The organism is Paracoccus zhouxuedongae, from assembly GCF_041927815.1.
Taxonomy (GTDB): Bacteria; Pseudomonadota; Alphaproteobacteria; order Rhodobacterales; family Rhodobacteraceae; genus Paracoccus.
The window spans coordinates 110593-224760 of record NZ_JBHFHM010000003.1 but is presented as its reverse complement, the minus strand read 5'-3'; the positions used below and the strand labels follow the sequence as shown (position 1 = coordinate 224760).

Sequence of the window (114168 nt, the reverse complement as noted above, 5' to 3'; positions counted from 1 at the left end):
TTCCAGCGGCTGCAACGCCTGCGCGGGCAGCGCGATCGCCACCAGCAGGGCCAGACGCATCACAGCTTGGGCAAGACGGGGCAGGCGCATGGCGATCCTGTCGGGCGGGGTCGGCGCGATATAGGCGCGCGCCGACCCGCAAGGCAAGCCTTAGCCCCGGCCATACCCCCCCGGCGTGGGCGTGATCAGCGTCACCGCCTCACCCGGCTCCAGCACCGTCTGGGCGCAGGCGGCCAGAACCTCAACCCGGCCATCGGCGCGGCGCACCTCGGTTCGTCCGGGCTGGCCGTCGCCGCCACCCCCGATGCCCTGCGGCGCACGATTGCGATGGCTGGACAGGATCGCGCAATCCATCCTTTCCAGAAAGCGGATGGTCCGGATCGTGCCATCGCCCCCGGCAAAGGCCCCGCCCCCGCCGGAACCGGGGCGCAGGGCGAAGTTCTCCAACACGACCGGATAGCGCATCTCCAGGATCTCGGGGTCGGTCAGGCGCGAGTTCGTCATGTGGACCTGCACCCCAGCCGTGCCCGCAAAGCCGCGACCGTCGTTCATCTGGCCCGCCGGGCTGCCCGAACACAGGGTTTCGTAATATTGATAGCGGTCGTTGCCAAAGGTCAGGTTGTTCATCGTGCCCTGCGAATTGGCCATCGCCCCAAGCGCGCCAAAGATCGCGTTGGTCACATGCTGGCTGGTCTCGACATTGCCGGCCACCACGGCGCGCGGGTAACGCGGCGACAGCATCGACCCCGGTGGCACGATGATACGGATCGGGCGCAGGCAGCCGGCATTCATCGGGATCGGCGCCTCAACCATCACGCGGAAGCAGTAAAGGACGGCGGCGCGCGTCACCGGCTCGGGCGCGTTGAAATTGTTGGCCATCGCATCCGAGGTGCCGGTGAAATCGACCGTCGCTTGCCGCGCATCCCGGTCGACGGTGATGCGCACCCGGATCACCTGGCCGGTGTCGGTCGGATAGTCATAGGCGCAGTCCGACAGGCGGCTGATCAGACGACGAACCTCCTCGGCGGCGTTATCCTGGACATGGCCCATATAGGCCTGCACGACAGGCAGGCCGAAGTCGTCGACCATCCGACGCAATTCAGCCATGCCGCGTTCGTTCGCCGCGATCTGGGCGCGCAGGTCGGCCACGTTCTGATCGGGGTTGCGGGCGGGATAGCGATGACCGGTCAGCCGCGCGCGCATCGCGTCCTCGCGGAAGGTGCCGTCGCGCGCCAGCAGCAGGTTGTCGATCAGCACCCCCTCCTCCTCAACCGTGATGGCCAGCGGGGTCATGGATCCCGGCGCGGTGCCGCCCACATCGGCGTGATGCCCGCGCGAGGCAACCCAGAAGATGATCCTATTCCCCTGAAAAACCGGGGAAATCACCGTGATGTCAGGCAGGTGCGTGCCACCGTTATAGGGCGCGTTCAGGGCAAAGACATCGCCGGGGCGGATGTCGCCCGTGTTCTGCCGGATCACGGTTTCGACGCTGCGGTCCATGCTGCCCAGATGCACCGGCACATGCGGTGCATTGGCCACCAACGCGCCATCGGCGTCAAAGACGGCGCAGGAAAAATCCAGCCTTTCCTTTATGTTGACCGACTGCGCGGTATTTTGCAGCGCCAGCCCCATCTGTTCGGCGATATTCATGAACAGGTTGTTGAACACCTCAAGCAGGATCGGATCGGCGGCGGTCCCGGCGGCCTGCTGGCGGGTGATGGGCTGATGGCGCGTCAGCAGGATGTGGTCGGGCTGGCGCAGATGGGCTTGCCAGCCGGGTTCGACGACGATGGTCTGGTTCGGCTCGATCAGCAGCGCGGGGCCGCGGATCACGTCGCCGGGCGACAGCTCATCGCGCCGCCACACCCCGGCGTCATGCCAGCTGCCGCCGGAATACAGCCGCGCGTGGCGGGTGGCGGGCAGAAGGCGATCGGGGGCCTCGGTCGCCGCGCCGGGGGCGGCGTCATCCGCGCGGATCTCGACGCCCTCGACCTCGGCGGCCTCGACGATGATCGCGCGGTCAGGGCTGACAAAGCCGAATTGCGCCCGATGCGCGGCCTCGAAGGCGGCGCGGGCGGCGGCGACGTCGCCCATCCAACGGATGTGCAGCGCGGTGTCGGTGCCGTCATAGCGCAGGTGCAGCCGCTCGCCATGCTCGGCCCCGGTCACGCCTTGCGCCGCCAGATCGGCATCGACCTGATCGCGCAGATCGGCCAGCACCGCCGCCACCGAAGCATCACCCAACGGCACCACCAGCCCGCGCTGACGGCTGACGCGCACCCGCGCCAGGCCAATGCCATAGGCCGACAGCAGGCCCGACAGCGGATGGATCAGCACCGTGGTCATCCCCAGGGCGTCGGCCACCAGACAGGCGTGCTGGCCGCCCGCGCCGCCAAAGCTGTTCAGCAAATAGCGCGTCACATCATGGCCGCGCTGCACGCTGATCTTCTTGACCGCATTGGCCATATTGTCGACGGCGATGCGGATGAAGCCTTCGGCGGCATCCTCGGGGGTCATGCCGGTGTCGGCGGCGATCCGGGCAAAGCGGTCCGCCACGGTGTCGCGGTCCAGCGGTTGATCCTGGCCGGGGCCGAAGATCGCCGGAAAGTATTCGGGGTTCAGCTTGCCCAGCATGACATTGGCATCGGTCACGGTCAGCGGCCCGCCGCGACGATAGCAGGCCGGGCCGGGGTCGGCCCCGGCGCTGTCGGGACCAACGCGGAACCGGCCCTGTTGCGCGTGAAGGATGCTGCCGCCGCCCGCCGCGACGGTGTGGATGCGCATCATCGGGGCGCGGATGCGCACGCCCGCGACCTCGGTGTCAAAGGCGCGTTCGTATTCGCCCGCCGCATGGGCCACATCGGTCGAGGTGCCGCCCATGTCAAAGCCAATGACGTGATCGAACCCGGCCTGCGCGGCGGTCTCGACCATGCCGACCACGCCGCCGGCCGGGCCGGACAGGATCGCATCCTTGCCTTGGAACGCCTCGGCGGCGGTCAGGCCGCCGCTGGACATCATGAATTGCAGCACCGGCCCCGGCTGACCCGGCGGCGTGGCGCCAAGCGCGGCCTGCACCCGCGCGACATAGCGGCGCAGGATCGGCGACAGATAGGCATCGACCACCGTTGTATCGCCGCGCCCGATCAGCTTGACCAAGGGGCTGACCTGATGGCTGGCACTGACCTGCGCAAAGCCCATGTCGCGCGCCAGATCGGCCAAGGCGATCTCATGCACCGGGTTCTGCCAGGCGTGCATCAGCACGATCGCCACCGCCCGATAGCCCTGATCGCGCAGCGCTGCCAGTTGCGGGCGCAGCGCTTGGGCGTCCAGCGCCGTCTCGACACTGCCATCGGCGCGCAGGCGTTCGTCGACCTCGATCACCTGGTCGTAAAGCTGTTCGGGCAGCAGGATTTCCTTGGCGAAAATGTCGGGCCGGGCTTGGCTGGCGATGCGCAGGGCATCGCGAAAACCGCGCGTGATCAGCAGCGCCACCGGCTCGCCCTTGCGTTCCAGCAGCGCGTTGGTGGCGACCGTCGTGCCCATCTTGACCGTGCCGATCCGCGCCGGGTCGATCTGGCCACCCAGCAGGCGGCGGATTCCCTCGATCGCGGCATCGTCATAGACACCGGGATTTTCCGACAATAACTTTCGCGGATGCAGGCTGCCATCGGGGGCGCGGCCGACAATATCGGTAAAGGTGCCGCCGCGGTCGATCCAGAAATCCCACTGCCCCGGTCCGGCGTCGATCAGATCTGATGTTGTCACCATGTTGCCCCCGCTTTACATGTAAATCGTTGACAAAATATCATCATTAGTCAAGAAGGCTGGACCGGAAATGCAAGGACGCGCAACATCATGACCGACGAACAGCAACGCGCGAATGTGGGCCCGGTGGTTCTGGCCGCGCATCTGGCGAAATCATCGCTGCCGGCCCTGTCCGAGGTCGAGTTCGCCCAGACGATGTGCGTGAACGCCTTTACCCGCTGGATGGTCAATTGCGCCGCCGCCGCCGGGATGCCCGGCATGACCCCGCTTGAGGTGCAGGTGCTGCATCTGGTTCAGCACCGCGACCGGCCCAAGACCCAGGCGCAGATTTGCCTGCTGCTGAATATCGAGGACACGCATCTGGTCAGCTATGCCCTGAAAAAGCTGGCCGCGCAGGGGCTGGTGACAGCGGGTCGACGGGGCAAGGAAAAGACCGTGATGACGACGCCCGAGGGTGCGCAGATCTGCACCCGCTATGCCGAGGTGCGCGAGGCGCTGCTGCTAAGCAATGCGCGCGACATCGGCTTTTCGCCGGCCGACCTGTCCGAACTGGCGCGGCTGATGCGTGCGCTGTCGGGCGCCTATGATCAGGCAGCGCGGGCGGCGGCCTCGCTGTAGCGCGGGACCAGCATGGTTGATGGGCGCCAAAGGCCGCGGAGAAGCTCCATGCCGACCTGCCGTGCTCAGCCTAAAGGCTACAGGCGGTAACGCGGGTCGATCCACGCCAAGTCGATCAAACCTGTCGCTGACAAACTCGTAGGGCGCAAAGACGCTGCCCTTGCCTGCGCCTGGCTCCAAGGGCACTCGCAAGACGACGGTATGTGGCAGGCAGTGACGCGCCCCGCGTCGGCATAACGACGTCGGTCGGCGCGTCGACGTTCCGCATCACGTCCTCGACCGGACGGTCGGCAAGGATGAGTGTTTGCCCCGCTATCAGACGGATTCCGCAGCAGCGTGCATCAACGGTGTCAACGACATGGGAAACGCCTGCCCTTGGTGGCGCTGTCGCATGCGTATTTGGGAAAGAAAGAAGGGGTAACGGCGGCTCAGAAGCGGCGGCGCGGTCTGTCGCGGCGCGGTCTGTGGGCTGGTCTGCTGCGGCGCAGACGGCGGGATGGTCGCTGCGGTGCGGATGGCGGCGAACGGTGCTGAATGGCGCGGTCGGAAGCGTTCCGCCAGAGGCGGCAGACCGCGCGGCAATGAGCGGGCGTTGACCGGCAGCGCAGATTCGCGGATGCGGGGGGTTAACCGAATGTGTCGGGCGTCAGGCAGTCGCGGGTGGCCGCTTTTCGGGGGCTCTACAGGTCTGACTACCCGGCCTTTCCCAAGAACGCCGACCTGCCGCCGCAAGCCAGGGAAGAAGCCTGTGAGAGGGGGTGTCATACATGTATTTGGCGAAACGCGGCGCCCGGGGACGGGTAGAGAGGGCAAGGGATAACGCGCGCCCGCAGCCAGCGCCGAAAAGGCCTCCGCAAGCCGCTGGGTCACGCTGCCCCAGCTCGGCAAGCGGGATGATAATTTGGTGGATGGGGCCGGTGCGGCAAGCGGGCTTCAGCCCACGGTTCAGCCTGCCGACCACCTCAGGTCCGGGCACAGGCCGGCAGCTCGATCACGTTTCACGAAAAGCGCGGTTGAAGTAGTCCAGGAAGGGCTTGAGCAGATACACGATGGGCGACCGCTCACCGGTGCGAAGGTAGGCCTCCACCGGCATGCCGGGGATCAGCGCCTGCTGGCCCAGCTTCTGCGCCTCGCCTTCGTTCAGGGTGATTTCGGCACGGTAATAGGTCTGGCCCGTGCGTTCGTCCTGCAGCGAATCCGCCGAGATTTTCGCGACGCTACCCTGCAATTCCGGTGTGGTGCGCGACGGCAAAGAGGGAAAACGCAGGCGCACCGGCTGGCCGGGGCTGACCTCGTCGACGTTCAGGGGCGATACTTGCGCAGCGATCACCAGCGGTCGGTCCTGCGGCACGATGAACAGCGCCGGTTCGGCGGCACGCAGCACGGCGCGCGGGGTTGAGACCTGAAGCGACAGCACGATGCCCGAGGTGGGTGCGCGGATCTCCAGCCGGGCGACCTGTTCGGTCAGCGCGCGGCGGCGTTCGGCAAGCTCCAGCGCGCGATAGCCCAGGTCGCGCAGCTCGGTCTCGGCCTCCTCGCGGCGTTTGGTGACCAGCTTGTCACGTTCGATGCTGATCTCGGTGATGCGACCCTCGGTTTCGGCGCGCGCGGCGATGAGTTCGCCAACACTGCCAGCAAGGCGCGCGGCCTCGCGTTGCAAGGACAGGACGCGCCCTTCCTGGGCAAGGCCCTTGTCGCGCAGCGTCTGCATGTCGGTCAGTTCTTCGTTGATCAGCCGCGCCTGTTCGCGGCTGGCCTCGATCTGGGCGGTGATCCCGGTGATCTGGCTGGCGGCCTGTTCGGCGCGGCGGGCCAGTTGCTCATCCTCGCGCGAGAGGGTTTCGCGGCGCGCGACAAACAACGTTGCCTGACCCTGCATCAGATCGGCCACGGCGGGGTCGGTTTCGGCGCGCGCGATCAGATCGGGCGTGAAGGTGATCTCGGGGCGTTGGTCGCGCTCGGCCTCAAGCCGACCGCGGCGGGCCAGGATCTCGAACAATTGGCCTTCGACGATGGTCAATTCGGATTGCACGGTGCTGCCGTCCAGCACGATCAGCACATCACCCGCCTGCACCCGGTCGCCCTCGCGCACCTTGATAGCCGCGACGACGCCACCATCGGGATGCTGCACGATCTGGCGCTGATCCTCGACCTCAAGCTGGCCCTGGGCGACGACGGCCCCGGCAATCTGGCTGAACGCGGCCCAACCGCCAAAGCCGACCAGCAAGAGCAGAACGGCCACGGCGCCCGTCACGATCGTGCCGCGCATTCCAAAGCCGCTGTCGGCTGGGGGTTTCTGCGAAGCGGTCATGTCAGCCCCCCACCCTGGCCCGTCGGACCCATCGAGCGCACGATGTCGCCCGCATTGCGCACCATCGACCGCAGCACGTCATCGCGCGGGCCATAGGCGCGGGGCTGGCCGTTTTCCAGCACCATCAGCAATTCGCATTCCTGGATCGCCGCCGGACGGTGGGCCATGATCAGCACCGACCGCCCCGCCGCCTTCATGTTGCGGATCGCGGTGTTCAGCGCGACCGAACCGTCATTGTCGAGGTTCGCGTTCGGTTCATCCAGCACCAGGATCACCGGGTCACCATAAAGCGCGCGGGCCAGGCCGATACGCTGGATCTGGCCGCCGGACAGGCGTCCACCCGCCTGGCTGACGGGCGTGTCGTAGCCCAGCGGCAAATCCAGGATCAGCTGATGCGCGGCGGCCTGGCGCGCGGCCTCGACCACTTTGGCAGCATCGGGTTGCAGGTCCATCCGGGCGATGTTTTCGGCAATGGTGCCGTCGAACAGCGTCACCCGCTGCGGCAGAAAGCCGATCAGGCGCCCCAACACATCGGGGTCGTATTGATCCAGCGTCGCACCATCCAGCCGGATCGCGCCTTGCGCCGGACGCCACAGCCCGGTGATCGCCCGCGCCAGCGTGGTCTTGCCCGCGCCCGAGGGGCCGATCACCCCCATCGCCTGCCCAGGTGCCAGCTTGAACGACACCCCGCGCAGCGAGGCCGCGTTCTGGCCGGGCGGCACCACCGCAAGCCCCGTCGCCTCCAGCCGGGCCTGGGGGCGCGGCAGCGGCGTGCGTTCGAGCTGTTGGGGGACCGATCCCAGCAGCAGGATGGTGCGGTGCCACCCCTCTTGCGCGCGCTGGATCACGGACCAGCCGCCAACCAGTTGCTCGACCGGCGACAGCGCCCGGCCCATCAGGATCGACGAGGCCACCATCGCGCCCGCCGTCAGCTCGCCCCGCAGCACGAGCCAGGCGCCAAGCGCCAGCATCGCCGATTGCAGAAACAGCCGGAATGTCTTGGTGGCGATGCTGAACATCCCGTTGGCATCCGCAGCCGCCACCGCCTGCGAGGTTGCCTCATCCCGTGCGGTCTGCCAGCGCGCGAAGCTGGCGCGGCGCATCCCAAGGGCCTGGATCATCTCGGCCTCATTGCGGAGGTTGTCGGACATGCGTTCCGCCTGCACCTGCGCGGCGGTGGCGGCGCTGACCGGGTGGCGGGTGGTGATCTGGTTCAGCACCGTGAAGCCGATCAGCAGCGCCCCGCCCGCAAGCGCCAGCACCCCCAGCCAAGGGTGGAACACGAACACCGCCGCCATGAAGATCGGCACCCAGGGCAGATCGAACACCGCCATGACCGTGCCCGATCCGATGGCGCGCTGCACCGCGTCCAGATCGCGCAGCGACTGGTTCGCGGCGGCATCGCCGGGGATCAGCGCAGCACGCCGCAGGCCCGCGTCGAATACCCGCGCCTGAAGGCTGGCTTGCAGCCGTGCCGCGACCCGCGACATCACCCGCGTTCGCGCCAGATCCAGCACCGCCATCATCAGGAACAGGAAGACGATCAGCCCGAACAGCGCCAGCAGCGTCGCCTCGGACGATGAGGGCAGCACCCGGTCATAGACCTGCAACATGAACAGCGGCCCGGTCAGCATCAGCAGGTTGACGAAAACCGAAAACACCGCCGCCGCGATCAGCGCGCCACGCAGCGCCCGCCGAGCCTTGCGGGTTTCTGCCTGTCCTCGCTGGATGTCGGGGGATGCGCGACTCATGCTGACTGCCTTTCTGACCGCCGGGTATAAGGGCCGTTCCTTGACAGAGCGTAAAGATTTCCGCCAGCTCCATCAATGAATCGAAATCTTTGCTCCGCGATTAGCCGTGGCGGCGCAGATAGACGTAATAGGCCCCCGATCCGCCATGGCGCAGATGTGCGGGGGTGATCTGCAACACCATCGCGCCCAGTGGCGGCTGGCCCAGCCAGACCGGCACCTGATGGCGCAGCACGCCCTGACGCTGCGGGATCGGGCCGTCGTCCGGCCCCGGCTTGCCCTTGCCGGTGATGACCAGAACCAGCCTGCGCCCGCGCGCGTGGCTGGTCATCACAAAGCTGTTCAGCGCACCATGCGCCTGCGCAAGGGTCATGCCATGCAGGTCGATCCGCGCCTCGGGGTCGATCTTGCCGCGCGTCATCTGGCGATGGGTCTTGTGATCCATCCTGATCGGCTGATGCGCCAGACGTTCCGCCAATGATGGCGCAAGGTCGTGGCGAAAGGCAAAGCCCGGCGCTTGTGAGCCGACGCGGAAATCAAGCGGGCCGGGATGCGGGGCGGGATGTGGCGCGGTATGGCCGGACTTGGGGGCCGGCTTTTTCGGCAAGGGGTGCGCGGCGGGATCGGGCAAGGACGCGCGCGCGGGATGAAAGGGCGTCGCGGTGGCGGCGACCCGCGCCCACAGGTCGCGTTCACCCTCGGTCAGTTTGCGGCGGCTCATGGCCTGCTACCCCTGGGGCTCAGCACGACCATCTGGCCGGGGGTGCGGATGCCACCGGCGACGCGCCCCGCCTCATCGCCGCTGCCGATATACAGATCGCCCCGCCCGGCCCCCTTGATCGCCCCGCCGATGTCCTGCGCGATCACCAGACGCGGGGCAAAGCCGGGGGCCTGCACCCAGACCGGGCTGCCCAGTGGCACATGCGCCGGATCGACGGCAATGCTGCGCCACGGCGTCACGCTGCGCCCCATCGCGCCCAGGGGGCCTGCATCGGCCGGAAGGTCCAGCGGGCGGAAAAACACATAGGATGGGTTCACGCCCAGCAACGCCTCGACCCCTTGCGGATGGGCGGCGCACCAATCGCGGATCGCCTGCACGTCGATCGCATCGGCCGCCACCGCACCGCGCGCCACCAGTTCCTTGCCGATAGAGCGATAGGGATGGCCGTTCCGGCCCGCATAGCACAGCCGAAGCAGCCGCCCATCCGGCAACCGAACCCGGACCGAGCCTTGCACCTGCGCCAGAAACGCCTCCAGCGGGTCGGCCAGCCAGCACAGGGCATGGTGATCGAAGATTCCGGTCAGGATGGCGGCGCGGTCGGGGGCTTGCGGTCCGGGCATCAGCCCCGGCGGCAGCGCCAGCAAGGGCACGGGGAAATCGGTGCTGCACCGGTCTGATCCGGGCAGTTCGGGTTCGTAATAGCCGGTGAAGAACGCGGGTTGCGCCGGGCCTGCGACAAAGGCGTGGGCAAACCAATCGCCCCCCGCATCGGCAGGGGGCTGGGGCAGGTCGGTCAGGTCGGCCGTCAGCCGATAGGCAGCCAGCGCCGCCCCGGCATCATCATCGGCCCAGCCGGGCAGATCGGTCAGTTCTGCCACGGCACAGCATCCCCTTAGCCGCCGGTGGCGACCAGTTCCCAGTTCGGATCGGCCGCCGTCATGGTGCGGGCAAAGGTCCAGTTGTCACGCTGCTTGCGCGCCGCCTTGGGGTCACCATCGACGACCTCGCCCTGAGCATTGCGCGTGGCGGTGACCATCTCGGCGGTAAAGCGCACGGTGATCTCGGCCTCGCGGGTCGAGGGATCGAAGCTGGCGCCCGCCAGCGTCATCTCGCGCAGGCCAAGGAAGTCGGTGCTGACGACCAGCCCGCGTTCGGCCCGCTGGGCGATCACCTGATCGAAGGCTTCGGCCACGGGGGCGGCCAGGAAGGGGCGGATTTCCTCGATCTGGCCCTTGTCGAAGCTGGTCAGGATCATCTCATAGGCGCCGCGCGCGCCTTGCAGAAAGTCGGACAGCGAAAAGCCCGGCTCGGCCTGTTTCATCGCGGCGATGGCCTGGCCGATGGGGCTGTCGGGTTCGACATGGTCGGCGATGTCGTGGTCGATCCCGTCATCGTGATCCTCGGGGCGCGGGTCGCGGGTCGGCAGAGCGGTCACGGTCTCGGGCGGCTCGGCCGGGCGCTCGAACCCTTCGCGCGTGCCCAGGATGTTGCGCAGCTTGAGGATCAGAAACACCGCGATCGCGGCAAGAACGAGGATCTGGATCAACGGGTTCGACATCGGCATCCTGACGGCAAAGGTGGCGCCACGGGCTTTCGCTGCGGCTGGTCTGATCCTATGTAGGTGACGGGTGGGGGCAAGTCCAGTTTGGCACCGGAACTTGCAGGCCCGGATCGCGGCAAGACCCCGGCTTGCCCGCACGCAATCGCGCCTGCCGCGCAAGAGGTCGCCCATGTGGCTGTTGATGTTGTTCCTGTTCCTGCCGCTGATCGAAATCGGCCTGTTCATCCAGGTCGGCGGGGCCATCGGGCTGTGGCCGACCATCGGGTTGGTGGTGCTGTCGGCGGTGGCGGGCGCCTGGCTGATGCAAAGCCAGGGGCTGCGCGCCTGGGCCGACATGAATGCCGCGCTGCGCACCAGCGGCGATCCCACGGCTCCGATGGCGCATGGCGCGCTGATCATGATGGCCGGGGTGCTGCTGATGCTGCCGGGGTTCTTTACCGATGCCATCGGCCTGGCGCTGCTGATCCCTCCGGTGCGGTCCTGGGTGCTGTCGCGGATGGCGCGGCGGGTGACGATGATGGGCGGCTTTGGCCCCGGATTTGGCAGCAGGGGAACGGCAGGCGGCCCGCGCCCGGATATGGGGCGCGACCCGTTTCAGGACGCCTGGCAGGCCGATGACCCGCGCTATCGCCATGGCCGCAGCGCCGCCGATGACATCATCGACGCCGATTATCACACCGTGACCCCGCCCTCGGGTCAGGTCGGTGGCCCCCGCCCGCGTTCCGGCTGGACCGATCCCGACGACGACCGCCCGCACCGCGGTTGAGGCCCGCCCTGCGCGGTGCTACACCAGCCCAAAGCCGCAACCCAAAGGGTCTTTACCATGTCCGACGAAACCACCGCCGCCGATCAGGATGGCGCCGCAGCCGCCGCGCCCCAGGTCCGCTTTCAGATCCTGGCGCAGTTCATCCGCGATCTGTCGTTTGAAAACATCGTGGCGCAAAAGGGCCTGCAAGGCGGCGAAGTGACGCCCGAGTTCCAGGTTCAGATCAGCCTGGACGCCCGCAAGCGCGGCACCGACAACCAGTATGAGATCGTCAGCAAATACCGGGTCAGCGGCACCAACACCGCCACCCAGCAGCCGATGTTCCTGGTCGAACTGGATTACGGCGGCATCTTCCACATCGAGGGCATCCCCGAGGACCAGATGCACCCGTTCCTGCTGATCGAATGCCCGCGCATGATGTTCCCCTATGTACGCCGCATCGTGGCCGATGTGACCGCCGATGGCGGCTTTCCGCCCTTCAACATGGAGCCGGTGGACTTCGTGCAGCTGTATCGTCAGCAACTGGCGCGCAATGCCGAACTGGCGGCCGCCGCCAAGCCTGAAGGCCAGCCGCTGTCCTGACCTGCGGGCGGTCGGCATAAACCGGCCATCCGACAGGAAAATCCCACCAGCCGCGCCCCGTCGGGCGCGGCTTTTGCTTTTCTTCCCGGCCCAATGCTGCAACAAACGGGGCATCGGATCAGGCGACGGAACAAAGGGGCGACCATGCAACAGGTCGGGCGGGGTTTTCGCATGAATGGCACGGCTCTGTGGCGCGCGCTTGCCCTGGGAACGGCGCTGACCGCAGCCGGCATCGCCGGTCCGATGGCACTGGCGCAGGACGTGCAGATCCTGCCGACCGGCAATGCCGATCTGGATGAACGGATGGCCAATGCATCCCTCCTGATCGGCGCGGTGCGCGAGGATCGGACCACCGCCCAGGATCTGCTGGCCGCCGCCCAAGCCGATTACGCCCGCCTGCTGGCTGTGCTGTATGAGGCCGGTCACTACGGTCCGGTCATCAACATCCTGGTCGACGGGCGCGAAGCGGCGACGATCCCGCCGCTGGATGCGCCCCGCAGCCTGCGCCAGGTGCAGGTGCGCGTCGATCCCGGCCCGCTGTTTCATTTCTCGCGCGCGCAGGTCGCACCGGTGGCGCCGGGCACCGAATTGCCGGACGGCTTTGCCAGGGGCGAACCCGCCCTGTCGGGGCTGGTGGGCGAGGCCGCGCGCGCCGGCGTGCAGGGCTGGCGCAAGGCCGGCCACGCCAAGGCCGATGTCACCCGCCAGGACATCACCGCCCAGCACCCCACCGCCACCCTGTCGGCGGTGCTGGACGTCGCGCCCGGCCCGGTGGTGCGCTTCGGCAAGCTGATCCTTCGCGGCTATGACCGCATGAACCCGCGCCGCCTGGCCAAGATCGCGGGCCTTCCCGAAGGTGAGGTTTTCACCCCCGAGGCGCTGGAAACCGTGCGCAAGCGCCTGACCCGCACCGGCGTGTTCAGCGGCTTCACCCTGGACGAGGCCGAACGCCTTGGCCCCGGCAACACCATGGATGTCGCGCTGACGGTGATCGAACACAAGCCCCGCCGCCTGGGCTTTGGCGCCGAAATCAGCACGGATGAGGGCGGGATGCTGTCGGCCTATTGGCTGCATCGCAACCTGCTGGGTGGGGCCGAACGGTTCCGCATCGACGCCAAGGTCAGCGGCCTCGGCACGCCCTCGGGGGCGGATTACAAGCTGGACCTGCGCATCGACCGCCCTGCCACGCTGACCGCCGACACCACCGCCTATCTTGAGGCCGGGGTGGCGCGGCTGACCGACCCCGATATCACGACCGACAGCGCCCAGATCGGGCTGGGTTTCAGCCATATCTTCAGCGACACGCTGACCGGCACCGCGGGCTTCAGCCTGCGGCACTGGCGCGGCACCGACCCGGTGGGCAGCTTCAGCTATACCCTTCTGGCGGCGCCGATCACGCTGACCTGGGATCGCCGCGACGACAAGACCAATGCCAAGAAGGGCTTTTATCTGGGTGGCGAGCTGACCCCCTGGTATGGGCTGAAGGACACCGGTTCGGGCGCGCGGCTGCGCATGGATGGCCGCGCCTATCGCAGCTTTGGCAGCGATGACCACGTGACCCTTGCCGGGCGGGTGCAACTGGGCACGATCATCGGCGCGGATGCCGCCGATACGCCCTATGAATATCTGTTCTGGTCGGGCGGTGGCGGTCTGGTGCGCGGTCAGGAATACAAATCGCTGGGCAATACCGCACTGACCGGCAGCAGCTATAACGACGGCACGCTTAGCCTGGCGGCGCTGTCGGCCGAAGTGCGGGTGGATGTGACCGAAAAGATCGGCGCGGTGGCCTTTGTCGATGCCGGCATGGTGACGGCGGACAACCTGTGGCAGGGCGACAATGCCTGGCACGCCGGTGCGGGCCTGGGGGTGCGCTATCGCACGCCGATCGGGCCGATCCGGCTGGATGTCGCGGCGCCGGTCGGGGGCTATGACTCGGGCAAGGGCGTTCAGGCCTATATCGGTATCGGGCAGGCCTTCTGATGATGATCGCGCGCCTGTCCCTGATCGCGATGCTGGCCGTCGCCAGCCTGATCCCCGCCCGCCCCGCCCTGGCGCAAGACGCCACGGACGCCGCCGAACTGTCGCAACAGGTCGATGACGACCGCGGCTTCATCACCCGCTTTCTTGAAAACAACCTGTCATCGGCCGGTCGCGCGGTGCGCATTACCGGGTTTCAGGGCGCGCTGTCATCGCGCGCCACATTCGACGAACTGACCGTCGCCGATGATCAGGGCGTCTGGCTGACCATCCGCGACGGCGCGATCCAGTGGAACCGCTCGGCGCTGCTGCGCCGCCGGATCGAGATCGGCGAAATGACCGCCGGCACCATCCTGATCCCGCGCCGCCCTGTGACCGAAGACACCGACGGCCCCACGCTTGAGGTGGGTGAGTTCCGCCTGCCCGAACTGCCGGTCGCCGTGCAGATCGACCAGATCGCCGCCGAACGGGTCGAGATCGGCGAGGCGGTGTTCGGCGCGGCGGCGGCCGTCGCGCTGAAGGGCACCATGTCGCTGGAAGGCGGCGAGGGGACGGTGGACATTTCCGCCAACCGTCTGGACGCGGCGCGCGGCACCCTGTCGCTGGTGGGCAGCTATGCCAATGCCACGCGCAACCTGAACATCAGCATGTTGCTGGACGAGGCCGCCGATGGCATCGCCGCCGGTCTGCTGGATCTGCCTGGCCGACCCGAGCTGGTGCTGGCGGTGAACGGCACCGGCCCGATCGACGATTTCAACGCCCAGATCCAACTGGCCACCGATGGTCAGGACCGGATGACCGGCACTGTCACCACCGCCCGCGCCACCGGCCCCGCGCCGACCGACACCAGCCCGGGCCGCCGCTTTACCGCGCGTCTGGATGGCGACATCTCGCCCCTTGTGTCGGATGACAGCCGCGCCTTTTTCGGCCAGCAATCGCAACTGATGGCGAATGGCTGGCTGGGCGATGACGGGGCCATCGACGTGCCGGTGCTGATGATCCGCACCGGTCAGGCGAACCTGTCCGGCGCGCTGAACATCCCCGCCAACGGGATGCCGCAAACCATCGCGCTGATGCTGAATGTCGCCCCCGGCGCCCGCCCCGAGGATCGCACCCGCCTGCCCTTTGGCGACATCGAACTGCGGTCGGGACAATTGCAGTTCAGCTATGACCGCGCCGAGGGCGAGGGCTGGGTGCTGGACGGGCGGCTGGCCGATCTGCGCAGCGGCGATGTGTCGATGCGCAGCCTGCGTCTGGCGGGCGACGGCGTGCTGCGGGCGGGCGCGGATGGCGACATGACGGCGCTGGACGGCGTGATCGACTTTGCCGCCGCCGGCATCGCCTCGACCAACGAGGCCCTGGCGCAGGCGGTCGGCGGCTTTCTGGCCGGTCGCACCGGCCTGACCTGGACCGAAGGCGGCGCGCTTAGCCTGTCCGACATCAGCGTGACCGGCGATGGCTATGCCGCCGAGGGCACGATCGACCTGGACAGCCCCGGCGAGGGGGTGATCGCCCGCACCGCGCTGAATGCCCGCTATGACGATTTCGGGCGGCTGTCTGGCCTTGCCGGGCGCAGCCTTGGCGGGCAGGCGGCGGTCAGCGTGAACGGCGCCTATACCGTGCTGACCGGCGCCTTTGACGGCCGCGCCACGGTGACCGGCACCGATGTCACGGTCGATCACGAGCAGCTGGACAAGCTGCTGACCGGGGACTCCTCGATCTCGGTCGATGCGCGGCGCGATGCGGATGGCATCCTTTTGCGCGGGCTGACCATCGACGCCGACCAACTGGTCGCTGATGCCAAGGGCAAGATCGGCAGCGGCACCACCGATCTGACCGCCAATCTGGCGCTGAAAGATCTGGTGCAGCTTGACCCCGACTGGGGCGGCGCCCTGACCGCCGAGGCCAGCCTGACCGAAACGGTCACCTCGGGGCATAACGTCCGGCGGCTGTCGCTGAACGGGGTCAGCGACAATCTGCGCATCGGCATTGCCGAGATCGACAGCGCCCTGCGCGGGACCACCAATCTGGTGCTGCTGGGTCAGGAATCCGGCGGCGTGTTCACCATCGACACCTTCCGCGCCGCCAACCCGCAACTGACCGCCGAGGCCAAGGGCACGGTCGGCGGCGGGGCCTCGGATGCCACCGCCAGCGTGGCGATCCCCGATCTGGCGGCGCTTGGCCGGGGCTGGGGCGGGTCACTGAATGCCGATGCGGCCCTGGTGGAAAAGGATGGCGTGCAGCGGTTGACGGCGACCGGCAGCGGCCAGGATATCCGGCTGGGCCAGCAGGATGTGGACGGCGCGCTGACCGGGCTGACGCGCCTTGATCTGGCCGCCACGCGGCAGGGCGACGCCTATGCCATCGAGCGCTTCGATCTGACCAACGACCAGATGCAGGCCACCGCGCAGGGCACCATCGGCGACGGGCGCACCGATGCGACGGCGCGGCTGAACATCGCCAATCTGGCGGCCTTCGGGCGCGGCTGGCGCGGCGCGGTGCAGGCCGATGCCAGCTTTGCCGATGCCGGCGACGGCGCGCGGCGGCTGTCGCTGACCGGCACGGGCCAGGATCTGTCGCTGGGTCAGGCGAATGTCGATGGCGCGCTGACGGGTCGCACCGATTTCACCGTGCAGGCGGTGGAACGCGACGGGACGTTCACCATCGATCAGGCGCGGATCGACAACCGCAACCTTCAGGCCAGTGCCACCGGCACGGTCGGCGCAGGACAGAACGATCTGGCCGTCACCGCCAATGTTGCCGATCTGTCGGCGCTTGGGCTTGGTGTGCGCGGCGGCGTGCAGGCCAACGGCACGGTGCAGGGCAGCACCAATGCGCTGCGCTTTGCCGCGCAGGGTCAGGCGCGCAATCTGGCCATCGGGCAACCGCAGGCCGACGCGGTGCTGGCCGGGGCCACCAGCTTTGATCTGGCCGGGCGGCGCGACGACGGGTTGCTGCGTCTGGACCGGCTGCGGGTGCAGAACCCGCAACTGACGGTCACCGGCGACGGCATTGTCGACGGCGGCGCGCGCCGCTTCAATCTGGATGCGCGGCTGGCCGATCTGGGCCTTGTCGCCGCCGATTTCCCCGGCCCCGCCACCGTGGCCGGGACCATCGCGGAAAGCGGACGCGGCTATGACCTGAACCTGCGCGCCACCGCGCCGGGCAATACCAGCGCCACGATCACCGGCCCCGTCGCCGCCGATGCCTCGACCGCCGATCTGCGGATCAACGGCAGCACCAATGCCGCGCTGATTTCCAGCATGATGCAGGGCCGCGCGATCGAGGGGCCGGTGGCCTTTGACCTGCGTCTGAACGGGCGGCCCGCGCTGGAAAGCCTGTCGGGACAGGTGCGCGCCGATGCGCTGCGGGTGGCCGACCCGCGGCTTGGCATCTCGCTGCCCAGGGTGTCGGTGACGGCCGATCTGGGCGGCGGTCGGGTGATGGTCGCGGGCAGCGCCGATGTCGGCGCGGGCGGCCAGATCGTCGTTGCCGGTCCGGTCAATCTGACCGGCGATCAGGCCGCCGATCTGACCATCGCGCTGAACGGCGTCGTGCTGCGCGACCCGAACCTGTATCAGACCACCGCCAATGGCCAGTTGCGGCTGACCGGGCCGCTGGCAGGGGGCGCGGCGCTGCGCGGCACCGTCGGGCTGACCGATACCGAGATCCGCATCCCCTCGACCGGCCTTGGCAGTTCGGAACTGCTGGAGGGCGTGCGCCATGTCGGCGACCGCCCGCCGGTGCGCATCACCCGTCAGCGTGCGCTGACCGATGGCGGCACCACAACCGGCGCGGCAGGCCGCGACGGCGCGCCGCCCGCACGGCCGATCACGCTGGATGTGCTGATCGAAGCACCGAACCAGGTGTTCGTGCGCGGCCGGGGGCTTGATGCGGAACTGGGCGGGCAGATCCGCATCGCCGGCACCACCGACCGCATTCAGCCGATGGGCGAGATGAACCTGATCCGGGGGCGGCTGGACATTCTGGGCAAACGCTTTGTGCTGTCCGAGGGCCGCATCAACCTTGAGGGCGGGATGATCCCGACCATCCGCTTTGTCGCCACGACCCAGAACGATTCCGTCACCAGCAACGTCATCATTGATGGCCCCGCAGATCAGCCGCAGATCAGCTTCACCTCGGACCCCGAAATGGCCGAGGAGGAGGTGATCGCCCAACTGCTGTTCAGCCGCAACCTGTCCAACATCTCGGCTTTTCAGGCGGCGCAACTGGCATCCGCCATCGCCACCCTGGCCGGTCGCGGCGGCGAGGGGATCGTGGGCAATCTGCGCAACAGCTTCGGCCTTGATGACCTGGACGTGTCCACCAGCGACAGCGGCGAGGTGACAGTGCGCGCCGGGCGCTATCTGACCGAGAACGTCTATACCGATGTCGAGGTCGACAGCGCCGGTGACACCAAGCTGAACCTGAACCTGGACATCCGCCCCGGCCTGAAGGCGCGCGGGTCGGTGGCCAGCGATGGCGGATCGTCGCTGGGGCTGTTCTACGAACGCGATTACTAAGGCGGGGGGTAGACCGCGCAAGGTCGCGGGCTGCAAGCCCTCCGCCCCGATGGCACCGGCGATGACAGCCGCCGCCGCGCCGCGGTTGGGGCCGCCCTGACCCTAGCGCCGCCCGCGATGGGCCGAGGTCAGCACCGCCGCGCGGTCATCCTCGGGGCGCAGTTCAACCCGGCTGTCGATGTCAAAGCGCAGCACCAGCCGCCAGATGCTGCCGTCCTCGCTGGGGCCGGTCACGGCCTCGCTATCCAGTTGCATGGCGAAAGCCTCGATCAACTGGCTGCCCAAGCCGGTGCTGTCGGGGTCATGCACCCCCTCCACGCCGATCGAGTTTTCCACCACCAGCTCACCCTGCCCCGGTTCGGGTTGCGACAGCCGCACCCGCACAAAGGGCGCCAGGCCGATGCCCGGCGGGGCGGCGTATTTCACGGCATTGGTAAGGGCCTCGGTCGCCAGCAGCGACAGCGGCACCGCCTGATCGGGGATCAGCGGCATCGGCACCAGGTCGGTGCTGATATGCAGCTTCGACCCCGGCGCGACGGTGGCATTGGCCATGCCGTTCAGGATGTCGGCCATCAACTGATCGGCCTGCACGGCCACCAGATGTTCGGCCTGATACAGGTTGCGATAGATCGCGGCCAGGCTTGCCACACGATCCTGGATCGACCGCAGCACCTGCTTGGCGCCCGGATCGTCCAGCAAGCGCCCCTGCATCGAGATGATCGAGGCGATCAGTTGCAGGTTGTTCTTGACCCGGTGGTGGACCTCTTTCAGCAGCACGGTCTTTTCGCCCAGACTGCGTTCCAGTGCCTCCTCGTCGCGGATCAGGATGCGGGCGAGGTTGTGAAAGGTCTGGCTGACGTCCTGGATCTCGGCCGGGGCGGCGGTCAGCACCTCGGGCGGGGCCTCACGGTTGCCCAGGGCAAAGCGGCGCATCTGGCCGCGCAGGGTGCGGATGTGGCGCACGACCAGCCGGAACACCGCGAAATAGGCCACTGTCAGCGATACGATCCACATCACCAGCGGGAACAGAATGGCGCTTGCGGCTGTCAGCCAGCCGCCCGTCGCCGCCGCCGAGGGCGCCCAGGTGCCGATCGTATAGGCCAGATTGGGAATACTGGGCACGATGGTGAATATCCGCGTCTCGCCGTTGCGGGCGGTGGCGCGGATGACCTGGCGTTCCTGGCCCGACAGCGACCATTGCGACAGATCGCGCGGCAACAGTTGCGCGGCCTCGTCACCCGGCAGATCGGCAGCCAGGATCTGCCCGGCCCCGTTGACGGTGATCGCCTGCGCCCCGACCATTTCAGGCCAGTGGGTTTCAGGGCGGAAACTGTCGCGCGCCACCGACAGCGCGACATAGCCCAACAGGGTATCGCCATCGCGCAACGGCCAGGTCAGCGCCACCACCTTGCGGCCGGTGACCGTGCCGCGTTCCAGCGCGACAAAGCGCATCCGGGGGCTTTCGATAAAGCTCTGATAGGCGTCGCTGCCCAGCATCCGGTAATCCGGGACAGGGATCGAGGCGCAGGGAACGCTGCCATCCAACTGCACGAAACCGGCAAAGGTGAACAACGCGTTCGCCTCGATCAAGCTGGCCAGCGTGCTGGAACACTCAGCCATGTCATTGCGGTTTTGCAGCACGATGGCGCCGATGGCGGCCGCCGTGCCGATGCTGCCCTGCATGATCGACCGTTCGGCGGCGGCGACGGTTTCGGTGCGACCCAACAGGGATTGTTCCATCCCGACGGCGGCCTGTCGCGTCAGGTTCAGCGTCTGGACGATCGAGATCAGCCCAAGCGGCAATAGCGCCACCGACAGCAGCGCCACCAGCCGAAAGGCAAGGCCATCCAGAAAGGCCAATCGTCTGCGCAGGGCGGCACCCATCGCCGCCCCCCTAGCCTGCGGCGGCCTGGGTCATGGCCGCCAACGTCGCCTGATCTGTCATGTCGAAATCTTCGCCCTCGGCCAGATGCAGCAGCTCTGCCAGACGGCGCCGCCCGCGATTGGCGCGGCTTTTCACCGTGCCGATAGCAACGCCGGTCATCTCGGCGGCTTCCTCATAGGAGAAGCCCGAGGCCCCGACCAGGATCAGCGCCTCGCGCTGTTCATCGGCCAGTTGCTCGAACGCAGCACGGAAATCGCGCAGCGCCAGACGCCCGTCGTGATCGGGGCGGGTGGCCAGCTTGGCGGCATGGATGCCGTCGCTGTCGGACACCTCACGCCGGGCCTTGCGGCGGCCCGAATAAAAGGTGTTGCGCAGAATGGTGAACAGCCAGGCCCGCAGATTGGTGCCGGCCTCGAACTTGTCGATATTGGACCATGCCTTGACGATCGTATCCTGCACCAGGTCGTCGGCAGAACTGCCCTCGCGCGTCAGCGACAAGGCAAACGCCCGCAACGCGCCAAGATGGTCGACCAGCTCGTCGCGGGGGTCGGTTTGGCGGGGCATCGCCTTACTCCTGGCCAGAGGGCTGTTCGCGCAGCTGTTGCAAAAGCGCCAGGAACTTGTCCGGCACGGCCTGTTCCACGTCCTGTTCATAGACGCGGCGCAGGTTCTCGTCGATCTGGCGGGTCACGGCGGCCCGCTTGCGTTCCTCACGCTTGTTGTTCATGTCTATACGGCCCGATTGGTCTGTCGCCTCGGGAACCAACTGACACCAGCCGCGTTCGGTTCCGCAATCAACGCGATAATTTTCCGGGGACGCCATGTCAAACCTCAATCCTGCCGACCTTGCCGCTGCCATCGGGCGCGAACTGCCGTTCCTGCGCCGTTATGCGCGGGCACTGACCGGCAGCCAGGGCGCAGGCGATAACTATGCCGCCGCCACGCTTGAGGCGATCCTGACCGACCGCAGCGGCTTTACCAGCGAGGCCGAGGTCCGCACCGGCCTGTTCCGCACCTTTCACGCGATCTGGCAAAGCTCGGGAATGCCGGTGGCCGAAGGCGAATCCGACAGTCGCGCTGCCCGCGCCCAAGCCCATCTGCGTAGCCTCACCGCCAACACCCGCGAGGCGCTGCTGCTGAAAACGGTCGAGGGCTTCCGCCCCGACCAGATCGCCACGATCATGGACGTGCCGGTGTCCGAGGTCGACAGCCTGCTGAAGATCGCGGTTGACGAAATGTCGCGCAGCATCAGCGGCAAGGTGATGATCATCGAGGACGAAACCATCATCGCCATGGACCTGAAAGGCATCGTGCAGTCGATGGGCCATCACGTCACCGGCGTCGCGCGCACCCATGGTGCCGCGATCACGCTGGCCGATAAAGAGCGCCCCGACCTGATCTTGGCCGACATCCAGCTGGCCGATGGCAGCTCGGGGATCGAGGCCGTGGCCGAGGTCACCGCCAGCATGGGCGACATCCCGGTGATCTTCATCACCGCCTTCCCCGAACGGCTGCTGACCGGCGAGGGGCAGGAACCCGCTTTCCTGATCTCGAAACCCTATGGCGAGGAACAGGTCCGCTCGGCCGTCAGCCAGGCGATGTTCTTTGCCACGACCGAAGGCATGGTCTCGCAAGGCTAACCCGCCGCGACCATCGCCGCGATCAATGGCCCGGTCCCCAAGGGGGCCGGGTTTCCTTTCATGGATGATGAGGCAAGCGCGGTCTCCGCCACCGCCGCATGATCGGCGGGGTCCAGCCCCTGCGCGCGCAGGCCCGGCAGACCTGCGCCGCGCACCCAATCCGCCAAGGCCTCGAAGGCCTGATCAGGGTGGGCGTCAAAGACCGGGGCGATCAGGCCGCGCAAGTCGACGATGCGCGGATCATCGGGCAGCGCCGAGGCATTCACCTGCAACACCGGTGCCAGCAGCGCGCCGCAGATCGCGCCATGCGCCGCACCCGTCAGCCCGCCAATCACCCCCGCCAGCCCATGCACGGCGCCCAGGCCCGCATTGGCCAAAGCGATGCCGCCGGTCAGGCTGGTCAGCGCCAGATCGTCGCGCAGGCCGGGATGTTCGATCGCCCGCAGCCCGGTCAGCGCCGCCAGCCCGCGCGCGATGGCCGGGCGGCACAAGGCATCCGTCACCGGATTGGCGCGGGCGCTGATGAACGGCTCGATCACCTGCGTGACCGCATCCAGCCCCGAGGTCAGAGTCACCGGCCAGGGGCAACCATCGGTCAGCGCCGAATCGACAATCGCCAGCCGCGCCAACATCCGGTCATCGCGCAGGCTGACCTTGCGGCCATGGTCCGGCACGCCGATCACCGCGTTCTTCGTCGCCTCGGCACCCGTTCCGGCGGTCGTCGGCAGCGCGATGAACGGCAGCGGCGCGGCGGTCAGCGGCAGGCCGCGCCCGACCACCTCAAGGTGGTCCATCGGCACGCCCGGCTGCGGGATCAGCCCGGCCAGGGCCTTGCCCAGATCCAGCGCCGCCCCACCGCCGATGGCCGCGACCCAATCCGGGCGGGCGGCGCGGGCCGTGGCCAAAGCGGCCTCAAGCATCGGCAGGTCGGGTTCGCGCGGGCAGGCAATGGTCAGCGGCTGGCCCAGTGCAGCGATCAGGGCATTGGCGCGCGAAGGGCTGGCGCCATGCACGATGATGCCGCGTGGACCAAAGGCGCGGATCAGATCGGCGGCCTGCGCCGCCTGACCGCGGCCAAACAGGATGCGGGTAGGCAGGGCCAGCGAAAACGGCGTCATGCGGCAGCCATCACCGCCCGCACCGCGCGGTGCCAGGCGGCCAGTCGGCGCTCGCGGGTGGGGGCATCCAGGGCCGGTTCAAAGCGCCGGTCCAGACGCCAGCCCTCGGCAAAGCCCGCCGCATCGGGGTAGATCCCGGCGCGCATCCCGGCCAGCCAGGCCGCGCCCAGGGCCGTCGTCTCGACCCCCACGGGGCGGTCAACCGGCGCACCCAGAATGTCGGACAGGAACTGCATGGCCCAGTCCGACGCGCTCATCCCACCATCGACGCGCAGCACGGTATCGCGCCCGCCCGCCCAGTCATCGCGCATCGCTGCCCACAGATCATGGGTCTGGAAACCCACGCTTTCCAACGCCGCCCGCGCCAGTTCGTCAGGGCCAGAGTTCCGCGTCAGCCCGAACACCGCGCCCCTGCAATCGGGCCGCCAATAGGGCGCACCAAGCCCGGTGAAAGCCGGCACCAGGATCAGTTCCTGCGCAGCATCGGCGGCATCGGCCATGGCCGCCGTCTCGGGCGCGGAACGAATGATCTTCAGGCCGTCGCGCAGCCATTGCACCACCGCCCCGGCAATGAAGATCGAGCCCTCAAGCGCATAGGTCGGCTTGCCATCCAGCTGATAGGCGATGGTCGTCAGCAGCCGATTGCGGCTGGCCACACGCTGATCGCCGGTGTTCAGCAGCGCGAAACAGCCGGTCCCGTAGGTCGCCTTCATCATGCCGGGCGCGAAACAGGCCTGACCGATGGTCGCGGCCTGCTGATCGCCCGCCACGCCCAGGATCGGCACCTCGCGCCCGAACAGATCGGCCCGCGTCATGCCAAAGTCAGCGGCGCAATCGCGCACCTCGGGCAGGATCGTCATCGGCACATCCAGCGCCGAGCACAGGTCGGCATCCCAACAGCCGCGCCCGATGTCATACAGCATCGTGCGCGCCGCATTGGTGGCATCGGTCACATGCGACCGCCCGCCGGTCAGCCGCCAGATCAGGAAACTGTCGACCGTGCCGAAGGCCAGCTTGCCCGCCTTGGCACGGTCGCGCGCGCCCGGCACATGATCCAGCAGCCATTTGATCTTGGTGCCGGAGAAATACGGGTCCAGCAGCAGCCCGGTCTTGGCCGTTACCATCGGCTCAAGCCCCTGATCGCGCAGCGCCGCGCAGATGTCGGCGGTGCGGCGGTCCTGCCAGACAATCGCGCGGTGGATCGGCTGGCCGGTCTCGCGGTCCCAGATCAGCGTGGTTTCGCGCTGATTGGTGATGCCGATGGCGGTGATCGCCGGATTGCCCGCCTTCTCGATCGCCGCCCGCGCGCTGCCCGCTACCGTGGTCCAGATGTCATCGGCGTCATGTTCCACCCAACCCGGCTGCGGATAGTGCTGGGTGAACTCGGATTGCGCCGTGGCGACAGGGGCCATGTCCGGCCCGAACACGATGGCCCGCGAGGAGGTGGTGCCCTGGTCGATGGCAAGAATATGGGTCATGTCACGCCGCCTTGCTGATTTCCTCTTTGCAAAAATACTCACGCGACGGGGCAAGATGGCGACTGCGGATGAGTATTTGGACTAAGGGGAAGGGGGCAGGCGCGCGCCCGCCCCCGACTGTGGTTTACTGCCAGCTTTTCACCAGCTCGTCATAGCTGACGGTCTGGGGCTGTTCCTTTTCGTTCTCGACCGGCAGTTGCGGGGCCAGATTGCCGGCCTTGACCGCCTCGGCGTTCCAATAGGCGAGGTCATGCTCCTCGTTCAGCTTGGGGCCGATGTCGCCCATGATCCCGGCGCGTTCCAGACGTTCCAGCACCTTTTCCTGCTCGGCGCAAAGGCTGTCCATCGCCTCTTGCGCAGTTTTCGCGCCCGACGCGGCATCACCGACCGCCTGCCACCACAGTTGCGCCAGCTTCGGATAGTCCGGCACATTGGTGCCGGTCGGCGTCCACTGCACGCGGGCGGGGCTGCGGTAGAACTCGATCAGGCCGCCCAGCTTGGGCGCGCGGTCGGTGAAGGACTGGTGTTGCAGGCTCGATTCCCGGATGAAGGTCAGGCCGACATGCGATTTCTTCACATCGACCGTCTTTGAGGTCACGAACTGCGCATAAAGCCAGGCGGCCTTGGCGCGATCATCGGGCGTCGATTTCAGCAGCGTCCACGCCCCTGCATCCTGATAGCCCAGCTTCATGCCGTCCTTCCAATAGACGCCATGGGGCGAAGGGGCCATGCGCCATTTCGGCGTGCCATCGTCGTTCATCACCGGCAGGCCCTCTTTCACCATGTCGGCGGTGAAGGCGGTATACCAGAAGATCTGCTGGGCGACCTCGCCTTGGGCGGGCACCGGGCCGGATTCGCCAAAGGTCATGCCTTGCGCTGCGGGCGGGGCATAGGCCTTCAGCCAGTCCAGATATTTCTGGATCGCATAGACCGCCGCCGGGCCGTTGGTATCGCCGCCGCGCGCCACGCAGGAACCCGTGGGCTGCGAGTTCTCATTCACCCGGATGCCCCATTCATCGACCGGCTTGCCGTTCGGAATGCCCTTGTCGCCGTTCCCGGCCATCGACAGCCAGGCATCGGTGAAGCGCCAACCAAGCGAGGGGTCTTTCTTGCCATAATCCATATGGCCATAGACCTTCTTGCCGTCGATCTCGCGGCCGGTGAAGAACTCGGCGATGTCCTCATAGGCGGACCAGTTCACTGGCACGCCCAGATCATAGCCATATTTCGCCTTGAAATCGGCCTTGTTCTTTTCGTCGTTGAACCAGTCATAGCGGAACCAGTAAAGGTTCGCGAATTGCTGATCGGGCAGCTGATACAGGTTGCCGTCCGGCGCCGTGGTGAAGGACTTGCCGATGAAATCGTCGATGTCCAGGTTCGGGTTGGTCACATCCTTGCCCGCGCCCGCCATCCACTCGGTCAGGTTGCGCGCCTGCTGATAGCGCCAGTGGGTGCCGATCAGATCGCTGTCGTTGATATAGGCGTCATAGATGTTCTCGCCCGACTGCATCTGGGTTTGCAGCTTTTCGACGACATCGCCCTCACCGATCAGGTCATGGGTCACCTTGATGCCGGTGATCTTGGTGAAGGCATCGGCCAGCACCTTGGATTCATATTCATGGGTGGTGATCGTTTCCGACACCACCTTGATTTCCATGCCCTTCATCGGCGCGGCGGCGTCGATGAACCATTGCATTTCGGCTTCTTGCCCGGCGCGATCCAGCGACGACAGGTCGCCGATTTCGCTGTCCAGAAAGGCCTTGGCCTCCTCGATCCCGGCGAAGGCCGGGCCGGCCACCATCAGCGCAAGCGCCATGGCCGTGGTCATACGCAGTCTCATGATTTCCTCCCCTGAGTTGCGTTCGTCATTTTCCTGTCAGACCCAGCGGAACACCGCCGCGGCATAGACAAGGCAGGCAACCAGCGCGCCCCACAGCGGTGCGCCGATGATGGCAAGCCAGGCCAGGCAGATGAAGGCCGAGCCAAGAAGCGAGATGAACAGCCGGTCGCCGCGCGTCGTCTCGATCCGCAGGATGCCGATGCGCGGTGTTTCCGGGCGGCGCAGGGCCAGCCACAGGACCAGGATCAGCAGCCCGGCGATGATCGTGTAGAAAAGCGCGGTCGGAAAGGTCCAGGCCATCCAGTGCCCGGGGGCGAGGCCCGCGAACCAGTCGCGCGCGCCGTCCTTGGCGGGCACGCGGGCGACCAGCCAGGCGATGAAGCCCAGCCAGGCCAGGGCGATCAGGCCAAAGGCGATGTTCAGGCGGCGGGTCATCACACCCTCCCCAGGGCGAAGCCCTTGGCGATGTAGTTGCGCACGAACCAGATGACCAATGCACCCGGAATGATGGTCAGCACCCCGGCGGCGGCCAGTACGCCCCAATCCATGCCGGATGCGCTGACCGTGCGGGTCATCGTGGCGGCGATCGGCTTGGCGTTGACCGATGTCAGGGTGCGCGACAGCAGCAGTTCGACCCACGAGAACATGAAGCAGAAAAACGCCGCGACCCCGATGCCCGATGCGATCAGCGGCATGAAGATCTTGATGAAGAAGCGCGGAAAGGAATAGCCGTCGATATAGGCGGTTTCGTCGATTTCCTTTGGCACGCCGCGCATGAAGCCCTCCAGGATCCAGACCGCCAGCGGCACGTTGAACAGGCAATGCGCCAAAGCGACCGCGATATGGGTGTCGAACAGGCCGACAGCCGAATAAAGCTGAAAGAACGGCAGCGCGAACACGGCGGGCGGCGCCATGCGGTTGGTCAGCAGCCAGAAGAACAGGTGCTTGTCGCCCAGGAACCGATAGCGACTGAACGCATAGGCGGCAGGCAGCGCGACGGCGATGCTGATGACGGTGTTCATCAGCACATAGGTCAGGCTGTTGACGTAGCCCATATACCAGGCCGGATCGGTCAGGATCGTGCGGTAATTGGCTAGCGTGAAATCGGCCGGGAACAGGGTGAAGGTGCTGGTGATCTCGGTGTTGGTCTTGAAGCTCATGTTGACCAGCCAATAGATCGGGATCAGCAGGAACAGCAGATACAGGGTGATGACGATGGGCGAACCGCGCAGCTTCATTGCCCTGCCCCTTGTTTATCCAGGTTGGTCATGACCGTGTAAAAGACCCAGCTGACCAGCAGGATCACCAGGAAATAGATGATGCTGAAGGCCGCCGCCGGGCCAAGGTCGAACTGGCCAACCGCCATCTTCACCAGGTCGATCGACAGGAAGGTGGTAGCATTGCCGGGGCCACCGCCGGTGACAACGAAGGGCTCGGTATAGATCATGAAGCTGTCCATGAACCGCAAGAGCACCGCGATCAGCAGCACCCCCTGCATCTTGGGCAGCTCGATATAACGGAACACCGCCCAGCGGGACGCCTGGTCGATCTTCGCCGCCTGATAATAGGCCTGCGGGATGGATTGCAGCCCGGCATAGCACAGCAGCGCGACAAGGCTTGTCCAGTGCCACACGTCCATGACGATCACCGTCACCCAGGCATCGACGGCATTGGCGGTATAGTTGTAGTCCACCCCCATCGCCGCCAGCACCCGCCCCAACAGGCCAATGTCGACGCGCCCGAAGATCTGCCAGATCGTGCCGACCACGTTGAACGGGATCAGCAGGGGCAGCGCCATCAGCACCAGTACGAGGCTGGCCCAGAAGCCCTTTTTCGGCATGTTCAGCGCGATATAGATGCCCAAGGGGATCTCGATCGCCAGGATGATGGCGGAAAACAGGATCTGGCGGCCGAGGGCGGCGCGGATGCGGTCGCTGTCCAACACCTCCTGGAACCATTCAAGCCCGGCCCAGAAGAACTGGTTGTTGCCGAAGGTGTCCTGCACGGAATAGTTCACCACCGTCATCAGCGGGATCACCGCCGAAAAGGCGACCAGCACCAGAACCGGCACGACCAGCCACCAGGCGCGATTGTTCCAGACGCGATTGTCCATCAGCGCACCCCCTGCACGCGCCAGTCGTCGGCATAGACGTTGATCTTTTGCGGCGCCAAGGCGATGCGCGTCATGTCGGGCGTGACCTGCGCGGCCTCGGGAAGGGTGACGTTGACCGCGGTGCCCGCCACTCGGCCCCGGACGATGCGGTGGCGGCCCACGTCCTCGATCCGGTCGATCTGGATCGGCAGCCCGGCCTCGTCGGTCAGGCTGGTGTAATCGGGGCGGATGCCGATCTGCACGCGGCCCGCCGGGCGGCCATAATCGGCGTCAAGCGTGATGTCGTGGCCCGCCACACGCGCGCGGCGGCCCTCCACCTCCGCCTCCAGCAGGTTCATGCCGGGGCTGCCAATGAAATAGCCGACAAAGGTGTGGGCCGGGGTCTCGAACAGTTCCTCGGGGGTGCCCATCTGCACGACGCGGCCTTCGTGCATGACCACCACCTTGTCGGCAAAGGTCAGCGCCTCGGTCTGGTCATGGGTGACATAGATCATCGTATGGCCGAAATCGCGGTGAAGCTGTTTCAACTGGGTGCGCAGTTCCCATTTCATCTGCGGGTCGATGACGGTCAGCGGCTCATCGAACAGGATGGCGTTCACGTCCTGCCGCACCATACCGCGGCCCAGGCTGATCTTTTGCTTGGCGTCCGCGGTCAGCCCCTGCGCGCGGCGATCCAGCATCGCCTCCATCCCGATCATGCGGGCGATCTGATCGACCCGCGCCTTGATCCCGGCGGCATCCATGCCCCGGTTCTTCAGCGGAAACGCCAGGTTATCGCGCACCGTCATCGTGTCATAGACGACCGGAAACTGGAAAACCTGCGCGATGTTGCGTTCGGTGGTCGGCGCATGGGTCACGTCGGTATCGCCAAACAGCACCCGCCCCTGGCTTGGCGTCAGAAGGCCCGAGATGATGTTCAGCAGCGTCGTCTTGCCACAGCCCGAGGCCCCCAGCAGCGCATAGGCCCCGCCGTCCTGCCAGACATGGTTCAGTTCCTTCAGCGCGAAATCGGCATCGCGCGTGGGGTGTTGCAGATAGGAATGGGCCAGATTGTCCAGCGTGATCCGCGCCATCAGGCAGCCCTCGCGTCAGCGGCGGGAACGGCCAGGCGGCCGCCCTCATCGAACAGATAGATTTGCGACGGGTCCAGCCAGACCCGCAGCGCGCTGCCCGGCGCGATGTCATGCACGCCATGCACCAGCCCGACCCAGCGGCTGTGATCGCGATCCAGATGAAGGAAGGTCTCGGACCCGGTGATCTCGGTCACCGCCAGACGCACGTCGAAACCCACCGCATCGCCGCCATGCTGATGCAGCGACAGGTGATGGGCGCGGAAACCCGCGCGATAGCGGCCATCGGCCAGCCCCGCAAAGCTGCCATCCGCCGGGGCATTCACATCGCCGCCAAAGTTCAGCCGGTGGTCGATCTTGACCACATCGACAAAGTTCATCGGCGGGTCCGAAAACACCCGCGCGGTGATCGCGTCGGCGGGCTGGCGATAGACCTGTGCGGTGGGGCCGAACTGGGTCACGCGGCCCTCCCACAGGGTTGCGGTGTTGCCGCCCAGCAGCAGCGCCTCCTCGGGTTCGGTTGTGGCGTAGACAAAGATCGCGCCCGACTCGGCAAAGATGCGGGGGATCTCGGCGCGCAATTCCTCGCGCAGTTTGTAGTCGAGATTCGCCAGCGGCTCATCCAGCAGCACCAGCCCGGCGCCCTTGACCAAGGCCCGCGCCAAAGCGGTGCGCTGTTGCTGGCCGCCCGACAGTTCCAGCGGCTTGCGCTGCAACATCGGCGTCAGGCGCATCATCTCGGCACTGGCGCGGACCCGGCGGTCAAGTTCGGCCCCGCCAACCCCCATCAGCCGCAAGGGCGAGGCGATGTTGTCGTAAACGCTCATCGCCGGGTAATTGATGAATTGCTGATAGACCATGGCCACGCCGCGATCCTGCACCCGCTGGCCGGTCACATCGGCACCGTTCCAGATGACGCGCCCGGTGGTCGGCAGATCCAGCCCCGCCATCAGCCGCATCAACGTGGTCTTGCCCGAAAGCGTCGGCCCCAGCAGCACGTTCATGGAACCGGGCCGCAGGTGCAGGTCGATCGGGTGGATATGGGTCTGATGGCCCACCACCTTGGAGACGCCCCGAAGTTCCAGCCCCTGTGCCCCGGTCGTCGTCATTGCGCGCCCATTCTGTTGGTGATCCATGCCTCGATCCGGGCCACTTGTTCGGCATCCAGCCGCAGGCCCAGCTTGCTGCGCCGCCACAGCACGTCATCGGCGCTGCGCGCCCATTCGTGATCCACCAGCCAAGCCAGTTCCGCCTGACACAGGCCGCCGCCGAAATCGGCGCCCCGGCCTGCGGCCAGCATCGGGCGGGCCTCGGTGCCATAGGCGCGGATCAGGCGCAGGGCCTCGGCTGCCGAAAGGTCGGGGTGATCGGCGCGCAGGGCGGAGACCAGCATATCGACGCCATCCACCGGGAAATCCCCCCCGGGCAGCGCGACACCCGCCGTCCAGGCCGCGCCCGCCTGCGGAAAAAACGGCGCCAGCTTGGCCATCGCGCTTTCCGCCAGGCGGCGATAGGTGGTGATCTTGCCGCCAAAGACATTCAGCAGAGGCGGGCCGTCGGCATCGACCGACAGCACATAATCGCGCGTCGCCGCCGTGGCCGAACTGGCCCCGTCATCATAGAGCGGCCGCACCCCGGAATAGGTCCAGACGACATCTTCTGGCGTCACCGGGCGGGCGAAGTACTGGCTGGCGAAGCGGCACAGGTAGTCCACCTCGGCCGGGGTGCATTCGGCCTGCCCCGGATCGCCGGGGTGATCCTGATCGGTGGTGCCGATCAGGGTGAAATCCTGCTCATAGGGGATGGCAAAGATGATGCGCCCGTCCGGCCCCTGAAAGAAATAACAGCGGTCGTGATTGAACAGCCGCCGGGTGACGATATGGCTGCCGCGCACCAGCCGGATCGATTCACGGCTGCGGACATGGGCGACGTCGCGCACGATGCCCGCGACCCACGGCCCCCCGGCATTCACCAGTGCGCGGGCGTGGTGAACGCGGGTGCCATCGGGGCCCTCCACCGTCACCGCCCACAGATCGCCGTCGCGCCGCGCCTCGGTCACGCGGGCACGGGTCAAGATCGTCGCCCCGCGCGCCTGCGCGTCACGGGCGTTCAGCACCACCAGCCGGGCATCCTGCACCCAGCAATCGGAATATTCATAGGCCAGCCGCGCGCCGGGCTTCAGCGGGCGACCTGCCGGATCGGTGGTCAGGTCCAGCTTGCGCGTGCCGGGCAGGATCTTGCGCCCGCCCAGATGGTCATACAGGAACAGCCCCAGTCGGATCAGCCAGGCCGGACGCCGCCCGCGCAGCCAGGGCATCACCCAGCCCAGCAGGCGCGAGGTCGGCGTCTCGGCGTCGAACCGCATGTCGGGCAGGATCGGCAGCACAAAGCGCATCGGCCAACTGATATGGGGCATGGCGCGCAGCAGAACCTCGCGCTCCTCCAGCGCCTCGCGGACCAGGCGGAACTCGAAATATTCCAGATAGCGCAGCCCGCCATGGAACAGCTTGGTCGAGGCCGATGACGTGGCCTGCGCCAGATCGCCCATCTCGGCCAGCGTCACCGAAACGCCCCGCCCCGCCGCGTCACGGGCGATGCCGCAGCCGTTGATGCCGCCGCCAATGATGAACAGATCGACCGTTTCGCCCAAGGCTTCCCCCCGCTGACGTCTAAACGAACACGAAAGATGCGCGCTTTGTCAAAAACTATTTTCGTTTTTGCGCGTTTTACGGTTTCATGACCCGGAACAGGCCAGCAACGGGGGCATCATGGCGCTGAGCATCCGCCAGACCGAAATCCTGGACATCGCCCGCAGCGACGGGCGCGTGATTGTCGAGGATCTGGCCGAACGCTTTTCGGTGACGCTGCAAACCATCCGCCGCGACCTGACCGACCTGGCCGAAGCCGGGCATCTGGACCGCGTGCATGGCGGCGCGGTGATGCGCGCGGGCGTCGCCAATATCGGCTATGAGGACCGCCGCCGCATGAACGACGAGGCCAAGGCCGCCATCGGTCGCGCCTGCGCCGCGCTGATCCCCGACAATGCCTCGATCATCCTGAACCTGGGCACCACGACCGAGGCCGTCGCCCGCGAATTGCTGCACCACCGCAACATCACGGTGGTGACGAACAACATCAATGTCGCCAATATCCTGGCCGCCAATGACAGCGCCGAGGTGATCGTGGCGGGCGGCAGCCTGCGGCGGTCGGATGGCGGGCTGGTGGGCGAAATGGCGGCCGAGTTCATCGCCCAGTTCAAGGTCGATTTCGGCGTGATCGGCACCTCGGCGCTGGACGCTGACGGCGACCTGCTGGATTTCGACGTGTCCGAGGTGCGCGTCAGCCAGGTGATCCTGCGCCAGTCGCGCGCCCGGCTGCTGGTGGCCGATGCTGCCAAGCTGGCCCGCCGCGCGCCGGTGCGCATCGCCAGCCTTGCCGATCTGGACGGGCTGGTCACCGACCGCCCCCTGCCCGAGGCTTTGGCGGCGCGCTGTGCCGACTGGGCGACGCGGGTGACGGTGGCAGGGCCAGCCTAGCCGCGGGCGGTGGCGATCATCTCGCGCAGGTCAGCGGTGCTGGCGGCGCCGAAATGCACCTCGCGGCCGATGACAAAGGTGGGGGTGCCCATCAGCCGCAGCGCATTGGCCAGCACCTCGGACTGCGCCAGATGCGCGGCCACGGCGGGGGCTTTGCGGTCGCGCGCCAGACGGTCCATGTCCAGCCCCAGCCCCTGCGCGGCCCGCAGGGCCACACCTTCATCCACACGGCCCCGGCTGGCCATCAGCGCCTGATGCAGCGGCCAGTATTTGCGCTGCTGCGAGGCGGCAAGCGCGACGGTCGCCGCCGCCTCGGACCCCGGCCCGAAGATCGGCCACTCGCGCATCACCACCCGCAGGCCGGGGTCGCTGCCGATCACCTCGGCCAAGGCCGCGGTGTTCCGGCGGCAGAAATGGCAGTTGTAGTCGAAGAACTCGACCACCGTCACATCGCCATTGGCATTGCCCAGCAGCGGCGCATTCGGGTCACGCTCGACGGCGGCGCGCAGGTCATCCTGCGCCTGGGCGGGGCGAGGGCGCAGCGCGGCGGGCAGGGCCAGACCGGCACCCAGACCGGCCAGAAGGTGACGACGTGACAGCATGGCGGTTCCTTTCGTTACCCCTGCCTAACGCGGCGGGGCGGCGCGCAAAACCCACGTTTGCGTCAGCGCGCTGCCGCGCGGAACGCGCCGGGGCTGGTGCCGGTCCAGTTGCGGAAGGCGCGGTGAAAGGCACTGGGTTCGCTATAGCCCAGTTCGGCGGCGATCTCGGCCACCGGCAGATCGCCGCCCGTCAACAGCGCCTGGGCGCGGGCCAGGCGGATCTCATCCTTCAGTCCGGCATAGCTGTGCCCCTCGGCCCGCAGGCGGCGGCGCAGCGTGGCGGGCGACAGCGACAACGCCGCCGCCATCTCCTCCAGCACCGGCCAGGCGGCGGGGGGGCGGGCGCGAAGCTGCCCGCGCAGCCGCGCCGCCAGCCCCTGATCGTGGCGATAGCGCACCAGGATATTGGCGGGGGCGCCGCGCAGGAACTGGCGCAGGGCCTGCGGGCTGCGGTGGATCGGCAGGTCCAGATAGCGCGCGGCAAAGATTACCCGGCTGTCGGGCCGGTCGAACCGCACCGGCGCGCCGAAGAACTGGTGATAATCGCGCCGATGCGGCGGAGGGGGGCCGCGAAAATCCACCTGCAACAGCGGGATCCGCCGCCCCACCAGCCAGCAGGCCAGCCCCAGCAGGATCAGCCAATAGCTGCGATAGGCGAATGCCGGGCGCGCCAGCCCGTCACCATCGGTCAGGATCACCACCGCCTGACCGTCCTGCACCGCCAGCCGCCCCTGCGGCTGATCCAGCACGACGTTCAGAAACCGCAGCGCCCGGCGCAAGGCCCGGCCCAGGTTCGGCGCATCCAACACCGCATGTCCCATCAGCGCAAAGCTGCCCGGCCGCATCGGGCGGGCGGCCAGGCCGAAGAACTCATCCTGCATGGCATCGGCCATGGCCAGCCACAGCGCGCCATATTGATCGCTGCTGACCGGCGCGACGGGTGGGCCGTCCAGACCGGCGGCGGCCAGGATCGGGCGCGCGTCCAGCCCCTGCGCGGCCAGACAGGCCAACGCATCCCAGACGAAACCCGGCGTGATGCTGCGCCGCTCCACCCCTGTTCCCCATTGACAGAACCGATCACCAAATCTGGCCGGTAATGTCATTGTTTGCAATGCCCATCGGGATCAGTCTGGCGCGATAGCCTGGTCGCCCGCCGCGACCGGCGCAGGGGGGATTTCCGATGACCAGCACCGCCACCACCGGCGCGCGTCCCGGCTATGCCGAGGCCGTCAACCTGTTCCGCATCGAGAACGCGATTTCGCAACTGGCCGGGGATCTGGCCGGCGGGCTGAATGTCTGCGTCGAATGCGTCGACCGCCATTGCGGCGACAACCGCGTGGCGCTGCGCCATGTCGCGCCGGATGGCCAACTGACCGAATACACGTTCGAGGATCTGCGCGACATGTCGGCCCGCGTGGCGAATGTGCTGACCGCGCAAGGCGTCGGCCCCGGCGATGTGGTGGCCGGGCTGCTGCCGCGCAGCCCCGATCTGATGGCGGTGATCCTTGGCACCTGGCGGATCGGCGCGGTCTATCAGCCGCTGTTCACCGCCTTCGGCCCCAAGGCAATCGAACAGCGCTTCGGCACCTCATCGGCGCGGTTCGTGGTGACCAACACCGCCAACCGCGCGAAACTGGACGGCATCTCAGGCTGCCCGCCCGTCGCCACCGTCCTGTCGGCGGGCGAGGCCCTGCGCGACGGCGACATCGATTTTCGCGCCGCCATGGCTGCCGCGCCCGCCGATTTCACCCCGGTTAATCGCAAGGGCGATGATCTGTTCCTGATGATGTCGACATCCGGCACCACTGGCGCCCCCAAGGGCGTGCCGGTGCCGCTGCGGGCAATGCTGTCCTTTGCCGCCTATATGCGCGATGCCATCGACCTGCGCGCCGATGACGTGTTCTGGAACATCGCCGACCCCGGCTGGGCCTACGGCCTTTACTATGCCGTCACCGGCCCCTTGCTGCTGGGCCAGGCCACGATCTTTGCCGAAGCCGGTTTCACCGCCGAAACCACCTATGACATCATTCAGCGCCTTGGCGTGACCAGCTTGGCCGGATCGCCCACCGCCTTCCGCCTGCTGATCGCCGCCGGAGCAGAGGCCGCGGCCCCCGTCGCCGGTCGCCTGCGCGTGGTGTCCAGCGCCGGTGAGCCGCTGAACCCCGAGGTTATCCGCTGGTTCGATGAACACCTGCACGCCCCGATCCATGACCATTACGGCCAGACCGAACTGGGCATGGTGGTGAACAACCATCACGGGCTGGATCACCCCGTGCGGCCCGGATCGGCGGGCTATGCCATGCCCGGCTATCGCATCGTGGTGCTGGATGAAAACCGCAAGGAACTGGGGCCGAACCAGCCCGGCATCCTGGGGGTGGATATCAAGAACTCGCCCCTACTGTGGTTCACCGGCTATTACCGCAAGGATACGCCCGCGATTGCCGATGGCTATTACAGCACCGGCGACAGTGTCGAGTTCGAGGCCGATGGCTCGATCAGCTTCATCGGCCGGGCGGATGACGTCATCACCTCATCAGGGTATCGCATCGGTCCCTTCGACGTGGAATCGGCGCTGCTGGAACATGACGCGGTGACCGAGGCCGCCGTGGTCGGCGTCCCCGACCCCGAGCGGACCGAGATCGTCAAGGCCTTCGTCGTGCTGGCCAAGGGTGTGCAGGGCAGCCCCGCCCTGGCCGAGGAACTGGCCCAGCATGTCAAGAAGCGGCTGTCGGCCCACGCCTATCCGCGCCTGATCGACTTTGTGGACGACCTGCCCAAGACGCCTTCAGGCAAGATCCAACGCTTTGTGCTGCGCAAGGCCGAGATCGACCGCCAGGCCCATGCCGCCCCCGCCCCGCGCGAGGGCATCCGCAATGCCGTGGTGATGATCACCGGCGGCGGGTCGGGCCTTGGGGCGGCGGTGGCGCAGATGGTCGTCGATGGCGGCGGGCGCGCGGTGCTTCTGGATGTGAACGATCAGGCCGGGCAGGCGGTGGCCGAACGGCTGGGTCCGGCGGCGCTGTTCGTCAAGACCGACGTCACCCAGGATGCCGACGGCCAGGCCGCCGTGGCCGCCGCGCTGTCGGCCTTTGGTCGGGTCGATGTGATGGTGAACTGCGCCGGTGTCGCGCCGGGCGAAAAGGTGCTGGGCAAGAACGGCCCGCACCGGCTGGACAGTTTCGCCCGCGCCATCCAGATCAACCTGATCGGCACGTTCAACATGCTGCGCCTCGCCGCCGACGCCATGGCAAAGAACGACCCCGGCCCCGGCGGCGAACGCGGCGTCATCATCAACACCGCCTCCATCGCCTATCAGGACGGGCAGATCGGCCAATGCGCCTATGCCGCGTCCAAGGGCGGCGTCGCCTCGCTGACGCTGCCCGCCGCGCGGGAACTGGCCCGCACCGGCATCCGGGTGATGGCGATCGCGCCCGGCATCTTCGGCACGCCGATGATGGCGGGCCTGCCGGTCGAGGTGCAGGAAAGCCTGGGTGCCACCGTCCCCTTTCCGCCGCGCCTTGGCGATCCGGCGGAATATGCGGCGCTGGTGCGCCATATCGTCGAGAACCAGATGCTGAACGGCGAGGTGATCCGCATCGACGGCGCGCTTCGCATGGCCCCCAAATAAGGACCAGATCATGACCACAGACCCCATCGTCATCGTCGGTGATGCCCGCACCCCCATGGGCGGCTTTCAGGGCGATTTCGCATCGCTGACGGCCGCCCAACTGGGCGCGGCGGCGATCAGCGCCGCCGTCGACCGCAGCGGCATCAGCGCCGATCAGGTGCAGGAAATCGTGATGGGCTGCGTGCTGCCCGCCGGTCAGGGTCAGGCCCCGGCGCGTCAGGCCGCACTTGGCGCGGGCCTGCCCTTGGGCGCGGGCGCCACCACCATCAACAAGATGTGCGGATCTGGCATGAAGGCGGCGATGTTCGCCCATGACCTGTTGCTGGCCGGTTCCGCCGACATTGCCGTGGCGGGCGGCATGGAAAGCATGACCAACGCCCCTTACCTGCTGCCCAAGGCGCGCAGCGGCTTCCGCATGGGGCACGGGCAGGTGATGGACCACATGTTCCTGGACGGGCTTGAGGACGCGTATGACAAGGGCCGCCTGATGGGCACCTTTGCCGAGGAATGCGCCGACACCTATGGCTTTACCCGAAAGGAACAGGACGATTTCGCCATCGCCTCGCTGACGCGGGCGCAGGATGCGATCACCTCGGGCCGGTTCAAGGCGGAAATCACCCCGGTCACGGTGGCAGGGCGCAAGGGCGACACGCTGATCGAGATCGACGAACAGCCCGGCAAGGCGAACCTGGACAAGATCCCGACCCTGCGGCCCGCCTTCCGCAAGGACGGCACGGTGACGGCTGCGAACAGCAGCAGCATCTCGGACGGGGCCGCCGCCATGGTGCTGATGCGCCGCAGCCAGGCCGAAGAGCTGGGCCTGACGCCCCGCGCCGTCATCGTCGGCCACGCAACCTTTGCGGACAAGCCGAACCTGTTTCCCACGGCCCCCATCGGCGCGATGAAGCGGCTGGCCGACCGCACCGGCTGGGCGCTGTCCGACATCGACCTGTTCGAGGTGAACGAGGCTTTCGCCGTCGTCGCCATGGCCGCGATGCGCGATCTGAACCTGCCGCATGACAAGGTGAACATCCACGGCGGCGCCTGCGCGCTTGGCCACCCGATCGGCGCATCGGGCGCGCGGGTCATGGTCACGTTGCTGGCGGCGCTGGAAAGCCACGGGCTGAAACGCGGCATGGCATCTTTGTGCATCGGCGGCGGCGAGGCCACGGCCGTCGCCATCGAACGGGTGTCGTGATGCTGCTGACCGAGGAACAGGAACAGATCCGCGACGCCGCCCGCGATTTTGCGCAAGGCGTGCTGGCCCCCGGCGCCGCTGGGCGCGACCGCGACCACACCTTTCCGCGCGACGAGTTGCGGCAGATGGGTGAGTTGGGTTTTCTTGGCATGGTCGTGCCCGAGGAATACGGCGGCTCCGCCACCGGCACCGTCGCCTATGCGCTGGCGCTTGAGGAAATCGCGGCGGTTGAGGGCGCAACCTCGACCATCATGTCGGTCCACAGCTCGGTCGGCTGCGCGCCGATCCTGCGCTTCGGGACCGAGGATCAAAAGGCGCGGTTCCTGCCGAAGATGGCATCGGGCGAATGGATCGGCGGCTTTGCCCTGACCGAACCGCAGGCCGGGTCCGATGCGTCGCATCTGAAAACGCGCGCGGTGCGGGATGGCGATCATTACGTCATCAACGGCGCCAAGCAGTTCATCACCTCGGGCCAGAACGGCCACGTCATCAACATTTTCGCCGTCACCGATCCGGCGGCGGGCAAAAAGGGCATCAGCGCCTTTATCGTGCCGACCGATACCCCCGGCTATCAGGTGGTCAGCGTCGAACACAAGCTGGGCCAGCACGCATCCGACACCTGCGCCCTAGCGTTCACGGACATGCGCGTGCCCGTGGAAAACCGCCTGGGCGCGGAAGGTGAGGGCTACAAGATCGCCCTGGCCAATCTTGAGGGCGGGCGGATCGGCATTGCCGCGCAGGCCGTCGGCATGGCGCGCGGCGCGTTCGAGGCAGCGCAGGCCTATGCGCGCGAGCGTGTGACCTTTGGCAAGCCGATTGCCGATCATCAGGCCATCAGCTTCAAGCTGGCCGATATGGCCACGCAGATCGCCGCCGCGCGCCACATGGTCCTGCACGCCGCCGCCCTGCGCGAGGCGGGCCAGCCCTGCCTGACCGAGGCGTCGATGGCCAAGCTGTTTGCATCGGAAATGGCCGAAAAGGTCTGTTCGGCAGCCATCCAGATCCATGGCGGTTATGGCTATCTGGCTGATTATCCGGTGGAACGCATCTACCGCGATGTGCGCGTCTGCCAGATCTATGAAGGCACCAGCGAGGTGCAGCGCCTCGTCATCGCCCGCAGCCTGTAAGGGCTTGCCTGCCCGGCGGCGATCCCCGATCCTGCCGGGCATGACCGCCCCCTGCATGACCGACGCCCTTATGTGCCTGACGCTGGATGATCGCCCGGTGGCCAACTGGCTGGCTGCCGCCCCGATCATGGCCGCCCATGGCGCGCGCGTTACCTTTTGCGTCCATGCCCTTCATCAGGCGACGCCGGATGAACTGGCGGGCCTGCACGCGCTGCAGGACATGGGCCATGAGATCGCCTGCCATTCGCGCAGCCATGCCAACCCGGTCGATCACGCCAAGGCCCATGGCTGGCCCCGCTATCTGGCGGATGAGGTCGATGCCGATCAGGCCGATCACCGCGCGGCTGGCTTTCCTGCGACCGGCTGGGCCAGCCCGTTTCACGCCTGCCCGCCGCGTCTGCGCGCCGCGCTTGCCACGCGGTTTCGCGGTGTGCGGGCGCGCGGGCCGCTGGCGTCCGGTGCCGATAACGCGGTGATTGACGCGCGGCTGAAACCCGTGGATGGCGTGGCCGATTGCCTGGGCAGCTTCGACTGCCAGCATCCCCGGTTCGCCGGTTGGGATTGGACCGCGTATTTGCTGGACCGGCTGGCCGCGCAGGGCGGGGTCGGCGTCTTCGCGGGCCACGACATCCGCGCCAACGGTCGCCCCGGCTTCTGGGCCACGCCTGCCGATCTGGACCGGCTGCTAAGTATGGCCAGCGAACGCGGCATCGGCTTTTGCACCCTGTCGCAGATCAGCCCAGCAGATCGCGCCTGATCCGGTCGAACAACGCCACACCGACCGGGATCAGGTCGTCGGGGAAGTCGTAATCGGGATTGTGCAGCATCGCGTGTTCCACCCCCGCGCCCAGCAGCACCATCGCCGACTTCGCCACGCTGCCAAAGCGGCCGAAATCCTCGGACGCGCGCATCGGCAGGCCCTGCCCATCGTGGGGGATCGACAGCGCCTCCAGCGCGCGCACCATCACCGCCGTTGCCTGCGCATCATTGGTGCAGGCGGCGAAATCATCGTGGCGGGTGATCTCGACCGCCAGCCCGTCGCGCGCCGCCTCGGTCCGGATCAGCGCAGTGGCCCCGGCCATCAGATCGGCCATGTCGGCATCGATCAGCGCGCGCAGGGTCACGCGGATCTCGCCCTGACCCGGTGCGACGCCAAAGGTCGGCTCGCCCACTGCCAGATGGGTGATCGTCGCCAACCGGTAGCCCGGCACCACCGCCCCGCCCGGCCCAAGCGCCTGCAAGCCCGCCACCAGCCGCGCGATGGCGGGGGCGGGGGACAGCCCGGCCTCGGGCGCGCTGGCGTGCGAGGTCTTGCCGGTCAGCACCGCGCGCAACCCGCAACTGGCGCAGTTCGCCGGGCCAGCGGCCAGACCGACATGACCCAGCGGCAGGCCGGGCATGTTGTGGATGGCAAAGGCCCAATCGGGGCGCAGCGCGGCAAAGGTCGGGTCGGCCAGAACGGCGGCGGCACCCGCGCCGTCCTCCTCGGACGGCTGGAACAGCAGGATGACGCGGCCGCGCGCGGGCGGCTGGCGCGCGATCAGCCGCCCCAGCCCCATCAGCATCGCCATATGCCCGTCATGGCCGCACATATGGCCGCGACCCGGGGTCAGCGACCGATGCGGCAGATCGGCGATTTCATGGATCGGCAGGCCATCCAGCTCGGCCCGGAACATGACGGTGGGGCCGGGGGCCGCGCCCTTGAACACCGCGGCGACGCCATGCCCGCCAAGGTCGGTCACCACCGCCGCACCGGGCAGCGCGGCCAAGGCCTGCACCACCCGCGCCGCCGTCGCGCCCTCATCCCCCGACAGGTCGGGGTGGCGGTGCAGATCGCGCCGCCATGCGGTCAGTTCGACAAGATCGGCATTGCTCAGCATCTTTGGCCCCCACTGGCTGCCCGCCCTCTCTAGCGCCTTTGCCGCCGCTATACGCCCCCTGCGGGCGAAATGCCGGGGGTTTGCAACAAAAGAACGGCCCGCACCGGCGGATCACGGCTTGCCCCCCGGCCCCTGCCATCCGACAATCGTCGTATCCGACCACGGCCCGACCCTTGGCCCCACCCGCATGAAGGAGTGCCCATGACCGTATCTTTCCGCGATTCCGTCGACCTGATGTTTCGCCACGCCGCCGAGATTCTGGCGCTGCCACAAGGGCTTGAGGAAAAGATCCGGGTCTGCAACTCGACCTATGTGGTGCGGTTCGGCGTGCGGCTGCGCGGCGAGATCCACACCTTTACCGGCTATCGCAGCGTGCATTCCGAACATCAGGAACCGGTCAAGGGCGGCATCCGCTATGCGCTGGACGTCAACCAGGACGAGGTTGAGGCCCTGGCCGCGCTGATGACCTATAAATGCGCCCTGGTGCAACTGCCCTTCGGTGGCTCGAAAGGCGGCCTGTGCATTGACCCCCGCGCCTGGTCCGAGGAGGAACTGGAGCGCATCACCCGCCGCTTTACCTATGAACTGGCCAAGCGCGGCCTGATCAGCCCCAGCCAGAACGTGCCCGCCCCCGACATGGGCACATCGGAACGCGAAATGGCCTGGATGGCCGACCAGTATTCGCGGATGTTCACCACCGACATCAACGCGAACGCCTGTGTCACCGGCAAGCCGCTGACCGCAGGGGGCATCGTCGGCCGGGTCGAGGCGACGGGGCGCGGCGTGCAATATGTGCTGCGCGCCTTCTTCCGCCACCCCGAGGACGTCGCCCGCGCCAACCTGTCCGGCGATCTTGAGGGCAAGCGCGTCATCGTGCAGGGCCTGGGCAATGTCGGCAGCCACGCCGCGCGCTTCCTGTCCGAGGAGGACGGCGCCAAGGTGATCTCGGTCATCGAACGCGACGGCGCGATCAGCAATCCGGACGGGTTGGACATCGCGGCGCTGATCGATCACCTGCGCCGCACCGGCGGGGTCGAGGGCTTCCCCGGCGGCAGCTTCGATCCCAACCGCGCAGGCGCGATGGAACAGGATTGCGACATCCTGATCCCCGCCGCGCTGGAGGGCGCGATCCACGAAGGCAATGCCGGAAACATCAAGGCCAGGCTGATCGTCGAGGCTGCGAACGGCCCGGTCACCGCCGGTGCCGATGCGATCCTGCGCGAGCGCGGCGTGGTCATCATCCCCGATCTTTACGCCAATGCGGGCGGCGTGACCGTCAGCTATTTCGAATGGGTCAAGAACCTGTCGCACATCCCCTTTGGCCGGATGCAGCGCCGGCATGAGGAAGCCCGCAACCGTCTGCTGGTCGAAGAACTGGAACGGCTGTCCAGCGACAAGGGCCTTGGCTGGGAATTGTCCAAGGACTTCAAGGCCGAATACCTGCGCGGCGCGGATGAGCTGGAACTGGTCCGGTCCGGTCTGGACGACACGATGCGCGCCGCCTATGCCGAAATGCGGGTGCGGTGGCATGACGATCCGCGCGTGACCGACCTGCGCACCGCCGCCTATTGCATCGCGGTCGAACGCATCGCCTCGGCCTATCGGTCCAAAGGGCTGTAGCGCGGCGCGACCTGTGACCGATCCGCCCCGGCCCCGCGCGCAATGATCGGCACGGGGTTGCGGGGCGGATGCGGCGCGGTCACATTCCGCGGATGATCCTGAACCTTGCCAAAACCGTCTGGGGCTTTCTGTGGGCGATGTCCGAACGGATGCATCGCACCCATCTGGGCCTGATCTCGGCCGGTGTCGCCTTTTACGCGATGTTTGCCGTGTTTCCGGGGCTGGCCGCGATCATCTCGCTTTGGGGGTTGGTGGCGGATCCTTCGGTGATCTTCACCTATGTCAATGTGACCGACCAGTTCATCCCCGATGCCGCCAATGCGTTGATCTATGAACAGATCGTGGCGCTGGTGAACCACGGGCGCACGCGGCTGGGCTGGGCCTCGCTGGTGTCGATCCTGATTGCCACGCTGGCGGCGCGCGCCGGGGTGGATGCGCTGGTTCGGGGGCTGAACGCCATCCACAACACCCGCGCCCAGACCGGGATCTGGCGGTATCTGCTGGGCTATATCTTGACGCTGACGCTGGTCGGCGTGGTGCTGGTGGGGCTGCTGACGGTGGTGGTGGTGCCGCTGATCTTCAACTTTGTCGAACTGGGGCGGGCCGAGGGCTGGCTGCTGACCGCCCTGCCTTGGGCCGGTATCTTCATCATCGTGCTGGTGACGATCGGCATTCTTTACCGCTATAGCCCCAATGTCGATGGTCAGCGCCCGCCGTTCCTGTCGGCGGGGGCGCTGCTGGCGGCGCTTTTGTGGGCGGCGGCCTCGGTCGGGTTTTCGATCTATCTGGGCAGTTTCAACAGCTATGACCGGATCTATGGGTCGATCGGGGCGGTGATCGCGCTGCTGACCTGGTTCTATCTGGGGGCCTATTCGGTGCTGCTGGGGGCGCTGTTCAACGTCGAGCTGCGCCGCCACAGGGCGATTGCGGCGCGCCGCCAGCAGATGCGCACCGGCCAGCCCGCCGATCAGGACACCCAGCAGGAACTGGTCGAGACCGCGCTGCCCCCCGATCCCGACCGACCCGGCAGCGGCGGCCTTTAGCCGCGGTCGGTCAGCGCCGCGATCAGCGCCGCCCGTGCCAACGACAGCGCGCCGCCATTGTCGATGATCGTGACCGGCAGGCCCGGCGGGATCGCGGCCTCCGCATCGGGCGGGCTGACGCCGGGGCGGGTGACATGCAGCACCGTCAGGTTCGGAAAGCAGCGCGCCGCAGCCGCCAGTTGCGCAAAGGGCAGCACCATCACCACATCGCGCCCCGCCGCCTGCGCCGTCAGCGCGTCCGCCGGAATGGCGCAGGGGTGACCGGCGTGGTCCCATTCCAGCGCGAATCCCCCGGCCCTGCGGCGGCGGTCGAACACATGCGGGGCCAGCACCTCACATTCCGGGCCGGGCGCGGGATCGGTGGTTTCCGTCACCACGATCCTGACGCCCGGCAGCCCGGCGGCGGCGGCGATCAGCGTGCCACTGCCGACGCCCGGCGCGCCGGTCAGCACAAAGGCCCGGCCCATCATCCGCCGATCACCATCAGATCGGCGGGGTTCAGGGTGATGTTGACCACCTCACCGATGCGGGGCGGCTCGGCGGTGCGGGTGTTGAACTGGTCAAAGGCCAGCGACACGCCCCCCAGATCAACCCGCACCCGCATCACGGATCCCAGGAAGTCGACATCCTCGACCGTGCCGCGCAAAGTGGTGGCGGCGGGGTCGTCGCCCAGCCGCACCATCTCGGGGCGCAGGCCCAGGCGGATGCGCCCGGCAGGCAGCGCCCGACCCAGGCTGACGCCCTGCGATCCCAGCCGCACCGTGCCGGTCGCGGGGTCCATCACATCGGCCTCAAAGCTGTTCAGCGTGCCGACGAAGCTTGCAACAAAGGGCGTGGCAGGGCGGTTATACACCTGAAATGGCGTTCCGACCTGATCGGCGATGCCGTCATGCATGACCACGATGCGGTCGGAAATCGACAGGGCTTCCTCTTGGTCGTGGGTCACGAAGATGGTGGTGATGCCCAGCTTTTGCTGGATCGCCCGGATTTCACGCCGCAGGTTGATGCGGATCTTGGCATCCAGCGCCGACAAGGGTTCGTCCAGCAGCAGAACCTGCGGGCTGGGGGCCAGGGCGCGGGCAAGCGCCACGCGCTGTTGCTGGCCGCCCGACAGTTGGAACGGATAGCGGTCGCCCAGATGCGGAAGGCCGATCAGGTCCAGCATTTCGGCCACACGCTCCTTGATCTGACCGGCGGGGGTGCGCTTGACCTTCAGGCCAAAGCCCACGTTCTGCGCCACGGTCAGGTTGGGAAACAGCGCATAGGCCTGAAACACCATGCCGATGTTCCGCTGGTTCGGACGCAGCCGCACCACATCCTGCCCGCCGATCACGATGCGGCCGGAATCGGGGCTTTCAAAGCCCGCGACCATGCGCAGCACCGTGGTCTTGCCGCAGCCCGAGGGCCCAAGCAGGCTGACGAACTCACCCTTGTCGATGGGCAGGGTGAAATCCTTGACCACGCGGTTCGCGCCAAAGGACTTTTCCAGGTTTTGCAGATCAAGAAAGGCCATCAGCGCAGCGCCTTTGTATGTTTGGACAGACGGGAAAACAGTTGGATCAGCCCCATGCAGACCCAGGTGATGCCAAAGGCGATGACGGCAAGCGCCGCAGGCTCATAGGCCTTGTTCGACCCGATCAGCACCATATAGGGGCCAAGCGCGGGCCGGTTCAGCAGCGCCGCCATGACATATTCGCCGATCACGATGGCAAAGGTCAGGAACGCGCCCGACAGCACCGCCATCAGGATATTGGGGATCACCAGCCGCAGGATGATGGTGAACCAGCCCGCCCCCAGGGATTGCGCGGCCTCGGTCAGGGTGGCGATGTCGATGGTGCGCAGCCCGGTGTCGATGGCGCGATACAGATAGGGCAAAGCCAGCGTCGTATAGCCGAGCATCAGCAGGATGTTGGTGCCCGTCGCACTGCCCGTCAGCGGCAGGAAGGACGAGGTGTTGTAAAGCCGGATATAGCCGAAGACGATGACGATGGGCGGGATCACCAGCGGCAGCAGGGTCACGAACTCGACCCAGGGGCGCAGGCGCGGCAGCTTCAGCCGAACCCAGAACGCGGTCGGCGCGACCAGTGCCACGCCGAACACGATCGTCACCAGCGCCATCATCAGCGAATAGCCGAAGGTCGCCTGAAACTGCGGGTCGCCCAGCACGCTGCGATAGGCGTCAAAGGAATACTCCCCGCGCCGCGCCCGCAGCGAGAACTCGAACATGCCGATCAGCGGCAGGAAGAAGAACAGAAGACCCAGGACGAACCCGGCCCATGACCAAAGCCGCGTCATTTCAGCCACCTTTCGGACCGGGTGCGGAACCAGATATAGATGGCATTGGCGATGCCGGTCAGCAGGATCATGCCAAAGGCGATGGCATAGCCCAGATGCGGGTCTTGCAGCACATCGCCACGGATCTGCGCGAACAGGATGATCGGCACGATGGACAGCGACGATCCGGTCAGTGCCATGGCCGTGGCCACCGCGCCAAAGGCATTGGCAAACAGCAGCGCGAATGTCCCCAGAAGCGAGGGCCACAGCACCGGCAGCGCCACCATGCGCCAGTATTGCGCACCGCTAGCCCCCAGGCTTTCGGCGGCCTCGCGCCAGTCGCGCTTCAGCCCGTCCAGCGCGGGGGCGACGATCAGCACCATCAGCGGGATCTGGAAATAAAGATAGGCCAGCACCAGCCCGGTAAAGCTGATGATGTTGAACCCGGTCGCCATCAGGTTGATGCCGAACACGTCGCGCAGCAGCACGGTGACAAAGCCCAGCCGGCCCAGGGTGGCGATGAAGGCAAAGGCCAGCGGCACCCCGGCAAAGTTCGACGCGACCCCGGAGAATGTCATCGTCGCCTCGCGCAGGCCCTTGGGCAGGCCGCCGCGCGTGACCGCCGCCGCCAGCAGGAAGCCGCCAAGGCAGCCGATCGCGGCGGTGATCAGCGACAGTTTGATCGACAGCCAGAACGGCCGCATGATCGTCGGCTGAAACAGGTTCTGGATATTGGCCAGGGTAAAGCCGCCATCGGGGCCGCGAAACGCGCCAATCACGATGTGGATCGTCGGCAGGATCAGGAACAGCGCCGCAAAGGCGGCAAAGGGCACGATCCCCAACCAGGTCAGGGGCATCGGTCCCCGCCTGCGAGCGGGGTGGGCTGTGGGTTGGGACATGCTACGCACCAAAAGGGCCGGCCCCGCGACAGGCGCGGGACCGGCGGGTCGGATTATTCGGCGAACTTGGCGCCGACGACGGCATCCCAGCGTTCGGACACAACGGCCTTGTTGGCCTCTTGCTGTTCGACGCTCGGGAAGACGGCACGGGCGTAGCCCTCGGCCGGGGGCAGCTTGTCCAGCAGATCCTGCGGCACCTTGCCGGCCTCGACCATCTTGTTGAACCGCGCCGGGTGGCAGTAGCCGGCCAGCCAGCCAAGCTGACCTTCGTCGGAATACAGGTATTCCATCCACAGTTTCGCGGCGTTCGGATGCGGCGCATAGGCCGAGATCGCCTGCACATAGACGCCCGCTAGGCTGTTTTCGCCCGCCGGAATGATGACATCCATCGGCGGGTTGCCGTTCAGTCCGTCGCGCCAGGACAGCAGGTTATAGTCCCAGGCGGCGACGATCGGGGTTTGCCCCTGCGCGATGGTGCCAGCCTTGGCGGTGACCGGAACAAAGTTCCCGGCGGTGTTCACCTCGGCCATGAACTCCAGCCCTTTTTCGCCGGATTCGGCACCCGGCGCGCCGCCACGGGCCATGCCCATCGCCATGATCGCCAGAATCGCCTGGTTCGAGGCGCGCGGATCCCCGGTCAGCGCAAAGGATTGCGCGTATTCCGGCTTCAGCAGGTCTTCCCAGCTGGTCGGCGGGTTCTGCACCAGGTCGCGGTTGATGCCAAGCGCCATGACGCCATAGTAATCGGCATACCAATAGCCATCGGCATCCTTCACTTCGTCCGGGATCTCGTCCCAAGTCGAAACCTTGTAGGGCTGGATCAGCCCTTCGTCCTTGGCCTGCGGACCGAAGGCAAGGCCCACGTCGATGACATCGGGGGCCTGCGGGCCGGTGTTGCCCTTGTTGGCGCGCACCGCCTCCAGCTCATCGGCCGAGCTGGCGTCGGGGTTCAGCTCATTGACCTTGATTTCGGGGTATTTGGCCTTGAAGCCCTCGATCACCTTGCCATAGCCGCACCAGTCATGCGGCAAAGCGATGGTGGTCAGCATCCCTTCGGCCTTGGCCGCGGCCTCCAGCGTGGCGAGGTCGTCGGCCTGCGCGAGCGTGGTGGTGGCCAGCAGCGCCGCGGCGCCGGTCAGCCAAAGCGTCGATTTGATCGTCATCGGAAACTCCTGTTGGGTTGGCCCGCAGGCGGGCGCAACCGTGCCCTAGGCCGTGGCTGTAAACCTTATGTGACGGTCGTCGGACATTTCCGTGACCATTGCCGCAGTTTTGTGACAAAGCGGGCGTTGCGCAAGCACCGTTTGCAAAGCCGCAAGCGGGGCGTGAAAAGATCCTTGCGTGAGACGCCCGGAACGTCGCTGGCGCGGCGGGCGGGCTTCTGAAAGACTGCGGCAAGCCGATGAAAGGACATCCGCATGACCGACGCCTTTACCGCCCCTGGCCGCTTCTGGCGCGGCAACCTGCACACCCATTCCGACCGGTCCGATGGCGCGCTGCCCCCGGCCGAGGTCTGCCGTCGCTATGCCGCGCAGGGCTACGACTTCATCGCGCTGACCGATCATTTCGTCGGGCTGTGGGGCTATCCGCTGGTCGATACGCGGCCGTTTCGGACGCCGGATTTCACCACGATCCTGGGCGCCGAGCTGCACTCCGGCGCGATGGCGAATGGTGAGCTGTGGCACATCCTGGCGGTCGGCCTGCCGCTGGATTTCGCGCCCTCGAACAGCCCGCATTTCGTGCCGGTGGGGGATCAGGAAACCGCCGCCCAGATCGCGCAGCGTGCCGTCGATGCCGGGGCATTCGTGGCGATTGCCCATCCGCAATGGTCCGGCCTGACGCTGGCTGACGCGCAGGCCGTCACCGCCGCCCACGCGGTCGAGGTCTATAACCACGGCTGCGCCATCGGCGCCGACCGGGCCGATGGCTTTGCCATTGCCGACCTGCTGCTGACCCAGGGCCGCCGCCTGTCGCTGATCGCCACCGATGACGCGCATTTCACCGAGCCGGACCATTTCGGCGGCTGGGTGATGGTGAAGGCCACCGAAAACACGCCCGAGGCGCTGCTGGCCGCGTTGAAGGCCGGGCAGTTCTATTCCAGCCAAGGCCCAGAGTTGCGCGGCATCACCGTCAGCCGCGATCTGGTCACGGTGCGCGCCTCGGCTGTGGAAACGGTGATCGTGCAGGGCGCGGGCACCGGCGCGGTGGCGGTGCATGGCCCGTCGATGACCGAGGCCCGCGTCAAGATCGCCCGGCTAGGCGACAGCCCCTGGCTGCGGGTCACGGTGATCGACGCGGCGGGGCGGCGGGCCTGGTCGAACCCGATCTGGCGCGACGACATCGCGGCATGAAAATGGGGCCGGCATGAAAATGGGGCGCGGTTTCCCGCGCCCCGTTACTGGTCAACAAGCCAAAATGATCAGCGATGCCCCGGAAGGTCAAATCGGTCGGCATCCATAACCTTGGTCCAGGCGCGGGCGAAGTCGCGGGCAAAGCGCCCGGCTGCATCCGCCCCTGCATAAACCTCGGCGATGGCGCGAAGTTCCGAATTCGCACCAAATGCCAGATCGACGCGGGTGGCGGTCCACTTCGCCGCACCCGTCGACCGGTCGCGGCCGGTAAAGGTCTGCGCGGCCTCGTCATCGGGCGTCCATTCGGTGCGCATGTCCAGCAGGTTGACGAAAAAGTCCGGCGTCAACTGGCCCACGCGATCGGTCAGCACGCCATGCGCCGAGCCGCCGTGATTGGCGCCCAGAACCCGCAGACCGGCGACCAGCACCGACATTTCCGGCGCCGACAACCGCAGCAGTTGCGCGCGGTCGACCATCAGATGTTCGGCCGGCACCGCGAAGGGCTTTTCCAGATAGTTGCGGAAGGCATCGGCGCGCGGTTCCATCACGTCGAAACTGTCCACATCGGTCTGGGCCTGGCTGGCATCGGTGCGGCCCGGCGTGAAGTCGACCGTCACCTCGTGACCGGCGGCACGGGCCGCGGCCTCGACGGCGGCGGTGCCGCCCAGCACGATCAGATCGGCGATCGACACCTTCTTGCCGCCCGCAGCCCGGCTGTCGAAGTCGCGCTTGACCTCATCCAGCACGGCCAGGACGCGCGACAGTTGCGCGGGCTGGTTGACGGCCCAATCCTTTTGCGGCGCCAGCCGGATGCGCGCGCCATTCGCGCCACCGCGGTAATCCGACCCGCGGAAGGTCGAGGCCGAGGCCCAGGCGGTCTGGATCAGGTCAGCCGGGGTCAGCCCGCAATCCAGCAGCCGCGCTTTCAGGTTGGCGATGTCGCCCGCATCGATGAGCGGGTGATCGACCGGCGGCACCGGATCCTGCCAGATCAGATCTTCCGCCGGAACGTCCGGCCCCTTGTAGCGCGACTTCGGCCCCATGTCGCGGTGGGTCAGCTTGAACCAGGCGCGGGCAAAGGCGTCGCGGAACGCTGCGGGATCCTGATGGAACCGCTGCGAGATCGGCCCATAGATCGGGTCGAAACGCATCGCCATGTCGGCATCGGTCATCATCGGCATCGCCTTGCGCGAGGCGTCATGCGCATTCGGCGGCATGTCCTGTTCGGCGATCTGCTTGGGCGCCCATTGCTTCGCCCCGGCAGGCGAGGTCACGACCTCCCATTCATGGCCGAACAGCATGTCGAAAAAGCCCATGTCCCAACGGATCGGATCGGTGGTCCAGGCGCCTTCCAGGCCGCTGGTGATGGCGTCGATGCCCTTGCCGGTGCCATGGCTGGATTTCCAGCCAAAGCCCATCTGCTCCAGCCCGGCGGCCTCGGGTTCGCGGCCCACCAATGCGGCATCGCCCGCGCCGTGGCATTTGCCGAAGGTGTGGCCGCCAGCGGTCAGGGCCACGGTTTCCTCGTCATTCATGCCCATGCGGGCAAAGGTTTCGCGCACGGCCTGGCCCGACTTGATCGGATCGGGGGTGCCGTCCACGCCCTCGGGGTTGACGTAGATCAGGCCCATCTGCACGGCGGCCAGCGGGCGCTCCATCTCGTCGCCGGTGGCGAAACGGTTTTCGCCCAGCATGTGCGTTTCGGTGCCCCAATAGATGTCCTCTTGCGGGGCATAGGTATCGGCGCGGCCGCCGCCGAAGCCGAAGTTCGGACCGCCCATCGATTCGATGGCAACGTGACCGGCCAGGATGATCAGATCCGACCAGGACAGCGCGTCACCGTATTTCTGCTTGATCGGCCACAGCAGACGGCGCGCCTTGTCCAGGTTGCCGTTGTCCGGCCACGAGTTCAGCGGCGCGAACCGTTGGCCACCGGTGCCACCACCACCACGCCCGTCGGCGGTGCGATAGGTGCCGGCGCTGTGCCAGGACATGCGGATGAACAGCCCGCCGTAATGGCCATAGTCAGCCGGCCACCAATCCTGGCTGTCGGTCATCAGCTTGTGCAGGTCGGCCTTGACGGCGGCCAGGTCCAGCCCCTCGAAGGCTTTCGCATAATCGAAATCGCCGCCCTGCGGATTCGCGGCGGGGTTGCCCTGATGCAGGATGTGCAGCCGCAGCCGGTTCGGCCACCAGTCGCGGTTGGTCTGGCCCATCAGGGTCTTCAGATCGCCTTCATTCGGCTTGGGGCTGTGGTGCATCACCGGGCATCCGCCCGTGGTGTTGTGCGTCATTGCGTCCTCCGCGATTGGTTCATTATGGGTCAGGCGCGGCCATGGCCCAATGGCCTGGCGCCCGCGCCGGTCATCTTCTCAAGACGCAATTTAGGGGCAAAGCTCCATAAGCGGAAATTGTATCTTTCAATCGTTGTGATAAGATTGCGTTATGACACAGATCACCCTTCGGCAGTTGCGCTATGTCGTAGCCCTGGCCCGTCACGGCCATTTCGGACGCGCGGCGCAGGATTGCGCCGTGACCCAGCCCGCCCTGTCCACCCAGATCCGCGAGATCGAGACGACGCTGGGCGGCCCGCTGTTTGATCGCAACGCCCGGCAGGTCACGCCGACCGCGCTTGGCGAGCAGGTGATCGCCCGCGCACGTGCCGTGCTGCGGCAGGTCGACGACATCACCGATCTGGGGCGGATCGGCACCAGCGGGCATCTGCACCGGCTGCGGATGGGGGTGATCCCGACCGTCGCGCCCTATCTGCTGCCGCAGGTGATGGCCGATCTGGCCGCCGCCTTTCCCGATCTAGACATGACCGTGCGCGAGACGGTGACCCCGAACCTTTTGGCCGACCTGGCCGAGGGGCGGCTGGACACGGCCATCATCGCCCTGCCCGCCTCGGAACCCGCATTGGAGGAGGTCGAGCTGTTCACCGAATCCTTTGTCCTGATCCGCCCGCTGACCGAGGCCGGAGGGCCGATTCCCAGCCCCCGCAACCTGCGCCAGATGCGCCTTCTGCTGCTGGAGGAAGGCCACTGCTTCCGCGATCAGGCGCTGTCATTTTGCCAGATGCAGCCCGACAGCCCGCGTGAGATGCTGGACGGGTCGTCGCTGACCACGCTGGTGCAGATGGTCGCGGCGGGCATGGGGGTGACGCTGATCCCCGACATGGCGGTGCCGGTCGAAACCCGGCTGGCCCGCGTCGACGTGGGCCGCTTTCCGGCCCCAGAACCGGCGCGGCGGATCGGCATGGTCTGGCGGCGCGGCAGCCCGCTGCGCGACGGGCTGATGCGGGTTGCCGATCATGTGGGCCGCGCCGCCCGCCGGGGGGACGGCGCACAGCCGCACCCGTGACGGCGACAGGGCCTTCCATCTGCATCGCCGCCTGATCGACGCCTGCGGTGAACCCGTTTCGCGGTCAGTCCGCCCCGCCGAACCGCCAGCGGCCCGCGCCCAGTGCCGGGGCGGCGCGGTCGGTGGTCAGGGGGCTGCGCGACAGGCGGATGGGCGTGCGCAGACCCGCGATCCCCTCGGGCGCGATGCGCAGGTCGCGGGCGGCGATCTGCGGCTCGGCCAAGGCCTCGGCCACGGTGTTGATCGGGCCACCGGGCACGCCCGCGCCCTCCAGCGCGGCGATCAGGTCGGCGCGGGGGCGCGCGGCGGTGGCGGCGGCGATGGCCGCGCACAAGCGCCCGCGATGCGCGACACGGGCGGCGTTGCTGGCATAGGCGGGGTCATCGGCCAGCCCGGCCAGCCCCAGCACCCGGCACAGCGCGGCGAATTGCCGGTCATTGCCGCAGGCGATGATCAGATGGCCATCAGAGGCCGGAAACACCTGATAGGGCACGATATTGGGATGCGCATTGCCCAGCCGGGTCGGCACCAGCCCGCCCAGCAGGTGATTGGTCGCCTGATTGGCCAGCACCGCCACGCCACTGTCCAGCAGCGACAGATCGACCTGCTGACCCAGCCCCGACCGCGCGCGTTCCGCCAGGGCCGCCTGCACCGCGATCACCCCGTAAAGCCCAGTGAAAATGTCGATCCAGGCCACGCCGACCTTTTGCGGCTCGCCCCCCGGATCACCGGTCAGGTCCATGATCCCCGACATGCCCTGGATCAGGAAATCATAGCCCGGCTGGCGGGCGCGCGGCCCGTCCTGCCCGAAGCCTGTGACCGAGGCATAGACCAGCCCCGGATTGGCCTGCGACAGGCTGGCATAATCCAGCCCGAACCGCGCCAGCCCGCCGACCTTGAAGTTCTCGATCAGTACATCGGCATCGGCGATCAGCGCCTTCAGCCGCGCCAGATCGCCCGGATCGGCAAAGTCGCAGATGACCGAGGTCTTGCCCCGGTTCGCCGCATGGAAATAGGCGGCGACGGTTTCCGTGCTGCCATCCGGGCGCGGCCTTTCGATGAAGGGCGGACCCCAGCGGCGGGTGTCATCGCCCTCGGGCGCTTCGACCTTGATGACCTCGGCGCCCAGATCGGCCAGCGTCTGACCGATCCAGGGGCCTGCCAGAATCCGGGCCAGTTCGACGACCTTCAGCCCCGCCAGCGGCGCGGTCATGCGAAGGCCTGAAGCCCGGTGATCGCCCGCCCCAGGATCAGGGCGTGAACGTCATGCGTGCCCTCATAGGTGTTCACGGTCTCCAGGTTCGCGGCGTGGCGCATCACCTGATAGTCGATCTGGATGCCGTTGCCGCCGTGCATGTCGCGCGCCTGACGGGCGATCTCCAGCGCCTTGCCGCAGTTGTTGCGCTTGACGATAGAGATCATCTCGGGCGCGAAACGGCCTTCGTCGAACAGCCGCCCGACGCGCAGGCTGGCTTGCAGGCCAAGCGCGATGTCGGTCTGCATGTTGGCCAGTTTCAGCTGGAAAAGCTGCGTGGCGGCCAGCGGTCGGTTGAACTGCTTGCGGTCCAACCCGTATTGGCGCGCGCGGTGGAAGCAATCCTCGGCGGCGCCCATGGCCCCCCAGGAAATGCCGTAGCGCGCCCGGTTCAGACAGCCGAACGGCCCGCCCATGCCCTGAATGCCGGGAAGGATCGCGTCCTCGGGAACCTCGACGTTATCCATCACGATCTCGCCGGTGATGCTGGCGCGCAAGGACAGCTTGCCGCCGATCTTGGGCGCGCTCAGCCCTTTCATGCCCTTGTCCAGCACAAAGCCGCAGACCTTGCCGCCATGCGCCTCGGATTTGGCCCAGACCACGAACACATCGGCAATCGGCGCGTTCGAGATCCACATTTTCGACCCGTTCAGCACATAGCCGCCGGCGGTCTTTTTCGCCGTGGTCTTCATGCCTGCCGGGTCGGACCCGGCATCCGGTTCGGTCAGGCCGAAGCAGCCGATGTATTCGCCCGAGGCCAGTTTCGGCAGGTATTTCCGGCGCTGTTCGTCGCTGCCATAGGCGTGGATCGGGAACATCACCAGGCTGGATTGCACCGACATCATGCTGCGATAGCCGCTGTCCACCCGCTCGATCTCGCGCGCGACAAGGCCGTAGCTGACGTAACCCGCACCGGCGGCGCCGTATTCCTCGGGGATGGTGACGCCCAGCAGACCGGCGGCGCCCATCTGCCGGAACAGGTCGGGGTCGGTGACTTCGTTCAGGTAATCGCCCGAGACGCGCGGGGCCAGCACCTCGGCGGCAAAGGCGGCGGCGCTGTCGCGGATCAGGCGCTCTTCCTCGGACAACTGGTCGTCCAGCAGGAAGGGATCGTCCCAGTTGAAGCTTTCACCCTTGTGTGACGTCGTGGCCATGCCGGTTCCCCCATGATGCGTTTGGGCCATGTAATCATGTTGTGGGCACGGGAAAAGCAGATAATCTGACTGAAATCATGCAGGATATGCATATGCGACCGCGCCGCTTTCTGCCCAACATGCCGCTGCTGATCGCGTTCGAGGCGGTGCTGCGCGAAGGCACGGTCAGCGCGGCGGCGCAGGATCTGGGGCTGACGCAAAGCACCGTCAGCCGGCTGATCCAGACGCTTGAGGCGCAGTTGGGCGTCGCGCTGTTTTTGCGTCACCGCAAGCGCCTGACCCCGACCGAGGCCGCGCTGCGTTTCGGCACCGAGATCAGCGCGGCGCTGGACCTGATCCAGCGCGGCAGCCTGTCGCTGGTGGCCAATCCCGATGGCGGGCATCTGAATCTGGCGGTGCTGCCGACCTTTGGCACCCGCTGGCTGGCGCCGCGCCTGCCGGGGTTCCTGTCGGCGCATCCGGGTGTGTCGGTGAACCTCACCACGCGCTTTCACCGCTTCGGCTTTCAGACCGAACCCTTTGACGCGGTGATCTTTTTCGGCCAGCCCGACTGGGCCGATGCCGATCATCTGAAGCTGTTTTCCGAACGCATCACCGCCTGCGCCGCGCCGGATCTGCTGGCGCGCCAGCCGATTGCGGCGCCGTCCGATCTGGCCGGGCAGATGCTGTTCCAACTGCCCACGCGCCCCGGTGCCTGGGCTGACTGGTTCGCAGGTCAGGGGGCCACGCCGGTGGCGGCGCAGGGCATGGTGATGGATCAGTTCTCGATGGTCATTCAGGCCGCCATTGCCGGAATGGGGATCGCGCTGCTGCCCGATTACCTCGCCCGGATGGAGATCGCCGAGGGCCGCCTTGCCCCGGTGCTGCGCCCGGCGGTGCCGTCACGCGGGGCCTATTGGCTGGCCTGGCCACGGGCGCGCGGCGGGTTGAATGCGTTGCGCGCCTTTCGTGGCTGGCTGGCGCAGGCCGCCGGTGATCAAGAGGCCGCCGACCGCGCCAGAAACTCGGCCACAGCCTGACGCATCTGCGCGCCCGTTACCCCCGGCTGGGCCGCGCGTTCGGCCACCCGGTCCGCCAGCCCTGCCAGATCGGTGTGCCGGATCAGATGCTTGACCGGCCCGATCGAGGCCGGACGCATCGACAGCATCGGCACACCAAGCGCGGCCAGGGTCAGCGCCTCGATCGGGCGGCCCGCGTCCTCGCCGCAGAAGGACAGGCTGGTGCCATTGTCGCGGCAGCGCGCGATGATCTGGCGCAGCATCGCCAGATAACTGGGTTCCAGCATGTCATAGCGCCGCCGCACCCGTTCGTTTTCGCGGTCGGCGGCAAAGAAGAACTGTTTCAGGTCGTTGCCGCCGATCGACACGAAATCGCAGGACTGGAAAAAGCTGTCAGGCGCGAAGGCCATCGAAGGCGTCTCAATCATCGCGCCGATTTCCAGCCGTTCGGGCACGGCATGGCCCAGCCGGGCCTCGGCCTGCACCTCGTCCAGCAGCATCTGGCGGGCGGCGTCGAACTCGGCCGGGATGGCGACAAAGGGGAACATGACGCTCAGCGGCCCGCCCTCGGCGGCGCGGATCAGCGCCTGCAACTGCATCCGCAACACGCCGCGCTTGTCCAGCCCCACCCGGATCGCGCGCCAGCCCATCGCGGGGTTCGGCTCATCCTGGGGTTTCATATAGGGCAGCACCTTGTCGGACCCGATGTCCAGCGTGCGGAACACCACGCGCTTGCCATCGGCCGCTTTCAGAACCCGGCGATACAGCGCCGCCAGTTCACCCCGTCGCGGCACGCGCGAACGGGTCAGGAACTGCAATTCGGTGCGGAACAGCCCCACCCCCTCGGCCCCCGACCCGGCCAGCGAGGGCAGATCGGCCATCAGCCCGGCGTTCATCACCAGTGCCACCCGCTGCCCGTCAGCCGACACCGCCGGCAGGTCGCGCAGGCTGGCATAGCGTTTCAGCGCCTCGGCCTGCATGGCGATCTTGTCGCGGAAGGCGGCAGCCACGGCATCCTCGGGGCGCAGATGAACCACGCCCATGTCGCCGTCGACCAGAATCGGATTGCCGTTCAGCGCCTCGGCCACGATCCCCGCCGCATGGATCACCAGCGGGATCGACAGCGCCCGCGCCACCACCGCCGCGTGGCTGCCGACCGACCCTTCCTCAAGCACCACGCCGCGCAGCTTGCGGCCATATTCCAGCAGTTCCGCCGGGCCGATATTGCGCGCCACCAGCACCGGATTGTCGGGCATCGCGGCGCCGGTATCGGCCCCCTGCCCGGTCAGGATGCGCAGCAGCCGGTTCGCCAGATCGTCCAGATCGTGCAACCGGTCGCGCAGATAGGGGTCGGGCGATTGCTGCATCCGCGCGCGGGTCGAGGATTGTTCCTTCTCGACCGCCGCTTCCGCCGACAAGCCCAAGCCGATATCCTCGCACATGCGGCGCTGCCAGCTGCGCGAATGCGCCAGCATCTTGTAGGTTTCCAGGATGGTGCGGTTTTCGCCGCCATCGGTTTCGGCCAGCATCGCGTCGATCTGAACGCGCAGGGTCTCGATCCCGTCGATCAGGCGGCGGGTCTCGGCCTCGGGGTCGTCGGCGACGGGATTGGTGATGACCACGCGCGGCTCGTGCAGCCAGACCCGGCCTTCGGTCGCGCCCTCTTGCCCGGTCGCGCCGCGAAAGACCACCGGATAGGTATGCACGGCGGTGCTGCCATCGGTCAAGAAAGCGCCCAGTTCGGCCATTTCGGCCAGAACCATCGCCACGACCTCAAGCCCGTAGACCTCATCCTCGGAAAACTGGCGGGCGGTCTTGGACTGCACCACCAGAACCCCGGTCACCTCACCGATGCGCTGGATCGGGACGCCCAGGAAGGATGAATAAATCTCCTCCCCGGTTTCGGGCATGTAACGGAAGCCCTTTTCGGCGGGGGCATTCGCGGTGTTGATGGGCGTGGCGTGGCGGGCGACGCGGCCAACCAGCCCCTCGCCGATGCGCAGCCGGGTCTGGTGGACGGATTCGGGCTTCAGCCCCTCGGTCGCGCACAGTTCCAACGTATCGGCGTCGCGGAACAGATAGACCGAGCAGACCTCGGACTGCATGGAATCGGCGATCAGATCGGTGATCCGGTCCAGCCGATCCTGCCCCTTGCCGGGCATCGCCAGCGTATCGCGCAGCCGCCTTAGCAGTTTGCGGCTGTCGCTTTCGCTGCGCTCCGGCATCGGGTCAGGCCTCGTGTTGGGGCGCGCCCCGCGCGATCAGGACGCCTTTTCCAGTTCAAAGGCATCATGCAGGGCCTGCACGGCCAGTTCCATATATTTCCGGTCGATCAGCACCGAAATCTTGATCTCGGACGTGGCGATGACCTTGATGTTGATGTTTTCGGCAGCCAGTGCCTTGAACATCCGCGCGGCAACGCCCGCGTGCGACCGCATCCCGATGCCCACGACCGAGACCTTGGCCACATCGGTATCGACCACCAGATCGTCATAGGCGATCTGACCGGCGGCCTTGGCATCCTCCATCGCCTTCTTGGCGCGGGCGACCTGGTTGATCGGGCAAGAGAAGGTCATGTCGGTCACCGAACCGGGGTGATCGTCATAATCCTTTTCCGAAATGTTCTGCACGATCATGTCGACATTCACGCCCGCATCGGCCAGCGGCGCGAAGATGGCGGCGGAAATGCCGGGCCGGTCCTCGACCGTCACCAGGGTGATCTTGGCCTCGTCGCGCGAATAGGCGACGCCAGAAACGACTTTCGATTCCATGATTTCATCCTCGTCGCAGACCAAAGTGCCAGAATTTTCGTCGGTATCCTCAAAGGACGACAGCACCCGCAGCCGCACCTTGTAGCGCATCGCCAGTTCGACCGACCGGGTTTGCAGAACCTTGGCGCCCAGGCTGGCCAGTTCCAGCATTTCCTCGAACGCGATCTTGGACAGCTTGCGCGCCTTGCCGCTGATGCGCGGGTCGGTGGTATAGACGCCATCCACGTCGGTATAGATGTCGCAGCGTTCGGCGCCAAAGGCGGCGGCAAAGGCGACGGCGGTGGTGTCGGACCCGCCGCGGCCCAGGGTGGTGATGCGGTTGTCGGGCGCGATGCCCTGGAAACCGGCGACCACGGCGACCTTCATGCCCTCGGCGAACTTGGCGTCGATATTGGCGCGCGGAATGTCCACGAACCGCGCCGCGCCGTGCTGGGCGGTGGTCATGATCGGCACCTGCCAACCCTGCCACGACCGCGCCGGCACGCCCATTTCCTGAAGCGTCAGCGCCATCAGCCCGGCGGTCACATTCTCGCCGCTGCTGACCACTGCATCATATTCGCGCGCATCGAACAGGGGCGAGGTCTGTTCGACCCAGCCGACCAGCTCATTGGTCTTGCCCGACATCGCGCTGACAATGACGATGACATCGTAGCCGCGCTCGACCTCGCGCCGGACCTTTTCGGCCGCATTGCGGATGCGGTCGAGATCGGCCACCGAGGTGCCGCCAAACTTCATGACGAGAAGCGCCATCCTGCCCCCCTGAACGCCCCCCATCGGGGCCGTGCGCTTCTTAGGGCCAGCCGGGGCCAAGGGCAAGGGCCATGGGCCGCAACGCCTTGCCCGGCGCGATGTTTTCGCGCACAACCGCCGTGAAGGAGTGACGATGGACGACGCCCCCTATTCCTCGCGCGTGCTGTTTTCGCGCATGTGGCGCGATTATTTGCGCGGCCACACGCCCACCATGGCACTGGCCATGCTGTTCATGGTGATCGAAGGCTCGACCCTGGCGGCGCTGTCGTGGTTGCTGAAGCCGCTGTTCGACCGGGTGTTTCAGGGCGGCGATACCGGCGCGATCTGGATCGTCGGCGGCGCGATCTTCGGCCTGTTCCTGATCCGCGCCATCACATCCGTCGTGAACCGCGCGCTGCTGACCAAGGTGTCGCTGGCGGTATCGACCCAGATGCAGACCGATCTGATGCGGCATCTGATGACGCTGGACGGGCCGTTCTTTCAGAAGAACCCGCCCGGCGCGCTGATCGAGCGGGTGCAGGGCGACACGATCGCAGTGCAGGGCGTCTGGTCGACCTTCATCACCGGGGCCGGTCGCGATGTCGTGTCGCTGGTGTCACTGTTCGCCGTGGCGCTTGCCGTCGATCCGAAATGGACGCTGACCGCGCTGATCGGGGCGCCGCTGCTGATCCTGCCGACGCTGGCGGTGCAGCGCTACATCCGCACCAAGATGCGCCAGACCCGCGCCAATGCCAGTGCCCGCGCCACCCGTCTGGATGAGGTTCTGCACGGCATCAACGCCGTCAAGCTGAACCGGATGGAGGATTACCAGATCGGCCGCTTTGCCGGCATCGTCGAGATGATCCGCAAGGCCGAGGTGAAGATGGCAGCCTCGAACGCGGCGATCCCGGCGCTGATCGACGTGGTGACCGGGCTTGGCTTTTTCGGGGTGCTGATGCTGTCAGGGCGCGAGATCGTGGCCGGCACCCGCACGGTGGGCGACTTCATGTCCTTCTTCGCGGCCATGTCGCTGGCCTTTCAGCCGCTGCGCCGTCTGGGCGGGCTGACCGGCACCTGGCAGATCGCGGCGGCCAGTCTCGAACGGCTGTATCGGCTGTTCGACACCCGCGCGACGATCACCAGCCCGGCGCAACCCCGCCCGGCACCCACCGACACCACGATCCGGCTTGAGGATGTGCATCTGTCCTATGGCGATCTGGCGGTGCTGAACGGTCTCAGCTTTACCGCCGAGGCCGGGCAGACCACCGCCCTGGTCGGCCCCTCTGGCGCGGGCAAGTCAACGGTGTTCAACCTGCTGGCGCGGCTGGTCGATCCGGGCAGCGGGCGCGTCACCATCGGCGGCGTCGACACCCGCGACATGGCGATCACCGATCTGCGCGACATGCTGTCTATGGTCACGCAGGAAGCCGCGCTGTTTGACGAAACCATCCGCGAAAACGTCATTCTGGGTCGCCCCGTTGCACCCGAGGCGCTGGACCGCGCGCTGACCGCCGCCCATGTCAGCGACTTCCTGTCTGGGCTGCCGCAAGGGGTGGAGACCCCCGCCGGGCCGCGCGGCTCGGCGCTGTCTGGGGGTCAGCGGCAGCGCGTCGCCATCGCCCGCGCGCTGCTGCGCGATGCGCCGATCCTGATGCTGGACGAGGCGACAAGCGCGCTGGATGCCGCATCCGAACGGCTGGTGCAGACCGCGCTTGAGGATCTGTCGCGCGGCCGCACCACGCTGGTCATCGCGCATCGGCTGTCGACGGTGCGGCAGGCTGACAAGATCGTGGTGATCGAGGCCGGACGGGTTGTGGAACAGGGTCGCCATGACGATCTGTTGGCACAGGGCGGGCTTTACGCCAGCCTCTGCGCCCTTCAGTTCGGAGACCCCGCATGACGACCCGCCGCCTGATCGCCGTGACCGGCCCGGATGCCGCCCACTACCTGCAAGGGCTGGTCACGAACGACATTCGCAAGGCCACGGACGCCCCGATCTATGCCGCGATGCTGACTCCGCAGGGCAAGTATCTGGCCGATTTCTTCATCCTTCCGCAGCCGGGCGGCTATGCGCTGGACGTAGCCGAACATCAGGCCGACGCCCTGTTGCGCCGCCTGTCGATGTATCGCCTGCGCGCCGCCGTCAATCTGGCGCTGACCGACACGCCGGTCGCGCGTGGCACCGGCCCGGCGCCCGATGGCGCGCATCCCGACCCGCGCCACCCGGCGCTTGGCTGGCGTGCCTATGGCATGGCGGGCGATGACGGCAGCGATTGGGATGCGATCCGGGTCGCGCATTGCATCCCCGAAACCGGCATCGAACTGACGCCTGACAGCTATATTCTGGAGGCCGGGTTCGAGCGCCTGAACGGCGTCGATTTCCGCAAGGGCTGCTATGTCGGGCAAGAGGTGACGGCCCGGATGAAGCACAAGACCCAGCTTGCCAAGGGGCTTCTCACCGTCGACATCGACGGCAGCGCCCCGCCCGGCATGCCCATCACCATGGCCGACGGGCGCGAGGCCGGGGTGATCTTTACCCAATCCGGCGGCCGGGGCATCGCCCATCTTCGCTTTGACCGGATCGGACCGGGGCTGACCGCAGGAACGGCGCAGATCACGGCCGCCCCTCCGGCGTGAGTGGCCAGGACGACCCCGCCCACCCGCGCGGACCCGAGATCCGCCGCATCATCCATGTCGATATGGATGCCTTTTATGCCTCGGTCGAACAGCGCGACAACCCCGACCTGCGCGGCCGCCCGCTGGCCGTGGGCGGCGCACGGGCGCGCGGTGTGGTCGCGGCGGCCAGCTATGAGGCGCGCCGCTTTGGCGTGCGCAGCGCCATGCCCTCGGTCACCGCGGCGCGGCTGTGCCCCGATCTGATCTTCGTCAAACCCCGGTTCGAGGTCTACCGCGCCGTCAGCGCCCAGATCCGCGCGATCTTCGCCCGCCACACCCCGGTGATCGAACCGCTGTCACTGGATGAGGCCTATCTGGACCTGACCGGCCGCCTGGCCCCCGGCCAATCCGCAACCAGCGTCGCCCAGGCGATCCGGGCCGCGATCCGCGCGGAAACCGGTCTGACGGCAAGCGCGGGGGTCAGCTATAACAAGTTCCTGGCCAAGCTCGCCTCGGATCAGAAAAAACCCGACGGCCTGTTCGTGATCCCGCCCGAGGCCGGGCCGGATTTCGTGCTGACCCTGCCGGTCGGGCGCTTTCACGGCATCGGCCCGGCGACGGCCGCCAAGCTGGAGGCGATGGGCATCCTGACCGGCGCCGACCTGCGCGCCCAGCCCGAGACCACCCTGACCGCCCGCTTCGGCAAGGCCGGGCGCTATTACCACCAGATCAGCCGGGGCATCGACGACCGCCCCGTGCGCCCCGACCGCGAACGCAAATCGCTGGGGTCCGAGACGACATTCTTCACCGACCTGTTCGACCTGGCCCAGATGCAGATCGCCTTGGCCCGGCTGGCGGGCAAGGTCTGGGATCAGGCGGCGGCCAAGTCGCTGACCGCCCGCACCGTCACGCTGAAGGTGAAATACGCCGACTTCCGCCAGATCACCCGCGCCCGCACGCTGGATCACCCGGTGAGCGGCGCGGCGGAACTAACCGATGTCGCGGTTGACCTGCTGCGGCCCGTCCATGCCGACCCGGCGGGCGTGCGCCTGCTGGGAGTCACGCTGTCGCATTTCGACATGTCCGGCGGCGGCGACCCGCAACTGCCGTTGCTGTGAGTATTTTTGCAAAGAGGAATTGCTGATTTCCTCTTTGCCCAAATACTCATCCAACCGAAGGTTCAGGCGCGTTCGGAATATTCCATGAACTCGGTATGAACGATGATCTCCTCGTCCTGGCCGATGAAGGGCGGCACCATGATGCGCACGCCATTGTCCAGGATCGCGGGCTTGTAGCTGTTGGCCGCCGTCTGGCCCTTGACCACCGGCTCGGTCTCGACCACGCGGCAGCGGACCTTCTGCGGGATCGACACCGCCAGGGCCTCATCGCCGAAATACTGGATGCTGGCCATCATCCCGTCTTGCAGAAAGGGGCGGCGGTCGCCCAACAGGTCGGCGTCCAGCTCGGTCTGCTCGAACGTCTCGCTGTCCATGAACACCAGCTTGCCGTCGGTTTCATACAGGAACTGCTGGTCCTTCATGTCCAGTTGAACCTGGTCAACCTTGTCTTCCGACCGGAAGCGTTCGTTCAGCTTGCGGCCGTCGCGCAGGTTCTTCAATTCGACCTGGGCAAAGGCGCCGCCCTTGCCGGGCTTGACGTGGTTGACCTTTACCGCGGCCCACAGACCGCCATCATGTTCCAGAACCGCGCCGGGGCGGATCTCGTTGCCGTTGATCTTGGGCATGTTCGACCTATCGGGGGATGGGGCGATCCTTGATCGCCGGGATTTGGCACCTATATACAGCCGGTTGTCTGCTGGCAACGGCCACAGGACGGGCCGCAGAACTGCACCCTGTTTGCCGGTCATCCGCTCGTCATGCGCCGCGTGCAAGGCTGGCATTCGGATTAAACATTACCGAATCACGGCGGGTCCGGCCTATGTCGGCAGTTACCGCTAAACGCAAGAGCAATAAGAAGGACCAGGTTGATGCGTGATTTTGTTGACGGTTCGGCGTTCAACTATGAACAGGGTCAGCGCGCGCGCAAGCTGTTTGCCGCCGTGGTGCTGGCCGCGCTGGATGACGCTATCGCCGACGACAAGAAATATGGCAATGGCCCGGAGCAGATTGCCCGCTGGGCGCGGTCGCGCGACGGGCGCGAAGTGCTGTCCTGCGCCGGCATCGACCCCAACGAACGTGTGGTCAAGGGCCTGATGGAGTTCGTGTCCAAGGGCGTGCGCACCTCGGTCGCGCTGTCGCGTGAGGAAAGCGAACGCCGGATGCTGGCCGAGATGGACGAGGCCGAAGCCGCCTGATCGTCCGCGCTGCCAGATGCAACCGGGGCCGGGCGGCCCCGGTTTTTTCATGCCCTACACCGTGTGCAGATACAGGTCGTAATCCACATCGGCGATGGTGCGGGCAACGCGGGCATATTCGGCGGCCTTGATGGCGCAGAAGGTGCGGTGCATGTCCGCGCCCAGGGCGTCCTTCAGGAAGCCTGATCCTTGCGCCGCGCAGATCGCCTCGCGCCAGTCGCCGGGGATCGGCAGGTCGGCATCGCCTTCATAGCCATTGCCACGGGTTTCCGGGCCGGGGTCGATCTGGCCGTCCAGACCGTGCCGGATCGCCGCCAGCACCGTTGCGCCGACCAGATAGGGGTTGGCATCGACGCCCGCAGGCCGGTGTTCGATCCGCCGCGCCCGCAACTCGCCGGCCGGAATCCGCAGCGCGACCGAGCGGTTGTTCACCCCCCAGTTCGGGCTGACCGGCGCATAGGATTGGTTGGCAAACCGCCGCCAGCTATTCGCATGGGGCGCAAAGACCAGCATCGATTCCCCCATCGTGGCGCGCATCCCGCCAAGCGCGTGCAACAGGGTGGGCGTCCAGTTGCCTTCGGTCGCCTCGGCAAAGACGTTCTTGCCTGCATCGTCCAGCAGCGAGACGTGGAAATGCATTCCCGACCCGGCGTAACGCTCGATCGGCTTGGCCATGAAACAGGCGGTGACGCCGTGGCGGCGGGCTTGCAGGCGGACGATGCGCTTCAGCCGGATCAGGTCGTCGGCGGCGGCCAGCACATTGGTACGATAGTGCAGCGTCAGTTCATATTGGCCCGGCGCATATTCGGAAATCACCGTCTCGGCACGAATGCCCATCGCCTCGGCGGCGGCGTAGATATCGGAAAACAGCGGCTCCATCCCGTGCAGGTGATCGACGGAATAGACCTCGGTTTTCATTGACCTGCGGCCATCCAGCACGGCGGCGGCGGGGCGGGCATAGCCGTCCTCGTCCAGCTTGGGGTCCAGCAGAAAGAACTCAAGCTCGAAGGCGCCGCAGGGATGCAGGCCGCGATCGGCCAGGGCCTGCACCTGCCGCGCCAGCGCGTGACGGGGGTCGGATGTCATCGGGCTGCCGTCCAGATGATACAGGCTCATCAGCACCTCGCCGCGCGCGGGGTTTGTGCCGTGCAGCGGCGCCAGCGTGCCGGGGATCGGCCAGGCGCGCAGATCGCCATCGCCCTGATCCCAGATAAGCCCGGTTTCATGCACATCCTCGCCGCAGATATCCAACCCCAGGATCGAGATCGGCAGGTGTCGGCCGCCGGTGAACAGGCCCTCCAGCTCATGCCGGCGGATGATCTTGCCGCGACCGATGCCGTTGGCGTCGGTCAGCACGATGTCGATGGCTTCGATCTGCGGATGCGCCGCCAGAAAGGCGCGCGCCTCGTCTACCGAGGCGCCCGAGGGGCAGGTCATGTCACTTGTCCTTGAAAAGCGCGGCCAGCACGGCGTCGAAGGCGGCGATCAGCCGGTCGATCTGCGCCGTCGAGGTGACGGGGCTGACCAGCATCATGTTGTGAAAGGGCGCGATCAGGCAGCGGCGGTTCAGCAGCATGGCATGAACCACGGCCTCGACCTGAGGGGCATGGGCGCGGGCGGCCTCGGCGCCGTTCTTCAGGCGGTCGGGCCAGCAGATGAACTCGACCCGCGCGCCGACCCGGACGACATGCCAGGGCGCCTTGTGGCGGGCGATGGCTGCGGCAAGGCCAGCCTCAAGCCGCGCCGCGCCAGCCTCCATCCGCGCGAATGCCTTGCGCGTCGCCACCTTGTCCAGCGTGGCGCGCAGGCAGGCCATCTGCATCGGATTGCCCGACAGCGTGGTGCCCATACCCGAATGCCCCGCCGGGCGCGCCGCGTCATAGGCGGCAAAGCGTTCGGCCAGCGCGGGCGTCATCCCCCAGACGGCGGCGGGCATCCCCCCGGCGATGCATTTGCCGATCACCAGAATGTCGGGCGACAGGCTGTGGACGCGCGCATAGCCGCCCAGACCCGAGGACTGGCTGTGGGTTTCGTCGATGATCAGCAGCGCGTCATGTTCGCGGGTCAGCTTGCGCAGGCCGTCGTGGAACCCGGCATCGGGCAGCACCATGCAGGAATTGGTCATCACCGGCTCGGTCAGCAGGGCGGCGATGTCACCCTGTGCCAGGGCGACGCGGACGGCCTCGATGTCGTTGAACTCGACGACCACGGCGGTTTCGGTCAGATCAGCGGCCTGTCCGACCAGACCGGGGCGGGCGGCGGTGTGGCCGGTGTCGTCCAGACAGACCATCGCCTCATCCACGGTGCCGTGATAGCAGCCGTTGAACACCAGCACCTTGGGCTTGCCGGTCACGGCGCGGGCCACGCGCAGGGCAAAGCGGTTGGCATCGGTGGCGGTCGTGGCGACCTGCCACCGCATCCGGCCAAAGCGGTGCGACAGCGCCTGACCCACGGCCAGCGCATCCGGCGTGGGCAGCATCGTCGCCAGCCCCTGCCGGGCCTGGGCGCGGATCGCACGGGTCACGGCGGGCGGCGAATGGCCGAACATCGCGCCGGTATCGCCCAGACAGAAATCGTCGATATGGTGGCCGTCCAGATCGGTGATCGTCGCATCCTGCGCATGGGCGACGATCATCGGAAACGGCTGCGGCCAGTCGCGCATCCAGTGCATCGGCACGCCATTCAGCCAATCGCCCGCATGATCGCGCAACGCCTTGCGCGTCTTGGGGCGGGCGGCGGCATAATCGCGCCCGGCCTTTTGGGCCAATTTGGCCAGGCGGGCGGGATCAACCCCGCCGAGATTGGATGTCTGCGCCGTCATTCTGCCACCTGTCTGGTGGGCCACAGCTTAGCCAAGCGCCGCTGCCGGTCAAGCTGACCGTGGCGGCACGGCCTAGTCGGGGGCGCGCAGGATCGTCGGCACCGCCGGGGCGGTGTCACCATGGCCGCGCCCCTCGGGCAGCTTGCCGGTGGCGGTCGCGCCGGTCGGGCGGTCGGCCTCGGCGGCGCTGTCGCCATAGGTCGCCCAGTCGACATTGCCCGCCGCCCGCGACAGATCGCGCTGCCGCCAGTTCCAGTGCAGATGCGACTTGGCGATGAAATGCCCGGTGATCGGCGCGGTCAGGAACAGGAACAGGGTGATCAGCAGCTCATGAAAGGTAAAGATGCCCTTCTGCGTCCAGAAATACAGCATCGAGGCGATCAGCGCCCCACCCACGCCCAGCGTCGTCGCCTTGGTCGGCGCGTGAAGCCGCGTCATCGGATCGGGCAGCTTGACCAGCCCCAGCGATCCGACCAGCCCGAACACACCGGCAATCACCAGCATGGCCGAGATCAGGATTTCCGCAATCAACTGCATCATCGCCCCCTATTCGATCACGTCGCCGCGCAGGATGAACTTGGCATAGGCCACAGTCGACACAAAGCCGACCATTGCGAACAGCAGCGTGGTTTCAAAATACATCGCCGATCCCTGAAGGATGCCATACAGGATGATGATGGCGATGAAGTTGATGACCAGCGTATCCAGCGCCAGCACCCGGTCGGACACGCCCGGCGCATAGACGATGCGATAGCCGGTCAGCACCAGCCCCAGGCCAAAGCAGGCAAAGGCGAAATATAGCGCGGCAAGGATCATTCGAAAATCTCCTTCAGGCGGGCCTCATAGCGCGACTTGATGTCGGTGATGACCGAAGCGGGGTCGGGCGCGTGCAGGCAATGGATCAGCAGGCTGCGGCCATCCTCGGCCAAGTCGGCGGTGACGGTGCCGGGCGTCAGCGTAATGGTGCCGGCCAGCACGGTGATCGCCTCGGGGCTGCGCAGGTCCAGCGGCACGGTCACCCAGGCCGGGCGCAGGTCGCGGTTCGGGGTGAACAGCACGATGCGGGCCACCACGATATTCGACACCACGATGTCGTAAAGCACGATCAGCACATAGCTGACGATCGCCGGAATGTTGCGGATCCGCGCCCGGTCGGGCCAATAGGGCGCGGTCATCGCCGGGATGATCAGGCCAAGGATCAGGCCGAAGATCAGCGATTCCAGCGACAGCCGGTTGACCAGCATCAGCCAGGTCAGCGTCAACAGCAGCGTCAGAAAGGGATGAGGCAGCAGGCGTCGCAGCATGGTTTACCCCTGGTTCGTCAGCACGGCGGCGATGTAACCCGCCGGGTTGTGGATCTGGGTCGCGGTCTGGGCCAGCCAGTCGGTGACAGGGCCAGCGACGACGACCAGCACCGCCAGGGCCGCCAGCAGCGCGATCACTGCGCCGAAGGCCGTCGCCGGGCTGGTCGGCTGATGCAGGGCCGGGCGCGGCGCAGGCAGGCCCTCGGCCGGCACCGCATGGGCGCGCCAGAACACATCCGACCCGGCCGAGGCCATGCCGTAGATCGCCATCAGCGAGGTCACCAGCACCACCACCCAGATCCAGACCCACCACGGGTTCGCAAGGCTGGCCTGAAGGATCATCAGCTTGCCGATAAAGCCCGGCATCGGCGGCATCCCGGCCATCGCGATGGCGGCGGCAAAGAACAGCGCCGCGATCAGACCGTTCTGCGCGATCGGCGGCGCGGGCACCCGCCAAAGGCCCGTGGCCCCACGCCGCGCCGCGACCAGATCGATGACCAGGAATAGCGCCGCCCCGGCCAGCGTCGAATGGATCAGATAATACAGCCCCGCCATCGTCGCCGCCGGGCTGAACTGCGCCACGGCGATCATCAGCGTGCCGACCGACCCGATGATCGCAAAGGCGGTCATACGGCCCAGATGGCGGCTGCCCAGCACGCCGGTCATGCCGACCGCCAGCGTCACCAGGGCGGCGGGCAGCAGCACCTCGGCCACGGCGGGTCCGGCCACGCTGTCGGGCGCAAAAATCATCGTGTAGAAGCGCAGGATCGCATAGACCCCCACCTTGGTCATGATCGAGAACAGCGCCGCCACCGGCGCGGGCGCGTGGCCATAGGTCACCGGCTGCCACATATGCACCGGCACCAGTGCCGCCTTGACCGCAAAGACCAGCAGCAACAGCAGCGCCGCCACCCGGATCAGCGCGTCATCGCCGGGCGGCAATTGCGCGACCTTGACCGCAAGATCGGCCATGTTCAGCGTGCCGGTGATCGCATAGATCGTGCCAAGCGCGACCAGAAACAGCGCCGATCCGATCAGGTTGTAGGTCACATATTGCACCGAGGCGCGCAGCCGCTTTTCGCCGCCGCCATGCGCCATCAGGCCATAGCTGGCGATCAACAGGATCTCGAAGAACACGAACAGGTTGAAGGCGTCGCCGGTCAGGAACGCACCGCAGATGCCCATCAGCTGAAACTGCCACAGCGAATGGAAATGCCAGCCGCGCCGATCCCAGCCCGAGGCGATGGCATAGACCTGCACCGCCACCGCCAGCCATGCCGTCAGCGCCACCATCAGCGCCGACAGCCGGTCCAGCACCAGCACGATGCCAAACGGCGCGGGCCAGTTACCCAGGCGGTAGACCTCGATCACATTGTCGGATGCCATCACCAGCAGCGCGACCGAGATCAGCGCAAGCGCAATGGTCCCCGCCAGCGAAAACACCCGTTGCAGCACGATGTCGTGGCGCATGAACAGCACGATCAGCGGCGCCAGCAACGCGGGCAGAACGACAGGGGCAATGATCCAATGGTTCACGGCTGGTCCTTTCGGGCGACTTCGGGTGCGCCAAGCGCGGTCTGATCGGGGTCGGTTTCATCGCGCGCGCCGCGATCGGCGGGGGCGCGGGGCGGGGCGGGCGCGACCGGATCGGGCATGTCGATGCGGTCGTCGCCCCCCTCCAGAAACGCGCCAAGCGCCATCATCACCACCACGGCGGTCATGCCGAAGGCGATCACGATGGCGGTCAGCACCAACGCCTGTGGCAGCGGGTCGGCATAGCCGGGCGCCGCCGGGTCCAGGATCGCCGGGCGGTTGATGACCAGACGCCCGCTGGCGAACAGGAAGATGTTGATCGCGTAGCTCAGCAGCAGCGTGCCCAGGATCACGGCAAAGCTGCGCAGCCGCAGGATCAGATAGACGGCGGCTGCGGTCAGCGTGCCGATGGCAATGGCGACAAGGGCCTCCATCATTCGCCTCCTTTGATCTGGGCCGCGCGCGGGGCCGACGGGTCGATGTCCATGGGTTCGGTATTCACCGTCTCGCCCGCCCGCCGCGCGATCCGCGACAGCGAGGCAAGCGACAGCATCACCGCCCCCACCACGGTCAGGAACACGCCCAGGTCAAAGGCCATGGCCGTCGCCAGTTCGAACTTTTCCAGCGGCGGAATGCGGAAATAGCCGAAGGCCGAGGTCAGGAACGGCCGATCCGCCAGCCAGGCCCCCACGCCGGTCAGCGCCGCGATCACCACGCCGCTGCCGATCAGCGCGTGATAGACGATGCGCTGCCGCTCCTGCGCCCAGGCAAAGCCCGAGGCCATGTATTGCATCAAAAGCGCGATGGCGACGACCAGACCGGCGATGAAGCCGCCGCCCGGCTGGTTGTGGCCGCGCAGGAAGATATAGGCGCCGACCATCACCGCGATCGGCATCATCACCCGCGTCGCCACCACCAGCATCATCGGGTGGCGGTCGCCCGCGCGGGCCTGATCATGCACCCAATTGGCCAGCTTGCGGCCCGATGCGCCAGACAGCAGCGTCTCGGTCAGGGCGAAGATCGCCATGCCGGCGATGCCCAGCACGATGATCTCGCCAAAGGTATCATAGCCGCGGAAGTCGACCAGGATGACGTTCACGACGTTGGTGCCGCCGCCCCCGGTATAGCTGTTGGCCAGGTGGAAATCGGAAATCGACGGAAAGGCAAAGTCGCGGCGCAGCAGTGCATAGGCCAGCCCGCCGATGCCCAGACCCGCGACCACCGCGATCACGCCATCGGCGGCGCGCTTGACGGCACTGCTTTCCACCTGCGTGACCTTGGGCAGAAAGTTCAGCGCCAGCAGCATCAGCACCACCGTCACCACCTCGACCGTCAACTGGGTCAGCGCCAGGTCAGGGGCCGACAGATAGACGAACCCGACCGAGACGATCAGCCCGACGATGCCGACCAGCACCAGGGACAGCAGGCGATAGCGATGGAAGGCCAGCGTGCACAACGTGCCGACCATCAGCAGCACCCAGCCGATGAAGGGCAGCGGGTCGACCGCCAGCAGGGGCCGCGTCGGCGGGGCCAGCACGCCCCCGGCAAAGGCCAGTGCGCCCGCGCCGACCGTCGCCACGGTGAACACCGCCAACGCGCGCGACATCGACCCGTTGTGAACGCCATCGGTCACCGCCCGCGCGGCGCGCGACAGCGCCCCGGTCAGCGCATCGAAGATCGCCTTCGCCTCGGGGCGGGGCATGGCATCCCAGGCCGCTTGCAGGCCGCGATGCAGGCCCAGCAGGATCACCCCGCCGATCACCGCGATGATCGACAGCATCAGCGGCAGGTTGACGCCGTGCCACAGCTTCAGCTTGGCCTCGATCACCTGGCCGGTGACGGCACTGGCTGAGGCATTGACCAGCGGCCCGGCAATCGTCATCGGCATCAGCCCAATGGCGATGACCAGCACCACCAGAACGGCGGGCGACAGCCACAGGCCCAGGCCCGGATCATGCGGCGCCTTGGGGTAATCGTCGCGCTGCGGCCCCAGGAAGGGCTGCACGATCAGCCGCGCCGAATACCCGACCGAGAAAAGCGCCCCGACCGTGGCCAGCACATAGAACAGCCAGTCCGGGCCGAACCAACCGGTCGTGTGGACGGCTTCCTCAAGCATCATTTCCTTGGACAGGAAACCGTTCAGCGGCGGAATGCCCGCCATCGACAGCGCCGCGATCGTGACCAGGGTGAAGGTGATCGGCATCAGCCCCGCCAGACCGCCCAGGCGGCGAACCGACCGGGTGCCGGTCTCATGATCGACGATGCCCGCGCCCATGAACAGCGCCGCCTTGAAGGTCGCGTGGTTGATGATGTGGAACACGGCAGCGGTCGCGGCGGCGGGCGTGCCCAGGCCCAGCAGCATGGTGATCAGGCCCAGGTGCGAGACGGTCGAGAACGCCAGGATCGCCTTGAGGTCGTCCTTGAAAAAGGCAATCGTCGCGCCCAGCACCATGGTGATCAGGCCGGTGGTGGCCACAATCCAGAACCATTCCGGCGTGCCCGCCAGCACCGGCCACAGCCGCGCCATCAGGAACAGACCGGCTTTCACCATCGTGGCGGAATGCAGATAGGCGCTGACCGGCGTTGGCGCGGCCATGGCATGCGGCAACCAGAAGTGGAACGGAAACTGCGCCGATTTGGTAAAGGCCCCGATCAGGATCAGGATCAGCGCCGGCAGGTAATACGGGCTGGCCTGGATCGCGTCGCGCGCACCCAGAATCCCCGAGATTTCATAGGTGCCCGCGATCTGGCCCAGGATCAGCATCCCCCCGATCATCGCCAGCCCGCCCATGCCGGTGACGGCAAGCGCCATCCGCGCGCCCTGACGCCCCTCGGGCAGGTGCTTCCAATAGCCGATCAGAAGGAAGGACGACAGCGATGTCAGTTCCCAGAAAATCAGCAACATCAGGATGTTGTCGGACAGGACGATGCCCACCATCGCGCCCTGGAACAGCATCAGATAGGTGTAGAACTGACCCGCCGGGTCGGTCTTGTAGAGGTAATAGCGCGCATAGATGATGATCAGCAGGCCGATCCCCAGGATCAGCAGCGCAAATAGCATTCCCAGCCCGTCGATGCGGAAGCTGGCGTTCAGGCCCAGTTGCGGGATCCAGCTGAAGCCGGTCTCGACCACGCCGCCAGCCATCACGGTGGGGGCATGCAGCATCAGGCCGATCAGCGCCAGCAGGGTGGCGCTGCCAGCGGCAAGGGCGGCGGCATCGCGTCCGGCCCGCACCATCAGGCCGGGCAACAGCGCGCCGATGAACGGCAGGGCAGCGATCAGGGCAGGCGACATGGGGCCTCATCCGGGGAAAATCTGCGACAGTTCCCCGTAACTTGTTCACAGCCGCCGGGCTGTCAACCCATCACGCGCGCGTGAAAAGGCAGCATTTCTGACGTTTCCGTCAGATTTCGCCTATTTGTCGCCGTCCCAGCCCGAAATGGCCTTGCTGTCGGTGAACTCCTCGATGCCCCAATGGCCGCCTTCGCGCGCCCGCCCGGATGCCTTGACGCCGCCGAAAAAGGCCCCCGCGCCCCGGCTTTCGCCGTTCATTTCCACCATGCCCGACCGCAGCAGGCGGGCAATGCGGTTGCGGCGCGCGCCGTCCTGGCTTTGGACGTAATTCGTCAGCCCATAGGGGGTGTCGTTGGCGATGGCGACGGCTTCATCCTCGCTGTCGAAGGGCATGATCGACAGCACCGGGCCGAAGATTTCCTGCCGGGCGATGTCCATGTCGGGGGTGACATCGGCAAAGACGGTGGGGCGGACGAAATAGCCGCGATTGACGCCCTCGGGCAGGCCAGGACCACCGGCGACAAGCCGCGCGCCCTGGTCGATGCCCTTCTGGATCATCTCCTGGATCTTGTCCCATTGCTGCTTGCTGACCACCGGGCCGATGTGGCGGCCGGGCTGGTGGGCACTGGCCACGCCGGTCTTTTCCGCGACCTCGCGCGCCGTATCGACCGCGCGGTCATAGGCGCTGCGTTCGACCAGCATCCGGGTGGGGGCGTTGCACGACTGGCCGCTGTTATAGAAACAATGCCGCGCGCCACGCACCACCGCCTTGTCATCGGCATCGGCGAAAATCAGGTTCGCCCCCTTGCCGCCCAGTTCGAGCGCGACCTTCTTCAGGCTGTCGGCGGCGGCCTTGGTGATGGCGATCCCGGCGCGGGTCGATCCGGTGAAGCTGACCATATCGACGTCGGGATGGGTGGAAAGCTGCGTGCCCACCCCCGCACCATCGCCATGCACCATGTTGAACACCCCTTTGGGGCAACCGGCCTCATCCACGATTTCGGCGAACAGATGCGACGACAGCGGCGCGATTTCGGACGGTTTCAGCACCGAGGTGCAGCCCGCCAGCATCGCCGGGATCACCTTTAGCGTGACCTGGTTCATCGGCCAGTTCCAGGGCGTGATCAGCGCCACCACGCCCACCGGTTCCTGCGCGATGCGGGTGTTCGGGGCCTGCGGGCCAAGCGGGCGGATGAACTGGAAGTCGTCAAAGGCGGTCAGGAAATTGCTGATATGCGAGATCCCGGCATCGACCTGATCGCCCAGCGACATGTCTTGCGGCGCGCCCATTTCCAGGGTGATCATCCGCGCCATCTCGGCGGCGCGGCGCTTGTAGATCGCCAGGATGCGTTCCACCAACGCGCGGCGTTCGTCCCGGTCAGAGGCCGCCCAGCCCGACAGCGCAGCCTTGGCGGCGGCGACGGCGGCATCGGTATCGGCCTGATCCCCGATCGAGATCACCGCGACCTCCTCCTCGGTCGAGGGGTCGATGACAGCCAGGTCGCGGGCCTTGGCCGGATCGACCCACTGGCCGTTGATGTAGAATTGGCGTGCGTCGATCATGTCGGTCATCGGATATCCCCTTCGGCTGCGTGCCTGTGCGCCTGCCATGGTGGCACCGCCCCCGCCAGCGCGCAACCCGCCCGGCATGGCGCATTGCCCGCCCCGCGCGGCAGCCTGCCGATCGGCGGCGTCCGATAGCGGCAGATCGCCCAATCCGGCCTGCGGTAAAGGTCGTGCCGCGGTGCGGCGCGGGTTTCATCGCGGCGCGTCCGCGCCTATATCAACAGCGTCCGAAACCCAAGGAAGGAGCAAGCCCATGGGCCTTCGCATCAACGACATCGCCCCCGATTTTACCGCCGAAACCAGCGACGGCACCGTTCGCTTTCACGACTTCATCGGCGATAGCTATGCCGTGCTGTTCAGCCACCCCAAGGATTTCACCCCCGTCTGCACGACCGAGTTCGGCGCCGTGTCGAAGCTGGTGCCCGAGTTCGCCCGCCGCAACACCAAGGTGATCGGCATTTCGGTGGACAGCGCCGAGGACCACCGCAAGTGGAAATCCGACATCGAGGGTTTCGCCGGCGCCAAGGCCGATTTCCCGATCATCGACGACACCAGCCTGGCGGTCTCCAAGGCCTATGACATGCTGCCCGCCGATGCCTATCTGCCGGATGGCCGCACCCCCGCCGACAGCGCGACCGTGCGCGCCACCTTCATCATCGGGCCGGACAAGAAGATCCGCCTGATGCTGATCTATCCGATGACCGTCGGCCGCAATTTCGATGAGATCCTGCGCTGCCTTGACGCCATCCAGGCCACCGACCGCGAAGAAATCGCCACCCCTGCCGACTGGCGCCCCGGCGATGACGTGATCGTCCGCACCTCGTGCCCGACCGACAAGGCGCAGGAAAAATACGGCGATCTGAAGGTCGTCTATCCCTATCTGCGCTTTGCCAAGGATCCGGTCAGCAAGTAACGCCTGACCCGGCCCGCATCCCGCCATCGGCGCGGGGTGCGGGTTCAATAGCCGTCGGGTTCGGGCGGCTCGATCGGGGGCTTGCGGGCGATGGCCTCGGCCTCCCAGCGTTTGGCCTCGGTCAGGAAGGAATAGATGCCGCCAGTCGCGGCATGGATGAACCCCGCCCAGCCACAGCGCCACAGGCCATGGCCGAAATACCAGCGGCCAAAGAACACGATGGGGCTGAACACCATTTTCCAGGGCCGCGCGGCAATGCCGCGTTCGCGCTTCATCTGCGCCTTCAGCGACGAATATTTGTTCTTCTTGCCGATTTCCTCGGCCAGCGGGATCGGGCGGAAATGCAGCAGCCCGCCCTCGGGCGCCTTGCGCACCGTGCCGTCGATGGCGATCCCCTCATGCACGCGGTCGGTCGGGTCAAAGCGCCCCGTGCCACGGCGGAACAGCCGGTTGTGGTGGCGTTCGTGCGCGCGCGGCGGCACATAGCCATAGCCGTTCAGATAGTCATAGCGCGTGACCCGCCAGCCATCGACGCCGTCGGTCTGGATCATCGCGGGCAGCGCCGCCGTCAGCCGCGCGCTGACCCGTTCGTCGCTGTCGACCGAAAAGCACCAGTCCTGCGTGCATTGATCCAGCGCGAACTGCTTTTGCGCGCCGTATCCGCGCCAGGCCTCATGAAACAGCCGGATCGGCATGCCTTCGTCGATCAGCCCCTGCACGATGGCGACGGTTCGGTCGGTTGAACCGGAATCGACCACCACGATGTCGGCGCACATCGACAGGCTGCGCAGGCAGGATTCGATCACCGCCTCTTCGTCCTGGCAGATGATGAAGGCAGAGATGGGCAGTCGCATCGGACCCTCCTGTTCGTGGCGGTGCGGCTTTGGCACCAAGCTAACCCCGGCCGATCAGCGCCCGCAACCAGTTGCGCAGCCGCTTGGGCCAGGGGGGCGTCGCGGGTTGTGACATGCTGTCAAAGCCGCCCAGATGCTCGCAGGCCGATGGCATCAGGAAGGCAACGAACCGGCCCTGACGGCGCAGGTGCCGCGAGAGGTGGCGCTCCTTGCGAAACGCCGAAAAGCCACCCGCCTGGCGCACCAGATCGGCATGAAACAGCGAGGGGTTGAAGGTGAAGCCGAACCACTGGCTGTGCTGGTGATCGACACGGGCATATTGCACGCCGTCGCGCGTTTCGGTGCGGATGTCGCGCGGGTTGACGTCGCGGGCGCTGAAATCCCCCAGATCGCGCAGGCAGACCTGGCTGATCAGCGGATTGGCGGCCAGCAGGGCGCGGGCATCCGGCAGGAAGTCGGTCTGCCAGAAATGCCAGTCATCCTCGCAATGCAGGATGAACCGGGTGTCGACATCGGCCAGCAGCCGGTCCATCGCGCCATGGTGGCCGCGCCGGATGCCATCACAGATCAGCCGGCCATCGGGACAGGCGCGGCGGAAGACATCGTTGGTCTCCTCATCGCCAAAGTCGTTGATCGCCAGCACCGGCAGCAGCGCCGTCAGCGGCCACAGCCCTTCAAGCGTATAGGCCAGCGCATCGGGACGGCGGCCGATGGTCAGGGTCAGCGTGATATCCTTCATCGGCCCCCCTTTGGCGCCGCGATAGAAAAAGGCCCCGGCGAACCGGGGCCATCTTCAATGTGATCGGGATCAGCCCTCGGCCGATTCCTCTTTCTTTTCAGCGACGATTTCCTCGCCGGTTTCCTGGTCGACCATCTTCATGCCCAGGCGAACCTTGCCGCGGTCGTCAAAGCCCAGCAGCTTGACCTTGACCTCTTGGCCTTCCTTCAGGATCTCGTTCGGATGGGTCAGGCGCTTGTTGGCGATCTGGCTGACGTGAACCAGACCGTCGCGCTTGCCGAAGAAGTTCACGAAGGCGCCGAAATCGACCAGCTTCACGACCTTGCCGGTGTAGACCTTGCCCTCTTCGGGTTCGGCCACGATCGAATAGATCATGTCGTAGGCCTTTTTGATCGCCTCGCCATTGGCGGATGCGATCTTGATCGTGCCATCGTCCTGGATATCGACCTTGGCGCCCGAGGTTTCCACGATCTCGCGGATGACCTTGCCGCCCGAGCCGATCACTTCGCGGATCTTGTCGGTCGGGATCTGCATGGTCTCGATGCGCGGGGCATGGGCGCTGAACTCGGTCCGGCCAGCGGACAGGGCCTTGTTCATCTCGCCCAGGATGTGCATCCGGCCGTCCTTGGCCTGGGCCAGGGCCTGCTCCATGATCGCCGGGGTGATGCCGGCCACCTTGATGTCCATTTGCAGGCTGGTGATGCCCTTTTCGGTGCCGGCGACCTTGAAGTCCATGTCGCCCAGGTGGTCTTCGTCACCCAGGATGTCGGTCAGCACCGCCCATTTGCCGTCTTCTTCCAGGATCAGACCCATGGCGACACCGGCGACCGGCGATTTCAGCGGCACGCCCGCATCCATCATCGACAGCGAGCTGCCGCAGACGGTGGCCATCGACGACGAGCCGTTGGATTCCGTGATCTCGGACACGACGCGGATCGTATAGGGGAAGTCGGTCGGCGCCGGCAGCACGGCTTGCAGCGCGCGCCAGGCCAGCTTGCCATGGCCGATTTCGCGGCGGCCGGGCGGGCCGAAGCGGCCAACCTCACCGACCGAATAGGGCGGGAAGTTGTAATGCAGCAGGAAGTTGGCGCGATAGTTGGCGTGCAGCGCGTCGATGATCTGTTCGTCATCGCCGGTGCCCAAAGTGGTCACGCACAGGGCCTGAGTCTCGCCACGGGTGAACAGCGACGAGCCATGGGTGCGCGGCAGGATGCCGACTTCCGACACGATCGGGCGCACGGTGGTCTTGTCGCGGCCATCGATGCGGGCGCCGCCGTTGATGATGTCGCCGCGCAGGATGCCCGATTCCAGCTTTTTCAGCGCCGAGCCCAGGTTGGCATTGACCAGCTCATCCTCGGACAGGCCAGCCTTGATCGCGGCCTTGGCGGCCTCGACAGCGTTGTGGCGGTCCTGCTTGTCGCGGATCGCATAGGCGGCGCGCATGTTCGCCTCGCCCAGCGATTTCACCTTGGCATACAGCGCCGAGTAATCCGCCGGGGTAAAGTCGAACGGCTCCTTGGCGGCGGCTTCGGCCAGGTCGATGATCAGGTCGATCACCGGCTGCATGGCCTCATGGCCGAACTTGACCGCGCCCAGCATCTCGGCCTCGGTCAGCTCATAGGCTTCGGATTCGACCATCATCACGGCGTCCTTGGTGCCGGCGACGACCAGATCCAGGCGCTGTTCGGGGTTCATGCGCAGGTTGTCCATGTCGCTGACCTCGGGGTTCAGCACATAGGCACCATTGGCATAGCCGACGCGCGCGGCGCCGATCGGACCCATGAACGGCACGCCCGAAATGGTCAGCGCCGCCGAGGCCGCGATCATCGCCACGATGTCGGGATCGTTGACCAGATCGTGCGACAAGACGGTGCAGATCGCCAGCACTTCATTCTTGAAGCCGGGCACGAACAGCGGGCGGATCGGACGGTCGATCAGGCGCGAAACCAGCGTTTCCTTTTCGGAAGGGCGGCCTTCACGCTTGAAGAAGCCGCCCGGGATCTTGCCGGCGGCATAGGTCTTTTCCTGATAATGGACGGTCAGCGGAAAGAAGTCCTGGCCGGGCTTCTGTTCGCGGGCGAAGGTCACGTTGGCCATGACGCTGGTCTCGCCCAGGGTGGCGATGACGCTGCCGTCGGCCTGACGCGCAACCTTGCCGGTTTCCAGGGTCAGCGTTTCTTCGCCCCACTGGATCGATTTCTTGGTGACATTGAACATGTGGTGTCGGTTCCTCTGACGGGTTCCGGCCCCTGCCGGTCCCGCGTTTGCATGGCGGCCCCATTGCCGCCGCCCCCTATCCTTTGCATGCGGCGGGGGGCGCGCCTCACGTCACAGATTGGCGGGGCATACAGGAAAACCGGCCTTGGGGGAAGGGGGTTGCGCGCCCGCCCGACGCGCGACCGGCGCCCCCTTACGCCTGTGACAAAACCGACCATTTCATGTGGCGGCTGTGTTTTCGCTTGGCCTGACGCGCGGCCTGCGCCAATTTTGCAAGCGCAGCAAAATGGGGAAACATGCCATGACCGGCATCGATGAAAAGCTAGAACCGATCCTGACGGAAGTGACCCGTCGCAACGCGGGCGAGCCCGAGTTCCACCAGGCCGTTCACGAGGTTCTGGAAAGCCTCGGCCGGGTGGTGGCCAAGCATCCGCATTACCTTGAGATGGCGTTGATCGAACGCATCTGCGAACCCGAACGCCAGATCATCTTCCGCGTGCCGTGGGTGGATGACCAGGGCCGGGTGCAGATCAACCGCGGCTTCCGGGTCCAGTTCAACAGCGCGCTTGGCCCCTACAAGGGCGGCATCCGCTTTCACCCCTCGGTGAATGTCGGCATCATCAAGTTTCTGGGGTTCGAGCAGACGTTCAAGAACGCGTTGACCGGGATGCCGATCGGCGGCGGCAAGGGTGGGTCGGATTTCGACCCCAAGGGCCGGTCCGATGGCGAAATCATGCGCTTTTGCCAGTCGTTCATGACCGAACTGCACCGCCATATCGGGGAATATACCGATGTTCCGGCGGGCGACATCGGCGTGGGCGGGCGCGAGATCGGCTTCATGTTCGGCCAATACAAGCGCCTGACCAACCGGTATGAGGCCGGGGTGATCACCGGCAAGGCGCTCAGCTATGGCGGCTCGCGCGCGCGGACCGAGGCGACGGGCTATGGCAATACCTATTTCGTGCAGGCCATGCTGGGAACCCGTGGCACCAGCCTTGACGGCAAAAGGGTGGTGGTGTCGGGGTCCGGCAACGTCGCCATCTATACCGTCGAAAAGGTGCAAGAGTTCGGCGGCACGGTTGTCGCCATGTCGGATTCGGGCGGCTATATCGTCGATGACAACGGCATCGACCTTGATCTGGTGAAAGAGATCAAGAACGTCCGCCGCGAACGCATCAGCGAATACGCCAAGCGTCGCGGCGAGGGCGCGCATTTCATCGCGGCGGGCAAGGGCAGCATCTGGGATGTGGCCTGCGATGTCGCCATGCCGTCGGCCACCCAGAACGAGCTGTCGGGCAAGGATGCCGCGCGGCTGATCGGCAACGGCTGCATCGCCGTGGGCGAGGGCGCCAACATGCCCTGCACCCCCGAGGCGATCCGCGCCTTTCAGCAGGCCGGGGTGCTGTTTGCGCCCGGCAAGGCCGCGAATGCCGGTGGGGTGGCGACATCGGCGCTGGAGATGCAGCAGAACGCCAGCCGCGACAGCTGGAGCTTTGAGCAGACCGAGGCCCGGCTGGCCGCGATCATGCGCAACATCCACGACACCTGCCATGAAACCGCCGATGAATATGGCGCGCCCGGCGATTATGTCATCGGCGCGAACATCGCGGGTTTCGTGCGCGTGGCCGATGCAATGACCATGCTGGGCGTGATCTGAGTGGGGGCGGCGGCACATGTGCCGCCGTCCGCCCTCCCGCATCAGGCGAGGGTCAGCACCACCTTGCCCTTGGCCCGCCCGGTCTCAAGATAGGCCAGCGCGGCCGGCGCCTGATCCAGCGGAAAGGTCCGGTCGATGATCACCCGCAGCGTGCCGTCGTCGATCAGCCGGGCCAGCAGCGCCAGCCCCTTGGCATCGGGGCGCATGAACAGATAGCGATACCCGACACCAGCGCGCCGGGCTGCGGCGCGAACCCCAAGGCTGGCCAGCCAGAACAGCGCCGCCAGCCCCCGACGACCGCCCAGATCCTGCAGGGCGGTCTGCGGCTCGGGCATGTCGGCGACCGAGACCACCCGGCCACCCGGCTTCACCACCCGGAACATCTGCCGCAATGTGTCGCCGCCGATCAGGTCAAACCCCGCATCGAAATCACGCGGATGCGCGTCGATGCGGTCGGTCGTATAGTCGATGACGGCATCCGCCCCCAGATCGCGCACCAGCCCCGCCCCGCGCGCCGAGGCGGTGGTCGTCACATGCGCGCCCAGCCATTTGGCGATCTGGATGGCAAAGCCACCCACACCGCCCGCCCCGCCCGAGATCAGCACCCGCTGCCCCGGTTGCAACGCCAGCACATCACGCAGCGCCTGCAACGCGGTCAGCCCGGCCAAGGGCACCGCAGCCGCCGTGACCGCATCGACCGATACCGGGGCATGGGCCAGAATATCGGCGCCGACCAGGGCGCGCTCGGCAAAGGCGCCGCCGCCGTCCTTTGCCAGCCGCGCGAAAACGCGGTCGCCCGGCGCAAACCTGTCAACGCCCGTGCCCACGGCCAGCACCCGGCCCGCGATTTCATTGCCCAGAACGATGGGCAGCGCAGGCCGCATGATCGGGCGCAGATCGCCGTTGCGGAACTTGAAATCGACCGGGTTCAGGCCCGCCGCTTCGATCGCCACCAGCACCTTGCCCGGCCCGGGCGATGGCGGATCGGCGACTTCGGTCACCTGCGACCCGCTGGCATCTCCGTATCTCTGCATCACATAGGCGCGCATCGCGATCCCCCTTTGGCCGGTGTTCAGATACATCTGGGCCAGAGAACGGCCACCGCAACCCCCAGAACGCAAAACGCCCGGTCCTGCGACCGGGCGTTTCATCTGGCATTGGCTGCGGCCTTAGCGGCGCAGGCCCAGCTTGCCGATCAGGGCGGTATAGCGGCCTTCGTCCTTGGCCTTCAGATAGTCCAGCAGCTTGCGGCGCTGCGCGACCATCATCAGCAGACCACGGCGCGAGTGGTTGTCTTTCTTGTGCGACTTGAAATGCTCGGTCAGGGTCGCGATGCGCGACGACAGGATGGCAACCTGCACTTCGGGCGAACCGGTGTCGCCGGCTTTGGTGCCGTATTCCTTGATGACGCGGGCTTTGTCTTCGGCGGTGATCGACATCGGGATCTCCTGTGTTAGGGGTTCGGGCCAAGCCGGGATGTCGTCCAGCAGGGTCCATGGAAACCGCCAGCCAAAGGCCAGCGGATGCGCGCGGATAGACGGAATCGTGCGGCAAGGCAAGGGTTATCGGCAGATCACACCGTCAGCCTTTGAAGCTGGATGGCGTCGGCGGTCAGGCCGCTGTCGGCCTTGACCTGCGCCACGGCCACGCCGTCGATGACGATATGCAGATGGGCGCCGTCGTCGTCCGGTTGCACCGCAACCTGCGGGGTCTGACCATCGGGCCCGGGAACATAGCCGATGACGATCTGATCTTGCGCGGGGTCGTAGTCGGCCAGCCGGGTGATGCTGCCGTCCAGCGTGCTGACCTCGGTCAGGCCGGGGTTCAGCAGAAAGCGGTCGGCACCCTCGTTGCCCTCGGCATGATCGCCTGCGCCGACAACGATCACATCGTCATCCTTGCCACCATTGACGTAATCCAGACCGTCATCGCCCGGCGCGGACGCGGACTGGGTATCGCTGCCCGACAGGGTGTCGGCGCCTTCGCCGCCCATCACCTCATCCCGGCCATGGCCGCCCAGGATCAGGTCGGCGCCTTCATTGCCGAACAGCGAATCCATGCCGTCGCCGCCCAGCACCGTGTCATGGCCGTCGCCGCCATAGGCAAGGTCATGGCCCGCGCCCGCCTCCAGGCTGTCATCGCCAAAGTGACCCGCCAGCGAGTCGTTGCCGGCCCCGCCCAGGATCGTGTCATTGCCGCCGATCCCGTGCAGCCAATCGCCATCCGCGCCCCCCTCGATCAGGTCGTCGCCTTCGCCGCCGAACATGTCGTCGCGCCCGGCATGGCCGCGCAGGGTGTCATCGCCGCTGCCGCCGTTCATCTGGTCGTCCCTGGCGGTGCCGTCCAGAAATTCGCCCAGGGGGGTGCCGGGGATGATGTCGCCGCTTGGCGAATCGTCGCCATCACCGGTGCCGTCATCGACCGGCAGGTCATCGGCATCGGTGCCGCTGGTCACATCCAGCGACAGGCCCGCCATCATCAGCGCCAGAAACCCGGTTATCAGGAACATGATCGCACCCCTTCACTGGCACAACCATGCCACGAACCGGGTGGTGTTACGAAACGGAAAGTAAAGCTGTGGTTAATCGGGCAGTTGAAACAGCCGATCAGGCGCGAAATCGCCGCCTTGCCAGCGTCCCAGCCCAACCGGACGGCCCGCGGCACTGGCCCAGCACGCCGCGCCCCAGTCCAGCGCCTGCACCGGAATGCCCGGCGCGGGGTTGCCGTTGCGCACGCGGATCGCCGATTCGGGCGGCAGGCGCACCTCGGGCAGGTCGGTCAGCGCGGCCTCAAGCGGCAGGATGCGGTCGTCCAGACTGCCCGCGAGCGCACCGTCGATCTGCGCAAAGGGCACCGCATCGGCCAGATCGAACGGCCCCGACCAGATCCGCCGCAGCGTCACCACATGGCCTAGGCAGCCCAACTTGCGCCCCAGATCTCGGGCAATGGCGCGCACGTAGCCGCCCTTGCCGCAGACCAGCCGCAGCACCGCCGTATCGACATCAGGCGTGTCGATCAGCGTCAGCTCACCCACCCACAGATCGCGCGGGGCCAGATCCATCGCCACGCCCTCGCGCGCCAGGTCATAGGCGCGTTCGCCATCGACCTTGACCGCCGAGACCTGCGGCGGCACCTGCTGGATCAGCCCGCAAAACCCCGGCAGCGCGGCGATGATCTGCCCCGCATCGGGCCGCAGGTCCGAGGTCACGGTGACCGCGCCCGAGGCATCGTCGCTGGTCGTCTCGGCCCCCCAGCGGACCTGAAAATCATAGGCCTTCAGCGCGTCGGTCAGCACCGCGACGGTCTTGGTCGCCTCGCCCAGCGCGACGGCCAGAATGCCGGTCGCATCGGGATCCAGCGTGCCGGCATGGCCCGCCTTGGTCGCGTCAAAGGCGCGGCGCACGGCGCTGACCACGGTGGTCGACCCGATGCCCGCGGGCTTGTCCACCACCACCCAGCCGGAAATCGCGCGGCCCTTTTTCCTGCGTGCCATCTGTCACCCCATTCGCAAGCCGCCGGGGCTATCGCGGCGGCCCGGCACGGTCAACCCTTGGGCGCGACCACGCCGATGATCGGGCCCATCGCCCGGCCCAGATCCGCCCGGCCCACCGAGGGCGCATAGAGGCGCGAAATCGAGCCGTCGAAATACAGCGCATTCGGCACGTCCAGCCCGTCGCGGAACAGCCGGGCAAAGTCGTGGAACGTTACCGGCCGGTTCGAGATGGCGAAATAGGCGGTCTGCCCGTCGCGCGACACGCCCACGCCGTTGCGGATATAGCGCGACCGCGAATCGGGCAGGAAACGCGGGTGCAGATCGCCGTCGATCACCAGCATCGGCCCGGACTGGCTGGCAAAGCGGCAATCGGGCGGGGCCTTGGCAAAAGCGCGGCTTTCGATCACCGCAAACCGGTCGGTCACGCAAAAGACGCCGTTCGGGCGCATCCCGAAATTGCCGGGACCGGACGCGGTGACGATCGGCGCAATCTGGCGCCCGTTTTCGATATGCAGGCCGACCGGGCTGCGATCCAGATGATACATCCCGGCGTTCATCGCAAAGACCAGCCGTTCGCCCGCAGGAAGGGCCTCGGCAACGGCGCTGAACTGACCATAGGGATGGCCATTGCCGTCGCGCAACCATAGCCGCAGATCGGCGCCCGCCCGCACCGTGCAGACCACCGCGCCGATGCCGTCATGATCGAAGGGCGCGCAGACCGTATCGCTGGCGCTGACCGGCCCGGCCAGCAGCGCCAGCCCGGCCCCGGCGATCAGCCCCAGCCTGCGCTTAATTCGCGCGGCGGTCGTCATCGTCCTGATCCTGGTCGTCGTCCCCGGCCAGATCGCGCTGCACCCGGTCATCGGCGAACATCCGGCGGGTGTCGTCCAGCCGGTCGAAGGTCTCGTCGATCTGGAACCGCAGTTCGGGCGCGAATTTCAGCGCCATCCCCTTGGCAACCAGATGGCGCAGCTCACCCTTGTTGCGGCGCAGCGCGGCCAGGGCCTCATCGGCGTGACCGCCGCCCAGCGGCAACACATAGGCCGTCGCCACCTTGAGGTCGGGCGAGGTCCGCACCTCGCCCACGGTGATCGAGTGGCGATTCAGGTCGGGGTCATGCACGTCGCCACGCAGCAGGACTTCGGACAGACGGTGGCGGATCAGCTCGCCCACGCGAAGCTGCCGCTGCGACGGGCCACGCCCGGTATTGAAACGATTGGTTGCCATGGCCCAGATGTAGGGGATTGCGCCCTGCGCCGCAACGCGCGATCACCGCACAAAAGCGACAAGGATGGGCGTGATGGTGGACAAACCCGGAATCGTGGTGACCGGCGTATCGGGGCGCATGGGCCGGATGCTGGTGCAACAGATCACGGCCAGCGATCAGGCCCGGCTGGTGGGCGCGCTGGAACGCCCCGGCCATGACTGGATCGGGCAGGATCTGGGGGTTGCCATGGGCGGCGCGGCCAATGGCGTGATCGTCAGTGATGACGCGGTAGAGACTTTTGCCCGCGCACAGGCGGTGATCGACTTCACCGCCCCCGCCGCCACGGTCGAGTTCGCCACACTGGCCGCGCAGGCCCGCGCCGTGCACGTAATCGGCACCACCGGCCTTGAGCCCGTGCATCTGGCACATCTGAAGGCCTGCGCCCGCCACGCCGTCATCATCCGCGCCGGCAACATGAGCCTGGGCGTCAACCTGCTGGTCGGCTTGACGCGCAAGGTTGCCGCCGCGCTTGGCACCGATTGGGACATCGAGGTGGTCGAGGCCCACCACCGTCACAAGGTCGACGCCCCATCCGGCACCGCGCTGATGCTGGGCCAGGCCGCAGCCGAGGGGCGCGGCGCCGATCTGGACAGCCTGCGCACCCCCGCGCGTGAGGGGATCACCGGCGCGCGCACGCCCGGAAGCATCGGCTTTGCCGCGATCCGGGGCGGCGATGTGGTGGGCGAACATGACGTCATCTTTGCCGCCGATGGCGAAAGGGTGGTGCTGCGCCACCTGGCCACCGACCGCGCGATCTTTGCGCGCGGCGCGCTGCGGGCGGCGATCTGGGGCCAGAACCGCGACCCCGGCGAATATGACATGGCCGACGTGCTGGGGCTGTGACGCCCTAAAAGTCGATGGCGATGCCTTTTTTCTCCCAGTCGCCGAAGCGCACGGCCTCGGGGCCTTGGTCGCGGCCACCCAGTTCGGGGGGCAGGTCCAGCGGCGCAGCGGCAGCGCGACGGGCGTCGGCCTCGGCCAGGGCGCGCTGCGCGGCGGCAGGCAGGGCGGCGCGGCGCGCGGCCTCATCGCGGTCAGGGGTGGCGGGATCAATCGTGGTGTCGTCGCTCATGCCGCCATGCTACAGGCAGCGGCAGATGACAGCAAGGCAGGCCGATGACCGATACCCCGCATGACACCGCACACGACCCCGCGCGCGAGGCCGCCTTTCGCCTGATCCGGGGGGTGACATCCGAGGGGCGGAGCCTTGGCGATCAGGCGGGCGATCTGGCCGGGCTGCCCCCAGACCAGCGCGCCCGCGCCGGCCGGCTGGCGGCGCAGACGCTGCGCCATGCCGCCCGGGCCGACGCGCTGCTGGCACCGCTTTTGCGCCGGTCGCCGCCCGATGCGGTGCGCGATGCACTGCGGCTGGCGGTGGTCGAGATGGCCGCCGAAGCCGCCCCGCCCCATGCAGTCGTCAATGATGCCGTGGCACGCGCGCGGCGGCTGGGGGCGTCCTTTGCCGGGCTGACCAATGCCGTGCTGCGCAAGGTCGACCTGGCCTCCTGGGACGCCCTGCCGCCAGCGACGCTGCCCGCCTGGCTGCGCACGCCGCTGGTCAAGCACTGGGGAAAGGGCGTCGCTGCGGCGATCGAGGCCGCGCATCTGATCCCCGCCCCGATCGACCTGACGCCCCGGTCAGGCGACGCGACGGCCTTGGCCGAACAGGTCGGGGGCACCGCGCTGCCGACCGGATCGGTGCGCCTGCCTGCGGGCACGCAGGTCACCGCGCTGCCCGGCTATGCCACGGGTGACTGGTGGGTGCAGGATGCCGCCGCCGCGCTGCCCGCGCGGCTGCTGGCCGCCCAGCCGGGCGAGGCCGTGGCCGACCTGTGCGCCGCGCCGGGTGGCAAGACCTTGCAACTGGCCGCCCACGGCGCCCGGGTCACGGCGCTAGACCTGTCACCCAGCCGGGCCGAGCGGATCAGCCAGAACCTGACCCGCTGCAACCTGACCGCGGAGGTGGTGATCGGTGACGCGCTGGACTGGCGGCCCGCACAACCACTGGATGCCGTTCTGCTGGACGCGCCCTGTTCAGCCACCGGCACCATCCGCCGCCACCCCGACCTGCCCTTCCTGCGCGACGGCGCGGCGATCCCGCAGATCGTCGCCCTGCAAGCCCGGCTGATCGACGCGGCGCTTGCCATGCTGCGACCCGGCGGGCGGCTGGTCTATGCCGTCTGCTCGCTTCACCCGGCCGAGGGCGAGGGCCAGATCGCCGCCGCTCTGACCCGCCACCCCGACCTGCGCCTCCTGCCCGCCGATCTGCCCGGCACCGAAGCCTTCCGCGCACCCGATGGCAGCCTGCGCACCCGGCCCGACCTATGGGCCGACCGGGGCGGCATCGACGGCTTCTATATCGCGGCGCTGACGCGGGATTGAGGCTGCGGATGAGTATTTGGACAAAGCGGAAGATGCCATTTCCTCTTTGCCCAAATACTCACCCCCGCGGTGCCGCCGCGCGCCGCAGCCGGTCATTGATCGCCAGTCCCAGCCCGTGATCGGGGATCGGGGCGACGGCGATGGGGCGGGTGCTGGCATCGGCGCGGTGCAGGGCGGCGAACAGGGCGCTTGCGGCCTCGGCCAAATCGCCCGTGAGTGACAGATTGTCATCGCCCGCGACCGCACCGAAGCCGATCAGCCACTCGCCCGGCTGCGCCGTGATCGCGTTCAGCCGAACCCTGGCTGCGGGGGCGTAATGGCTGTCCATCATGCCGGGCGCGGCGATGTCCGGGCCATCGGGCGCGGCCAGCGGCTGTCCCAGACAGGCGGCGATGGCCTCGGGCGGGATGCCGCCGGGGCGTAGCAGGCGCGGCGGGGTGCCGGGGGCCAGGATCGTCGATTCCAGCCCCACCGGGCTGCCGCCGCCATCCAGGATCGCGGCGATCCGGCCATCAAGCCCCGCGGCCACATGCGCCGCGCGGGTGGGGCTGATCCGGCCCGAAGGGTTGGCCGAAGGCGCCGCCACCGGCCCGTCGAAGGCCGCCAGCAGCGCCTGCGCCACCGGGTGCGCGGGCATCCGCAGCCCGACCGTCGCCAGCCCCGCCGTCACCAGATCCGACAGCCCCGCGCCCGGCCGCAGCGGCAGCACCAGCGTCAGCGCGCCGGGCCAGAAGGCCGCCGCCAGACGCTCCGCCTGATCGTCGAACACCGCCAGCCGCAGCGCCTGATCCAGGCTGGCGACATGCACGATCAGCGGGTTGAAGCTGGGCCGGTCCTTGGCCGCATAGATCCCCGCGACAGCGCGGGAATCACGCGCATCCGCGCCCAGCCCGTACACCGTCTCGGTCGGAAAGGCGACGCACAGCCCCTGCCCCAGCAGCTGCGCCGCCCGCGCGATGCCCGCCGCATCCGCAGTCAGGTGTTCGGTCTGAAAGGCTTTTTCCGGCATCGGCATCTCGGTGATCGGCTGACGCAGCGTAGGGGTTGCCGCGTCAAGGCCTTTGCGGTCAGGATGGCTGCCATGGGCATAGACAAGTGCGCCGGTTTTGCAAGGCGAAGCAGGAGGAACCATGACCTTTCGCGCCCCCGTCGCGGACATCCGCTTTATCCTGGATCGCGTTGTGCCGCTGGCCCCGGTCGCCGCGACCGACCGCTTTGCCGAAGCCACCCCCGACACGGTTGAGGCGATCCTGACCGAGGCCGGGCGGCTGTGCGATCAGGTGATCGCGCCGCTGAACCGGGGGTCGGACCTGAACCCCTCGCGGCTTGAAAACGGGGTGGTGCGGTCCTCGCCCGGCTTTGTCGATGCCTTCCGCCAGATCGCCGAAGGCGGCTGGGTGGGGCTGGCGACCGATCCCGAATATGGCGGCTCGGGCCTGCCGCAGGCGCTGAACATGGCCGTGAACGAGATGATGGCCGGGGCCTGCCTGGCGCTGGAGCTGAACCCGCTCTTGACCCAGGGCCAGATCGAGGCGCTGGAACATCACGCCAGCGACGAGCAGAAGGCGCTGTATATCCCCAAGCTGGCCTCGGGCGAGTGGTCGGGGACGATGAACCTGACCGAACCGGGCGCGGGGTCGGATGTCGGCGCACTGCGCACCAAGGCCGAACCGAAGGGCGACGGCACCTTTGCGATCACCGGGCAGAAGATCTTCATCACCTGGGGCGACAATGATTGTGTCGAAAACGTCAGCCACCTGGTGCTGGCGCGGCTGCCCGATGCCCCCGCCGGCACGCGCGGCATCAGCCTGTTTTTGGTGCCGAAGCTGATCCCCGATGCGAATGGCAAGCCGGGCCAGGCCAACAGCCTGAAGGTCGTCAGCCTGGAACACAAGCTGGGCATCCACGGCAGCCCGACCTGCGTGATGTCCTATGACGGCGCGACCGGCTGGATGGTGGGCGAGCCGAACAAGGGCATGGCGGCGATGTTCACGATGATGAACAACGCCCGGCTGGCGGTCGGGATGCAGGGCATCGGCGTGGCCGAGGCCGCCACGCAAAAGGCCGCCGCCTATGCCGCCGAGCGGGTGCAGATGGGCGCCATCATCAACCATGCCGATGTGCGCCGGATGCTGGCCACGATGCGCGCCGAGGTCTTTGCCGCCCGCGCCATCGCCTTGTCCTGCGCCGTCGCGCTGGACATGGGTCGCGCCACCGGCGACGACGACTGGGCCGCCCGCGCCGCGCTGCTGACGCCGATCGCCAAGGCCTATGGCACCGATGTGGGTTGCCGCGTCTCGGAAACCGGGGTGCAGGTCCACGGCGGCATGGGCTATATCGAGGAAACCGGCGCCGCCCAATTCTACCGCGACGCCCGCATCACTCCGATCTATGAGGGCACGAACGGCATTCAGGCGATGGACCTGGTCGGCCGCAAGATGATGGACGGGGGCGAGGCCGCCTTCCGCCTGATCCAGGAGGTTCAGGACTATGCGGCCCGCGTCCGTCACGATGGCGGCGATCTGGCGGGTCTGGCGACCGATGTCTGGAACGCCGCCGAAAACCTGCGCGAGGCGACGGAAGCCTTGGCGGCGCAGGATCTGACCGGCCGTTTCGCAGGTGCGGTGCCCTATCTGGATGCCTTTGCCCGCGTTCTGGGCGCGCATTACCACTTGCGCGCCGCCGTGGCCGAGGGTGCCAGCGGCGACCGCACCGCCTTGGCGCGCGTCTATGTGAAACGGCTGCTGCCGCGTCATGCCGCTTCGCTGGCCGAGGCCCGGCTGGGCGAGGGCGATCTTTACGCCGTCTCGGACGCGGCCTTTGCCGGATAGCGGGCGCGATGTGACCGGCGCGATCCGCTTTCCGCATGAGACCCCGCCGGATGAGGGCGCGGCGATCGAAGTCGCGCCCGGCGTGCTGTGGCTGCGCCTGCCGCTGCCGATGACGCTGGACCATGTGAATTGCTATGCACTGGATGACACCCGTCATGGCGGCACCGGCTGGACGCTGATCGACACCGGCATGGACACGCGCCGCAGCCGCGCGATCTGGGAACGGCTGCTGGCCGGGCCGCTGGCGGGCAAGCCGGTCGCGCGGGTGGTGCTGACCCATTACCACCCCGATCATGTCGGCCTTGCCGGTTGGTTCCAGACGCGCGGGGCCGAGCTGTGGACCAGCCGCACCAGTTGGCTGTTCGCCCGGATGCTGGTGCTGGACCCACAAGACCGCCCCGCGCCCGAGACGCTGGCCTTTTGGCGGCAGGCCGGGATGGACCCGGACCTGCTGGCCCGCCGCGCCGCGGAACGGCCCTTCAACTTTGCCGATTGCGTGCATCCGCTGCCCTTGGGTTTTCACCGCATCGACGAAGGCCAGGTGATCCGCATGGGCGGGCGCGATTGGGATGTGGTCTTTGGCCACGGCCATGCCCCCGATCACGCAGTTTTCTTCAGCCGCGACGACGATCTGGTGATCGGCGGCGACCAGCTTTTGCCCGGCATTTCCGCCAATCTGGGCGTCTATGCGACCGAGCCTGACGCCGATCCGGTCGGCGACTGGCTGGACAGTTGCGCGCGCCTGTCCAGCCGCGCCCGCATCGATCATCTGGTGCTGCCCGGCCACAAGCTGCCCTTCACCGGCCTGCCGCTGCGGCTGCGCCAGATGCGCGCCAATCACCATGCCGCGCTGGATCGGCTGGCGGCACATCTTGCCCGGCCCGGCACCGCCGTTTCGGGTTTTGGCGCGCTGTTCAAACGCCCCATCGGTGAGGGGGAGTATGGCCTCGCCCTGGTCGAGGCCGTGGGCCATGTCAACCGCCTGCGGCGTGAAGGGCGTATCCGCCCCGCCGGGCTGGACGACCACGGCGGGCAGTTGTGGCAGGCCGTCTAGGCCGCGCGCCAAAGTGGAAAGGCCGGGTGTGCGGCCCGGCCTTGTCGCGGAACTTTGGTGAAGTATCCTGATCTTACATGTGATAGGCGCTTTCACCATGCGACGAAAGGTCTAGCCCCTGGCGTTCGGCATCGGCATCGACCCGCAGGCCGATGGTCGCGTCGATCAGCTTGAACAGCACCAGCGACACCAGACCCGACCAGATCACGGTCACGCCCACGCCCATGGCCTGCACGACGAACTGGCTGGCGATGCTGAAATCCGCCGCGCCGGTGCCGCCCAGGCTGGGGGCGGTGAACACCGCCGTGCCAAGCGCGCCGATGATGCCGCCGACGCCGTGAATGCCGAACACATCCAGACTGTCGTCATAGCCGAAGACCTGCTTGACGCGCGTCACGAACAGATAGCACCCGCCCGAGGCCAACGCCCCCAGCACGATCGCCCCCATCGGCCCGACCGTGCCCGCCGCCGGCGTCACCGCGACCAGCCCGGCCACCAGCCCCGAGGCCGCACCCAAGAGCGAGGCCTTGCCGCGCGCCGCCCATTCGATCACCACCCAGGCCAGGATCGCCCCCGCCGTAGCGGTCAGCGTGTTGATCATCGCCAAAGCGGCGGTCGGGTTCGCCTCAAGCGCGGAACCGGCGTTGAAGCCGAACCAGCCCACCCACAGGATCGCCGCACCGACCAGCGTCAGCGTCATCGAATGCGGCGCCATCATGTCGCGGCCATAGCCGATGCGCGGGCCGATGACGATGGCCCCGACCAGGGCCGCGATACCCGCGTTGATATGCACCACCGTGCCGCCCGCGAAATCCAGCGCGCCCCAGCCGTAGATCAGCCCCGAGGCATCCCAGACCATATGCGCCACCGGGAAATAGACGATGCTGACCCAGGCCGCGATGAACAGCATCAGCGCCGAAAACCGGATGCGTTCGGCAAAGCCACCGATGATCAGCGCGGCGGTGATCGCGGCGAAGGTCATCTGAAAGGCGATGAACAGATATTCGGGCAGCACGACGCCCTCGGTAAAGGTCGCGGCCACGCTGTCGGGGGTGACGCCGGCCAGAAACGCCTTGGACAGCCCGCCCCAGAAGGCCCCGGTGCCGCCGCCAAAGGCCACCGAATAGCCATAGGCAACCCACAGGATCATCACCAAGGCGGTGATCGTGGTGGTCTGCATCAGCACCGACAGCATGTTCTTGGCCCGCACCAGACCGCCATAGAACAGCGCCACCCCCGGCAGGATCATGAACAGGACCAGCAGTGTCGAGGTCATCATCCAGGCCACATCGCCCTTGTCCATCACCGGGGCAACCTCTTGCGCCCACAGCGCGCCGGGGGCGGTCAACGCCGCCAGCAGCGGCGGCAATTTGCGAATGCGTGTCATCATCTTGATCCCCTTTTGCACGCGCTTAAAGCGCATCATCCCCGACCTCGCCGGTGCGCACGCGCATGGCCTGGTCGACATCCAGAACGAAAATCTTGCCGTCGCCGATCTTGCCGGTGCGGGCGGTGGTGGCGATGGCCTGCACGGTGGCCTCGACCTCGGCATCGGGCACCACCACCTCGATGCGCATCTTGGGCACGAAGCTGACCGCATATTCGGCGCCGCGATACACTTCGGTATGGCCGGACTGGGTGCCAAAGCCCTTGATCTCGGTCACCATCATGCCGCGAACGCCGATCCCGGTCAGCGCCTCGCGAACATCCTCCAGCTTGAACGGCTTGATCGCCGCGATGATCAGTTTCACCTGCACCTCCTGTGGGTTGCCTGGTGCCAGACTTGGCCCGCCGCACCGCAGCGCCAAGCCGGGCCGCGATTTTCGCGGCAGCGCGGCACGAAACGGTCATCCGATGGGCGGTCACAGCGCCGGATGCCGCATTTTCGGGCAGGGTAAGAACTGCGTGTTCCGCCGCGTGATCGCGACAAGATTCTTCGCATTGCCCCGGAATGGCTGTATGGTCGCCCCCCAAAGGGCCGGGACAGGTCCGACGGATCGCAGGTTCAGGCAAGGATGCCGCGCAGGGTCGCGGCGCGGAAAGGGCATTCATGGCACAGCAGGGCAACGGGTCGGGCAAAGGCAACGGTCCGCGCCGGGAACGGCTGGCCGCCGATGCGCGCTATGCCAAGACGCCCGAGAAGGCGCCCACCAAACCGGCCCCCCGCAAGCCGCAGCCTGCCGCTGGCTCGGGCCGCAGCCTTGGCCCGATCGGGATCTTGCTGACGCTGCTGGCGCGGTTTTTCGGCGGCACCATCGGGCTGATCTTCCGGGTGATCTGGGGGGTGACCTGGCGGCTGGGCATGACCGTGGGCGCGATCCTGGGGCTATCGGTCTTTTACATGTATTCCACCCTGCCCGATGCCGCAGCGCTGATGGATGGCCGCGCCCGCGGCTCGGTCACGCTGATGGATCGCAACGGCGAGATCATCGCCTGGCGCGGCGAAACCTATGACAACGTGACCGCCGACAGCGTGGCCCCGGCGCTGAAGAACGCCGTCATCGCCACCGAGGACAAGCGCTTTTACGGCCACCTTGGCATCAGCCCGCGCGGCATCATCGGCGCGATGCGCACCAATATCGCCGAAGGCCGTGGTCCGCTTGAGGGCGCGGGCGGCTCGACCATCACCGTGCAGGTCGCCAAACTGCTGTGCCTGGGCGTCGCCTACAACCCCGACGAATGGAAATCCGAAGCGGAGTATGAGGCGGACTGCCGCAAGTCCTCGATCTGGCGCAAGGTGAAAGAGGTTCCCTATGCCCTGGCGATGGAGGCGAAATATTCCAAGGATGAGATCCTGACCATCTATCTGAATCGCGCCTATCTGGGTGCCGGTGCGCGCGGGTTCGAGGCGGCCTCCGAACGCTATTTCGACAAGAAGGCCGCCGACCTGAACCCGGCCGAGGCGGCGATGCTAGCGGGCCTGCTGAAGGCGCCGTCCTATTTCTCGCCCACGTCGAATCTGGAACGGTCGCGCGAACGGGCGCGGCTGGTGCTGGGGCTGATGCGCGAACAGGATTACCTGACCCAGGCCGAATATGACGCGGCCATCGCCAATCCGGCGGAACTGTCGCGGTCGGCCACCTACAAGGCAGGCGGCTGGTTTGCCGATTGGGTGATGGAAACCGCGCCATCCTTCCTGTCGCGCGAAACGACCGAAGACGTGGTGATGCGCACGACCTTCGACCAAAAGATGCAGCGCGCCGCCGAACGCGCCCTGCGCAATGTCTTTGCCGAAAAGGTCAAGGACGGGTCGAACGCCCAGGCGGCGGTGGTCATCATGTCCGCCGATGGCGCGGTGCGCGCGATGATCGGCGGGCGCAACCAGCCCGAGCCGGGGGCCTTCAACCGCGCCACCATGGCCAAGCGCCAGACCGGATCATCGTTCAAACCCTTTGTTTTCGCCGCCGCGCTGGATCTAGGTTACACGCCCGACAGCATCGTCGATGACGCGCCGATCACCATCCGCCAGCGGGGGTCGCGGCCCTGGTCGCCCGAAAACTATACCCGCACCTTCCGCGGCCCGGTCAGCCTGACCACCGCGCTGTCGCAATCGCTGAACACCGCCACCATCCGCCTGCAAGAGGCCGTGGGGCGCGAGGCCGTGCGCCACGTCGCCGCCGATTTCGGCTTTGCCAGCGACCTCACCACCTCGCCGTCGCTGGGGCTTGGCGTGTCGGAATCCTCGCTTCTGGAAATGACCGGGGCCTATGCCGGCATCCTGAACGGCGGCACTTCGGTCCGGCCCTATGGCATCGCAGAGCTGCGCATCCGCGGCGACAACCAGCCGCTGATCGGCGCCTCGGGCGGGATGGGTGAGCGGGTCATCTCGCAACGCGCGGCGCAGGAACTGACCTGGATGATGCGCCAGGTGATTGACGGCGGCACCGGCAGCCGCGCGCGCCTCCCCGAAGGCCGCCCGGCGGCGGGCAAGACCGGCACCACCTCGGCGGCGCGCGATGCCTGGTTCATCGGCTTTACCGCGCAATATGTGGCCGGGGTCTGGATGGGCTATGACGACAACACGCCGCTGAAGGGCGTGACCGGCGGCGGCCTGCCCGCCGAGATCTGGCAGGCGGTCATGGCCGAAATCCACAAGGGCGTGCCGGTCGAGCCGCTGACCGGCAAACCCGCGCCGCGCCCCACGACCGCCGGAACGGCGCTGTCCTCCACCCCGCAAAGCCAGGGCGACCTGTTCACCTCGCAACCCTCGGCCCAGCCCGCGCCGGCCACGATCCCGCCCGGCACCAATCCCGACGTGGCCGAGGACATCTTGAAGGACGTGCTGGGCCAGTTTAACTGACCCCGCCCGTTCCGGGCCATCTTCAAAACCCGTGATTTTTCAAATGGGTGACTTTTTCGTCAATTCGATGGAGCGCCTGGTGGCGGTCATCGTCGTCTTTGCCCTGCTGCTGGTGCTGACGTCGATCGCGGTGATGTTCAGCGCCCAAGGCGGCTTCCTGCAAGGGCTGTTGATGCTGGTCCTTGGCAGCCTTTACATGGTGCTGATGTTCGGCATGGTCCATGTCGTTCTGGCGATCCGCGCCAACACCCGCCGCACCGCCATCGCGACCGAGGCGCTGCTGGCCCGCCAAGGCTGACCCCGCCTGAAGGGGGCAACGCCCGCCCCCTTCTTTCTTGCCCAAATACGCATCCCCGGCCGGGGCCGCAGATCAGGCCTCAGGCAGGATCAGATGCGCCCGCGCCGCCTGCACCAGCGGCGCGAAGTCCTGGGGCGCGGCGGCCATATGCTCGGCCAGTTCGGCGCGCATAGCGGGCGCCCAGAAATCGTTCAGATGCGCGGCCACGCGCGCCGCCTGATCGCCGCCCGGCTGGCTGGCGAAAAACGCGGCGATCTGGTTGGCCATGGGGACGATGCGATTGGACATGTCAGCCTCGGATCCGTTCGGGGTGGGTGTAAAGATCAAAGCGGCCATGACGCGCCGATGCGGCGACGGTCACACCCGCGCGGTCAGCCAGATCCAGCGCCTGCGCCGTGGGGGCCGAGGCGGCGATCAGCACCGGGCAACGCGCGAAGGCCGCCTTTTGCACCATGTCGACCGAGACCCGGCTGGTCAGCACGATGGCCCCGCTGGTGGGGTCGATGCCGCCCCGGATCAGCGCGCCGATCAGCTTGTCCAGCGCATTGTGCCGCCCCACATCCTCACGCGCCAGCAGGATGCCGCCTGCCTGCCAGAACCCGGCGGCGTGGACGGCGACGGTTTCGTCATGCAGCGGCTGATGGGCACGCAGCACCTCGGTCGCCTGCGCGACATCAGCGGCGGGCAGGGTCAGGCCGCCCGGCGGCAGAGGGTCTACGGGCCGCAGCGCCTGCGCCAGGCTGTCGATCCCGCACAACCCGCAGCCGACCGGCCCCATCATCGAGCGGCGCCGCGCGTTCAGCGCCGCCGCCCTATCCGCGGCCAGCCAGACGCGCGCCTCATGCCCGGTGTCATGGGTGACAATCTCGATGTCGCGGATCTGGTCGGGGGTCTCGACATAGCCCTCGGTCAGGGCGAAGCCGGTGGCGAAATCCGCCAGATCGGCGGGCGTCGCCATCATCACCGCCTGGGTCTGGGCGTCGAACACCATCGCCACCGGCACTTCCGCCGGAAGGCTGCGCGCCGACCCGTCATGGGTCGTGATCCGACGGGTCGGCGCGTGCGTCATTCGGCAGCCGGCAGGATGCGGCGCGACCGTTCGGCATGGGCGGCATAGTCGTTCTGCCAATCCGACGGCCCGTTCGAGGGCGTCACCTGCACCGCCGTCACCTTGTATTCCGGGCAGTTCGTCGCCCAGTCGGAAAAGTCGGTGGTGATGACATTGGCCTGGGTCGCGGGGTGGTGGAAGGTCGTATAGACCACGCCCGGCGACACACGATCGGTGATGGTCACGCGCAGACTGGTTTCCCCCGCACGGCTGGCCAGCCGCACGAAGTCGCCGTCGCGGATGCCGCGATGTTCGGCGTCATGGGGGTGCATTTCCAACACGTCCTCGCCATGCCAGACCACGTTATCGGTGCGCCGGGTCTGCGCGCCGACGTTGTATTGCGACAGGATGCGCCCGGTCGTCAACAACAGCGGGAAGCGGGGGCCGGTGCGTTCGTCGGTCGGGATGTATTCGGTGACGATGAACCGCCCCTTGCCGCGCACGAAGCCGTCGATATGCATCAAGGGCGTGCCATCGGGCGCATCGTCATTGCACGGCCACTGGACCGATCCCCGCGCCTCAAGCAGGTCATAGCTGACATTGGCGAAACTGGGCGTGGTCGCCGCGATCTCATCCATGATCTGACTGGGGTGGGTGTAATCCCAGCCCGCGCCCATGGCATTGGCCAGCATCTGCGTGACCTGCCAATCCTCATAGCCGTTCAGCGGCGCCATCACCCGGCGGACGCGGTTGATGCGACGTTCGGCATTGGTGAAGGTGCCGTCCTTTTCCAGAAAGCTGCTGCCCGGCAGGAACACATGCGCATAGTTCGCCGTCTCGTTCAGGAACAGGTCGTGGACGATCACGCAGTCCATCGCCGCCAGCCCCGCCGCGACATGGTGGGTGTCGGGGTCGGATTGCAGGATGTCCTCGCCCTGGCAATACAGGCCCTTGAAGCGCCCGGCGACGGCGGCATCCAGCATGTTGGGGATCCGCAGGCCGGGTTCGGGGTCGATCTCCACGCCCCAGGCAGCTTCATAGATCGCCCGAACATCGGGGTTCTTGACGTGGCGATAGCCGGGCAGCTCATGCGGGAACGACCCCATGTCGCAGGAACCCTGCACGTTGTTCTGGCCGCGCAACGGGTTCACACCGACGCCGCGCCGCCCGATATTGCCGGTCAGCATGGCCAGGTTGGCAATGGCGATCACCGTGGTCGAGCCTTGCGAATGCTCGGTCACGCCCAGACCGTAATAGATCGCCGCATTGCCGCCGGTCGCATACAGCCGCGCGGCAGCGCGCAGGTCGGCGGCGGGCACGCCGGTCACGACCTCGGTCGCCTCGGGGGCGTGGCGGGGGTCGCGGATGAAATCCAGATATTCGCGGAAACTTTCATCCTCGCAGCGTTCCGCGATAAAGGCGTCATTCGCCAGCCCTTCGGTCACGATGACATGGGCCATGGCGCTGACCACGGCGACATTCGTGCCGGGGCGCAGGGGCAGATGCTGGGCCGCGCGGATATGCGGCGATTTCACCAGATCGATGCGGCGCGGGTCGATGACGATCAGCTTCGCCCCCTGCCGCAGCCGCTTTTTCAGGCGGCTGGCAAAGACCGGGTGGCCATCGGTCGGGTTCGCCCCGATCACCAGCACCACATCGGCCTCTTCCACGCTGTCGAAATCCTGCGTGCCGGCACTGGTGCCATAGGTCTGGCCCAGACCGTAACCGGTGGGCGAATGGCAGACGCGGGCGCAGGTGTCGGTGTTGTTGTTGCCAAACACCGCGCGGGTCAGCTTTTGCACCAGATAGGTTTCCTCATTGGTGCAGCGGCTTGAGGTGATCACCCCGATCGAGCGTTTGCCATGCTGATCCTGAATCGCGCGCAGGCGGTTCGCGGCAAAGCTCAGCGCCTCATCCCAGCCGACGACGCGCCAGGGCTGGTCGATGCTGTCGCGGATCATCGGGTTCAGGATGCGGTCCTTGTGCGTGGCATAGCCATAGGCGAAGCGGCCCTTGACGCAGCTATGGCCGTGGTTGGCGAGGCCCCCCTTGTGCGGGACCATGCGCACCAGCCGGTCGCCGTTCAGTTCCGCCTTGAAGCTGCACCCGACCCCACAATAGGCGCAGGTCGTGACCACCGACCGGGTCGGCGTGCCCAGATCGACCACCGATTTTTCCACCAGCGTCGCCGTCGGGCAGGCCTGCACGCAGGCCCCGCAGGACACGCAATCCGAGGTCAGGAAGGTGTCGTTCTTGGCCCCCGCCTTGATCCGGCTGTCAAAGCCGCGCCCCTCGATGGTCAGGGCGAAGGTGCCCTGCACCTCCTCGCAGGCGCGGACGCAGCGCATGCAGACGATGCACTTGGCCGGATCATAGGCGAAATAGGGGTTGGTTTCGTCCTTGGGGATATAGCGCGGGTTCGGGCCGGTGGCGCTGCGCTGCGCGAAATGGTTTTCACCCGGCGCATAGCGCACGTCGCGCAGGCCGACGACGCCGGCCATATCCTGCAATTCGCAATCGCCATTGGCCGCGCAGGTCAGGCAGTCCAGCGGGTGATCGCTGATATACAGCTCCATCACGCCCTTGCGGATGCGGGTCACCTTGTCGGATTGGGTATGCACGACCATGCCCGGCATGACCGGCGTGGTGCAGGAGGCCGGGGTGCCGCGCCGCCCCTCGATTTCCACAACGCACAACCGGCAGGAACCGAAGGCCTCAAGGCTGTCGGTGGCGCACAGCTTGGGCACGGTGATCCCGGCCTCGGCGGCGGCGCGCATGACCGATGTGCCCTCGGGGACGGTGACGGCGATGCCGTCGATGGTTAGCGTGACGGGGGCACCGTGGCGGGCGGGGGTGCCCATGTCGCGGTCGTCCCAGGGAATGATCAGGTCTTTCATTCCGCAGCCTCCTTGGCGCGCACGAAATCATCGGGGAAATGGGTCAGGGCCGACATCACCGGATAGGGGGTGAAGCCGCCAAGCGCACACAGCGAGCCTTCTTTCATCGTGTTGCACAGATCGGTCAGGATCGCGGGCGCGGCCGGATCGCCCGCGGCGATGCGGTCGATGGTTTCCACGCCGCGCACCGCGCCGATCCGGCAGGGGGTGCACTTACCGCAGCTTTCGATGGCGCAGAAGGTCATCGCAAAGCGCGCCATCGCCAGCATGTCGGCGCTGTCGTCAAACACCACGATCCCCGCATGGCCGATCAGCCCGCCCTTTTGATCGAAATCCTCGTATCCGAAGGGCGTGTCGAACTGCGCGGGCGGGATATAGGCGCCCAGGGGGCCGCCGACCTGCACCGCCTTCACCGGGCGACCGCTGGCGGTGCCGCCGCCGATCTCGTTCACGATGCGGCCAAGAGGCATCCCGAAGGCGCTTTCAAACAGCCCGCCGTGCTTGACGTTACCGGCGATCTGGATCGGCATCGTGCCCAGCGACCGGCCCAGGCCAAAGCCCGCGTAATGCGCCGCGCCTTTTTCCAGGATCACCGGCACGGTAGCAAGCGACAGTACGTTGTTGACCACGGTGGGCTTGCCGAACAATCCTTCGAGCGCGGGCAGCGGCGGCTTGGCGCGGACCACGCCGCGCTTGCCCTCAAGGCTGTTCAACAGGCTGGTTTCCTCGCCGCAGACATAGGCCCCGGCGCCGGTGCGCACCTCCATGTCGAAGGCGCGACCCGAACCCAGCACATCGCGGCCCAGCAGCCCGCGCGCGCGGGCAATGTCGATGGCCTGCGCCATGACGGCGATCGCGTCGGGATATTCCGACCTTGTATAGACATAGCCGCGCGTCGCCCCGGTGGCGAGGCCGGCAATCGCCATCCCCTCGATCAAGGTGAAGGGGTCGCCCTCCATCAGCATCCGGTCGGCAAAGGTGCCGCTGTCGCCCTCATCGGCGTTGCAGACGATGTATTTCTGCGCTGCCTTGGCCCCGGCGACGGTCTGCCATTTGATGCCGGTCGGGAAACCCGCGCCGCCGCGCCCGCGCAGGCCTGAGGCCGTGACCTCGGCCACGATGGCGGCGGGGTCCATGGCAATGGCGCGGCGCAGGCCGACCAGACCGCCGTGGGCCGCGTAATCATCCAGATCCAGTGGGTCGATCAGGCCGACGCGCGCAAAGGTCAGCCGGGTTTGCGCGGCAAAGAACGGGATGTCCTCGACCGTCCCCAGACTGGGGGTATTGCCGTCGAACAGGCCCGGCACATCGCGCAGCGTGACCGCGCCATGCGCCTTGCGGATGCCATCGCCCCAGTCGATTTCGACCAGCGGTTCCAGCCAGATCATGCCCCGGCTGCCATTGCGGATGACGCGGGCGTCCAGACCGCGCGCGGCGATTTCGGCGGTGATCGCGGCTGCGACCTCATCGGCGCCGACGGCGCGGGCGGCGGCATCGCGGGGAACGTAAATGCGCATCATGCCCCCAGATCCTTCAGCATGGCGGTCAGGCGGGGTTCGTCCAGCCGGGCGACCAGGTGATCTTCGCCGACGATGGCGGCGGGGCCGCTGGCGCAGAGGCCCAGGCAATAGACCGGTTCCACCGTCACCGCGCCATTGGCACTGGTGCCGTGCCAGGCCAGACCCAGCCGGGCAAGCGCGGCCTCGGCCACGGCCTCGCTGCCGCGCGCCTGGCAGGCCTCGGCCCGGCAGATCTTGACGACATGGCGGCCTGCCGGCACCTCGCGGAAGTCGTGGTAAAACGTCATCACGCCATGCACCTCGGCGCGGCCGATGTTCAGCGCATCGGCGATCAGCGGCACGGCGTCCTGCGGGACATGGCCGTATTCGCGTTGCAGCGCGTGCAGGATGGGCAGCAGCGGCCCCTCAAGCCCCATTTGGGACTGGATGATGGCGCGGATGGCGTCGGTCTGTGGCGTGGCAGGTTGCATGATCCCCCCTGGCTGTCGAACCAGTTACGCGGGGTCATCATGCGCAATCAATATCGCTATTCCGTTGAGTGATAGCCAAACCCTATCAAACGCGGGGTCGCGTCACCCGCGCGGCGGCGTCCAGCAGCGCCTGCAACAGCGGCGTCTGCGGCTCGGCCCAGGGCGCGATCAGGCCGACGGCATGGCCGGTGCTGGCCGACCCCACCGGGATCGCGGCCAGCGTGTCGCCCGCCGACAGAAAGGCCGCCAGATCGGCGGGCAGCACGGTGATCCAGCCTCCCTGCGCCACCGTCGCGGCCAGCACCACGGTCGAGTTGCTTTCGATCCCGGCCACCGGGGCCACCCCGGCCTCGGTCAGGTTGCGGTTGATGATGCGGCGGTTCTGCATGTCGGGCGTCAGCAGCGCCAGCCGCCGCCCGCCCAGATCGGCCCAGCCCACCATGCCGCGCGCGGTCAGCGGATCATCGCGGCGGCAGATCACCGTGAAGCCCTCACGATACAGGAACGCGGTCTGCACGCGGCCCAAGGGTTCGTTGTCCAGATAGGACAGGCCCGCATCGACCGCCCCCTGATCCAGCATCGCCAGCAGATCGCGCGAGGCCCGCGACAGGATCGTCAGCGTGACATCGGGGTGGCGGGCGGTCAGGTCGGTGGCCAATCGCGCCGCCCAGGTCAGCGCGGTCGGGATCACCGCCAGCCGCAGCGTCCCCGCCAGCCCCTTGTGCGAGGCGCGCATGTCGTCGCGCAAGCGGCGCACATCGCCGCTGATCCGTCGCGCCATTTCCAGCGCGCGCTCGCCCTCGGGGGTCAGGCCGCGATAGCGCGATCCGCGCTGCACCAGCTTGACGCCCAGCATGTCCTCCAACTGGCGGATGCCGGTCGAAAGGGTGGGCTGGGTGACGCCCAGGCTGGCGGCGGCGCGGCCGAAATGGCCTTCGCGCGCAAGGGCGATCAGCATGTCAAGTTTGGTCAGCATCGGCGCCCCCTTTGGGCGTGCAGTGGATCACGAACCGGCCAGTGCCTGCAAGCGCGCCCGCTTGCGCGCGGCCTGACGCGGCGCGCCGTAATCCATCCAGACAGCCGAGCCGAGCCACAACGCCAGCATCGCCCACAGATCGACCGCCAGCTTGTGCAGCCAGCCCTGATCGGCGGGGTTCATCTGGAAGGCGTCACCGATGACCGACAGCAGCACCCCCAGCACAAAGGCCCACAGCCCGGCCCGGCCGATGGTCTGCAAGGCCCGCCCCAGACCGGTTGCCGAAGCCCGCGCCAAAGGCCCCGCCAGCGGCCCGACCACCAGCCAGGCCGCCGACAGAATCCCCAGATAGCGCGCGCCATCCAGCGACCATTTGTCGACGCTGCCATGGACCCAGGCCAGCCAGGCATGAACAGGCTGCGCCACCGGACCCAGGGCACCGGCCAGGCTGAAGGCGCCGCCAAACAGCCAGATGACCACCGCGATCGGTGTCAGCACCGATCCCCATGGCCGCAGCGCCGCCATGATCTGCAACCGCCACAGCCCCATCGCCACACCAGTAAAGAACAGCATCTGCCAGCCGAACGGGTTGAATAGCAGCCCACCATCGCGGTGATTGGGGATCAGCGCGTTCAGCGCCGGCGCGTTCAGCCAGATCAGCAGCGAAACCAGCGCCGCCGGCACCGGCCAGCGCAGGATCAGCGGCACCGTGACCGGGACCGAGGCCAGAAAGATCACATAAAGCGCCAGCACATCGACCAGATTGGGCTGCATCCACATCGTGCCGACCGCACCGACATAGCCCAGCGGATTGTCGATGATCCATTGCGCATAGGCCGACCAGACGGTCGTGTGGTTCAGTCCCAGCTCAAACAGCGCGCGCGATACCAGGGCCATGGCGACCGCGCCCAGCACCAGGGCGCGCCACACCTCGAACGCGCGGCGGGCAAAGCGGCGGCGGGCGACACTGGTGCCGTGGCGCGCCTCGATGCCGCGCCAGACGATGCCGACCAGAAAGCCCGACAGCAGCACGAACAGCTCGGCCGCGTCGAACAGCGCCCAGCTTGACAGGGTGGCGGCACTCAGCACCCCGACCGGCAGATGGTCCAGCATGATGCAGACCAGCGCAAAGCCGCGCAGCATATCCAGGGTGATCGACCGGTTCATTCCGGCAGTCGCCCCCAGGCATCCAGCAGCGCGGGATCGGCGATCAGGGCCGCGGTCTCGGCCCGGTCCAGAAAGCCAAGCGCCTGCGTGCGCCCATCGGCATGGGCGACCTTGGCCGCCGCCGAAATCGCAGGCAGGCGGCGCGCGGCGGGCAGATCGGCGGGTGGCGGCAGCATCGACAGATGCTGCGCGCGCAAGCCGTCATCGCCCAGCCGCAGCAGGCCCGGCGCGCCCTCGACGGGGCGCGGCAGGCGGCGGGCGGCGGCGGTGGCCTCGGTCAGGATCGGCGGCATCAGGCGTTCTTCAGGCGTCACCAGAAGGCCGTGCAGCCGCGCCCAGCGACCGAACACCGGGCTGGCCGAATAGCGCGAGGTCAGCGGCGACAAGATCAGCCCGGCCAGGATCGGCGACAGCCAGATCAACTGCCCCGGCGCCATCGCCGCCAGCACGACCAGCGTGCCGACCCCCAGGGCGACATGCACCCAATGCCGCCGCCAGACGACGGACCATTCGGGCATCGCGCCCTGGCGCAACTGCGCCTCCCATCCCGAATCGCGGCCCAGCAGGATGTCGGCGATCTGCCGGGTCTGGGTCAGCATCTGCACCGGGGCGATCAGCGCCGACAGCAGGATTTCAAACAACGCCGAGGCCAGCACCCGCCGCTTGCCGCCCACGTTGCGCGACCAGGGCCGCCACCAGGCGCGGGCGGTGGCGATCAGCTTCGGCACCATCAGGAACGCCATCGCGGCCATGAATAGCCACAGCATCCGGCGGCTTTCAAAGACCGGCCAGTTCGGGAAAAGCTGATAGGTCGACGGGAAATATTCCGGCGTCGACAGCAGCACCGAGGCCGACAGCGCCAGCCCCACAAGGATCAGCGCCAGCCACAGGGGCGACATCACAAAGCCCAGCACGCCGATCAGGAAATGCAGGCGGCTGACCGGCGCCAGCCCGCACGCCCCGATCAGCCGCAGATGTTGCAGGTTGCCCTGCGCCCAGCGGCGTTCGCGGGTGGCCATGTCAATCAGCGTCGGCGGGCTGCCCTCATAGCTGCCGCGAAGGTCGTGATCCAGCCGCACCTTCCACCCGGCGCGGATCAGCAGGGCGGCCTCGACGAAATCATGCGACAGGATGGTGCCGCCAAAGGGCGGCTTGCCCGGCAGCCGCGGCAGGCCGCAGCATTGCGCGAAGGCGCTGACGCGGATGATCGCGTTATGACCCCAGTAATTGCCGGTATCGCCCGACCACGCGGCCACGCCGCGCGCGATCATCGGGCCATAGACGCGGCCCGCAAATTGCGTCAGCCGGGCAAAGATGGTTTCGCCGCCAACCAGCATCGGCATGGTCTGGATCAGCCCGATCGCCGGATCGCCTGCCATCCGCGCCGACAGTTGCGCGATGGTGTCGCCGGTCATCACGCTGTCGGCGTCCAGCACCACCATCTGATCGTAGCGCCCACCCCATCGGCGCACGAACTCGGCCACGTTGCCGGCCTTGCGGTCGATGTTCTCGTCGCGCAGCCGATACCAGATCGGGATCGGGCTTTCCGCCCGCGCCGCCTGCACGGCCAGGGTTTCGTTGACCACCACATCCGGGCGGCGGCTGTCGGACAGAACGAAGATCTCGGCCCGGCCAGTCAGCCCGGCGCGGTCCATATCCTCGGCCAGGGCGGACAGGATGCCGACGCTGATCGCCGCGTCCTCGTGATAGATCGGCATGACCACCACCAGCCGGGCGTCATTCGGCCCCGAGGGCGTGGTCAGGCGCGGCGCGAACAGCCCCGCCAGCATGGATGAAAACGACAGGCCCACCCAGGCAAAGGTCAGCGTGAACAGCCCCAGCATCAGAAATTGCAGCAGCGTCACGCGATCCCCGAAGGCCGCGAACATCTGCTGAAAGCCGATGATGCTGATGGCCAGCGTGCCGCCAAAGGCCACCAGCTGCGCGGCGATCACACGGCCATCGGTGCCGGTCCGCTGCGGCCCCTCGACGCCGGGCGCGGGGGCGCGGCGGAAATCCTGTTCCGGCATCTCGATCGGCGCTTCCGGCGGCAGCGGTGGCAGAATGCGGGGGGGCTGGCTCTGCATCGGCTCTACCGCGACCATCGTGCCATCCAGGTCTCGCTCAGCGGGCCATCATTGCCGTTCAGCACCGCCGTCAGCTCGGCCACCTGGCTGTTGCCCGGCTCATATTCGAACGACAGCCGCAGCACGTTCTGATCGGGCAGCGCCTTGACATAGGAATGCCCAACCGTCCCCGAGGACGCCGTGACCGACCATTGCGGCAGCCCGAACTGGAACAGCGCCAGTTCGAAATCGACGATATAGGTCAGCCCCTTGCCGTTGATCGACTTGCCCGCCCGGCTTTGCACGACCTGCGCCGCCAGCGGCCGTTCGGGCGGCAGCGCGCCAAAGGTCATGCGATAGCCGAAGTCGTGCTGCTGCCCGGCGGCCAGCGGCGCGGCGGGCGTCCAATAGCTGACGATATTGTCGTTGAACTCATTCTCGACGGGGATTTCGATCAGCCGAACCTCGCCTTGGCCCCAGGCCTGCGACGGTTCGATCCAGACCGAAGGGCGCAGGTGATAGCCCGCTTCGGCATCCTGATAATCGGCAAAGCTGCGGGCGCGCTGCACCAGGCCGAAGCCGCGTGGATTGCTGTCCACGAAGCCCGAGATCTGAAGCGTCTTGTGCGCCCCCAGAAGCCGCCACAGATGCATCCCGGCGCCGGTTTCCATCTGCAAGCCGTCGCTGTCATGCACCGACGGGCGATAGTCGTTCACGCCGGGGCTGGCCGGGCCGAACCAGAACATCGAGGTCAAGGGCGCGATCCCCGCCCCCTCCAGATCGACCCGCGGGAACAGCGCAATGCGGGTGACAAAGGTGGTTTCCACGCCGGGCGTCACCACGAACTCATAGGCGCCGGCCACGGATTTGCTGTCCAGGATCGCATGGATGGTGATCGAGGCCTCGCCCGCCTGCGGCTCATGCACCCAGAAGTCGGTGAACAGCGGGAACTCTTCGCCCTGCGGGCTGCCGGTGCGGATCGCCAGACCGCGCGCCGACAGGCCATAGAGCGTGTCACGCGCCACGGCGCGGAAATAGCTGGCGCCCTGGAACACAAGGAATTCATCCATGACATCGGGGCGGTTCAGCGTGGTGCGCAGCCGAAAGCCCGACCAGCCCATGTCGCCGACCGCTGTGCGGTCCAGCTCGGGCGGGAACAGCGCGTCGTCGAAATCCAGCATCTGCGGCGAAAAGCTGATCGGCTGCACCTGGCCGTTGCGCACCACGCTGATCTTGACCGGTTCGTAAAAGATCAGCCCCGGCGGCAGCAGGTCCATGCCAAAGGTCGCGCCATCGCCCGAAAACGGGTCAAGGTCGCGGCGGAACCGGATGGCGCGATACTGATCGTAATTCAGATCCTTAAACGCGCCGGCCAGCGTCGACAGCGGCTGGCGGTATTCCGCCGCGGCCCGACCGCGCGCCAGCACCACCACCTCGTCAAAGCCGAAGCGGGTGGGCGGTGCGACCGGCTGACCCTGCACGGCCCCCGCCGCCAGCCCAAGCGCCGCAGTCGCGGTCGCCGTCATCAGAAAGTCGCGTCGATGCATGATGGTCCGCCCAGGCAGAATCCGCAGGAAAAGCGGCGCGTATATACGCCCGCCGCGCAGGCGCGGCAAGTTGGGCCAATGTCACAAAACATCGCGGTTTGCCACGGTTATCAGATGAAAAAAGCTGCCTGTTGCGCGGCCACCCGCCGATTGGGGGCGGAATGCGCCGGTTTCGGCCAGCTTCTCGCCGGCTGCATCGAAAACGCGTGCCAGCGGTGCGTCGGGCTGTGACAGGATCGTGGCATAGTGAAACTCATGCCCGCGCAGATCGGCCCCGACGGGCAGGCCGGGGATCGGTGCGACCAGATGCGCGCGCCGGTATCCCAGATGCATCCTGCGCCGCGCGAACGAGGTTTCCAGCCCCAGCAGCCCCGCCATCCGATGCCGCACCCCATCGGCATCGACCAACCCGGCCCCCATCGCCATGTAACCGCCGCATTCGCCGTGCACGGGCCGGGTCGCGGCAAACCGTTCCAGCCCGGCGCGATAGATCTGGGCGGCTGCCAGCCGACCGGCGTGCAGCTCGGGGTAGCCGCCGGGCAGCCAGCAGCAATCGGCGCTGTCATCGGGGGCCTGATCGGCCAGCGGCGAAAACGGCAGGATCGTCGCCCCCGCCGCGCGCCAATGGGCCAGCAGATGCGGATAGACAAAGGAAAACGCCGCATCCTGCGCCAAGGCGATGCGGCCGCCCGGCAGCGGCAGATCGGGGGCAGGGCCGCCCGGCATCGGGCCAGCGGCAGCGGCAGCCACCAGCGCGTCCAGATCGACATGGGCGGCGACGAAATCGGCAGCCTGATCCAAGATCGCCTGCAACTGCGGCAGCTCAGCGGCCTGAACAAGGCCAAGGTGGCGTTCGGGCAGGCGCAGATCGGCGTTGCGCGGCAAGGCGCCCAGCACCGGGATGCCCACCCTGTCCAACCCGTCGCGGCACAGCGCCAGATGACGCGGGCTGGCGATGCGGTTCAGCACCACCCCGGCCAGCCGCACATCGGCGCGCAGCCGGTCAAAGCCCAGCGCCACCGCCGCCGCCGACTGCGCCTGACCGCCGACATCCAGCACCAGCACCACCGGCCAACCCATCAGCGCGGCCAGATCGGCACTGGCGCCATGGCCGCATTCACCCGGCACGGCCACGCCGTCAAACATCCCCATCGCGCCCTCGGCCAGGATCAGATCCGCGCCCGCCGCCTGATCCGCCAGTGCGCCGATCCGACCCGCCGGCATCGCCCATGTGTCCAGGTTGAACGAGGCCCGCCCCGCCGCCGCCGCATGAAAGGCCGGGTCGATGTAATCCGGCCCGTTCTTGAACGGCGCCACGGCCAGCCCGCGCCGCCGCAAGGCCCCCAGCAAGCCCAGCGTCAGTGTCGTCTTGCCGCTGCCCGAGGCAGGCGCGGCGATCATCAGGCCGGGGATGGGCGGGCTTTGGCGCATGGCCCGGTTCTGCCGCCTTGCGCCGCACTTGTCCATTGCCCCGCTTCCGGTCTAGGCAGGTCAGGACCGACAGAAAGGACGCCCGATGATCACCGATCCCGCCCGCCACGCTGAAAAGATGGCCAAGAAAAAGGCCGCCCATGACCGCATCATGGCCCAGAAGTCGGGCGAAAAGGGGCTGGTCATCGTGCATACCGGCGCGGGCAAGGGCAAATCCTCGTCCGGGTTCGGCATGATCCTGCGGTGCATCGCCCATCAGATGCCCTGCGCCGTGGTGCAGTTCATCAAGGGCGACTGGGACACGGGCGAACGCCGCCTGCTGACCGAAAACTTCAGCCACCTGTGCCAGTTTCACGCCATGGGTGAGGGCTTCACCTGGGAAACCCAGGACCGCGAGCGCGACACCGAAATGGCGCGCAAAGGCTGGGAGATGGCAAAATCGCTGATCCGCGACCCCTCGATCCGGCTGGTCCTGCTGGACGAGATCAACATCGCCCTGCGCTATGGCTATCTTGACCTTGATGAGGTGCTGGCCTTTCTTGCCACCGAAAAGCCCGAACTGACCCATGTCGTGCTGACCGGCCGCAACGCCGCCCCGGCGCTGATCGAGGCCGCCGATCTGGTCACCGAGATGACGCTGGTCAAGCATCCGTTCCGGTCCGGCATCAAGGCCCAGCCGGGGGTGGAATACTGATGTCGGATGCCTCCGGCGGGGATATTTGAACCAAGAAGAATGGGCTTTCTTCTTGGCGGAAATATCCCCCGCGGAGCGTCCGCAGGTGACACCGGCGCAAGGCATGAGGGGGGGCGGATGGGCGCGATCATGATCCAGGGCACCGGGTCGAATGTCGGCAAGTCGGTGCTGGTGGCGGGGCTGTGCCGGGCGGCGCGGCGGCGCGGGCTATCGGTGGCGCCGTTCAAGCCGCAGAACATGTCGAACAACGCCGCCGTGACCGCCGACGGGGGCGAGATCGGGCGCGCCCAGGCCTTGCAGGCCCTGGCCTGCGGGATTGATCCGATCTGCGACATGAACCCCGTCCTGCTGAAGCCCGAGACCGACACCGGATCGCAGGTCATCGTGCAGGGCAAGCGGCTGGCCACCGTGCGGGCGCGCGAATATGCGGGGCTGAAGCCGCAACTGATGGGCGCGGTTCTGGACAGTTTCGCCCGACTGCGGGCCGCACATGATCTGGTGATCGTCGAGGGCGCCGGCAGCCCGGCCGAGGTCAACCTGCGCCCCGGCGACATTGCCAACATGGGTTTCGCGCGCGCCGCCGATGTGCCGGTGATCCTGGCTGGTGACATTGACCGGGGCGGGGTCATCGCCCAGATCGTCGGCACCCAGGGGGTGCTGGACCCGGATGACGCGCGGCTGGTCGTGGGCTTTCTGATCAACAAGTTCCGCGGCGATCCGGCGCTGTTTGACGATGGCTATCGGCTGATCGCGGATCGCACAGGCTGGCGCGGTTTCGGCGTGCTTCCGTGGTTCCCCGGTGCCAGCCGCCTGCCCGCCGAGGATGCGCTTGATCTGCGCGGCGCCCGCCGTCCGGGGGCCACGAAGATCGCCTGTCTGATGCTGTCGCGGATCGCCAATTTCGACGATCTGGACCCTTTGGCGGCTGAACCCGGCGTCGATCTGGTGATGGTCGCGCCCGGCCAGCCGATCCCCGGCGATGCGGCCCTGGTGATCCTGCCGGGCAGCAAATCCACGCGCGGCGATCTGGCCTTTCTGCGCGCGCAAGGCTGGGACATCGACCTGATCGCCCATCACCGCCGCGGCGGCGCAATCCTGGGGATCTGCGGCGGCTATCAGATGCTGGGCCACGCGGTCGACGACCCGCAGGGAATCGAGGGTGCGCCCGGATCGACCCTCGGACTTGGCCTTCTGGAAATCGCCACCACCATGACCCCGGCCAAGCGGCTGACCCGCACCGCCGCCACACATGTCGCCACCGGCGAGGCCGTGCAGGGGTATGAGATCCATATCGGTCGCAGCGACGGCCCCGACCGCGCCCGCCCCTTTGCCCGCATCGGCACCACGCCCGAGGGCGCGGTGTCACCCGATGGGCGCGTCATGGGCAGCTATCTGCACGGGCTGTTCGCCGCCGATGCCTTCCGCGCGGCTTTCCTGGCCGGGCTTGGCATCGCGGCGGGCGGCGTTGACCACGGCGCCAGCGTTGAGGCGGCGCTGAACGATCTGGCCGACCATATCGAGGCCCATCTGGACGTGCCGGGCCTGCTGGCCTTGGCGCGCTAACGCTCAAGCCAGTCGGCAGAGGTGTTTTCTTGCCAGCCGGCGCGGTGCAGCAGCGGCGTGTCATCGGTGAAGGCCGGGTGGCCCAAGCACAGCAGCGCACTGAACTGCCAGTCGGCGGGCACATCCAGCAGCGCCGTCACCTCATCCGGGTTCAGGACCGAGACCATGCCAAGGCCAAGGTTTTCCGCACGCGCGGCCAGCCACAGGGTGTGGATGGCCATGGCGGTCGACTGGTGCAGGGTCTCGGGCATGGTGGCGCGGCCCAGGCGGTGCCCCGCCACGGGGTCGATCTGGGTGAGGACGGCCAGCACCTCGGGGGCGGCGTCCAGACCGGCCAGCTTCAGCCCGTCATAGGCGGCGCGCCGGTCGCCCTGATAGCTGGCGGCGGCGGCGGCATTGGCGCGCTGGAAATTGTCGCGCAGTCGGGCGCGCAGGGCCGGATCGATGATGCGCACCACCCGCCAGGGCCGCGCGTTGCCGACCGATGGCGCCATGTCCATCGCCGCCCGCAGCCGGCCCATCACCGCAGGGTCGATGGGATCGGTGCGGAAATGCCGCACATCGCGGCGCCATCGCAGGATGCGGGTCAGGGTCTCGGCCTCGGCGCGGGAAAAGTCGGTCATGTCAGGGCCTTTCCAAGCTGCGCCCATTCGGCAACCGACCCCGGCAGGCCAAGGCGCAGCCAGTGATCGTGCCAGGGAAAGATGCGCGACCAGATGCGGCCGCGCGCCAACCGCTCCTGCGCGGCGGCGGCGTCGGGCGTGTGATACAGGCGGAACAGATGCGCGCCGCCGACCAGCGACCAACCGGCAGCGGCGGCCAGGGCGTCCAGCCGCGCGGCGTCGCGGGCCAGCCGCGCCGTGGTCGCCGCCTGCCAGGCGCGGTCAGTCAGCGCCGCGCAGCCAATGGCAATCGCCGCGCCCGAGACCGGCCACGGCCCCGCCCGCCGCGCCAGCCCATTGATCCGGTCGGGCGCGCCGATCACAAAGCCCAGCCGCAGCCCGGCCAGGCCATAGAACTTGCCAAAGGACCGCAGCACCAGCGCCGGTCCGGGATCGGCGGCGATCGACAGATGCGGCACCGGATCGGCGAAACTTTCATCGACGATCAACTGTCCGACACGACCCGCCAGATCGCGCAGCGCCTGCGGCGCGTGGGTCTGGCCGTCGGGGTTGTTGGGGTTCACCACCACCG

At 67.3% G+C, this 114168-nt stretch carries 97 protein-coding genes and 1 pseudogene (2 of these 98 cut by a window edge); 31 read left to right on the top strand and 67 right to left on the bottom strand.

Annotated features, from left to right (window positions below; genetic code table 11):
- Together ACEYYA_RS05760 and ACEYYA_RS05755 are read right to left on the bottom strand one after the other, a co-directional pair.
- Positions 1–90, bottom strand: the 5' portion of a protein-coding gene (locus tag ACEYYA_RS05760) for a lytic transglycosylase domain-containing protein (protein ID WP_374798518.1). The gene continues 843 nt to the left of window position 1, outside the view; the window shows 90 of its 933 coding nt (coding positions 1–90); the start codon lies at positions 88–90; its stop codon lies off the left edge, out of view.
- Positions 91–150: 60 nt separating this feature from the next.
- The gene (locus ACEYYA_RS05755) at positions 151–3765 is read right to left on the bottom strand and encodes a hydantoinase B/oxoprolinase family protein (protein WP_374798517.1); all 3615 of its coding nucleotides are present in this window, start codon (positions 3763–3765) and stop codon (positions 151–153) included.
- A 90-nt stretch (positions 3766–3855) separates the two neighbouring features.
- Here ACEYYA_RS05755 and ACEYYA_RS05750 point away from each other — a divergent pair, with 90 nt between their 5' ends.
- A complete protein-coding gene (locus ACEYYA_RS05750) occupies positions 3856–4383 on the top strand; it encodes a winged helix DNA-binding protein (protein ID WP_374798515.1) in 528 nt (175 codons plus the stop codon).
- A gap of 991 nt (positions 4384–5374) precedes the next feature.
- Here ACEYYA_RS05750 and ACEYYA_RS05745 read toward each other — a convergent pair.
- The 5 genes from ACEYYA_RS05745 to ACEYYA_RS05725 all read right to left on the bottom strand — a co-directional run bounded on the left by ACEYYA_RS05745 (position 5375) and on the right by ACEYYA_RS05725 (position 10721).
- On the bottom strand, positions 5375–6694 hold the full coding sequence (locus tag ACEYYA_RS05745; protein ID WP_374798513.1) for an HlyD family type I secretion periplasmic adaptor subunit: 1320 nt from the start codon (positions 6692–6694) through the stop codon (positions 5375–5377).
- The gene (locus tag ACEYYA_RS05740; RefSeq protein WP_374798511.1) at positions 6691–8445 is read right to left on the bottom strand and encodes a type I secretion system permease/ATPase; all 1755 of its coding nucleotides are present in this window, start codon (positions 8443–8445) and stop codon (positions 6691–6693) included. The genes ACEYYA_RS05745 and ACEYYA_RS05740 overlap by 4 nt, the downstream gene beginning before the upstream one ends.
- Before the next feature lie 100 nt (positions 8446–8545).
- A complete protein-coding gene (locus ACEYYA_RS05735; RefSeq protein WP_374798509.1) occupies positions 8546–9163 on the bottom strand; it encodes a Smr/MutS family protein in 618 nt (205 codons plus the stop codon).
- Positions 9160–10041 carry an MltA domain-containing protein gene (locus ACEYYA_RS05730; RefSeq protein ID WP_374798507.1) on the bottom strand — a complete coding sequence of 294 codons (882 nt, stop codon included), beginning with the start codon at positions 10039–10041 and terminating at the stop codon, positions 9160–9162. Before ACEYYA_RS05730 ends, ACEYYA_RS05735 begins: the two co-directional genes overlap by 4 nt.
- A 14-nt stretch (positions 10042–10055) precedes the next feature.
- A complete protein-coding gene (locus ACEYYA_RS05725) occupies positions 10056–10721 on the bottom strand; it encodes a Tim44/TimA family putative adaptor protein (protein WP_374798505.1) in 666 nt (221 codons plus the stop codon).
- A gap of 172 nt (positions 10722–10893) precedes the next feature.
- On the opposite strand from ACEYYA_RS05725, the gene ACEYYA_RS05720 reads away from it, so the two are divergent.
- The 4 genes from ACEYYA_RS05720 (at position 10894) to ACEYYA_RS05705 (ending at position 18572) form a co-directional block, all read left to right on the top strand.
- Positions 10894–11490 carry an FxsA family protein gene (locus ACEYYA_RS05720; RefSeq protein ID WP_374798503.1) on the top strand — a complete coding sequence of 199 codons (597 nt, stop codon included), beginning with the start codon at positions 10894–10896 and terminating at the stop codon, positions 11488–11490.
- Between the two features lie 57 nt (positions 11491–11547).
- On the top strand, positions 11548–12072 hold the full coding sequence (secB, locus tag ACEYYA_RS05715) for a protein-export chaperone SecB (protein ID WP_374798501.1): 525 nt from the start codon (positions 11548–11550) through the stop codon (positions 12070–12072).
- Between the two features lie 144 nt (positions 12073–12216).
- Positions 12217–14052 (top strand): autotransporter assembly complex protein TamA, encoded by a 1836-nt coding sequence (locus ACEYYA_RS05710; protein WP_374798499.1) that lies wholly within the window; start codon positions 12217–12219, stop codon positions 14050–14052.
- On the top strand, positions 14052–18572 hold the full coding sequence (locus ACEYYA_RS05705) for a translocation/assembly module TamB domain-containing protein (protein ID WP_374798497.1): 4521 nt from the start codon (positions 14052–14054) through the stop codon (positions 18570–18572). Before ACEYYA_RS05710 ends, ACEYYA_RS05705 begins: the two co-directional genes overlap by 1 nt.
- Before the next feature lie 102 nt (positions 18573–18674).
- Here the strand turns inward: ACEYYA_RS05705 and ACEYYA_RS05700 are convergent, their stop codons facing one another.
- From ACEYYA_RS05700 to ACEYYA_RS05690, 3 genes are read right to left on the bottom strand one after another with little or no spacing between them, the layout of a single operon-like run.
- Positions 18675–20456 (bottom strand): sensor histidine kinase, encoded by a 1782-nt coding sequence (locus ACEYYA_RS05700; RefSeq protein WP_374798495.1) that lies wholly within the window; start codon positions 20454–20456, stop codon positions 18675–18677.
- A gap of 10 nt (positions 20457–20466) precedes the next feature.
- Complete coding sequence (locus ACEYYA_RS05695; protein ID WP_374798493.1) at positions 20467–21021, bottom strand: RNA polymerase sigma factor; 555 nt, start codon at positions 21019–21021, stop codon at positions 20467–20469.
- A gap of 4 nt (positions 21022–21025) precedes the next feature.
- Positions 21026–21280 (bottom strand): NepR family anti-sigma factor, encoded by a 255-nt coding sequence (locus tag ACEYYA_RS05690; protein WP_374798491.1) that lies wholly within the window; start codon positions 21278–21280, stop codon positions 21026–21028.
- Here ACEYYA_RS05690 and ACEYYA_RS05685 point away from each other — a divergent pair.
- Entirely contained in the window at positions 21279–22097 is an 819-nt protein-coding gene (locus ACEYYA_RS05685) for a response regulator (RefSeq protein WP_374798489.1), read from the top strand. The genes ACEYYA_RS05690 and ACEYYA_RS05685 overlap by 2 nt on opposite strands.
- Here the strand turns inward: ACEYYA_RS05685 and ACEYYA_RS05680 are convergent.
- The 9 genes from ACEYYA_RS05680 to glpD all read right to left on the bottom strand — a co-directional run bounded on the left by ACEYYA_RS05680 (position 22094) and on the right by glpD (position 32366).
- Positions 22094–23215, bottom strand: a complete 1122-nt coding sequence (locus tag ACEYYA_RS05680; protein WP_374798487.1) for an iron-containing alcohol dehydrogenase — start codon at positions 23213–23215, stop codon at positions 22094–22096. The genes ACEYYA_RS05685 and ACEYYA_RS05680 overlap by 4 nt on opposite strands.
- On the bottom strand, positions 23212–24693 hold the full coding sequence (gene glpK / locus ACEYYA_RS05675; protein ID WP_374798485.1) for a glycerol kinase GlpK: 1482 nt from the start codon (positions 24691–24693) through the stop codon (positions 23212–23214). The genes ACEYYA_RS05680 and glpK overlap by 4 nt, the downstream gene beginning before the upstream one ends.
- A gap of 124 nt (positions 24694–24817) precedes the next feature.
- Entirely contained in the window at positions 24818–26533 is a 1716-nt protein-coding gene (locus tag ACEYYA_RS05670) for an ABC transporter substrate-binding protein (protein WP_374798483.1), read from the bottom strand.
- A gap of 36 nt (positions 26534–26569) precedes the next feature.
- Positions 26570–26833 (bottom strand): DUF2160 domain-containing protein, encoded by a 264-nt coding sequence (locus ACEYYA_RS05665; RefSeq protein ID WP_374798636.1) that lies wholly within the window; start codon positions 26831–26833, stop codon positions 26570–26572.
- 134 nt (positions 26834–26967) lie between these two features.
- Positions 26968–27771, bottom strand: a complete 804-nt coding sequence (locus ACEYYA_RS05660; protein WP_374798481.1) for a carbohydrate ABC transporter permease — start codon at positions 27769–27771, stop codon at positions 26968–26970.
- A complete protein-coding gene (locus tag ACEYYA_RS05655; protein ID WP_374798478.1) occupies positions 27768–28646 on the bottom strand; it encodes a carbohydrate ABC transporter permease in 879 nt (292 codons plus the stop codon). The genes ACEYYA_RS05660 and ACEYYA_RS05655 overlap by 4 nt, the downstream gene beginning before the upstream one ends.
- A complete protein-coding gene (locus ACEYYA_RS05650) occupies positions 28646–29719 on the bottom strand; it encodes an ABC transporter ATP-binding protein (RefSeq protein ID WP_374798476.1) in 1074 nt (357 codons plus the stop codon). The genes ACEYYA_RS05655 and ACEYYA_RS05650 overlap by 1 nt, the downstream gene beginning before the upstream one ends.
- The gene (locus ACEYYA_RS05645) at positions 29719–30825 is read right to left on the bottom strand and encodes an ABC transporter ATP-binding protein (protein WP_374798474.1); all 1107 of its coding nucleotides are present in this window, start codon (positions 30823–30825) and stop codon (positions 29719–29721) included. Before ACEYYA_RS05645 ends, ACEYYA_RS05650 begins: the two co-directional genes overlap by 1 nt.
- Positions 30822–32366 carry a glycerol-3-phosphate dehydrogenase gene (gene glpD / locus ACEYYA_RS05640; RefSeq protein ID WP_374798472.1) on the bottom strand — a complete coding sequence of 515 codons (1545 nt, stop codon included), beginning with the start codon at positions 32364–32366 and terminating at the stop codon, positions 30822–30824. The genes ACEYYA_RS05645 and glpD overlap by 4 nt, the downstream gene beginning before the upstream one ends.
- A 118-nt stretch (positions 32367–32484) precedes the next feature.
- Here glpD and ACEYYA_RS05635 point away from each other — a divergent pair, with 118 nt between their 5' ends.
- On the top strand, positions 32485–33252 hold the full coding sequence (locus ACEYYA_RS05635; protein ID WP_374798470.1) for a DeoR/GlpR family DNA-binding transcription regulator: 768 nt from the start codon (positions 32485–32487) through the stop codon (positions 33250–33252).
- Here the strand turns inward: ACEYYA_RS05635 and ACEYYA_RS05630 are convergent.
- Both ACEYYA_RS05630 and ACEYYA_RS05625 read right to left on the bottom strand, forming a co-directional pair.
- Positions 33249–33854 carry a DsbA family protein gene (locus ACEYYA_RS05630; RefSeq protein ID WP_374798468.1) on the bottom strand — a complete coding sequence of 202 codons (606 nt, stop codon included), beginning with the start codon at positions 33852–33854 and terminating at the stop codon, positions 33249–33251. The genes ACEYYA_RS05635 and ACEYYA_RS05630 overlap by 4 nt on opposite strands.
- A 62-nt stretch (positions 33855–33916) precedes the next feature.
- Complete coding sequence (locus ACEYYA_RS05625; RefSeq protein ID WP_374798466.1) at positions 33917–34906, bottom strand: AraC family transcriptional regulator; 990 nt, start codon at positions 34904–34906, stop codon at positions 33917–33919.
- 128 nt (positions 34907–35034) lie between these two features.
- On the opposite strand from ACEYYA_RS05625, the pseudogene ACEYYA_RS05620 reads away from it, so the two are divergent.
- The 5 genes and pseudogenes from ACEYYA_RS05620 to ACEYYA_RS05600 form a co-directional block, all read left to right on the top strand.
- A pseudogene (locus tag ACEYYA_RS05620) lies at positions 35035–36636 on the top strand (AMP-binding protein); the annotation flags it as partial.
- Positions 36637–36738: 102 nt separating this feature from the next.
- A complete protein-coding gene (locus tag ACEYYA_RS05615; protein WP_374798634.1) occupies positions 36739–37482 on the top strand; it encodes an SDR family NAD(P)-dependent oxidoreductase in 744 nt (247 codons plus the stop codon).
- Positions 37483–37492: 10 nt separating this feature from the next.
- Positions 37493–38680: an acetyl-CoA C-acetyltransferase gene (locus ACEYYA_RS05610; protein WP_374798464.1), complete on the top strand. Its 1188-nt coding sequence runs from the start codon at positions 37493–37495 to the stop codon at positions 38678–38680.
- The gene (locus ACEYYA_RS05605) at positions 38680–39807 is read left to right on the top strand and encodes an acyl-CoA dehydrogenase family protein (RefSeq protein WP_374798462.1); all 1128 of its coding nucleotides are present in this window, start codon (positions 38680–38682) and stop codon (positions 39805–39807) included. Before ACEYYA_RS05610 ends, ACEYYA_RS05605 begins: the two co-directional genes overlap by 1 nt.
- A 55-nt stretch (positions 39808–39862) precedes the next feature.
- The gene (locus ACEYYA_RS05600; RefSeq protein WP_374798460.1) at positions 39863–40564 is read left to right on the top strand and encodes a polysaccharide deacetylase family protein; all 702 of its coding nucleotides are present in this window, start codon (positions 39863–39865) and stop codon (positions 40562–40564) included.
- On the opposite strand, the gene ACEYYA_RS05595 is transcribed toward ACEYYA_RS05600, so the two are convergent.
- On the bottom strand, positions 40542–41687 hold the full coding sequence (locus ACEYYA_RS05595; protein ID WP_374798458.1) for an amidohydrolase: 1146 nt from the start codon (positions 41685–41687) through the stop codon (positions 40542–40544). The genes ACEYYA_RS05600 and ACEYYA_RS05595 overlap by 23 nt on opposite strands.
- 201 nt (positions 41688–41888) lie before the next feature.
- Between ACEYYA_RS05595 and ACEYYA_RS05590 the strand changes: the two genes are divergently transcribed.
- Positions 41889–43307, top strand: a complete 1419-nt coding sequence (locus ACEYYA_RS05590) for a Glu/Leu/Phe/Val family dehydrogenase (RefSeq protein WP_374798456.1) — start codon at positions 41889–41891, stop codon at positions 43305–43307.
- 92 nt (positions 43308–43399) lie between these two features.
- Positions 43400–44350, top strand: coding sequence for a YihY/virulence factor BrkB family protein (locus ACEYYA_RS05585; RefSeq protein WP_374798454.1), 951 nt, complete (start codon positions 43400–43402; stop codon positions 44348–44350).
- On the opposite strand, the gene ACEYYA_RS05580 is transcribed toward ACEYYA_RS05585, so the two are convergent.
- The 5 genes from ACEYYA_RS05580 to ACEYYA_RS05560 all read right to left on the bottom strand — a co-directional run bounded on the left by ACEYYA_RS05580 (position 44347) and on the right by ACEYYA_RS05560 (position 48686).
- A complete protein-coding gene (locus tag ACEYYA_RS05580) occupies positions 44347–44820 on the bottom strand; it encodes a hypothetical protein (RefSeq protein WP_374798452.1) in 474 nt (157 codons plus the stop codon). The genes ACEYYA_RS05585 and ACEYYA_RS05580 overlap by 4 nt on opposite strands.
- On the bottom strand, positions 44817–45863 hold the full coding sequence (locus ACEYYA_RS05575) for an ABC transporter ATP-binding protein (RefSeq protein WP_374798450.1): 1047 nt from the start codon (positions 45861–45863) through the stop codon (positions 44817–44819). Before ACEYYA_RS05575 ends, ACEYYA_RS05580 begins: the two co-directional genes overlap by 4 nt.
- Positions 45863–46645 (bottom strand): ABC transporter permease, encoded by a 783-nt coding sequence (locus tag ACEYYA_RS05570; RefSeq protein WP_374798448.1) that lies wholly within the window; start codon positions 46643–46645, stop codon positions 45863–45865. Before ACEYYA_RS05570 ends, ACEYYA_RS05575 begins: the two co-directional genes overlap by 1 nt.
- Positions 46642–47481 carry an ABC transporter permease gene (locus tag ACEYYA_RS05565; protein ID WP_374798446.1) on the bottom strand — a complete coding sequence of 280 codons (840 nt, stop codon included), beginning with the start codon at positions 47479–47481 and terminating at the stop codon, positions 46642–46644. Before ACEYYA_RS05565 ends, ACEYYA_RS05570 begins: the two co-directional genes overlap by 4 nt.
- Positions 47482–47576: 95 nt before the next feature.
- A complete protein-coding gene (locus ACEYYA_RS05560) occupies positions 47577–48686 on the bottom strand; it encodes an ABC transporter substrate-binding protein (protein ID WP_374798444.1) in 1110 nt (369 codons plus the stop codon).
- A gap of 255 nt (positions 48687–48941) precedes the next feature.
- On the opposite strand from ACEYYA_RS05560, the gene ACEYYA_RS05555 reads away from it, so the two are divergent.
- Positions 48942–49874 (top strand): PHP domain-containing protein, encoded by a 933-nt coding sequence (locus tag ACEYYA_RS05555; RefSeq protein ID WP_374798442.1) that lies wholly within the window; start codon positions 48942–48944, stop codon positions 49872–49874.
- A gap of 68 nt (positions 49875–49942) precedes the next feature.
- On the opposite strand, the gene katG is transcribed toward ACEYYA_RS05555, so the two are convergent.
- On the bottom strand, positions 49943–52168 hold the full coding sequence (gene katG, locus ACEYYA_RS05550; RefSeq protein WP_374798440.1) for a catalase/peroxidase HPI: 2226 nt from the start codon (positions 52166–52168) through the stop codon (positions 49943–49945).
- 151 nt (positions 52169–52319) lie between these two features.
- Here katG and ACEYYA_RS05545 point away from each other — a divergent pair, with 151 nt between their 5' ends.
- Entirely contained in the window at positions 52320–53234 is a 915-nt protein-coding gene (locus ACEYYA_RS05545) for a hydrogen peroxide-inducible genes activator (RefSeq protein WP_374798438.1), read from the top strand.
- Between the two features lie 64 nt (positions 53235–53298).
- Here ACEYYA_RS05545 and ACEYYA_RS05540 read toward each other — a convergent pair whose 3' ends face one another.
- Both ACEYYA_RS05540 and ACEYYA_RS05535 read right to left on the bottom strand, forming a co-directional pair.
- The gene (locus ACEYYA_RS05540; protein ID WP_374798436.1) at positions 53299–54447 is read right to left on the bottom strand and encodes a CaiB/BaiF CoA transferase family protein; all 1149 of its coding nucleotides are present in this window, start codon (positions 54445–54447) and stop codon (positions 53299–53301) included.
- On the bottom strand, positions 54444–55643 hold the full coding sequence (locus tag ACEYYA_RS05535) for an acyl-CoA dehydrogenase (protein ID WP_374798434.1): 1200 nt from the start codon (positions 55641–55643) through the stop codon (positions 54444–54446). Before ACEYYA_RS05535 ends, ACEYYA_RS05540 begins: the two co-directional genes overlap by 4 nt.
- A 77-nt stretch (positions 55644–55720) precedes the next feature.
- Here ACEYYA_RS05535 and ACEYYA_RS05530 point away from each other — a divergent pair, with 77 nt between their 5' ends.
- Positions 55721–56662 carry a LysR family transcriptional regulator gene (locus ACEYYA_RS05530; protein WP_374798432.1) on the top strand — a complete coding sequence of 314 codons (942 nt, stop codon included), beginning with the start codon at positions 55721–55723 and terminating at the stop codon, positions 56660–56662.
- On the opposite strand, the gene ptsP is transcribed toward ACEYYA_RS05530, so the two are convergent.
- A complete protein-coding gene (gene ptsP, locus ACEYYA_RS05525; protein ID WP_374798430.1) occupies positions 56620–58866 on the bottom strand; it encodes a phosphoenolpyruvate--protein phosphotransferase in 2247 nt (748 codons plus the stop codon). The genes ACEYYA_RS05530 and ptsP overlap by 43 nt on opposite strands.
- Before the next feature lie 36 nt (positions 58867–58902).
- Positions 58903–60162 (bottom strand): aspartate kinase, encoded by a 1260-nt coding sequence (locus ACEYYA_RS05520; RefSeq protein WP_374798428.1) that lies wholly within the window; start codon positions 60160–60162, stop codon positions 58903–58905.
- A 133-nt stretch (positions 60163–60295) separates the two neighbouring features.
- Between ACEYYA_RS05520 and ACEYYA_RS05515 the strand changes: the two genes are divergently transcribed.
- Genes ACEYYA_RS05515 through dinB form a run of 3 tightly spaced genes read left to right on the top strand, consistent with a single transcriptional unit; the run spans position 60296 to position 63875 of the window.
- A complete protein-coding gene (locus tag ACEYYA_RS05515; protein WP_374798426.1) occupies positions 60296–62041 on the top strand; it encodes an ABC transporter ATP-binding protein in 1746 nt (581 codons plus the stop codon).
- Positions 62038–62778, top strand: a complete 741-nt coding sequence (gene ygfZ, locus ACEYYA_RS05510; RefSeq protein ID WP_374798424.1) for a CAF17-like 4Fe-4S cluster assembly/insertion protein YgfZ — start codon at positions 62038–62040, stop codon at positions 62776–62778. The genes ACEYYA_RS05515 and ygfZ overlap by 4 nt, the downstream gene beginning before the upstream one ends.
- Positions 62775–63875, top strand: a complete 1101-nt coding sequence (gene dinB / locus ACEYYA_RS05505; protein WP_374798422.1) for a DNA polymerase IV — start codon at positions 62775–62777, stop codon at positions 63873–63875. Before ygfZ ends, dinB begins: the two co-directional genes overlap by 4 nt.
- A gap of 62 nt (positions 63876–63937) precedes the next feature.
- On the opposite strand, the gene efp is transcribed toward dinB, so the two are convergent.
- Positions 63938–64501, bottom strand: coding sequence for an elongation factor P (gene efp / locus ACEYYA_RS05500; RefSeq protein WP_374798420.1), 564 nt, complete (start codon positions 64499–64501; stop codon positions 63938–63940).
- A 243-nt stretch (positions 64502–64744) separates the two neighbouring features.
- Between efp and ACEYYA_RS05495 the strand changes: the two genes are divergently transcribed.
- Positions 64745–65071, top strand: a complete 327-nt coding sequence (locus ACEYYA_RS05495; protein WP_374798418.1) for a DUF6280 family protein — start codon at positions 64745–64747, stop codon at positions 65069–65071.
- Positions 65072–65125: 54 nt separating this feature from the next.
- Here ACEYYA_RS05495 and ACEYYA_RS05490 read toward each other — a convergent pair whose 3' ends face one another.
- From ACEYYA_RS05490 to ACEYYA_RS05450, 9 genes are all read right to left on the bottom strand, one after another.
- Positions 65126–66508 carry a glutamine synthetase family protein gene (locus ACEYYA_RS05490; RefSeq protein ID WP_374798416.1) on the bottom strand — a complete coding sequence of 461 codons (1383 nt, stop codon included), beginning with the start codon at positions 66506–66508 and terminating at the stop codon, positions 65126–65128.
- Between the two features lies 1 nt (position 66509).
- Positions 66510–67892, bottom strand: coding sequence for an aspartate aminotransferase family protein (locus ACEYYA_RS05485; RefSeq protein ID WP_374798414.1), 1383 nt, complete (start codon positions 67890–67892; stop codon positions 66510–66512).
- Between the two features lie 72 nt (positions 67893–67964).
- Positions 67965–68429, bottom strand: coding sequence for a Na+/H+ antiporter subunit G (locus ACEYYA_RS05480; RefSeq protein ID WP_374798412.1), 465 nt, complete (start codon positions 68427–68429; stop codon positions 67965–67967).
- A gap of 9 nt (positions 68430–68438) precedes the next feature.
- Entirely contained in the window at positions 68439–68708 is a 270-nt protein-coding gene (locus ACEYYA_RS05475) for a K+/H+ antiporter subunit F (RefSeq protein ID WP_374798410.1), read from the bottom strand.
- Entirely contained in the window at positions 68705–69196 is a 492-nt protein-coding gene (locus tag ACEYYA_RS05470; protein ID WP_374798408.1) for a Na+/H+ antiporter subunit E, read from the bottom strand. The genes ACEYYA_RS05475 and ACEYYA_RS05470 overlap by 4 nt, the downstream gene beginning before the upstream one ends.
- Before the next feature lie 3 nt (positions 69197–69199).
- Entirely contained in the window at positions 69200–70732 is a 1533-nt protein-coding gene (locus tag ACEYYA_RS05465; RefSeq protein ID WP_374798406.1) for a monovalent cation/H+ antiporter subunit D, read from the bottom strand.
- Positions 70729–71163, bottom strand: coding sequence for a Na+/H+ antiporter subunit C (locus ACEYYA_RS05460; protein WP_374798632.1), 435 nt, complete (start codon positions 71161–71163; stop codon positions 70729–70731). Before ACEYYA_RS05460 ends, ACEYYA_RS05465 begins: the two co-directional genes overlap by 4 nt.
- Positions 71163–74024, bottom strand: coding sequence for a monovalent cation/H+ antiporter subunit A (locus ACEYYA_RS05455; protein ID WP_374798404.1), 2862 nt, complete (start codon positions 74022–74024; stop codon positions 71163–71165). The genes ACEYYA_RS05460 and ACEYYA_RS05455 overlap by 1 nt, the downstream gene beginning before the upstream one ends.
- Positions 74025–74144: 120 nt before the next feature.
- The gene (locus ACEYYA_RS05450; protein WP_374798630.1) at positions 74145–75587 is read right to left on the bottom strand and encodes an aldehyde dehydrogenase family protein; all 1443 of its coding nucleotides are present in this window, start codon (positions 75585–75587) and stop codon (positions 74145–74147) included.
- A 256-nt stretch (positions 75588–75843) separates the two neighbouring features.
- On the opposite strand from ACEYYA_RS05450, the gene ACEYYA_RS05445 reads away from it, so the two are divergent.
- On the top strand, positions 75844–76503 hold the full coding sequence (locus tag ACEYYA_RS05445) for a peroxiredoxin (protein WP_374798402.1): 660 nt from the start codon (positions 75844–75846) through the stop codon (positions 76501–76503).
- A 44-nt stretch (positions 76504–76547) separates the two neighbouring features.
- Here the strand turns inward: ACEYYA_RS05445 and ACEYYA_RS05440 are convergent, their stop codons facing one another.
- From ACEYYA_RS05440 to pnp, 3 genes are all read right to left on the bottom strand, one after another.
- On the bottom strand, positions 76548–77357 hold the full coding sequence (locus ACEYYA_RS05440; protein ID WP_374798400.1) for a glycosyltransferase family 2 protein: 810 nt from the start codon (positions 77355–77357) through the stop codon (positions 76548–76550).
- A 40-nt stretch (positions 77358–77397) separates the two neighbouring features.
- Complete coding sequence (locus tag ACEYYA_RS05435; RefSeq protein WP_374798398.1) at positions 77398–78096, bottom strand: hypothetical protein; 699 nt, start codon at positions 78094–78096, stop codon at positions 77398–77400.
- Between the two features lie 69 nt (positions 78097–78165).
- A complete protein-coding gene (gene pnp / locus ACEYYA_RS05430) occupies positions 78166–80313 on the bottom strand; it encodes a polyribonucleotide nucleotidyltransferase (RefSeq protein WP_374798396.1) in 2148 nt (715 codons plus the stop codon).
- Between the two features lie 301 nt (positions 80314–80614).
- Here pnp and gdhA point away from each other — a divergent pair, with 301 nt between their 5' ends.
- Complete coding sequence (gene gdhA, locus ACEYYA_RS05425; protein ID WP_374798394.1) at positions 80615–81970, top strand: NADP-specific glutamate dehydrogenase; 1356 nt, start codon at positions 80615–80617, stop codon at positions 81968–81970.
- Between the two features lie 41 nt (positions 81971–82011).
- Here gdhA and ACEYYA_RS05420 read toward each other — a convergent pair whose 3' ends face one another.
- The 6 genes from ACEYYA_RS05420 to rbfA all read right to left on the bottom strand — a co-directional run bounded on the left by ACEYYA_RS05420 (position 82012) and on the right by rbfA (position 86690).
- The gene (locus ACEYYA_RS05420) at positions 82012–83019 is read right to left on the bottom strand and encodes an NADP-dependent oxidoreductase (protein WP_374798392.1); all 1008 of its coding nucleotides are present in this window, start codon (positions 83017–83019) and stop codon (positions 82012–82014) included.
- Between the two features lie 120 nt (positions 83020–83139).
- Complete coding sequence (gene rpsO, locus ACEYYA_RS05415; protein ID WP_374798390.1) at positions 83140–83409, bottom strand: 30S ribosomal protein S15; 270 nt, start codon at positions 83407–83409, stop codon at positions 83140–83142.
- 134 nt (positions 83410–83543) lie between these two features.
- Positions 83544–84479 (bottom strand): calcium-binding protein, encoded by a 936-nt coding sequence (locus ACEYYA_RS05410; RefSeq protein WP_374798388.1) that lies wholly within the window; start codon positions 84477–84479, stop codon positions 83544–83546.
- Positions 84480–84551: 72 nt separating this feature from the next.
- On the bottom strand, positions 84552–85463 hold the full coding sequence (truB, locus tag ACEYYA_RS05405) for a tRNA pseudouridine(55) synthase TruB (RefSeq protein WP_374798386.1): 912 nt from the start codon (positions 85461–85463) through the stop codon (positions 84552–84554).
- A 50-nt stretch (positions 85464–85513) separates the two neighbouring features.
- Positions 85514–86275: a phosphodiester glycosidase family protein gene (locus ACEYYA_RS05400; protein ID WP_374798384.1), complete on the bottom strand. Its 762-nt coding sequence runs from the start codon at positions 86273–86275 to the stop codon at positions 85514–85516.
- On the bottom strand, positions 86253–86690 hold the full coding sequence (rbfA, locus tag ACEYYA_RS05395) for a 30S ribosome-binding factor RbfA (protein WP_374798382.1): 438 nt from the start codon (positions 86688–86690) through the stop codon (positions 86253–86255). The genes ACEYYA_RS05400 and rbfA overlap by 23 nt, the downstream gene beginning before the upstream one ends.
- Positions 86691–86763: 73 nt before the next feature.
- Between rbfA and dapB the strand changes: the two genes are divergently transcribed.
- Positions 86764–87573: a 4-hydroxy-tetrahydrodipicolinate reductase gene (gene dapB / locus ACEYYA_RS05390; RefSeq protein ID WP_374798380.1), complete on the top strand. Its 810-nt coding sequence runs from the start codon at positions 86764–86766 to the stop codon at positions 87571–87573.
- Between the two features lie 4 nt (positions 87574–87577).
- Here dapB and ACEYYA_RS05385 read toward each other — a convergent pair whose 3' ends face one another.
- Positions 87578–87802 carry a DUF1674 domain-containing protein gene (locus ACEYYA_RS05385; RefSeq protein WP_374798378.1) on the bottom strand — a complete coding sequence of 75 codons (225 nt, stop codon included), beginning with the start codon at positions 87800–87802 and terminating at the stop codon, positions 87578–87580.
- Between the two features lie 44 nt (positions 87803–87846).
- Here ACEYYA_RS05385 and ACEYYA_RS05380 point away from each other — a divergent pair, with 44 nt between their 5' ends.
- Positions 87847–89112 carry an RsmB/NOP family class I SAM-dependent RNA methyltransferase gene (locus ACEYYA_RS05380; protein ID WP_374798376.1) on the top strand — a complete coding sequence of 422 codons (1266 nt, stop codon included), beginning with the start codon at positions 87847–87849 and terminating at the stop codon, positions 89110–89112.
- Positions 89113–89170: 58 nt separating this feature from the next.
- On the opposite strand, the gene ACEYYA_RS05375 is transcribed toward ACEYYA_RS05380, so the two are convergent.
- Positions 89171–90121: an L-threonylcarbamoyladenylate synthase gene (locus tag ACEYYA_RS05375; protein ID WP_374798628.1), complete on the bottom strand. Its 951-nt coding sequence runs from the start codon at positions 90119–90121 to the stop codon at positions 89171–89173.
- A gap of 121 nt (positions 90122–90242) precedes the next feature.
- Here ACEYYA_RS05375 and ACEYYA_RS05370 point away from each other — a divergent pair, with 121 nt between their 5' ends.
- Positions 90243–91943: an acyl-CoA dehydrogenase gene (locus tag ACEYYA_RS05370; RefSeq protein ID WP_374798374.1), complete on the top strand. Its 1701-nt coding sequence runs from the start codon at positions 90243–90245 to the stop codon at positions 91941–91943.
- 10 nt (positions 91944–91953) lie between these two features.
- Positions 91954–92997, top strand: a complete 1044-nt coding sequence (locus ACEYYA_RS05365; RefSeq protein WP_374798372.1) for an MBL fold metallo-hydrolase — start codon at positions 91954–91956, stop codon at positions 92995–92997.
- 73 nt (positions 92998–93070) lie between these two features.
- Here the strand turns inward: ACEYYA_RS05365 and ACEYYA_RS05360 are convergent, their stop codons facing one another.
- A complete protein-coding gene (locus ACEYYA_RS05360) occupies positions 93071–94393 on the bottom strand; it encodes an ammonium transporter (RefSeq protein ID WP_374798626.1) in 1323 nt (440 codons plus the stop codon).
- Positions 94394–94409: 16 nt separating this feature from the next.
- Positions 94410–94748, bottom strand: a complete 339-nt coding sequence (locus tag ACEYYA_RS05355) for a P-II family nitrogen regulator (RefSeq protein ID WP_374798370.1) — start codon at positions 94746–94748, stop codon at positions 94410–94412.
- Between the two features lie 299 nt (positions 94749–95047).
- Between ACEYYA_RS05355 and ACEYYA_RS05350 the strand changes: the two genes are divergently transcribed.
- Both ACEYYA_RS05350 and ACEYYA_RS05345 read left to right on the top strand, forming a co-directional pair.
- Positions 95048–97297 (top strand): transglycosylase domain-containing protein, encoded by a 2250-nt coding sequence (locus ACEYYA_RS05350; RefSeq protein ID WP_374798368.1) that lies wholly within the window; start codon positions 95048–95050, stop codon positions 97295–97297.
- A gap of 43 nt (positions 97298–97340) precedes the next feature.
- The gene (locus ACEYYA_RS05345; protein ID WP_374798366.1) at positions 97341–97595 is read left to right on the top strand and encodes a hypothetical protein; all 255 of its coding nucleotides are present in this window, start codon (positions 97341–97343) and stop codon (positions 97593–97595) included.
- Between the two features lie 72 nt (positions 97596–97667).
- On the opposite strand, the gene ACEYYA_RS05340 is transcribed toward ACEYYA_RS05345, so the two are convergent.
- The 10 genes from ACEYYA_RS05340 to ACEYYA_RS05295 all read right to left on the bottom strand — a co-directional run bounded on the left by ACEYYA_RS05340 (position 97668) and on the right by ACEYYA_RS05295 (position 110717).
- The gene (locus tag ACEYYA_RS05340; protein WP_374798364.1) at positions 97668–97883 is read right to left on the bottom strand and encodes a formate dehydrogenase subunit delta; all 216 of its coding nucleotides are present in this window, start codon (positions 97881–97883) and stop codon (positions 97668–97670) included.
- A gap of 1 nt (position 97884) precedes the next feature.
- Entirely contained in the window at positions 97885–98664 is a 780-nt protein-coding gene (fdhD, locus tag ACEYYA_RS05335) for a formate dehydrogenase accessory sulfurtransferase FdhD (RefSeq protein ID WP_374798362.1), read from the bottom strand.
- The gene (gene fdhF / locus ACEYYA_RS05330; protein WP_374798360.1) at positions 98661–101540 is read right to left on the bottom strand and encodes a formate dehydrogenase subunit alpha; all 2880 of its coding nucleotides are present in this window, start codon (positions 101538–101540) and stop codon (positions 98661–98663) included. Before fdhF ends, fdhD begins: the two co-directional genes overlap by 4 nt.
- Positions 101537–103057 (bottom strand): formate dehydrogenase beta subunit, encoded by a 1521-nt coding sequence (locus ACEYYA_RS05325; protein WP_374798624.1) that lies wholly within the window; start codon positions 103055–103057, stop codon positions 101537–101539. The genes fdhF and ACEYYA_RS05325 overlap by 4 nt, the downstream gene beginning before the upstream one ends.
- Positions 103057–103530, bottom strand: coding sequence for a formate dehydrogenase subunit gamma (locus ACEYYA_RS05320; RefSeq protein WP_374798358.1), 474 nt, complete (start codon positions 103528–103530; stop codon positions 103057–103059). Before ACEYYA_RS05320 ends, ACEYYA_RS05325 begins: the two co-directional genes overlap by 1 nt.
- 85 nt (positions 103531–103615) lie before the next feature.
- Positions 103616–104506, bottom strand: coding sequence for a LysR family transcriptional regulator (locus tag ACEYYA_RS05315; protein ID WP_374798356.1), 891 nt, complete (start codon positions 104504–104506; stop codon positions 103616–103618).
- A gap of 27 nt (positions 104507–104533) precedes the next feature.
- A complete protein-coding gene (gene opgC / locus ACEYYA_RS05310) occupies positions 104534–105673 on the bottom strand; it encodes an OpgC domain-containing protein (RefSeq protein WP_374798354.1) in 1140 nt (379 codons plus the stop codon).
- Positions 105670–107760, bottom strand: a complete 2091-nt coding sequence (gene mdoH, locus ACEYYA_RS05305) for a glucans biosynthesis glucosyltransferase MdoH (protein ID WP_374798352.1) — start codon at positions 107758–107760, stop codon at positions 105670–105672. The genes opgC and mdoH overlap by 4 nt, the downstream gene beginning before the upstream one ends.
- Positions 107761–107765: 5 nt before the next feature.
- Positions 107766–109286: an OpgD/OpgG family glucan biosynthesis protein gene (locus tag ACEYYA_RS05300; RefSeq protein WP_374798350.1), complete on the bottom strand. Its 1521-nt coding sequence runs from the start codon at positions 109284–109286 to the stop codon at positions 107766–107768.
- 81 nt (positions 109287–109367) lie between these two features.
- Positions 109368–110717 (bottom strand): cobyrinate a,c-diamide synthase, encoded by a 1350-nt coding sequence (locus ACEYYA_RS05295; RefSeq protein WP_374798348.1) that lies wholly within the window; start codon positions 110715–110717, stop codon positions 109368–109370.
- 85 nt (positions 110718–110802) lie between these two features.
- Between ACEYYA_RS05295 and cobO the strand changes: the two genes are divergently transcribed.
- Positions 110803–111411 (top strand): cob(I)yrinic acid a,c-diamide adenosyltransferase, encoded by a 609-nt coding sequence (gene cobO / locus ACEYYA_RS05290; RefSeq protein WP_374798346.1) that lies wholly within the window; start codon positions 110803–110805, stop codon positions 111409–111411.
- Between the two features lie 117 nt (positions 111412–111528).
- Positions 111529–112974 (top strand): cobyric acid synthase, encoded by a 1446-nt coding sequence (locus tag ACEYYA_RS05285; RefSeq protein WP_374798344.1) that lies wholly within the window; start codon positions 111529–111531, stop codon positions 112972–112974.
- Here the strand turns inward: ACEYYA_RS05285 and bluB are convergent.
- Positions 112971–113597 carry a 5,6-dimethylbenzimidazole synthase gene (gene bluB / locus ACEYYA_RS05280; protein WP_374798342.1) on the bottom strand — a complete coding sequence of 209 codons (627 nt, stop codon included), beginning with the start codon at positions 113595–113597 and terminating at the stop codon, positions 112971–112973. The two genes, ACEYYA_RS05285 and bluB, sit on opposite strands and share 4 nt — an antisense overlap.
- A protein-coding gene (cobD, locus tag ACEYYA_RS05275; protein ID WP_374798340.1) for a threonine-phosphate decarboxylase CobD crosses the window boundary here: on the bottom strand, positions 113594–114168 show its 3' portion. It continues 376 nt past the right edge of the window; 575 of the gene's 951 nt are visible here — the last part of the coding sequence; its start codon lies off the right edge, out of view; its stop codon occupies positions 113594–113596. Before cobD ends, bluB begins: the two co-directional genes overlap by 4 nt.

What these genes read in the sequence shown, in the direction of transcription:
- ACEYYA_RS05750 (WP_374798515.1), top strand. Translation starts at nt 3,856, where the DNA reads ATGACCGACGAACAGCAACGCGCGAATGTGGGCCCGGTGGTTCTGGCC.
- ACEYYA_RS05745 (WP_374798513.1), bottom strand. Translation starts at nt 6,694, where the DNA reads ATGACCGCTTCGCAGAAACCCCCAGCCGACAGCGGCTTTGGAATGCGC.
- ACEYYA_RS05740 (WP_374798511.1), bottom strand. Translation starts at nt 8,445, where the DNA reads ATGAGTCGCGCATCCCCCGACATCCAGCGAGGACAGGCAGAAACCCGC.
- ACEYYA_RS05735 (WP_374798509.1), bottom strand. Translation starts at nt 9,163, where the DNA reads ATGAGCCGCCGCAAACTGACCGAGGGTGAACGCGACCTGTGGGCGCGG.
- ACEYYA_RS05725 (WP_374798505.1), bottom strand. Translation starts at nt 10,721, where the DNA reads ATGTCGAACCCGTTGATCCAGATCCTCGTTCTTGCCGCGATCGCGGTG.
- ACEYYA_RS05720 (WP_374798503.1), top strand. Translation starts at nt 10,894, where the DNA reads ATGTGGCTGTTGATGTTGTTCCTGTTCCTGCCGCTGATCGAAATCGGC.
- secB (WP_374798501.1), top strand. Translation starts at nt 11,548, where the DNA reads ATGTCCGACGAAACCACCGCCGCCGATCAGGATGGCGCCGCAGCCGCC.
- ACEYYA_RS05710 (WP_374798499.1), top strand. Translation starts at nt 12,217, where the DNA reads ATGCAACAGGTCGGGCGGGGTTTTCGCATGAATGGCACGGCTCTGTGG.
- ACEYYA_RS05705 (WP_374798497.1), top strand. Translation starts at nt 14,052, where the DNA reads ATGATGATCGCGCGCCTGTCCCTGATCGCGATGCTGGCCGTCGCCAGC.
- ACEYYA_RS05700 (WP_374798495.1), bottom strand. Translation starts at nt 20,456, where the DNA reads ATGGGTGCCGCCCTGCGCAGACGATTGGCCTTTCTGGATGGCCTTGCC.
- ACEYYA_RS05695 (WP_374798493.1), bottom strand. Translation starts at nt 21,021, where the DNA reads ATGCCCCGCCAAACCGACCCCCGCGACGAGCTGGTCGACCATCTTGGC.
- ACEYYA_RS05685 (WP_374798489.1), top strand. Translation starts at nt 21,279, where the DNA reads ATGTCAAACCTCAATCCTGCCGACCTTGCCGCTGCCATCGGGCGCGAA.
- ACEYYA_RS05690 (WP_374798491.1), bottom strand. Translation starts at nt 21,280, where the DNA reads ATGGCGTCCCCGGAAAATTATCGCGTTGATTGCGGAACCGAACGCGGC.
- ACEYYA_RS05680 (WP_374798487.1), bottom strand. Translation starts at nt 23,215, where the DNA reads ATGACGCCGTTTTCGCTGGCCCTGCCTACCCGCATCCTGTTTGGCCGC.
- glpK (WP_374798485.1), bottom strand. Translation starts at nt 24,693, where the DNA reads ATGACCCATATTCTTGCCATCGACCAGGGCACCACCTCCTCGCGGGCC.
- ACEYYA_RS05670 (WP_374798483.1), bottom strand. Translation starts at nt 26,533, where the DNA reads ATGAGACTGCGTATGACCACGGCCATGGCGCTTGCGCTGATGGTGGCC.
- ACEYYA_RS05665 (WP_374798636.1), bottom strand. Translation starts at nt 26,833, where the DNA reads ATGGCCTGGACCTTTCCGACCGCGCTTTTCTACACGATCATCGCCGGG.
- ACEYYA_RS05660 (WP_374798481.1), bottom strand. Translation starts at nt 27,771, where the DNA reads ATGAAGCTGCGCGGTTCGCCCATCGTCATCACCCTGTATCTGCTGTTC.
- ACEYYA_RS05655 (WP_374798478.1), bottom strand. Translation starts at nt 28,646, where the DNA reads ATGGACAATCGCGTCTGGAACAATCGCGCCTGGTGGCTGGTCGTGCCG.
- ACEYYA_RS05650 (WP_374798476.1), bottom strand. Translation starts at nt 29,719, where the DNA reads ATGGCGCGGATCACGCTGGACAATCTGGCCCATTCCTATCTGCAACAC.
- ACEYYA_RS05645 (WP_374798474.1), bottom strand. Translation starts at nt 30,825, where the DNA reads ATGACGACGACCGGGGCACAGGGGCTGGAACTTCGGGGCGTCTCCAAG.
- ACEYYA_RS05635 (WP_374798470.1), top strand. Translation starts at nt 32,485, where the DNA reads ATGGCGCTGAGCATCCGCCAGACCGAAATCCTGGACATCGCCCGCAGC.
- ACEYYA_RS05630 (WP_374798468.1), bottom strand. Translation starts at nt 33,854, where the DNA reads ATGCTGTCACGTCGTCACCTTCTGGCCGGTCTGGGTGCCGGTCTGGCC.
- ACEYYA_RS05615 (WP_374798634.1), top strand. Translation starts at nt 36,739, where the DNA reads ATGATCACCGGCGGCGGGTCGGGCCTTGGGGCGGCGGTGGCGCAGATG.
- ACEYYA_RS05610 (WP_374798464.1), top strand. Translation starts at nt 37,493, where the DNA reads ATGACCACAGACCCCATCGTCATCGTCGGTGATGCCCGCACCCCCATG.
- ACEYYA_RS05605 (WP_374798462.1), top strand. Translation starts at nt 38,680, where the DNA reads ATGCTGCTGACCGAGGAACAGGAACAGATCCGCGACGCCGCCCGCGAT.
- ACEYYA_RS05600 (WP_374798460.1), top strand. Translation starts at nt 39,863, where the DNA reads ATGACCGACGCCCTTATGTGCCTGACGCTGGATGATCGCCCGGTGGCC.
- ACEYYA_RS05595 (WP_374798458.1), bottom strand. Translation starts at nt 41,687, where the DNA reads ATGCTGAGCAATGCCGATCTTGTCGAACTGACCGCATGGCGGCGCGAT.
- ACEYYA_RS05590 (WP_374798456.1), top strand. Translation starts at nt 41,889, where the DNA reads ATGACCGTATCTTTCCGCGATTCCGTCGACCTGATGTTTCGCCACGCC.
- ACEYYA_RS05585 (WP_374798454.1), top strand. Translation starts at nt 43,400, where the DNA reads ATGATCCTGAACCTTGCCAAAACCGTCTGGGGCTTTCTGTGGGCGATG.
- ACEYYA_RS05580 (WP_374798452.1), bottom strand. Translation starts at nt 44,820, where the DNA reads ATGATGGGCCGGGCCTTTGTGCTGACCGGCGCGCCGGGCGTCGGCAGT.
- ACEYYA_RS05575 (WP_374798450.1), bottom strand. Translation starts at nt 45,863, where the DNA reads ATGGCCTTTCTTGATCTGCAAAACCTGGAAAAGTCCTTTGGCGCGAAC.
- ACEYYA_RS05570 (WP_374798448.1), bottom strand. Translation starts at nt 46,645, where the DNA reads ATGACGCGGCTTTGGTCATGGGCCGGGTTCGTCCTGGGTCTTCTGTTC.
- ACEYYA_RS05565 (WP_374798446.1), bottom strand. Translation starts at nt 47,481, where the DNA reads ATGCCCCTGACCTGGTTGGGGATCGTGCCCTTTGCCGCCTTTGCGGCG.
- ACEYYA_RS05560 (WP_374798444.1), bottom strand. Translation starts at nt 48,686, where the DNA reads ATGACGATCAAATCGACGCTTTGGCTGACCGGCGCCGCGGCGCTGCTG.
- ACEYYA_RS05555 (WP_374798442.1), top strand. Translation starts at nt 48,942, where the DNA reads ATGACCGACGCCTTTACCGCCCCTGGCCGCTTCTGGCGCGGCAACCTG.
- katG (WP_374798440.1), bottom strand. Translation starts at nt 52,168, where the DNA reads ATGACGCACAACACCACGGGCGGATGCCCGGTGATGCACCACAGCCCC.
- ACEYYA_RS05545 (WP_374798438.1), top strand. Translation starts at nt 52,320, where the DNA reads ATGACACAGATCACCCTTCGGCAGTTGCGCTATGTCGTAGCCCTGGCC.
- ACEYYA_RS05540 (WP_374798436.1), bottom strand. Translation starts at nt 54,447, where the DNA reads ATGACCGCGCCGCTGGCGGGGCTGAAGGTCGTCGAACTGGCCCGGATT.
- ACEYYA_RS05535 (WP_374798434.1), bottom strand. Translation starts at nt 55,643, where the DNA reads ATGGCCACGACGTCACACAAGGGTGAAAGCTTCAACTGGGACGATCCC.
- ACEYYA_RS05530 (WP_374798432.1), top strand. Translation starts at nt 55,721, where the DNA reads ATGCAGGATATGCATATGCGACCGCGCCGCTTTCTGCCCAACATGCCG.
- ptsP (WP_374798430.1), bottom strand. Translation starts at nt 58,866, where the DNA reads ATGCCGGAGCGCAGCGAAAGCGACAGCCGCAAACTGCTAAGGCGGCTG.
- ACEYYA_RS05520 (WP_374798428.1), bottom strand. Translation starts at nt 60,162, where the DNA reads ATGGCGCTTCTCGTCATGAAGTTTGGCGGCACCTCGGTGGCCGATCTC.
- ACEYYA_RS05515 (WP_374798426.1), top strand. Translation starts at nt 60,296, where the DNA reads ATGGACGACGCCCCCTATTCCTCGCGCGTGCTGTTTTCGCGCATGTGG.
- ygfZ (WP_374798424.1), top strand. Translation starts at nt 62,038, where the DNA reads ATGACGACCCGCCGCCTGATCGCCGTGACCGGCCCGGATGCCGCCCAC.
- efp (WP_374798420.1), bottom strand. Translation starts at nt 64,501, where the DNA reads ATGCCCAAGATCAACGGCAACGAGATCCGCCCCGGCGCGGTTCTGGAA.
- ACEYYA_RS05495 (WP_374798418.1), top strand. Translation starts at nt 64,745, where the DNA reads ATGCGTGATTTTGTTGACGGTTCGGCGTTCAACTATGAACAGGGTCAG.
- ACEYYA_RS05490 (WP_374798416.1), bottom strand. Translation starts at nt 66,508, where the DNA reads ATGACCTGCCCCTCGGGCGCCTCGGTAGACGAGGCGCGCGCCTTTCTG.
- ACEYYA_RS05485 (WP_374798414.1), bottom strand. Translation starts at nt 67,892, where the DNA reads ATGACGGCGCAGACATCCAATCTCGGCGGGGTTGATCCCGCCCGCCTG.
- ACEYYA_RS05480 (WP_374798412.1), bottom strand. Translation starts at nt 68,429, where the DNA reads ATGCAGTTGATTGCGGAAATCCTGATCTCGGCCATGCTGGTGATTGCC.
- ACEYYA_RS05475 (WP_374798410.1), bottom strand. Translation starts at nt 68,708, where the DNA reads ATGATCCTTGCCGCGCTATATTTCGCCTTTGCCTGCTTTGGCCTGGGG.
- ACEYYA_RS05470 (WP_374798408.1), bottom strand. Translation starts at nt 69,196, where the DNA reads ATGCTGCGACGCCTGCTGCCTCATCCCTTTCTGACGCTGCTGTTGACG.
- ACEYYA_RS05460 (WP_374798632.1), bottom strand. Translation starts at nt 71,163, where the DNA reads ATGGAGGCCCTTGTCGCCATTGCCATCGGCACGCTGACCGCAGCCGCC.
- ACEYYA_RS05455 (WP_374798404.1), bottom strand. Translation starts at nt 74,024, where the DNA reads ATGTCGCCTGCCCTGATCGCTGCCCTGCCGTTCATCGGCGCGCTGTTG.
- ACEYYA_RS05450 (WP_374798630.1), bottom strand. Translation starts at nt 75,587, where the DNA reads ATGATCGACGCACGCCAATTCTACATCAACGGCCAGTGGGTCGATCCG.
- ACEYYA_RS05445 (WP_374798402.1), top strand. Translation starts at nt 75,844, where the DNA reads ATGGGCCTTCGCATCAACGACATCGCCCCCGATTTTACCGCCGAAACC.
- ACEYYA_RS05440 (WP_374798400.1), bottom strand. Translation starts at nt 77,357, where the DNA reads ATGCGACTGCCCATCTCTGCCTTCATCATCTGCCAGGACGAAGAGGCG.
- ACEYYA_RS05435 (WP_374798398.1), bottom strand. Translation starts at nt 78,096, where the DNA reads ATGAAGGATATCACGCTGACCCTGACCATCGGCCGCCGTCCCGATGCG.
- pnp (WP_374798396.1), bottom strand. Translation starts at nt 80,313, where the DNA reads ATGTTCAATGTCACCAAGAAATCGATCCAGTGGGGCGAAGAAACGCTG.
- gdhA (WP_374798394.1), top strand. Translation starts at nt 80,615, where the DNA reads ATGACCGGCATCGATGAAAAGCTAGAACCGATCCTGACGGAAGTGACC.
- ACEYYA_RS05420 (WP_374798392.1), bottom strand. Translation starts at nt 83,019, where the DNA reads ATGCGCGCCTATGTGATGCAGAGATACGGAGATGCCAGCGGGTCGCAG.
- rpsO (WP_374798390.1), bottom strand. Translation starts at nt 83,409, where the DNA reads ATGTCGATCACCGCCGAAGACAAAGCCCGCGTCATCAAGGAATACGGC.
- ACEYYA_RS05410 (WP_374798388.1), bottom strand. Translation starts at nt 84,479, where the DNA reads ATGTTCCTGATAACCGGGTTTCTGGCGCTGATGATGGCGGGCCTGTCG.
- truB (WP_374798386.1), bottom strand. Translation starts at nt 85,463, where the DNA reads ATGGCACGCAGGAAAAAGGGCCGCGCGATTTCCGGCTGGGTGGTGGTG.
- ACEYYA_RS05400 (WP_374798384.1), bottom strand. Translation starts at nt 86,275, where the DNA reads ATGACGACCGCCGCGCGAATTAAGCGCAGGCTGGGGCTGATCGCCGGG.
- rbfA (WP_374798382.1), bottom strand. Translation starts at nt 86,690, where the DNA reads ATGGCAACCAATCGTTTCAATACCGGGCGTGGCCCGTCGCAGCGGCAG.
- dapB (WP_374798380.1), top strand. Translation starts at nt 86,764, where the DNA reads ATGGTGGACAAACCCGGAATCGTGGTGACCGGCGTATCGGGGCGCATG.
- ACEYYA_RS05385 (WP_374798378.1), bottom strand. Translation starts at nt 87,802, where the DNA reads ATGAGCGACGACACCACGATTGATCCCGCCACCCCTGACCGCGATGAG.
- ACEYYA_RS05380 (WP_374798376.1), top strand. Translation starts at nt 87,847, where the DNA reads ATGACCGATACCCCGCATGACACCGCACACGACCCCGCGCGCGAGGCC.
- ACEYYA_RS05375 (WP_374798628.1), bottom strand. Translation starts at nt 90,121, where the DNA reads ATGCCGGAAAAAGCCTTTCAGACCGAACACCTGACTGCGGATGCGGCG.
- ACEYYA_RS05370 (WP_374798374.1), top strand. Translation starts at nt 90,243, where the DNA reads ATGACCTTTCGCGCCCCCGTCGCGGACATCCGCTTTATCCTGGATCGC.
- ACEYYA_RS05350 (WP_374798368.1), top strand. Translation starts at nt 95,048, where the DNA reads ATGGCACAGCAGGGCAACGGGTCGGGCAAAGGCAACGGTCCGCGCCGG.
- ACEYYA_RS05345 (WP_374798366.1), top strand. Translation starts at nt 97,341, where the DNA reads ATGGGTGACTTTTTCGTCAATTCGATGGAGCGCCTGGTGGCGGTCATC.
- ACEYYA_RS05340 (WP_374798364.1), bottom strand. Translation starts at nt 97,883, where the DNA reads ATGTCCAATCGCATCGTCCCCATGGCCAACCAGATCGCCGCGTTTTTC.
- fdhD (WP_374798362.1), bottom strand. Translation starts at nt 98,664, where the DNA reads ATGACGCACGCGCCGACCCGTCGGATCACGACCCATGACGGGTCGGCG.
- fdhF (WP_374798360.1), bottom strand. Translation starts at nt 101,540, where the DNA reads ATGAAAGACCTGATCATTCCCTGGGACGACCGCGACATGGGCACCCCC.
- ACEYYA_RS05325 (WP_374798624.1), bottom strand. Translation starts at nt 103,057, where the DNA reads ATGCGCATTTACGTTCCCCGCGATGCCGCCGCCCGCGCCGTCGGCGCC.
- ACEYYA_RS05320 (WP_374798358.1), bottom strand. Translation starts at nt 103,530, where the DNA reads ATGCAACCTGCCACGCCACAGACCGACGCCATCCGCGCCATCATCCAG.
- ACEYYA_RS05315 (WP_374798356.1), bottom strand. Translation starts at nt 104,506, where the DNA reads ATGCTGACCAAACTTGACATGCTGATCGCCCTTGCGCGCGAAGGCCAT.
- opgC (WP_374798354.1), bottom strand. Translation starts at nt 105,673, where the DNA reads ATGAACCGGTCGATCACCCTGGATATGCTGCGCGGCTTTGCGCTGGTC.
- mdoH (WP_374798352.1), bottom strand. Translation starts at nt 107,760, where the DNA reads ATGCAGAGCCAGCCCCCCCGCATTCTGCCACCGCTGCCGCCGGAAGCG.
- ACEYYA_RS05300 (WP_374798350.1), bottom strand. Translation starts at nt 109,286, where the DNA reads ATGCATCGACGCGACTTTCTGATGACGGCGACCGCGACTGCGGCGCTT.
- ACEYYA_RS05295 (WP_374798348.1), bottom strand. Translation starts at nt 110,717, where the DNA reads ATGCGCCAAAGCCCGCCCATCCCCGGCCTGATGATCGCCGCGCCTGCC.
- cobO (WP_374798346.1), top strand. Translation starts at nt 110,803, where the DNA reads ATGATCACCGATCCCGCCCGCCACGCTGAAAAGATGGCCAAGAAAAAG.
- ACEYYA_RS05285 (WP_374798344.1), top strand. Translation starts at nt 111,529, where the DNA reads ATGGGCGCGATCATGATCCAGGGCACCGGGTCGAATGTCGGCAAGTCG.
- bluB (WP_374798342.1), bottom strand. Translation starts at nt 113,597, where the DNA reads ATGACCGACTTTTCCCGCGCCGAGGCCGAGACCCTGACCCGCATCCTG.